Origin of the sequence: Pantoea sp. 18059 (assembly GCF_902706165.1) — a bacterium.
Classification (GTDB): domain Bacteria; phylum Pseudomonadota; class Gammaproteobacteria; order Enterobacterales; family Enterobacteriaceae; genus Pantoea; species Pantoea agglomerans.
This window is the reverse complement of the sequence record NZ_CACSJS010000008.1, coordinates 115,344-230,686: the sequence shown is the minus strand read 5'-3', so window position 1 is coordinate 230,686 and position 115,343 is coordinate 115,344. Positions and strand designations below refer to the sequence as shown.

The 115,343-nt window shown below is 55.9% G+C and carries 98 protein-coding genes, 1 tRNA gene, 1 other RNA gene and 1 pseudogene (1 of these 101 only partly in view); 65 read left to right on the top strand and 36 right to left on the bottom strand.

Annotated features, from left to right (window positions below; genetic code table 11):
• Positions 1-196: 196 nt before the first annotated feature.
• The 17 genes from atpI to GVJ63_RS19230 all read left to right on the top strand — a co-directional run bounded on the left by atpI (position 197) and on the right by GVJ63_RS19230 (position 16,797).
• Positions 197-577 (top strand): F0F1 ATP synthase subunit I, encoded by a 381-nt coding sequence (gene atpI / locus GVJ63_RS19310; protein ID WP_010258861.1) that lies wholly within the window; start codon positions 197-199, stop codon positions 575-577.
• Positions 578-585: 8 nt separating this feature from the next.
• Positions 586-1,404, top strand: coding sequence for a F0F1 ATP synthase subunit A (gene atpB, locus GVJ63_RS19305; protein WP_010258863.1), 819 nt, complete (start codon positions 586-588; stop codon positions 1,402-1,404).
• A 105-nt stretch (positions 1,405-1,509) separates the two neighbouring features.
• A complete protein-coding gene (gene atpE / locus GVJ63_RS19300) occupies positions 1,510-1,749 on the top strand; it encodes a F0F1 ATP synthase subunit C (protein ID WP_003849523.1) in 240 nt (79 codons plus the stop codon).
• 105 nt (positions 1,750-1,854) lie between these two features.
• Positions 1,855-2,325, top strand: coding sequence for a F0F1 ATP synthase subunit B (gene atpF, locus GVJ63_RS19295; RefSeq protein WP_003849528.1), 471 nt, complete (start codon positions 1,855-1,857; stop codon positions 2,323-2,325).
• 14 nt (positions 2,326-2,339) lie between these two features.
• A complete protein-coding gene (gene atpH / locus GVJ63_RS19290) occupies positions 2,340-2,873 on the top strand; it encodes a F0F1 ATP synthase subunit delta (protein ID WP_003849530.1) in 534 nt (177 codons plus the stop codon).
• A gap of 14 nt (positions 2,874-2,887) precedes the next feature.
• Complete coding sequence (gene atpA / locus GVJ63_RS19285) at positions 2,888-4,429, top strand: F0F1 ATP synthase subunit alpha (RefSeq protein WP_010258868.1); 1,542 nt, start codon at positions 2,888-2,890, stop codon at positions 4,427-4,429.
• A gap of 52 nt (positions 4,430-4,481) precedes the next feature.
• Positions 4,482-5,348 (top strand): F0F1 ATP synthase subunit gamma, encoded by an 867-nt coding sequence (gene atpG, locus GVJ63_RS19280; protein WP_010258869.1) that lies wholly within the window; start codon positions 4,482-4,484, stop codon positions 5,346-5,348.
• Between the two features lie 30 nt (positions 5,349-5,378).
• A complete protein-coding gene (gene atpD, locus GVJ63_RS19275; RefSeq protein WP_010258870.1) occupies positions 5,379-6,776 on the top strand; it encodes a F0F1 ATP synthase subunit beta in 1,398 nt (465 codons plus the stop codon).
• 24 nt (positions 6,777-6,800) lie between these two features.
• Positions 6,801-7,220, top strand: a complete 420-nt coding sequence (locus GVJ63_RS19270) for a F0F1 ATP synthase subunit epsilon (RefSeq protein ID WP_010258871.1) — start codon at positions 6,801-6,803, stop codon at positions 7,218-7,220.
• A 160-nt stretch (positions 7,221-7,380) separates the two neighbouring features.
• On the top strand, positions 7,381-8,751 hold the full coding sequence (gene glmU, locus GVJ63_RS19265; RefSeq protein ID WP_010672187.1) for a bifunctional UDP-N-acetylglucosamine diphosphorylase/glucosamine-1-phosphate N-acetyltransferase GlmU: 1,371 nt from the start codon (positions 7,381-7,383) through the stop codon (positions 8,749-8,751).
• Positions 8,752-8,905: 154 nt separating this feature from the next.
• Entirely contained in the window at positions 8,906-10,735 is a 1,830-nt protein-coding gene (gene glmS, locus GVJ63_RS19260) for a glutamine--fructose-6-phosphate transaminase (isomerizing) (protein WP_159227248.1), read from the top strand.
• 165 nt (positions 10,736-10,900) lie between these two features.
• The gene (gene pstS / locus GVJ63_RS19255; RefSeq protein ID WP_010258875.1) at positions 10,901-11,944 is read left to right on the top strand and encodes a phosphate ABC transporter substrate-binding protein PstS; all 1,044 of its coding nucleotides are present in this window, start codon (positions 10,901-10,903) and stop codon (positions 11,942-11,944) included.
• A gap of 87 nt (positions 11,945-12,031) precedes the next feature.
• Positions 12,032-12,994, top strand: a complete 963-nt coding sequence (pstC, locus tag GVJ63_RS19250) for a phosphate ABC transporter permease PstC (protein WP_010258877.1) — start codon at positions 12,032-12,034, stop codon at positions 12,992-12,994.
• A complete protein-coding gene (gene pstA / locus GVJ63_RS19245) occupies positions 12,991-13,881 on the top strand; it encodes a phosphate ABC transporter permease PstA (protein WP_010258878.1) in 891 nt (296 codons plus the stop codon). The genes pstC and pstA overlap by 4 nt, the downstream gene beginning before the upstream one ends.
• 44 nt (positions 13,882-13,925) lie before the next feature.
• Positions 13,926-14,699 (top strand): phosphate ABC transporter ATP-binding protein PstB, encoded by a 774-nt coding sequence (gene pstB / locus GVJ63_RS19240; RefSeq protein ID WP_010258879.1) that lies wholly within the window; start codon positions 13,926-13,928, stop codon positions 14,697-14,699.
• A 17-nt stretch (positions 14,700-14,716) separates the two neighbouring features.
• Positions 14,717-15,451 (top strand): phosphate signaling complex protein PhoU, encoded by a 735-nt coding sequence (gene phoU, locus GVJ63_RS19235; protein ID WP_010258881.1) that lies wholly within the window; start codon positions 14,717-14,719, stop codon positions 15,449-15,451.
• Between the two features lie 107 nt (positions 15,452-15,558).
• Positions 15,559-16,797, top strand: coding sequence for an MFS transporter (locus tag GVJ63_RS19230; protein ID WP_010258883.1), 1,239 nt, complete (start codon positions 15,559-15,561; stop codon positions 16,795-16,797).
• Between the two features lie 166 nt (positions 16,798-16,963).
• Here GVJ63_RS19230 and xylB read toward each other — a convergent pair whose 3' ends face one another.
• Together xylB and xylA are read right to left on the bottom strand one after the other, a co-directional pair.
• Positions 16,964-18,406 (bottom strand): xylulokinase, encoded by a 1,443-nt coding sequence (gene xylB, locus GVJ63_RS19225; RefSeq protein WP_159227247.1) that lies wholly within the window; start codon positions 18,404-18,406, stop codon positions 16,964-16,966.
• A 17-nt stretch (positions 18,407-18,423) separates the two neighbouring features.
• Entirely contained in the window at positions 18,424-19,746 is a 1,323-nt protein-coding gene (gene xylA / locus GVJ63_RS19220) for a xylose isomerase (protein ID WP_010258886.1), read from the bottom strand.
• 344 nt (positions 19,747-20,090) lie between these two features.
• Between xylA and xylF the strand changes: the two genes are divergently transcribed.
• From xylF to xylR, 4 genes are all read left to right on the top strand, one after another.
• Positions 20,091-21,083 (top strand): D-xylose ABC transporter substrate-binding protein, encoded by a 993-nt coding sequence (xylF, locus tag GVJ63_RS19215; RefSeq protein ID WP_010258888.1) that lies wholly within the window; start codon positions 20,091-20,093, stop codon positions 21,081-21,083.
• Between the two features lie 28 nt (positions 21,084-21,111).
• Positions 21,112-22,632, top strand: coding sequence for a xylose ABC transporter ATP-binding protein (locus tag GVJ63_RS19210; RefSeq protein ID WP_010258889.1), 1,521 nt, complete (start codon positions 21,112-21,114; stop codon positions 22,630-22,632).
• Positions 22,625-23,809, top strand: coding sequence for a xylose ABC transporter permease XylH (gene xylH, locus GVJ63_RS19205; RefSeq protein WP_052270968.1), 1,185 nt, complete (start codon positions 22,625-22,627; stop codon positions 23,807-23,809). Before GVJ63_RS19210 ends, xylH begins: the two co-directional genes overlap by 8 nt.
• A gap of 93 nt (positions 23,810-23,902) precedes the next feature.
• Positions 23,903-25,081 carry a D-xylose utilization transcriptional activator XylR gene (gene xylR, locus GVJ63_RS19200; RefSeq protein WP_010258893.1) on the top strand — a complete coding sequence of 393 codons (1,179 nt, stop codon included), beginning with the start codon at positions 23,903-23,905 and terminating at the stop codon, positions 25,079-25,081.
• 472 nt (positions 25,082-25,553) lie between these two features.
• Here the strand turns inward: xylR and GVJ63_RS22265 are convergent, their stop codons facing one another.
• The 7 genes from GVJ63_RS22265 to GVJ63_RS19170 all read right to left on the bottom strand — a co-directional run bounded on the left by GVJ63_RS22265 (position 25,554) and on the right by GVJ63_RS19170 (position 31,660).
• A complete protein-coding gene (locus GVJ63_RS22265; protein WP_200843126.1) occupies positions 25,554-25,721 on the bottom strand; it encodes a hypothetical protein in 168 nt (55 codons plus the stop codon).
• Between the two features lies 1 nt (position 25,722).
• The gene (locus GVJ63_RS19195) at positions 25,723-27,240 is read right to left on the bottom strand and encodes an anti-phage dCTP deaminase (RefSeq protein ID WP_159227246.1); all 1,518 of its coding nucleotides are present in this window, start codon (positions 27,238-27,240) and stop codon (positions 25,723-25,725) included.
• Positions 27,241-27,393: 153 nt separating this feature from the next.
• A complete protein-coding gene (locus tag GVJ63_RS19190; protein ID WP_159227245.1) occupies positions 27,394-28,524 on the bottom strand; it encodes an ROK family transcriptional regulator in 1,131 nt (376 codons plus the stop codon).
• 305 nt (positions 28,525-28,829) lie between these two features.
• Positions 28,830-29,570: a DNA replication protein DnaC gene (gene dnaC / locus GVJ63_RS19185; RefSeq protein WP_010258898.1), complete on the bottom strand. Its 741-nt coding sequence runs from the start codon at positions 29,568-29,570 to the stop codon at positions 28,830-28,832.
• Positions 29,570-30,106, bottom strand: a complete 537-nt coding sequence (dnaT, locus tag GVJ63_RS19180; protein ID WP_159227244.1) for a primosomal protein DnaT — start codon at positions 30,104-30,106, stop codon at positions 29,570-29,572. Before dnaT ends, dnaC begins: the two co-directional genes overlap by 1 nt.
• A gap of 111 nt (positions 30,107-30,217) precedes the next feature.
• On the bottom strand, positions 30,218-30,898 hold the full coding sequence (locus GVJ63_RS19175; protein WP_159227243.1) for a hypothetical protein: 681 nt from the start codon (positions 30,896-30,898) through the stop codon (positions 30,218-30,220).
• A 75-nt stretch (positions 30,899-30,973) separates the two neighbouring features.
• Positions 30,974-31,660 carry an autotransporter gene (locus tag GVJ63_RS19170; RefSeq protein ID WP_052270967.1) on the bottom strand — a complete coding sequence of 229 codons (687 nt, stop codon included), beginning with the start codon at positions 31,658-31,660 and terminating at the stop codon, positions 30,974-30,976.
• 153 nt (positions 31,661-31,813) lie between these two features.
• Between GVJ63_RS19170 and GVJ63_RS19165 the strand changes: the two genes are divergently transcribed.
• The 9 genes from GVJ63_RS19165 (at position 31,814) to GVJ63_RS19125 (ending at position 40,918) form a co-directional block, all read left to right on the top strand.
• Entirely contained in the window at positions 31,814-32,380 is a 567-nt protein-coding gene (locus tag GVJ63_RS19165) for a DNA-3-methyladenine glycosylase I (protein ID WP_031591012.1), read from the top strand.
• Positions 32,381-32,490: 110 nt separating this feature from the next.
• A complete protein-coding gene (locus tag GVJ63_RS19160) occupies positions 32,491-33,153 on the top strand; it encodes an OmpA family lipoprotein (protein ID WP_010258904.1) in 663 nt (220 codons plus the stop codon).
• Positions 33,154-33,288: 135 nt separating this feature from the next.
• Positions 33,289-34,269 (top strand): LacI family DNA-binding transcriptional regulator, encoded by a 981-nt coding sequence (locus GVJ63_RS19155; protein ID WP_159227242.1) that lies wholly within the window; start codon positions 33,289-33,291, stop codon positions 34,267-34,269.
• 65 nt (positions 34,270-34,334) lie between these two features.
• The gene (locus GVJ63_RS19150) at positions 34,335-35,360 is read left to right on the top strand and encodes a LacI family DNA-binding transcriptional regulator (RefSeq protein ID WP_061703507.1); all 1,026 of its coding nucleotides are present in this window, start codon (positions 34,335-34,337) and stop codon (positions 35,358-35,360) included.
• Between the two features lie 139 nt (positions 35,361-35,499).
• Positions 35,500-36,249: a sugar phosphate isomerase/epimerase gene (locus GVJ63_RS19145; RefSeq protein WP_159227241.1), complete on the top strand. Its 750-nt coding sequence runs from the start codon at positions 35,500-35,502 to the stop codon at positions 36,247-36,249.
• Between the two features lie 9 nt (positions 36,250-36,258).
• Positions 36,259-37,224 carry a sugar kinase gene (locus GVJ63_RS19140; protein ID WP_159227240.1) on the top strand — a complete coding sequence of 322 codons (966 nt, stop codon included), beginning with the start codon at positions 36,259-36,261 and terminating at the stop codon, positions 37,222-37,224.
• Positions 37,225-37,256: 32 nt separating this feature from the next.
• A complete protein-coding gene (locus GVJ63_RS19135) occupies positions 37,257-38,537 on the top strand; it encodes an MFS transporter (protein ID WP_010258909.1) in 1,281 nt (426 codons plus the stop codon).
• Between the two features lie 74 nt (positions 38,538-38,611).
• The gene (gene ghrB, locus GVJ63_RS19130) at positions 38,612-39,586 is read left to right on the top strand and encodes a glyoxylate/hydroxypyruvate reductase GhrB (RefSeq protein WP_159227239.1); all 975 of its coding nucleotides are present in this window, start codon (positions 38,612-38,614) and stop codon (positions 39,584-39,586) included.
• Positions 39,587-39,667: 81 nt separating this feature from the next.
• Positions 39,668-40,918, top strand: a complete 1,251-nt coding sequence (locus tag GVJ63_RS19125; RefSeq protein ID WP_010258911.1) for a valine--pyruvate transaminase — start codon at positions 39,668-39,670, stop codon at positions 40,916-40,918.
• Here GVJ63_RS19125 and GVJ63_RS19120 read toward each other — a convergent pair.
• Positions 40,915-42,366 (bottom strand): PLP-dependent aminotransferase family protein, encoded by a 1,452-nt coding sequence (locus tag GVJ63_RS19120; RefSeq protein ID WP_010258912.1) that lies wholly within the window; start codon positions 42,364-42,366, stop codon positions 40,915-40,917. The two genes, GVJ63_RS19125 and GVJ63_RS19120, sit on opposite strands and share 4 nt — an antisense overlap.
• A gap of 167 nt (positions 42,367-42,533) precedes the next feature.
• On the opposite strand from GVJ63_RS19120, the gene GVJ63_RS19115 reads away from it, so the two are divergent.
• From GVJ63_RS19115 to GVJ63_RS19090, 6 genes are read left to right on the top strand one after another with little or no spacing between them, the layout of a single operon-like run.
• Positions 42,534-44,000: a hypothetical protein gene (locus tag GVJ63_RS19115; protein WP_010258913.1), complete on the top strand. Its 1,467-nt coding sequence runs from the start codon at positions 42,534-42,536 to the stop codon at positions 43,998-44,000.
• A 17-nt stretch (positions 44,001-44,017) separates the two neighbouring features.
• Positions 44,018-45,292, top strand: a complete 1,275-nt coding sequence (locus GVJ63_RS19110) for an acetyl-CoA carboxylase biotin carboxylase subunit family protein (protein WP_159227238.1) — start codon at positions 44,018-44,020, stop codon at positions 45,290-45,292.
• Entirely contained in the window at positions 45,280-45,987 is a 708-nt protein-coding gene (locus tag GVJ63_RS19105; RefSeq protein WP_029519718.1) for a class II glutamine amidotransferase, read from the top strand. Before GVJ63_RS19110 ends, GVJ63_RS19105 begins: the two co-directional genes overlap by 13 nt.
• A gap of 5 nt (positions 45,988-45,992) precedes the next feature.
• Positions 45,993-46,793 (top strand): hypothetical protein, encoded by an 801-nt coding sequence (locus GVJ63_RS19100; protein WP_010258915.1) that lies wholly within the window; start codon positions 45,993-45,995, stop codon positions 46,791-46,793.
• A 29-nt stretch (positions 46,794-46,822) separates the two neighbouring features.
• On the top strand, positions 46,823-47,323 hold the full coding sequence (locus GVJ63_RS19095) for a YbaK/EbsC family protein (protein ID WP_010258916.1): 501 nt from the start codon (positions 46,823-46,825) through the stop codon (positions 47,321-47,323).
• A gap of 21 nt (positions 47,324-47,344) precedes the next feature.
• A complete protein-coding gene (locus GVJ63_RS19090) occupies positions 47,345-48,256 on the top strand; it encodes an EamA family transporter (protein WP_159227237.1) in 912 nt (303 codons plus the stop codon).
• Positions 48,257-48,318: 62 nt separating this feature from the next.
• On the opposite strand, the gene ibpA is transcribed toward GVJ63_RS19090, so the two are convergent.
• On the bottom strand, positions 48,319-48,735 hold the full coding sequence (ibpA, locus tag GVJ63_RS19085; RefSeq protein WP_159227236.1) for a small heat shock chaperone IbpA: 417 nt from the start codon (positions 48,733-48,735) through the stop codon (positions 48,319-48,321).
• A 290-nt stretch (positions 48,736-49,025) separates the two neighbouring features.
• Here ibpA and GVJ63_RS19080 point away from each other — a divergent pair, with 290 nt between their 5' ends.
• Entirely contained in the window at positions 49,026-49,394 is a 369-nt protein-coding gene (locus GVJ63_RS19080) for a YceK/YidQ family lipoprotein (protein ID WP_223564587.1), read from the top strand.
• Here the strand turns inward: GVJ63_RS19080 and GVJ63_RS19075 are convergent.
• From GVJ63_RS19075 to dnaA, 7 genes are all read right to left on the bottom strand, one after another.
• Positions 49,369-50,628, bottom strand: coding sequence for a DUF3748 domain-containing protein (locus GVJ63_RS19075; protein WP_033759371.1), 1,260 nt, complete (start codon positions 50,626-50,628; stop codon positions 49,369-49,371). The two genes, GVJ63_RS19080 and GVJ63_RS19075, sit on opposite strands and share 26 nt — an antisense overlap.
• 115 nt (positions 50,629-50,743) lie before the next feature.
• Positions 50,744-51,553, bottom strand: a complete 810-nt coding sequence (gene yidA, locus GVJ63_RS19070; protein ID WP_010258924.1) for a sugar-phosphatase — start codon at positions 51,551-51,553, stop codon at positions 50,744-50,746.
• Between the two features lie 99 nt (positions 51,554-51,652).
• Positions 51,653-52,132 carry a YhcH/YjgK/YiaL family protein gene (locus tag GVJ63_RS19065; RefSeq protein ID WP_010258925.1) on the bottom strand — a complete coding sequence of 160 codons (480 nt, stop codon included), beginning with the start codon at positions 52,130-52,132 and terminating at the stop codon, positions 51,653-51,655.
• Between the two features lie 192 nt (positions 52,133-52,324).
• A complete protein-coding gene (gene gyrB, locus GVJ63_RS19060; protein ID WP_010258926.1) occupies positions 52,325-54,733 on the bottom strand; it encodes a DNA topoisomerase (ATP-hydrolyzing) subunit B in 2,409 nt (802 codons plus the stop codon).
• An 18-nt stretch (positions 54,734-54,751) separates the two neighbouring features.
• Positions 54,752-55,837 carry a DNA replication/repair protein RecF gene (gene recF / locus GVJ63_RS19055; RefSeq protein ID WP_010258927.1) on the bottom strand — a complete coding sequence of 362 codons (1,086 nt, stop codon included), beginning with the start codon at positions 55,835-55,837 and terminating at the stop codon, positions 54,752-54,754.
• Between the two features lie 215 nt (positions 55,838-56,052).
• Entirely contained in the window at positions 56,053-57,153 is a 1,101-nt protein-coding gene (gene dnaN / locus GVJ63_RS19050; RefSeq protein WP_010258930.1) for a DNA polymerase III subunit beta, read from the bottom strand.
• 4 nt (positions 57,154-57,157) lie between these two features.
• The gene (dnaA, locus tag GVJ63_RS19045; protein ID WP_010671615.1) at positions 57,158-58,573 is read right to left on the bottom strand and encodes a chromosomal replication initiator protein DnaA; all 1,416 of its coding nucleotides are present in this window, start codon (positions 58,571-58,573) and stop codon (positions 57,158-57,160) included.
• 597 nt (positions 58,574-59,170) lie between these two features.
• On the opposite strand from dnaA, the gene rpmH reads away from it, so the two are divergent.
• From rpmH to GVJ63_RS19015, 6 genes are all read left to right on the top strand, one after another.
• A complete protein-coding gene (rpmH, locus tag GVJ63_RS19040; protein WP_003849659.1) occupies positions 59,171-59,311 on the top strand; it encodes a 50S ribosomal protein L34 in 141 nt (46 codons plus the stop codon).
• Between the two features lie 14 nt (positions 59,312-59,325).
• Positions 59,326-59,685 carry a ribonuclease P protein component gene (gene rnpA, locus GVJ63_RS19035; protein ID WP_008926396.1) on the top strand — a complete coding sequence of 120 codons (360 nt, stop codon included), beginning with the start codon at positions 59,326-59,328 and terminating at the stop codon, positions 59,683-59,685.
• Positions 59,649-59,906, top strand: coding sequence for a membrane protein insertion efficiency factor YidD (gene yidD / locus GVJ63_RS19030; protein ID WP_008926397.1), 258 nt, complete (start codon positions 59,649-59,651; stop codon positions 59,904-59,906). The genes rnpA and yidD overlap by 37 nt, the downstream gene beginning before the upstream one ends.
• A gap of 2 nt (positions 59,907-59,908) precedes the next feature.
• Positions 59,909-61,555: a membrane protein insertase YidC gene (gene yidC / locus GVJ63_RS19025; RefSeq protein ID WP_159227235.1), complete on the top strand. Its 1,647-nt coding sequence runs from the start codon at positions 59,909-59,911 to the stop codon at positions 61,553-61,555.
• 92 nt (positions 61,556-61,647) lie between these two features.
• Positions 61,648-63,012, top strand: coding sequence for a tRNA uridine-5-carboxymethylaminomethyl(34) synthesis GTPase MnmE (mnmE, locus tag GVJ63_RS19020; RefSeq protein WP_010258935.1), 1,365 nt, complete (start codon positions 61,648-61,650; stop codon positions 63,010-63,012).
• Positions 63,013-63,277: 265 nt separating this feature from the next.
• Positions 63,278-63,868, top strand: coding sequence for a malonic semialdehyde reductase (locus GVJ63_RS19015; protein WP_010258936.1), 591 nt, complete (start codon positions 63,278-63,280; stop codon positions 63,866-63,868).
• Positions 63,869-63,939: 71 nt separating this feature from the next.
• On the opposite strand, the gene GVJ63_RS19010 is transcribed toward GVJ63_RS19015, so the two are convergent.
• Positions 63,940-64,407, bottom strand: coding sequence for a helix-turn-helix domain-containing protein (locus GVJ63_RS19010; RefSeq protein WP_159227234.1), 468 nt, complete (start codon positions 64,405-64,407; stop codon positions 63,940-63,942).
• A 312-nt stretch (positions 64,408-64,719) separates the two neighbouring features.
• Here GVJ63_RS19010 and GVJ63_RS19005 point away from each other — a divergent pair, with 312 nt between their 5' ends.
• Entirely contained in the window at positions 64,720-65,469 is a 750-nt protein-coding gene (locus GVJ63_RS19005; RefSeq protein ID WP_010258937.1) for a 4'-phosphopantetheinyl transferase superfamily protein, read from the top strand.
• Positions 65,470-65,505: 36 nt separating this feature from the next.
• Here the strand turns inward: GVJ63_RS19005 and GVJ63_RS19000 are convergent, their stop codons facing one another.
• Positions 65,506-66,819: an NCS2 family permease gene (locus GVJ63_RS19000; protein WP_159227233.1), complete on the bottom strand. Its 1,314-nt coding sequence runs from the start codon at positions 66,817-66,819 to the stop codon at positions 65,506-65,508.
• Positions 66,820-66,971: 152 nt separating this feature from the next.
• Between GVJ63_RS19000 and yieH the strand changes: the two genes are divergently transcribed.
• Together yieH and GVJ63_RS18990 are read left to right on the top strand one after the other, a co-directional pair.
• On the top strand, positions 66,972-67,631 hold the full coding sequence (yieH, locus tag GVJ63_RS18995) for a 6-phosphogluconate phosphatase (protein ID WP_010258939.1): 660 nt from the start codon (positions 66,972-66,974) through the stop codon (positions 67,629-67,631).
• Positions 67,632-67,642: 11 nt separating this feature from the next.
• Positions 67,643-68,575, top strand: coding sequence for a GlxA family transcriptional regulator (locus tag GVJ63_RS18990; RefSeq protein WP_159227232.1), 933 nt, complete (start codon positions 67,643-67,645; stop codon positions 68,573-68,575).
• On the opposite strand, the gene GVJ63_RS18985 is transcribed toward GVJ63_RS18990, so the two are convergent.
• Entirely contained in the window at positions 68,560-69,555 is a 996-nt protein-coding gene (locus GVJ63_RS18985; RefSeq protein WP_132499539.1) for an acyltransferase, read from the bottom strand. The two genes, GVJ63_RS18990 and GVJ63_RS18985, sit on opposite strands and share 16 nt — an antisense overlap.
• Positions 69,556-69,776: 221 nt before the next feature.
• Here GVJ63_RS18985 and glyQ point away from each other — a divergent pair, with 221 nt between their 5' ends.
• From glyQ to GVJ63_RS18955, 5 genes and pseudogenes are all read left to right on the top strand, one after another.
• Positions 69,777-70,688 carry a glycine--tRNA ligase subunit alpha gene (gene glyQ, locus GVJ63_RS18980; protein ID WP_010258942.1) on the top strand — a complete coding sequence of 304 codons (912 nt, stop codon included), beginning with the start codon at positions 69,777-69,779 and terminating at the stop codon, positions 70,686-70,688.
• 9 nt (positions 70,689-70,697) lie between these two features.
• Positions 70,698-72,767: a glycine--tRNA ligase subunit beta gene (gene glyS / locus GVJ63_RS18975; RefSeq protein WP_010258943.1), complete on the top strand. Its 2,070-nt coding sequence runs from the start codon at positions 70,698-70,700 to the stop codon at positions 72,765-72,767.
• A gap of 376 nt (positions 72,768-73,143) precedes the next feature.
• A complete protein-coding gene (locus GVJ63_RS18970) occupies positions 73,144-74,874 on the top strand; it encodes a ShlB/FhaC/HecB family hemolysin secretion/activation protein (RefSeq protein WP_159227231.1) in 1,731 nt (576 codons plus the stop codon).
• A gap of 58 nt (positions 74,875-74,932) precedes the next feature.
• Positions 74,933-85,057, top strand: a pseudogene (locus GVJ63_RS22260) (hemagglutinin repeat-containing protein).
• Positions 85,057-85,281, top strand: coding sequence for a hypothetical protein (locus GVJ63_RS18955; protein WP_133248907.1), 225 nt, complete (start codon positions 85,057-85,059; stop codon positions 85,279-85,281). Before GVJ63_RS22260 ends, GVJ63_RS18955 begins: the two are co-directional and overlap by 1 nt.
• Before the next feature lie 135 nt (positions 85,282-85,416).
• Here the strand turns inward: GVJ63_RS18955 and GVJ63_RS18950 are convergent, their stop codons facing one another.
• Both GVJ63_RS18950 and GVJ63_RS18945 read right to left on the bottom strand, forming a co-directional pair.
• On the bottom strand, positions 85,417-85,605 hold the full coding sequence (locus tag GVJ63_RS18950) for a hypothetical protein (RefSeq protein ID WP_158132122.1): 189 nt from the start codon (positions 85,603-85,605) through the stop codon (positions 85,417-85,419).
• Positions 85,602-85,826 (bottom strand): SymE family type I addiction module toxin, encoded by a 225-nt coding sequence (locus tag GVJ63_RS18945; RefSeq protein WP_158132120.1) that lies wholly within the window; start codon positions 85,824-85,826, stop codon positions 85,602-85,604. The genes GVJ63_RS18950 and GVJ63_RS18945 overlap by 4 nt, the downstream gene beginning before the upstream one ends.
• Positions 85,827-86,451: 625 nt before the next feature.
• On the opposite strand from GVJ63_RS18945, the gene GVJ63_RS18940 reads away from it, so the two are divergent.
• The 3 genes from GVJ63_RS18940 to GVJ63_RS18930 all read left to right on the top strand — a co-directional run bounded on the left by GVJ63_RS18940 (position 86,452) and on the right by GVJ63_RS18930 (position 88,898).
• A complete protein-coding gene (locus tag GVJ63_RS18940; protein ID WP_159227230.1) occupies positions 86,452-87,714 on the top strand; it encodes a glycosyltransferase family 9 protein in 1,263 nt (420 codons plus the stop codon).
• A 591-nt stretch (positions 87,715-88,305) separates the two neighbouring features.
• Positions 88,306-88,584, top strand: a complete 279-nt coding sequence (locus tag GVJ63_RS18935; RefSeq protein WP_033773230.1) for a type II toxin-antitoxin system ParD family antitoxin — start codon at positions 88,306-88,308, stop codon at positions 88,582-88,584.
• Entirely contained in the window at positions 88,584-88,898 is a 315-nt protein-coding gene (locus GVJ63_RS18930) for a type II toxin-antitoxin system RelE/ParE family toxin (protein WP_159227229.1), read from the top strand. Before GVJ63_RS18935 ends, GVJ63_RS18930 begins: the two co-directional genes overlap by 1 nt.
• Positions 88,899-89,000: 102 nt before the next feature.
• Here the strand turns inward: GVJ63_RS18930 and GVJ63_RS18925 are convergent, their stop codons facing one another.
• The 5 genes from GVJ63_RS18925 to fdnG are packed head-to-tail and all read right to left on the bottom strand — an operon-like array spanning position 89,001 to position 95,160.
• Positions 89,001-89,612 carry a glutathione S-transferase gene (locus tag GVJ63_RS18925; RefSeq protein WP_010257484.1) on the bottom strand — a complete coding sequence of 204 codons (612 nt, stop codon included), beginning with the start codon at positions 89,610-89,612 and terminating at the stop codon, positions 89,001-89,003.
• 21 nt (positions 89,613-89,633) lie between these two features.
• Positions 89,634-90,557 (bottom strand): formate dehydrogenase accessory protein FdhE, encoded by a 924-nt coding sequence (gene fdhE, locus GVJ63_RS18920; RefSeq protein ID WP_010257482.1) that lies wholly within the window; start codon positions 90,555-90,557, stop codon positions 89,634-89,636.
• Complete coding sequence (gene fdoI / locus GVJ63_RS18915; protein ID WP_010257478.1) at positions 90,557-91,198, bottom strand: formate dehydrogenase cytochrome b556 subunit; 642 nt, start codon at positions 91,196-91,198, stop codon at positions 90,557-90,559. Before fdoI ends, fdhE begins: the two co-directional genes overlap by 1 nt.
• Positions 91,198-92,097 (bottom strand): formate dehydrogenase subunit beta, encoded by a 900-nt coding sequence (gene fdxH, locus GVJ63_RS18910; RefSeq protein WP_010257476.1) that lies wholly within the window; start codon positions 92,095-92,097, stop codon positions 91,198-91,200. Before fdxH ends, fdoI begins: the two co-directional genes overlap by 1 nt.
• A 12-nt stretch (positions 92,098-92,109) precedes the next feature.
• Complete coding sequence (gene fdnG, locus GVJ63_RS18905) at positions 92,110-95,160, bottom strand: formate dehydrogenase-N subunit alpha (RefSeq protein WP_159227228.1); 3,051 nt, start codon at positions 95,158-95,160, stop codon at positions 92,110-92,112.
• 404 nt (positions 95,161-95,564) lie between these two features.
• Between fdnG and fdhD the strand changes: the two genes are divergently transcribed.
• Positions 95,565-96,389, top strand: a complete 825-nt coding sequence (fdhD, locus tag GVJ63_RS18900) for a formate dehydrogenase accessory sulfurtransferase FdhD (protein WP_010257467.1) — start codon at positions 95,565-95,567, stop codon at positions 96,387-96,389.
• Here the strand turns inward: fdhD and GVJ63_RS18895 are convergent.
• Positions 96,386-97,162 (bottom strand): DeoR/GlpR family DNA-binding transcription regulator, encoded by a 777-nt coding sequence (locus tag GVJ63_RS18895; RefSeq protein WP_159227227.1) that lies wholly within the window; start codon positions 97,160-97,162, stop codon positions 96,386-96,388. The genes fdhD and GVJ63_RS18895 overlap by 4 nt on opposite strands.
• Before the next feature lie 207 nt (positions 97,163-97,369).
• On the opposite strand from GVJ63_RS18895, the gene GVJ63_RS18890 reads away from it, so the two are divergent.
• The 3 genes from GVJ63_RS18890 (at position 97,370) to GVJ63_RS18880 (ending at position 100,791) form a co-directional block, all read left to right on the top strand.
• Positions 97,370-98,710, top strand: coding sequence for an aspartate aminotransferase family protein (locus tag GVJ63_RS18890; protein ID WP_033780831.1), 1,341 nt, complete (start codon positions 97,370-97,372; stop codon positions 98,708-98,710).
• Between the two features lie 282 nt (positions 98,711-98,992).
• Positions 98,993-99,610: a superoxide dismutase [Mn] gene (gene sodA / locus GVJ63_RS18885; protein ID WP_008926407.1), complete on the top strand. Its 618-nt coding sequence runs from the start codon at positions 98,993-98,995 to the stop codon at positions 99,608-99,610.
• 212 nt (positions 99,611-99,822) lie between these two features.
• Complete coding sequence (locus GVJ63_RS18880) at positions 99,823-100,791, top strand: VirK/YbjX family protein (protein ID WP_022624830.1); 969 nt, start codon at positions 99,823-99,825, stop codon at positions 100,789-100,791.
• A gap of 8 nt (positions 100,792-100,799) precedes the next feature.
• On the opposite strand, the gene GVJ63_RS18875 is transcribed toward GVJ63_RS18880, so the two are convergent.
• The 6 genes from GVJ63_RS18875 to GVJ63_RS18850 form a co-directional block, all read right to left on the bottom strand.
• Positions 100,800-101,162 (bottom strand): YibL family ribosome-associated protein, encoded by a 363-nt coding sequence (locus tag GVJ63_RS18875; protein WP_003848030.1) that lies wholly within the window; start codon positions 101,160-101,162, stop codon positions 100,800-100,802.
• Positions 101,163-101,265: 103 nt separating this feature from the next.
• On the bottom strand, positions 101,266-101,811 hold the full coding sequence (gene mtlR / locus GVJ63_RS18870) for a mannitol operon repressor MtlR (protein WP_171820345.1): 546 nt from the start codon (positions 101,809-101,811) through the stop codon (positions 101,266-101,268).
• Positions 101,812-101,875: 64 nt separating this feature from the next.
• Positions 101,876-103,024, bottom strand: coding sequence for a mannitol-1-phosphate 5-dehydrogenase (gene mtlD, locus GVJ63_RS18865; RefSeq protein WP_010257450.1), 1,149 nt, complete (start codon positions 103,022-103,024; stop codon positions 101,876-101,878).
• Between the two features lie 96 nt (positions 103,025-103,120).
• Complete coding sequence (locus GVJ63_RS18860; RefSeq protein WP_159227226.1) at positions 103,121-105,055, bottom strand: PTS mannitol transporter subunit IICBA; 1,935 nt, start codon at positions 105,053-105,055, stop codon at positions 103,121-103,123.
• 432 nt (positions 105,056-105,487) lie between these two features.
• Complete coding sequence (locus tag GVJ63_RS18855; RefSeq protein ID WP_010671639.1) at positions 105,488-106,204, bottom strand: DUF3053 domain-containing protein; 717 nt, start codon at positions 106,202-106,204, stop codon at positions 105,488-105,490.
• A 236-nt stretch (positions 106,205-106,440) separates the two neighbouring features.
• Positions 106,441-108,039, bottom strand: coding sequence for a gamma-glutamyltransferase family protein (locus GVJ63_RS18850; protein WP_159227225.1), 1,599 nt, complete (start codon positions 108,037-108,039; stop codon positions 106,441-106,443).
• 734 nt (positions 108,040-108,773) lie between these two features.
• Between GVJ63_RS18850 and GVJ63_RS18845 the strand changes: the two genes are divergently transcribed.
• Complete coding sequence (locus tag GVJ63_RS18845) at positions 108,774-109,070, top strand: HTH-type transcriptional regulator (RefSeq protein WP_010257438.1); 297 nt, start codon at positions 108,774-108,776, stop codon at positions 109,068-109,070.
• Positions 109,071-109,111: 41 nt separating this feature from the next.
• On the opposite strand, the gene GVJ63_RS18840 is transcribed toward GVJ63_RS18845, so the two are convergent.
• Positions 109,112-109,705, bottom strand: a complete 594-nt coding sequence (locus GVJ63_RS18840; RefSeq protein ID WP_010257434.1) for an HD domain-containing protein — start codon at positions 109,703-109,705, stop codon at positions 109,112-109,114.
• A 62-nt stretch (positions 109,706-109,767) separates the two neighbouring features.
• Between GVJ63_RS18840 and GVJ63_RS18835 the strand changes: the two genes are divergently transcribed.
• The 6 genes from GVJ63_RS18835 to dppA form a co-directional block, all read left to right on the top strand.
• Entirely contained in the window at positions 109,768-110,232 is a 465-nt protein-coding gene (locus tag GVJ63_RS18835; protein ID WP_010671641.1) for a MarR family winged helix-turn-helix transcriptional regulator, read from the top strand.
• A gap of 95 nt (positions 110,233-110,327) precedes the next feature.
• Complete coding sequence (locus GVJ63_RS18830; protein ID WP_010257431.1) at positions 110,328-110,756, top strand: organic hydroperoxide resistance protein; 429 nt, start codon at positions 110,328-110,330, stop codon at positions 110,754-110,756.
• Positions 110,757-111,077: 321 nt separating this feature from the next.
• Positions 111,078-112,769 carry a kdo(2)-lipid A phosphoethanolamine 7''-transferase gene (eptB, locus tag GVJ63_RS18825; protein WP_052270946.1) on the top strand — a complete coding sequence of 564 codons (1,692 nt, stop codon included), beginning with the start codon at positions 111,078-111,080 and terminating at the stop codon, positions 112,767-112,769.
• Between the two features lie 125 nt (positions 112,770-112,894).
• A tRNA-Pro gene (locus GVJ63_RS18820) sits at positions 112,895-112,971 on the top strand.
• Between the two features lie 33 nt (positions 112,972-113,004).
• A non-coding RNA gene (locus tag GVJ63_RS18815) (RtT sRNA) lies at positions 113,005-113,134 on the top strand.
• Between the two features lie 1,126 nt (positions 113,135-114,260).
• Positions 114,261-115,343 carry the 5' portion of a dipeptide ABC transporter periplasmic-binding protein DppA gene (gene dppA / locus GVJ63_RS18810; protein ID WP_031590340.1) on the top strand. The gene runs 528 nt beyond the window's last position, so the window shows 1,083 of its 1,611 coding nt (coding positions 1-1,083); its start codon is at positions 114,261-114,263; its stop codon lies beyond the right edge, outside the window.

The window sequence follows — 115,343 nt, the reverse complement described above, 5'->3', positions numbered from 1 at the left end:
CTGCAGGGTAATCTTTGGAAAAATAGCCCTCCGGAAAGAAATTTAAATAATTGTTCACCTTTTCGCTACTTACCGATTGAAATCGCAGGTGCGGCCCGTATAATTTGCACGGCTTTTGCTGCTTGACTCAACTGCGCAAAGGCAGTCTTATACGACACGCGACATACCCCTAACGGGGCAGGAGAGTATCAGCGTCATGTCAGTGTCTCTTTACAGTGTAAAATACGCCCGAACGGTGCTGATGATTCAGCTGGTGACGATAGTCATCATCGGTGCACTCTTTGCTCTTAAAGATGTCATCTGGGGTCTCTCTGCTCTTGCTGGCGGTGCGGCAGCCTGGCTGCCAAACGTATTGTTTTTGTTTTTAGCCTGGCGCCTGCAGGGGCAAACCCCAGCTTCGGGGCGAGTCGCGTGGAGCTTCGCTTTGGGTGAAATAGCCAAAGTGTTTGCGACCATCATTTTGCTCATTGTGGCGTTGGGTCTATTCGGAGCGGTTTTCTGGCCGGTCGGAATAACCTGGTTATCGGTGCTGGTGGTACAAATGCTGGCACCGGCGGTAATTAACAACAAAGGGTAAGAGGCATCATGGCTGCAGGAGAAATCTCTACTCCGCAAGAGTACATTGGTCACCACCTGACTCATCTTCAGTTGGACCTGCGTACCTTCGAGATAGTGAATCCGCACGACGCTCCCGCGACGTTCTGGGTATTAAATATCGATTCCATGTTTTTCTCTATGGTGCTGGGAATCATCTTCCTGGTGTTGTTCCGTAGCGTGGCAAAATCTGCCACCAGCGGTGTGCCAGGGAAAATGCAGGCGGCTATCGAACTGGTTGTCGGTTTCGTCGATAGTAACGTGCGCGACATGTATCACGGTAAGAGCAAACTTATCGCCCCGCTGGCTCTGACAATCTTTGTCTGGGTCTTCCTGATGAACTTCATGGATCTGCTGCCAATCGACTTGCTGCCATATATTGGCGAGCACGTATTGGGGTTACCGGCGCTGCGCGTCGTACCATCTGCAGACGTGAACATCACGCTATCTATGGCGTTGGGCGTATTTATTTTGATTCTGTTCTACAGCATCAAAATGAAAGGCATTGGCGGCTTCACTAAAGAGCTGACGCTGCAGCCTTTTAACCACCCGATCTTCATCCCGATCAACCTGATTCTGGAAGGTGTGAGCCTGCTGTCTAAGCCTGTATCACTGGGTTTACGACTGTTCGGTAACATGTATGCGGGTGAACTGATCTTTATCCTTATTGCCGGTCTGTTGCCGTGGTGGTCGCAGTGGGTGCTGAATGTGCCGTGGGCCATTTTCCACATCCTGATCATTTCGCTACAGGCTTTCATTTTCATGGTCCTCACGATTGTCTATCTGTCGATGGCATCTGAAGAACATTGATTTTTTTCTCAACACTACTTTCCCTCTTGATTTCGGGTTGCAGCGCACACCGCTGAAGCCCGGAAGATGAAGGGAGCATTTAACTGAAACAAACTGGAGACTGTCATGGAAAACCTGAATATGGATCTGCTGTACATGGCTGCCGCTGTGATGATGGGCCTGGCGGCAATCGGTGCTGCGATCGGTATCGGCATCCTCGGAGGAAAATTCCTGGAAGGCGCTGCTCGTCAGCCTGACCTGATTCCTCTGCTGCGTACGCAGTTCTTTGTTGTAATGGGTCTGGTGGATGCAATCCCGATGATCGCTGTTGGTCTGGGTCTGTACGTGATGTTTGCTGTCGCCTAAAGCCCTGTGTTCACTCAGCGCACAATGTGCAAGGGTGAACGGATTCTGCCGCTTATCGTTGATAACGGCAGAAAAGTTAAATACTCAATCTAGAGGCATTGTGCTGTGAACATTAATGCAACAATCCTCGGCCAGGCTATCGCGTTCATCCTGTTTGTCGCGTTCTGCATGAAGTACGTATGGCCGCCGCTCATGGCTGCTATCGAAAAGCGCCAGAAAGAAATTGCTGAAGGCCTTGCTTCTGCTGAACGTGCAAAGAAAGATTTGGATCTCGCGCAGGCTAATGCGACCGACCAGCTGAAAAAAGCCAAAGAAGACGCTCAGGTCATTATCGAGCAAGCGAACAAGCGTCGCGCGCAGATTCTGGACGAAGCCAAAACCGAAGCTGAAAACGAACGTAATCGCATCGTGACACAAGCGCAGGCTGAAATTGACGCTGAACGCAAACGTGCGCGTGAAGAACTGCGTAAGCAGGTCGCGTTGCTGGCTATGGCTGGCGCCGAGAAGATCATCGAACGCTCCGTGGATGAAGCTGCTAACAGCGACATCGTTGATAAACTGGTCGCTGAACTGTAAGGAGGGAGGGGCTGATGTCTGATCTGATTACTGTAGCTCGCCCCTACGCCAAAGCAGCTTTTGACTTTGCTGTTGAGCATCAAAGTATTGAACGCTGGCAACAGATGCTGGCGTTTGCCGCAGAAGTGGCTCGCAATGAACAGATGGCTGATCTTCTCTCAGGTGCATTAGCACCCGAAGCGCTGGCAGCGTCGTTTAACGCAGTCTGTGGTGATCAACTGGATGAACCCGCGCAGAACCTGATTAAGGTGATGGCGGAAAACGGACGTTTGACAGCGCTTCCGGCTGTACTGGCCCAATACATCGAACTGCGTGACGCTCATGAAGCCACCGCTGAAGTTGATGTTATCTCCGCCAGTACGCTGAGTGACGACCAGCTGAATAAAATCAGCGCCGCGATGGAAAAACGTCTGTCACGCAAAGTTAAGCTGAATTGCAAAATTGATAAGTCTGTGATGGCAGGCGTGATCATCCGTTCGGGTGATCTGGTTATTGATGGCAGCGTACGCGGCCGTCTTGACCGTCTGGCTGACGTCTTGCAGTCTTAAGGGGACTGGAGCATATGCAACTGAATTCCACCGAAATCAGCGAACTGATCAAGCAGCGCATTGCTCAGTTCAATGTCGTGAGTGAAGCTCACAACGAAGGTACGATTGTTTCTGTAAGTGACGGTATCATCCGCGTACACGGCCTGGCCGATGTCATGCAGGGTGAGATGATTGCCCTGCCGGGCAACCGTTACGCTATCGCCCTGAACCTCGAGCGTGACTCGGTTGGTGCAGTGGTGATGGGCCCTTACGCTGACCTCGCCGAAGGCATGAAGGTTAAGTGTACTGGCCGTATTCTTGAAGTACCGGTAGGCCGTGGCCTGCTGGGCCGCGTAGTGAACACCCTGGGTGCTCCTATCGACGGTAAAGGCGCAATCGACAACGACGGTTTCTCACCGGTTGAAGTCATTGCACCTGGCGTTATCGACCGTCAGTCAGTCGACCAGCCGGTTCAGACCGGTTATAAGTCGGTCGATGCGATGATTCCAATCGGCCGTGGCCAGCGTGAGCTGATCATCGGTGACCGTCAGACCGGTAAAACCGCAATGGCGATCGATGCGATCATCAACCAGCGCGACTCAGGCATCAAGTGTGTCTACGTTGCGATTGGTCAGAAAGCCTCAACCATCTCTAACGTGGTTCGTAAGCTGGAAGAGCATGGCGCACTGCAGAACACCATCGTTGTTGTAGCGTCTGCTTCTGAATCTGCTGCACTGCAGTATCTCTCTCCGTACGCAGGCTGTGCGATGGGCGAATACTTCCGTGACCGCGGTGAAGATGCGCTGATCGTATACGATGACCTTTCTAAGCAGGCTGTCGCGTACCGTCAGATTTCTCTGCTGCTGCGCCGTCCACCAGGTCGTGAAGCATTCCCTGGCGACGTGTTCTATCTCCACTCCCGTCTGCTGGAACGTGCATCACGCGTAAGCGCTGATTATGTAGAGCGTTTCACCAATGGCGCAGTGACAGGTAAAACCGGTTCACTGACCGCGCTGCCGATCATCGAAACCCAGGCGGGCGATGTTTCTGCGTTCGTTCCGACCAACGTAATCTCGATTACTGATGGTCAGATCTTCCTGGAATCGAACCTGTTCAACTCCGGTATTCGTCCGGCCGTTAACCCAGGTATTTCGGTATCCCGCGTAGGTGGTGCTGCACAGACCAAGATCATCAAGAAACTGTCCGGTGGTATCCGTACCGCGCTGGCACAGTATCGTGAACTGGCGGCATTCTCGCAGTTCGCCTCTGATCTGGATGATGCAACCCGCAAACAGCTGAGCCACGGTCAGAAAGTGACCGAGCTGCTGAAGCAGAAACAGTATGCGCCGATGTCTGTCGCACAGCAGGGTCTGGTTCTGTTCGCTGCAGAGCGTGGCTATCTGAACGACGTTGAACTGGCAAAAATTGGCAGCTTCGAAGCTGCACTGCTGGCCTTCGCCGATCGCGACCACGCTGAGCTGATGGCTGAAATCAACCAGTCGGGTAACTTTAATAACGATATCGAAGCCAAGCTGAAAGGCCTGGTCGAGACGTTTAAAGCAACCCAGTCCTGGTAATGTCTGGCGGCTTGTCTGAAAAGGCAGGCCGCAAGGCTTTGAGGAGAAGCTAATGGCCGGCGCAAAAGAGATACGAAGCAAGATTGGAAGCGTGAAAAACACGCAGAAGATCACCAAAGCGATGGAAATGGTCGCCGCCTCCAAGATGCGTAAAACGCAGGAACGCATGGCGGCCAGCCGTCCGTATGCAGAAACCATGCGCAAAGTGATTGGTCACCTTGCGTTGGGTAATCTGGAATACAAGCACCCTTACCTGGAAGAGCGCGACGTGAAGCGCGTCGGCTACCTGGTCGTTTCAACTGACCGCGGGCTTTGTGGTGGTTTGAACATTAACCTGTTCAAAAAGTTACTGGCGGATATGAAGTCCTGGTCCGATAAAGGCGTGCAGAGCGATCTGTCGATTATCGGTTCAAAAGGGGCGTCATTCTTTAATGCTGTAGGTGGCAACATTGTGGCGCAAGTCAGTGGCATGGGCGATAAACCTACCCTGTCTGACCTGATTGGCCCGGTAAAAGTGATGTTGCAGGCTTATGATGAAGGCCGCATCGACAAGCTGATGATCGTCAATAACAAATTCAATAACACCATGTCTCAGACTCCGACCATCACCCAACTGCTGCCGTTACCGCCAGCGGAAGGTGAAGAAGAGATGAAGGCGAAGACCTGGGATTACCTGTATGAACCCGATCCGAAAGCGCTGCTGGATACCCTGCTGCGTCGTTATGTCGAATCGCAGGTTTATCAGGGTGTGGTGGAAAATCTGGCCAGTGAGCAGGCCGCACGTATGGTAGCGATGAAAGCCGCAACCGATAACGGCGGAAATCTGATCAAAGAGCTGCAGTTGGTGTACAACAAAGCTCGTCAGGCCAGCATCACCCAGGAACTTACCGAGATTGTCGGTGGAGCCTCCGCGGTTTAACCAGGTTTGGAATTAGGTAGAGGATTCAAGATGGCAACTGGAAAGATTGTCCAGATTATCGGCGCCGTTGTTGACGTCGAATTCCCTCAGGACGCGGTACCGCAAGTGTACAGCGCCCTCGAGGTTATGAATGGTGATGCGCGTCTGGTGCTGGAAGTTCAGCAGCAGCTCGGCGGCGGCGTAGTACGTACCATCGCAATGGGTACGTCTGACGGCCTGAAGCGTGGTCTGAGCGTCAACGACCTGCAGAAACCGATTCAGGTACCCGTCGGTAAAGCGACCCTGGGCCGTATCATGAACGTTCTCGGCGAGCCAATCGATATGAAAGGCGAGCTGAAAGAAGAAGATGGCAGCGCAGTAGAGATCGCCTCTATTCACCGCGCAGCCCCTTCTTATGAAGATCAGTCTAACTCGCAGGAACTGCTGGAAACCGGCATCAAGGTTATCGACCTGATGTGTCCGTTTGCTAAAGGCGGTAAAGTCGGTCTGTTCGGTGGTGCGGGTGTAGGTAAAACCGTCAACATGATGGAACTGATCCGTAACATCGCGGCTGAACACTCAGGTTACTCAGTGTTTGCCGGTGTGGGTGAGCGTACTCGTGAGGGTAACGACTTCTACCACGAAATGACTGACTCTAACGTTATCGATAAAGTTGCACTGGTCTATGGCCAGATGAACGAGCCGCCGGGTAACCGTCTGCGCGTAGCACTGACCGGTCTGACCATGGCGGAAAAATTCCGTGATGAAGGTCGCGACGTTCTGCTGTTCATCGATAACATCTACCGTTATACCCTGGCCGGTACAGAAGTTTCTGCACTGCTGGGTCGTATGCCATCTGCGGTAGGTTACCAGCCAACGCTGGCAGAAGAGATGGGTGTGTTGCAGGAGCGTATTACCTCCACCAAGACCGGTTCAATCACCTCCGTACAGGCCGTTTACGTCCCTGCGGATGACCTGACTGACCCATCACCAGCAACTACCTTTGCGCACTTAGACTCAACGGTAACGCTGAGCCGTCAGATCGCCTCTCTGGGTATCTACCCGGCCGTTGACCCGCTGGATTCTACCAGCCGTCAGCTGGATCCGCTGGTTGTCGGTCAGGAGCACTATGATGTTGCACGTGGCGTTCAGTCACTGCTGCAGCGTTATCAGGAACTGAAAGACATCATCGCCATCCTCGGTATGGATGAGCTGTCTGAAGAAGACAAACTGCTGGTGGCACGTGCGCGTAAGATTCAGCGCTTCCTGTCTCAGCCGTTCTTCGTTGCAGAAGTATTCACCGGTTCACCGGGCAAATACGTGACGCTGAAAGACACTATCCGTGGCTTTAAAGGCATCATGGAAGGTGAGTTTGACCACCTGCCAGAGCAGGCCTTCTACATGGTTGGCGCCATCGAAGAAGCCGTGGAAAAAGCGAAGAAACTGTAATAACGGTTTCCCGGGAGGAAGATTATGGCTATGACTTATCACCTGGATGTGGTCAGCGCAGAGGAGCAGTTGTTCTCTGGTCTGGTACAGAAAATTCAGGTGTCAGGTAGCGAAGGTGAACTGGGGATTTTCCCTGGCCATGCGCCGCTGCTGACTGCCATTAAGCCTGGAATGATCCGTATCGTGAAACAGCACGGCGAAGAGGAGTTTATCTACCTCTCTGGCGGCGTGCTGGAAGTGCAACCGGGCAGCAGCACCGTTCTGGCAGATACCGCTATCCGCGGTACCGATCTGGACGAAGCGCGCGCTCTGGAAGCAAAACGCAAAGCAGAAGACCATATGAACAGCAGCCACGGCGACGTGGACTATGCTCAGGCCTCTGCCGAGCTGGCGAAAGCCATTGCTAAACTGCGCGTGATCGAACTGACCAAAAAAGCGATGTAATCCAGCTTTATGCGTCATGAAATGCCAGCCCTCGGGCTGGCATTTTTTTTGTCTGCTGCGCCTGATCTGCCTGTCCGCCTAATTTCGGCCTGAGAAAAATGTAGTAATCTCAATCTCAAACCGTTTTACTTTCACCCGTAAAAATTCACTCAGGATAGTTATGTCTAACAGTGCGATGAGTGTGGTGATCCTTGCTGCTGGCAAGGGCACCCGTATGTATTCCGATCTGCCTAAAGTTCTGCATACGCTGGCAGGCAAACCCATGGTTCAGCATGTGATTGACGCGGCTAAAGGGCTGGGCGCACAGCAGGTCCATCTGGTTTATGGTCACGGCGGCGATCGCCTGAAGGCGACCCTCACTGACAGCTCGCTCAACTGGGTACTGCAGGCCGAGCAGCTCGGCACTGGCCATGCGATGCAGCAGGCAGCGCCTGCATTCGCGGATGATGAAGATATCATGATGCTTTACGGTGACGTGCCGCTGATCTCTCAGGCGACACTACAGCGGCTGCGCGAAGCAAAACCGCAGGGCGGCATTGGCTTACTCACCGTGGTACTGGATGACCCAACCGGCTATGGCCGCATTGTGCGTGAGAACGACACCATCACCGGCATTATCGAACAGAAAGATGCCAGCCCGGCGCAGCTCACCATTAAAGAGATCAACACCGGCATTCTGATCGCCAACGGCGGCGATTTAAAACGCTGGCTGGCGCAGCTCACCAACAATAATGCGCAGGGTGAATATTACATCACCGATATTATCGCGCTGGCGCATCAGGAAGGTCGGGTGATCAACGCGGTTCATCCGGCACGCATCAGTGAAACCGATGGCGTCAATAACCGGCTGCAGCTGGCGACATTAGAGCGCACTTACCAGGCTGAACAGGCGGAAAAGCTGCTGCTGGCTGGCGTGATGCTGCGCGATCCGGCCCGTTTTGACCTGCGCGGGACGCTGACGCACGGACGGGATGTTGAAATTGACACCAACGTCATTATTGAAGGCCAGGTCACGCTGGGCGCACGCGTCAGAATCGGCGCGGGCTGCATTATCAAAAACAGTGTGATTGGCGATGACTGTGAAATCAGCCCCTATTCGGTGATCGAGGATGCGAATCTCGCCACTGCCTGCACCGTCGGACCTTTTGCCCGTCTGCGTCCTGGCAGCGAACTGGCCGATGCCGCCCACGTGGGCAACTTCGTCGAAATGAAGAAAGCGCGTCTGGGCAGAGGATCGAAAGCGGGGCACCTCTCCTATCTCGGTGATGCGGAGATTGGCGACAACGTAAATATCGGTGCAGGCACCATTACCTGCAACTACGACGGTGCGAACAAATTCAAAACCGTGATTGGCGATGACGTATTTGTGGGCTCAGATACCCAGCTGGTGGCGCCTGTCAGCATCGCGGCAGGGACCACCATTGCGGCGGGCACGACCATCATGAAAGATGTGACCCAGGCCGGTCTGGTCTATAACCGTAAAGAGCAGAATCACAAAGCGGACTGGCAGCGCCCACAGAAGAAAAAATAAATTTTTAACGGCCCGCTTTAATGCGGGCCGATGCAGTGCAGTGCCAAAACTATAATCCCCACTCTCTACAAGGCTCGGGGAACCGGCAAAGCCGGATATCAGGTCGCATGACAACAGAAGTGGCGAAAAGCCATGTAGTCAGGAAAACATCATTATGTGTGGAATTGTTGGTGCAGTAGCGCAACGTGATATCGCAGAGATTCTGCTGGAAGGTCTGCGTCGTCTTGAATATCGCGGATATGATTCGGCCGGTCTGGCCGTGGTCGATCGTCAGGGGCACGTCACGCGCCTGCGGCGTTTAGGGAAAGTGCAGAAACTGGCGGAAGCCGCTGAGCAGCAACCGCTGATTGGTGGCACCGGCATCGCGCACACGCGCTGGGCAACCCATGGCGAGCCGTCGGAAGCGAACGCGCATCCGCACGTCTCAGAGCACATCATCATCGTGCACAACGGCATAATTGAAAATCATGAGCCATTGCGTGCTGAACTGATCGCGCGCGGTTACGTCTTTGCCTCTGAAACGGACACCGAAGTGGTGGCGCATCTGGTTCACTGGGAGCAGAAGCAGGGCGGTTCGCTGCGTGAAGTCGTACTGCGTGTGATTCCGCAGCTGCGCGGTGCCTACGGCATGGTGATCATGGACAGCCGCGATCCGTCACTGCTGGTGGCGGCCCGTTCCGGCAGCCCGCTGGTGATTGGTCGTGGCATGGGCGAAAACTTTATCGCCTCGGATCAGCTGGCCCTGCTGCCAGTGACCCGTCGGTTCATCTATCTGGAAGAGGGTGATATCGCCGAAATCAGCCGTCGCGATGTCACGGTGATCGACCGTGAAGGCAACACCGTGACCCGTGCCGAGATAGAGTCGAACCTGCAATATGATGCCGGTGACAAAGGCATTTACCGTCACTACATGCAGAAAGAGATCTACGAACAGCCCATGGCGCTGAAAAGCACCCTGAGCGGTCGGTTCAGCCATGGGCAGGTTGATCTCAGCGAACTGGGCGCGGGCGCAGAAGCGCTGCTGAGCCAGGTTGAGCATATCCAGATTATCGCCTGTGGCACCTCGTACAACTCCGGCATGGTGTCACGCTACTGGTTTGAGTCGCTGGCAAACCTGCCCTGTGATGTCGAGATTGCCTCGGAGTTCCGCTACCGCAAATCAGCCGTTCGCAAAAACAGCCTGCTGATCACCCTGTCGCAGTCGGGTGAAACGGCAGATACTCTGGCGGCGCTGCGTCTCTCTAAAGAGCTGGGCTACCTGGGATCGCTGGCGGTCTGCAACGTAGCCGGTTCGTCACTGGTGCGGGAATCTGACCTGGCACTGATGACCAAAGCGGGCACCGAAATTGGCGTCGCCTCTACCAAAGCGTTCACCACCCAGTTAGCGGTGCTGCTGATGCTGGTAGCGAAACTGGGCCGTCTGAAAGGGATGTCAGCCGAGACTGAGCATGAGATCGTTCATGCACTGCAGGCGTTGCCGAACCGGATTGAGCAGATGCTGGCGCAGGATAAGCTGATTGAGAATCTGGCGGAAGGCTTCTCTGACAAGCATCACGCGCTGTTCCTGGGGCGTGGCGATCAATATCCGATTGCCATGGAAGGGGCGCTGAAGCTCAAGGAGATCTCCTACATTCATGCGGAAGCCTACGCCGCAGGCGAGCTGAAACATGGCCCGCTGGCGCTGATTGATGCGGATATGCCGGTAATCGTGGTGGCACCTAACAACGAACTGCTGGAGAAGCTCAAATCCAACATCGAAGAGGTACACGCACGCGGCGGCCTGCTCTATGTCTTTGCCGATCAGGATGCGGGCTTCAGCGACAGTGACGGCATGAAGATCATCCCGTTGCCGCATGTCGAAGAGGTCATTGCGCCCATCTTCTACACGGTGCCGCTACAGTTACTCTCCTATCACGTCGCCCTGATCAAAGGGACCGACGTCGATCAGCCACGTAACCTGGCAAAATCGGTTACTGTGGAATAACCGGGTGGGCCCCGTCGCGGGCCCACTTTGCTCTGGCCCTCTGTCATATAACTGTCATATTTCGTACATTTCACTGTCATCAAACTGTCCTATTTTCCCTCCTGCAGCAATCACAGATTCTTACTAAAACGGCCCCAAGCCTGACTTTTCTCCCCTGGAGGGAATATGACACTGATGCGTAGCACCGTAGCCCGAATCCTCGCCACCACCTTCGCCGTAAGCGCGGTATCTGCTTTTGCGGCAACCGATCTCACTGGCGCAGGCGGGACGTTCCCGGCGCCGGTTTATGCCAAGTGGGCAGCAGAATATCAAAAAGCCACCGGTAGCAAAGTTAACTACCAGGGTATTGGTTCATCTGGCGGCGTGAAACAGATCATCGCTAAAACCGTCGATTTCGGTGCGTCCGATGCGCCAATGAAAGATGAAGATCTGCAGAAAAATGGCCTGTTCCAGTTCCCTACCGTGATCGGTGGCGTAGTGCTGGCGGTTAACCTGCCGGGTATCAAGTCAGGTCAGCTGACGCTGGATGGCAAAACCGTCGGTGATATCTACCTCGGCACTATCAAAAAGTGGAACGACCCGGCGATTGCTAAACTTAACCCAGGCGTGAAACTGCCAGAGACCAACATCAACGTGGTACGTCGCGCTGACGGTTCAGGCACCTCGTTCGTCTTCACCAGCTATCTGGCGAAAGTGAACCCGGACTGGAACAGCAAAATTGGTAAAGGTAACACCGTTAACTGGCCGGTCGGTCTGGGTGGTAAAGGCAACGACGGCGTCGCCGCGTTTGTTCAGCGTCTGCCGGGTTCAATCGGCTACGTGGAGTACGCCTACGCCAAACAGAACAACCTGACCTACACCAAATTGATCGATGCCGATGGCAAAGCGGTCGCCCCAAGCGAAACCAGCTTCAGTAATGCCGCGAAAGGCGCTGACTGGAGCAAATCGTTCGCGCAGGATCTGACCTTCCAGAAGGGCGCTGATGCCTGGCCAATCTCGTCAACCACCTTTATTCTGATCTACAAAGATCAGGCTAATGCGGCCAAAGGCGCTGAAGTACTGAAATTCTTCGACTGGGCTTACAAAAGCGGCAGCAAAACCGCCACAGCGCTGGACTATGCTGCGCTGCCAGAGAGCGTGACTGAACAGATTCGCGCCGCCTGGAAAGCCAACATCAAAGACAGTTCTGGTAAAGCGCTTTATCAGTAATTGACCGACCCTGACCGGACAGCAGTCCGGTCAGACTCAACGGGCGGCGTCATGCCGTCCTGATAACTTCTGAAGACTGAGACTTCTATGGCTGCAACGAAGCCGGCATTCAAAGCCCCAGGCAAACAAGGTGACAGAATTTTTGGCGCGCTGGTCAGGCTGGCTGCGCTGATTGTCCTGTTACTGATGGGCGGCATTATTGTCTCCCTGATCATCTCCTCGTGGCCCAGCATCCAGAAGTTTGGTTTCGCCTTTTTGTGGACCAAAACCTGGGATGCGCCCAACGAACAATTTGGTGCACTGGTACCGATCTACGGCACCCTTGTGACCTCCATTATTGCCCTGATTATCGCAGTACCGGTGAGTTTTGGTATCGCGCTGTTCCTGACCGAACTCGCGCCAGGCTGGCTGCGTCGCCCGCTGGGCACCGCCATTGAGCTGCTGGCGGCCATTCCCAGTATTGTTTATGGCATGTGGGGTCTGTTTGTTTTCGCGCCGCTGTTTGCCGAATACTTCCAGACACCGGTCAATGACGTGATATCGGGCATTCCGATTGTCGGCGAGCTTTTCTCCGGCCCCGCTTTCGGTATCGGCATCCTCGCGGCGGGTGTGATTCTGGCGATCATGATCATCCCTTATATCGCCTCGGTGATGCGCGACGTTTTTGAGCAGACCCCGGTGATGATGAAAGAGTCAGCCTACGGCATCGGCTGCACCACCTGGGAAGTGATCTGGCGCATCGTACTGCCCTTTACCAAAAATGGCGTGATTGGCGGTGTGATGCTCGGACTGGGTCGTGCGCTGGGTGAAACCATGGCGGTGACTTTTATTATCGGCAACACCTACCAGCTCGACAGCCCGTCGCTGTTTATGCCGGGTAACAGCATCACCTCGGCGCTGGCCAACGAGTTCGCTGAAGCGGAATCGGGCGTGCACGTCGCCGCGCTGATGGAGCTGGGACTGATCCTGTTTGTGATTACCTTTATCGTGCTGGCGATTTCAAAGCTGATGATTATGCGGCTGGCGAAAAGTGAAGGAGCGCGCTCATGACTACAATTGAAATTCAGGCGCGCGCCGAACTGGACGCATCACGCCGTAAAATGCAGTCCTGGCGCAGCACTAAAAATAAAATTGCGCTGACGCTGTCGCTGCTGACTATGGCTTTTGGCCTGTTCTGGCTGGTGTGGATCCTGTTCACCACCGTATCGCGCGGCGTGGATGGGCTCTCCTGGTCCCTGTTCACCGAATCAACGCCACCACCCAATACCGCGGGCGGCGGGCTGGCTAACGCCCTGGCGGGCAGCGGATTACTGATTTTCTGGTCTACCTTCTTCGGCACACCGCTGGGCATCATGGCGGGTATCTATCTGGCGGAATATGGGCGCAAGTCGCCACTGGCAGAAGTGATCCGCTTTATTAACGACATTCTGCTTTCGGCACCCTCGATTGTGGTCGGCCTGTTCGTCTACACCCTTGTGGTGTCGCAGATGCAGCACTTCTCCGGCTGGGCCGGGGTGATTGCGCTGGCGCTGCTGCAGGTGCCGATTGTGATTCGTACCACCGAAAACATGATGCGACTGGTGCCAGACAGCATGCGTGAAGCGGCTTACGCGCTGGGTACGCCCAAGTGGAAGATGATCGCGTCTATCACCCTGAAAGCGTCGGTCTCCGGCATCATCACGGGTGTGCTGCTGGCGATTGCGCGCATTGCAGGTGAAACGGCACCGCTGCTGTTCACGGCGCTCTCGAACCAGTTCTGGAGCACCGACATGATGCAGCCGCTGGCGAACCTGCCGGTCACCATCTTTAAGTTCGCCATGAGCCCGTTCGCAGAATGGCAGAGCCTGGCCTGGGCAGGTGTGCTGATTATCACCCTCTGCGTGCTGGTGCTGAACATCGTGGCGCGGGTGATTTTCGCCAAAGGTAAACACGGTTAATTTCCGGCGCGGCCCTGTGCGGCGCCGTATAAGAGAGATGAATTATGAGTATCGCGACAGCATCAGCCGATAAAATTCAGGTCCGTAATCTGAACTTCTATTACGGCAAATATCATGCGCTGAAGAACATCAATCTGGATATCGCTAAGAATCAGGTGACTGCGTTTATCGGGCCATCGGGCTGTGGTAAGTCGACCCTGCTGCGGACCTTCAACAAAATGTACTCGCTCTATCCGGATCAGCGGGCTGAAGGGGACATTCTGCTGGATGGCGAAAACATTCTGGCGACTCAGCAGGATATCGCGCTGCTGCGCGCCCGGGTCGGCATGGTGTTTCAGAAGCCTACGCCGTTCCCGATGTCGATCTATGACAACATCGCCTTTGGCGTTCGCCTGTTTGAAAAGCTGTCGCGTGCCGATATGGATGCGCGCGTGCAGTGGGCGCTGACCAAAGCCGCGCTGTGGAATGAAACCAAAGACAAGCTGCATCAGAGCGGTTACAGTCTCTCCGGCGGCCAGCAGCAGCGTCTGTGCATTGCCCGCGGTATCGCGATTCGCCCGGAAGTCTTACTGCTGGATGAGCCCTGCTCTGCGCTTGATCCTATCTCTACTGGCCGTATTGAGGAGCTGATCACCGAGCTGAAACAGGATTACACCGTGGTGATCGTGACGCACAACATGCAACAGGCTGCACGCTGCTCTGACCATACGGCTTTCATGTATCTGGGCGAACTGATTGAGTTCAGCGATACCGACACGCTGTTCACTAAACCCGCCCAGAAGCAAACCGAAGATTATATAACTGGCCGCTACGGCTGATCTGACAGGAGATCGACATGGATAATCTTAATCTGAATAAGCACATATCCGGTCAGTTCAATGCCGAGCTGGAGCATATCCGTACCCAGGTGATGATCATGGGCGGTATGGTCGAGCAGCAGCTGACCGATGCAATTACCGCTATGCATAATCTGGATGGCGAACTGGCGCAGCGGGTGATCGACGGTGACCAGAAGGTCAATATGATGGAAGTGGAGATTGATGAAGCCTGCGTGCGCATCATCGCCAAACGTCAGCCAACTGCGATCGATTTGCGACTGGTGATGGCGATCATCAAAGCCATTTCTGAGCTGGAACGGATTGGCGACGTGGCGGAGAAGATCAGCCGCACGGCGCTGGAGAAGTTTGGTCAGCAACATCTGCCGCTGCTGGTCAGCCTTGAGTCGCTGGGTCGTCACACCGTGCAGATGCTGCATGATGTGCTGGACGCTTTTGCACGCATGGATCTCAACGAAGCGATCACTATCTACCGTGAAGATAAAAAGGTGGATAAAGAGTACGAAGGCATTGTGCGCCAGCTGATGACCTACATGATGGAAGATCCGCGCACCATTCCCAGCGTGCTGACGGCGCTGTTCTGTGCCCGCGCCATTGAGCGTATCGGCGATCGTTGCCAGAACATCTGCGAAATCATCTTCTATTTCGTCAAAGGTCAGGATTTCCGTCACGTTGGCGGTGACCGGCTCGATGAATTACTGTCGGGCGACGACGGCAGCAACAGACCTTCCTGATAAATCTTCTTCCTGCGCCTGATCGGCGCAGGGATAAGCCTTTTCAATTGGTCACATCCTGAACTCTCTCTATAATTGCGGCACTTTTCTTTATGAGGTGCGCAACGATGTCCCCTTCTCCCCAATCTAAGCCCGGCGTAACGCCAGGCAAAGCGATGCTGGCTGCGGTCAGCGGTTATGCCATGGATGGATTTGACCTGCTGATACTCGGCTTTATGCTGCCGGCTATCAGTGTTTCGCTGGCGCTCAATCCATCACAGGCGGGATCGCTGGTGACCTGGACGCTGATTGGCGCGGTTATCGGTGGCATCGTATTTGGTCATCTCAGCGACCGCTATGGCCGCATCCGCATGCTCACCGTCACGATTCTGGTCTTCTCGGTCTTTACCGGCCTGTGCGCGGTGGCGCAGGGCTACTGGGATCTGCTCGCCTGGCGAACGCTGGCGGGTGTCGGTCTGGGTGGCGAATTTGGTATCGGCATGGCGCTGATTGCCGAAGCCTGGCCGGCGGAGAAGCGTAATCGCGCATCAGCGTGGGTTGGCATCGGCTGGCAACTCGGGGTGCTGATGGCGGCCTTTATCACACCGCCGCTGCTGACTATCATCGGCTGGCGCGGCATGTTTCTGGTCGGCTTGTTGCCTGCGCTGGTCTCGTTTGCCATTCGTCGCGGCATGGGTGAACCGGAGGCGTATCAACGGCAGGTTAAACATGTGCCGTCACTCTCTTTTCCGGCGCGCCTGAAACTGCTGGTGCGCGATCGCGCCACCGCCAAAGCCAGCCTGGGCATTTTTATCCTCTGTTCAGTACAGAACTTTGGTTACTACGGGCTGATGATCTGGATGCCGAGTTACCTCTCCTCCAGCTTTGGCTTCAGCCTGACGAAGTCGGGTCTCTGGACCGCGGTGACCGTGGTCGGGATGACCTTTGGCATCTGGCTGTTTGGCGTACTGGCCGACCGCTTCGCTCGCTGGAAAATCTTCCTGCTCTATCAGTTTGGCGCTGTAGTGATGGTGGTGGTGTATGCTCAGCTGCGCGACCCGAACATCATGCTATTTACCGGCGCGATCATGGGGATGTTTGTTAACGGCATGATTGGCGGTTATGGCGCGCTGATTTCCGATACCTTTCCGCCGCAGGTGCGTGCCACCGCGCAAAACGTCCTGTTCAACCTTGGTCGTGGTGTGGGCGGCTTCGGCCCGGTGGTGATTGGTCTGCTGGCGAGCCAGTTCTCGTTTACGGCGGCGATTACCCTGCTGGCGCTGATTTATCTGCTGGATATTGCGGCGACGCTGTTCCTGCTGCCGAAGAAACAGGGTCAGGAAGATACGCTGGGCGCGATTGGCTGATGCTGCCGTGATGGTATGGCTGGAGTAAGTATCATTCCGGCCATTCCGGGTCAGTAATATGGCTCACGATCACCTGTTCTGCCTTCATTACCCCCTGGCATTACATGGCAGGGGGATCCGTTAACAGGCGATTTAAATCCATAGCAGGCAGAGCGTTCTCGCAGGTTTACTTCATCAGCGGCAGGAGCTGTTGATACAGCGTCGCAAAGGTCTCACGACGTGGCTGGTAGTGCGCTACCCGGGCCGGATCCGGCTGGTGTCGCTGCACCAGAACCGGGGTCGGCACAGTGACCTCTGCATCCAGCGCCTGCTGTGCCAGCCTGGCGGCCCCCAGCGCCGGGCCAACCTCCCCGCCATGGCAGTAATCCAGCGTCTGGCCGCTGATGTCTGCCAGCATCTGACGCCACAGTGCACTGCGTGCGCCGCCGCCGATCAACATAATGCTCTTTGGCTGAACGCCACAGTCGTGCAGCGCGTCCATGCCCTCCGCCAGCGCAAACCCGACGCCTTCCAGCACCGATCTCGCCAGCTCGGGACGGCCATGCTGGTGGGTAAAGCCAAAGAAAGCACCCCGGGCATTCGGGTTATTGTGCGGCGTGCGCTCACCGGAAAGATAGGGCAGAAACCACAGCCCGGGCAGGTCATCGCGCGCGCGTTCAGCTTCAGCCAGCAGCTCAGGAACATCTCTGCAACCGGTCAGCGTCGCTGCCCAGTCCAGACAGGAGGCTGCGCTGAGCATCACCGACATCAGATGCCAGCGCTGGGGTAACGCATGACAGAAGCTGTGTACCGCACGCTGCGGATTGCTGAGATAGCCGTCGCTCACCACGAAGTAGACGCCCGACGTACCCAGCGACAGCATGCCCTGGCCCGGTTCGGTCATGCCGACACCAATCGCACCCGCAGCATTGTCGCCACCGCCCGCCGCCAGCGGCACGGCGTTCATCCTCCAGCGTGTGGCCAGTTCGGCATGTAAGGTGCCGGTCAGGGCATTGCCCTCATAGAGTTGCGGCATCTGATCGCGGCTGAGGTCGCAGGCGCGCAGCATCGCATCGCTCCAGTCACGCCGCGCCACATCCAGCCACATCGTGCCTGCTGCATCTGACATATCAGTGGCGAAGTCGCCACTCAATCGCCAGCGCAGGTAATCTTTGGGCAACAGCACGTGAGCGATCTGACTGAATATTGCCGGTTCATGTTGCTGAACCCACAGCAGCTTGGGAGCCGTGAAGCCGGGCATCATCAGGTTGCCGGTGATCGCCCGCGAATCCGGCACCTTCTGTTCCAGCTCACGGCACTGCGCCTCGCTGCGCCCATCATTCCAGAGCATGGCCGGTCGTAATACCTGGTTTGCACTGTTGAGCAGCGTTGCACCATGCATCTGTCCGCTCAGCCCGATGGCCTGCACCGCGCGCAGATCCTGCTGCGCGCTCAGCGCCTGCATGGCCAAATCCAGCGCCTGCCACCAGCTTTCGGGATCCTGCTCGCTCCACAATGGCTGCGGACGCGAAACCTGCAGCGGCGCTGTTTCCGTCGCCACCACGTTGCCTTGTGCATCTATCAGCACCACTTTGACGCCAGAGGTGCCTAAATCGATCCCGATAAACATGCTCTGCTCCTGAAGGGTTAGAAATCAAACAGGTAGTGATTCACCAGATTTTCCAGCTGCTCCTGACGTCCGCTCTGATGCTGCGGATTGAGCTGCTGCTGCTGAGCATGCGCCGCCAGTGCCTCCAGTGAAAACTCACCTTTCAAAATTTGCTGGCCGAACTCACCATTCCAGCCGCTGTAGCGCTGTGCCACACGCTTATCGAGTTCACCGTCGCTGATCATGCGAGCGGCGACCTTCAGCGCCAGCGCCATGGTATCCATCGCGCCAATATGACCGTAGAAGAGATCGTATTTATCAGTGCTCTGACGACGCACTTTGGCATCAAAGTTTAAGCCGCCAGTGGTAAAGCCGCCCGCTTTGAGAATTTCGTACATCACCAGCGCATTCTCTTCCACGCTGACCGGGAACTGATCGGTATCCCAGCCGCACTGCGGATCGCCGCGGTTGGCATCCACTGAACCAAAAATGCCCAGCGCAATGGCCGTCGCAATTTCATGATGGAAAGAGTGACCCGCCAGCGTGGCGTGGTTCGCCTCAACGTTAACCTTGATCTCTTTCTCCAGTCCGAACTGTTTCAGGAAGCCATAAACCGTCGCGACATCATAGTCATACTGATGTTTGGTCGGCTCCTGCGGTTTCGGTTCGATCAGCAGCGTTCCCTGAAAGCCAATTTTGTGTTTGTGCTCGACCACCATCTGCATAAAGCGGCCAATCTGCTCGCGCTCCTGGCGCAGATCGGTATTCAGCAGAGTTTCGTACCCTTCGCGTCCGCCCCACAACACATAGTTTTCACCGCCCAGGGTTTTGGTCGCCTGCATGGCGCTGCAGACCTGCGTCGCTGCCCAGGCAAAGACTTCAGGATCGGGATTGGTGGCAGCCCCGGCTCCGTAGCGCGGATGGGTAAAGCAGTTGGCCGTGCCCCACAGCAGTTTCACGCCGGTCTCCTGCTGTTTCTCCAGCAGTTTATCGGTCATGGCGGCAAAATTCTCTTTGTAGCTGTGCAGCGAATCGCCTTCTGGTGACACATCAACGTCATGGAAGCAGTACCACGGCACATTCAGCTTGTGGAAAAACTCAAAGGCCACATCCGCTTTCAGTTTTGCCAGCTGCAGCGCATCTCCGCTTTTCTGCCACGGACGATCAAAAGCGCCGACACCAAACATATCCGCGCCATTCCAGCAGAAGGTGTGCCAGTAACAGGCGGCAAAGCGCAGATGCTCCGCCATGGTCTTGCCGAGGATCACCTCATCGGGATTGTAGTGGCGGAAAGCGAGAGGATGAGTCGACTGGGTGCCTTCATAACGAACCCGATCGATCTGATCGAAATAAGCGTGCATGGTTTGCTCCTTAGCATCAGTACCCGGATGGCCTGCGTTGAAGCAATATTTGATATTGGCTGCTGTCTCATCTCAATTACGATATTTCACTACGGGTGTCAGATAATTATTATTTGTGCGCTGGCTCGCAAAATAATGTTATTTACGGGGTGGTTTATCATTATCGCTCTCTTGTCCGAAAAAGATGAAACCTCGATCGCGCTCATAAAAAATGAAATAAACCAAAAAACGTAATAGCCGGATAAAAATCAGTAATTGCTGTAACAGGAAAATAAGGGCAACAATTCATCCGCCTGGTTTATAGGCCTGAAACGACAATAGCCTCAACCTACAGGATGATCACAATGAAGATGAAACATGCACTGCTCGCCGCCTGTGCGGCGCTGGCGCTGTTCAGCCAGACCAGCGTGGCAAAAGAAGTGAAGATCGGCATGGCGATTGACGATTTGCGACTCGAACGCTGGCAGAAAGACCGCGACATTTTCGTAAAACAGGCTGAGACGCTGGGCGCGAAGGTGTTTGTTCAGTCAGCCAACGGCAACGAAGAGACACAGATGTCGCAGATTGAAAATATGATCAATCGCGGTGTCGATGTGCTGGTGATTATTCCCTACAACGGTCAGGTATTGAGTAATGTTGTCGCTGAAGCGAAACGGGAAGGCATTAAAGTGCTGGCGTATGACCGAATGATAAATAATGCCGATATCGACTTTTATATCTCTTTCGATAATGAAAAAGTGGGCGAGCTGCAAGCCGAGAGCATTGTGAAACAGGTGCCTAAGGGCAACTATTTTTTAATGGGCGGATCGCCTGTGGATAATAACGCACGCCTGTTTCGTGCCGGACAGATGAAGGTGTTAAAACCCTATATTGATAACGGCAGCATTAAAATTGTTGGCGACCAGTGGGTCGATGCCTGGCTGCCGGAAAATGCCCTGAAAATTATGGAAAATGCCCTGACCGCCAACGGCAACCATATCGATGCGGTGGTGGCCTCTAACGATGCCACCGCAGGCGGCGCGATTCAGGCGCTGAGCGCGCAGGGGCTGGCAGGAAAAGTGGCGATCTCCGGTCAGGATGCCGATCTGGCAGCCATTAAGCGTATCAAAGCGGGCACCCAGACCATGACGGTTTACAAACCGATCACTGAGCTCGCCACCGAAGCGGCGAAAATTGCCGTCGAGCTGGGCGAGGGCAAAACACCTGCCAGCAACAGCACGCTGAATAATGGTCTGAAAGAGGTTCCGTCACGGCTGCTGAAGCCGATTCCGGTCAACAAAGACAATATTGAAAGCACCGTGGTGAAAGACGGTTTCCACAAACAGAGCGAACTCTGACTGCGCATAGCGTGAGGGAGAACAGTCGATGCTGCTGGAAATGAAAAATATCACCAAGCGTTTCGGTGCCGTGAAGGCGCTGAATGATGTCAGCCTGCAACTTGAGGCGGGCGAAGTGATGTCGCTGTGTGGTGAGAATGGATCAGGCAAATCGACGCTGATGAAAATCCTGTGCGGACTCTATCCGCACGGCGATTTTGAAGGGCAGATTCACTTCTCTGGCGACGACATTCAGGCGCAGACCATTCGCGATACCGAGCGTAAAGGCATTGTGATTATTCATCAGGAGCTGGCGCTGGTGCGGCAACTGACGGTGATGGAGAACATTTTCCTCGGTGCCGAACTGAGCCGTTTCGGCATGGTGGATGATGAAACCATGACCCTGCGCTGCCAGCAACTTCTGGCGCGGGTCGGGCTGAACGTTTCTCCCGCCACCCGGGTCGGTGAGTTAGGCCTTGGGCAGCAGCAACTGGTGGAGATTGCCCGCGCCCTTAACAAACAGGTCCGGCTGCTGATTCTGGATGAGCCGACCTCTTCCCTGACGGAGCAGGAAACGGACGTGCTGCTCGGCATCATCCGCAATCTGCGTGAACACGGCATTGCCTGCATCTACATCTCGCACAAGCTGAATGAGGTTAAGGCGATCTCCGACACCATCTGCGTGATTCGTGACGGCCAGCATATTGCTACCCGTCCGGCAGCGGGCCTGAGCGAAGATGACATCATCACCATGATGGTAGGACGCGAGCTGACCGCGCTCTATCCCCACGCGCCGCATCAGATTGGCGACGTGATACTGAAAGTTGAAAACCTCACCGCCTGGCATCCGGTTAACCGCCACATCCGCCGCGTTAACAATGTTTCGTTCTCGCTCAGACGCGGTGAAATCCTCGGCATTGCCGGACTGGTAGGCGCAGGCAGGACGGAAACGGTGCAGTGTCTTTTTGGCGTCTGGCCAGGACGCTGGCAGGGCGATATCTGGATTAATGGCAAACAGGTCAACATCACCGATTGCCGCGCCGCCATTGCGCACGGCATCGCGATGGTGCCGGAAGATCGTAAAAAAGATGGCATCGTGCCGCTGATGGCGGTGGGCAAAAATATTACCCTGGCGGCGCTGGACCAGTTCAGCCACCGGCTCTCAACGCTGGATGAAGCGCAGGAGCAGCAGGCGATCAACGACGCGATCGGTCGGCTGCGGGTGAAAACCTCCTCATCAGAACTGCCGATTGGCCGTTTAAGCGGCGGCAACCAGCAGAAAGCGATTCTGGCGAAATGTCTGCTGCTCAATCCAAAAATCCTGATCCTTGATGAACCGACGCGCGGCATTGATGTGGGCGCACGTCAGGAGATCTACCTGCTGATCAATGCACTGGTTCAGCAGGGTATCGCGGTGATTGTGATTTCCTCTGAGCTGCCGGAAGTGCTGGGCCTGAGCGATCGGGTGCTGGTGATGCATGAAGGGCAGATCAAAGCCGATTTGATTAACGATAACCTGACTCAGGAGCAGGTGATGGAAGCTGCCCTGCGGAGTGAACATTATGCTTAAAAGTGAAAGTACCCAAAGCCGCCTCTCCGGCACGCCGGGCAAACCGTCACCGGGCAGGTTCACACTGCCTAATCTACAGGTTCTGGTGATGCTGGGCGCAATTGTGCTGATTGCATTGTTCTTTACCTGGACCACAGACGGCGCGTGGCTCAGTGCGCGTAACGTCTCCAACCTGCTGCGTCAGACCGCCATTACCGGCATTCTGGCCGTGGGTATGGTGTTCGTAATTATCTCGGCGGAGATCGACCTGTCAGTCGGTTCTATGATGGGCCTGCTGGGTGGCGCGGCGGCGATATTCGACGTCTGGCTCGGCTGGCCGCTGCCGCTGACCATCGTGGTGACGCTGGTGATGGGATTGCTGCTTGGCACGTGGAATGGCTGGTGGGTGGCCTACCGTAAAGTGCCTTCGTTTATCGTGACGCTGGCGGGAATGCTGGCTTTCCGCGGTGTTCTGGTCGGGATTACCGATGGCACTACGGTTGCGCCGATCACGCCGGGCATGTCGCAGATTGGTCAGAGTTATCTGCCGGGCGGCGTCGGTTTCGGCTTTGGCTTTGCCGGTCTGGCGTTGTTTATGTTGTGGCAGTGGCGGCTGCGGCTGCGTCGTCAGCAGCTCGGACTGGCGCAGGGCGCAGCCAGCGGCACCGTCGGGCGTCAGGCGATCACCGCCATCTTAGTGCTGGGTGCCATCTGGTTGCTCAACGACTATCGCGGCGTGCCGACCCCGGTGTTACTGCTGGCCGTGCTGTTGCTGGCGGGCATGTTTATGGCAACCCGCACCGCGTTTGGCCGTCGTATCTACGCCATCGGCGGCAACATTGATGCTGCGCGCCTGTCTGGCATTAACGTGGCGCGTACCAAGCTGGCGGTGTTTGCCATCAACGGTGTGATGGTGGCGATTGCCGGGCTGATCCTCAGTTCACGGCTGGGCGCAGGTTCGCCGTCGGCGGGTAATATTGCGGAACTCGACGCTATCGCCGCCTGTGTCATCGGCGGCACCAGCCTGGCGGGTGGCGTAGGTTCGGTTGCGGGCGCGGTAATGGGGGCGTTTATTATGGCCTCGCTGGATAACGGCATGAGCATGATGGATGTGCCGACTTTCTGGCAGTACATCGTCAAAGGCGCGATTCTGCTGCTGGCGGTGTGGATGGATACGGCAACGCGGCGTCGGGTGTAATCGCGCGGGCGATCACATTGTGGCGCAAACAATTTTTTTGCCCCTTTCAGCCGTGTTATGCAATGCGCTGAGGATTTAAGGGAACGCGCCATCATGCATGAGAAACGTTATCGCATTACCCTGCTGTTTAACGCCAACAAAGTGTATGACCGTCAGGTTGTGGAGGGCGTCGGTGAGTATCTGCAGGCGTCGCAGACTGACTGGGATATCTTCATCGAAGAAGATTTCCGCTGCCGCATCGACAACATCCGGGAGTGGCTGGGCGATGGGGTGATCGCCGATTACGACGATCGCTCTATCGAAACCCTGCTGTCGAATGTTTCCGTGCCGATTGTCGGCGTTGGCGGCTCTTATCATCGGCAGGAGGATTATCCGCCGGTGCACTACATCGCGACTGACAACGCCGCGCTGGTGGAGAAAGCCTTTCTGCATCTGAAAGAGAAGGGCATTAATCGCTTTGCCTTTTATGGTTTACCGGCCTCCAGCGGCAAGCGCTGGGCACAGGAGCGTGAACAGGCGTTTCGCCAGCTGGTGGGACGTGAGCGCTATCAGGGCGTGGTCTACCAGGGCATGGAAACCGCGCCGGAAAACTGGCAGCACGCCCAGAACCGTCTCGCCGACTGGCTGCAGACGCTGCCGCCGCAAACCGGCATTATCGCCGTCACGGATTCACGGGCGCGACACCTGCTGCAGGCGTGCGAACACCTGAAAATACCGGTGCCGGAGAAGCTTACGGTGATCGGGATTGATAATGAGGAGCTGACCCGCTATCTGTCACGCGTGGCGCTCTCGTCCGTGGCGCAGGGCTCGCGACAGATGGGCTATCAGGCGGCCAAACTGCTGCATCGGCTGCTGGATAAGCAGCCCTTACCGCTTCAGCGTATCCTGGTGCCACCGGTGAAAGTCATCGCCCGGCGCTCTACCGACTTCCGCTCGCTGCGCGATCCGGCGGTGATTCAGGCGATGCACTACATCCGCTTCAACGCCTGTAAGGGGATCAAAGTGGAGCAGGTGCTGGATGCAGTCGGGCTGTCGCGCTCTAATCTGGAAAAACGCTTTCGGGATGAGACCGGCGACACCCTCCATGCGATGATCCATCGTGAAAAACTGGAAAAAGCGCGCGAGCTGCTGGCCTCTTCATCGCTCAACATCAACGAGATCTCGCAGATGTGCGGCTATCCGTCGCTGCAATACTTCTATTCGGTCTTCCGCAAAAGCTACGACACCACGCCAAAAGAGTATCGCCAGCATTTTGGGGAGAATGTGTTGTAAGGGGTAGAATAAGAAATTCTTAATGCTGCTACTTTTCAGTAGCGGCGAATTATCAGTGGCTAAATCAAGGTGCTGATAAATTTTCATTCTGTCGTTTTGTTAATTTTTGAGAATGATTATTCGATTATGGCCCGTTATCACATAAGTAAAGCACTTATAAGTAGGGTGAATAAATATCTTTTTGCATGAGGTGGCTTTTTATAAGATACATTATCGCTGTGTGAGCTTTTTATTCAGGCAAGCTAAAGAATTAGTCGCTCATGTGCGTTTTTTTTAGAGAGGAATCGCTATAAAGTAATGGGTTTTTATAAAACAATAAGCTAACCCATTAGGTCTATTTGGTTTTTATTTATGAAGGTGGAGTTTAGAGTTAATTTGCATCATCAAGATTTTATTCTTGTTACATGATATCTAGGAGGAGGTTAAAAAATTACTTTTATTTTAATAAAAGCCCCCAGAGGGGGCTTTTGGATTATTTTTTCTTTGAGATATTTTTGTCAAAGCTATCATAGCTCAAAACTTTTATAGTCTTAGTCTTATAATCACTGCCACCAAGAGAGTTTTTTTTCCATTCCGGCCATCCTTCTACAATTTTTTTTGTCTCAATTATATGTTTGATAAGGTTATTTTCACAAGCCATCTTAAACTCCTATAATTTTTGCTAGTAAATTAACAGAAACTTTCTCTTTATCCAAGTAGGTCATGGGTAGATTTTTGTTTCTTAATGAAGCATTTTCTTCATTCCACTTTAAAGCATTGCCTGATTTGTCTTTTCTTTTTATTTTATTTCCATTGCCGTTAACTAAAGAAAATAAATTGAAATATACTCTAGGGCCTATTCCGATGAAAGGCTCAAAAACAACCTTATTTAGATCGCTTATATCGCTAGTTATCGTTTCCGAGTGAAAATCATATGCCTTACTTTTAGGGTAAGGCTCAATATAAATAACTCTTTTAATACCTGAAGCAATAATATGTTTTGCGCAATTATGGCATGGGAAAGTTGTGCAATAAATATTTGAATCTTGTGTGCTGACCTGTGTTCTGGCACAAGAAAGAATTGCTTCCATTTCAGCATGTACAACTCGGCCATACTCTGTAATATCCTGGATTAGACTATCATTTAAAGCATTTTCAACGTTGCTTTGCATTCTCTTTGGAAGGCGAGATAAAATGTCATCTATTATTTCCTTTTTTTGTCTAGAGTTAGAATCATATCCTCTTATATAATCTCTTCCTTCAGGGTGATCTTCAAAGCTACTATTTTTTTCGTTAAACTCTGGCCAATATAATCCGCCTCCAAACTTAGGGACATCATTTGCACCAGTGGATATAATGGAGTTGTTCTTTGCCAATACCGCACCCACCTGTCTTGACAAATCTGCAGATCTTAATGCAGAAGAAAAAGCCATATACATAGCGAACTCATCAAATGTGGGAGTTATGAAAGGGTTACCAAAAATAAGTTCTAAAGCTCTTTTGATATCATTGTTAAGTTTATCATCCTTTCCATCCTGACTTAAGAAAAAGTCTGCTAAATGAAATGTGTCTCTAGTGTGCTGACCATGGCCTGCGACCTCATCCTCATCTCTGGCAATCAACTTTTTAGCATCTTCGGGATCTATACCTTTGTTTTTTGTGAGGTTATCAAGCCTTCTCTTTTCTTCTGAAAAAACACCAAAAAGTAAAAAATTCGAACCATATACTTCTCTTAATTTATGGACTTCTTCAGGGTGTTTTATTGAGTTTATTATATAGGCAACACCCTTGTTGTTGTTTTGAATTTGGATGTCGTTATTGCGTATTTCATCAATCCTTCCAATTGCCCCAAGTGATAATATATAATTGCACTCACTTTGTTGTCTTAACTCATTACCTTTACTCATTAATCCTTCAATTCGCTGATAATCATTGGAATAATTAGTTTGACCAGTAAGGGCGGCTATTATATCTGAAGATACTTTAATCTCATGACTTCTAAACTTAAATAAGGATAGTCGCTCTTTTATTTTAGTGGTGATAACATCAAGATTAGTTCCAACCGAACAAACTAGCCCGATAACAAGTTCATCTAAAGGTTTGGATGACATTTTCTCACTTCCACCTTTAAGTAAAGTCGGAGCATCTTTTGGGAGCTCAGTGATCTTATTGATTTCCATTTCAGCCTCACTAAACGATATTGGTATTTAAAGTATTAGCATATTTTCTAATTTGATCACTATAATTTTTCTATCAAAAGGTCTTTTTTGAAAAATATAAATTCATATTAGATGTTTACGTTACGCAATCTAATAACTATTGAGTGCATGTAATTATACCCGCTGCTCACTCTGCTCCAGCACCGCCAGCGCCAGCCCGTTGGCCGGATCGATCCGTTGCTCAGGAAAGTGCAGCAGGGTATGTGCGGCGGTAAAGGCCAGCGCGTTGCCGTGTGCGGTAGTACGTACCGCCTTGCAGAAGACTTCACTGGCGTTCCACGGACAATCAATGATGATGGTGGCGGGATTGAGCAGCAGCATAATCTGACTCAGCGCCGCACCCAGATAGCCACCCGCCTGCGCCATCACCTCATCCACCACCCGTGGCGCGCTGTCGCGGTTCTGCCAGCTCAGGCCAGGCTGACGCTGCGCCAGCTGCTGTTTAACCGCAGGCTGGCTGACCAGCGCTTCCAGGCAACCGCGGCGGCCACAGCTGCAACGCGGGCCGTCGGGCTGGACAACCAGATGTCCCGCCTCGCCCGCCGTCCAGCTGTGCCCGGTAAAGACTTCACCATGCTGTACCAGTGCGCCGCCAATTCCCTCGGAAATACGCAGATAAAAGTGACCGCTCTCCACTGATAATCCACGCAGCTGTACCGCCAGCAGCGCAGCGGCTTTGACATTATTCATAATGCGGATGGGGAGACTGACGTGCTTACTCAGCGCGCCCAGCAGGTCAACATCCTGCCATTCGAGGGGCAATGAAATATGCATCCAGCCGCGCCGGGGATCGACGATACCGGGAAAACCCAGGCCAATGCCGAGCAAATCAGGATAGCTTTTCATCAGTTCCCGGCACAGCATCGCCAGCTCAGCCAGCAGTCGGGTCGGGTTACTGGTATCGGTGCGCAGCGTCTTTTCAGCCAGCACCTGTGAAAAATAGTCGCAGACCCGCCAGTGGATAACGTTGCGTTCCACCATGATGCCTGCGCTCTTGAGCTTTTCCGGTCGCAGGGTAATCCCGATTTTAGGCCGTCCGGCGGACGCGACGCTGACCGGCCCCAGCTCCTCTATCAGACCCTGCTCCAGCAGGTCATCAATGATTAAGGAGACGGTATTTTTGCTGAGTGTCAGCGCCTCCGCCAGATCCTGACGCGACGTCACGCGCAGCTTACGCAGCTGAGTCATCACCCGTTTCTGGTTATTCAGTCGCAGTAGTGCAGGGCCTTTGCCGTTCGTTTTCATTACGGGTTCACTCAACAGAGGAGTAAGAATTGAGTGTATCAGCCCATACGTATTCCACATCCCACACTTTTGCGGGCGGTTTCACACAACCCGATCGCCTGTGGCTAAGATCGTGACCGCGATCAGATCGTGGGATTAATGCCGGGTTTTCTGCTGCACCAGTGGCCGGACGTCGGAATGATCCTGACTCAGCGCGTCCGGCTGCGCCGGGCATGGGCGGAAGGTCAAAGGCGGTGTAGCTTGTCGTTATGAAGAGGGGCTTCAGGCCTGATGAGCGCAGTGACCCGGCGCTGCCGGGTCACTGTTTAATATTCGTCGCCGCGTACCCGACTGCGATAGCTTTCCCAGTCGAAGCGCACCCACAGGCTGTTGCCGAGGCGCATACGGTCCATGACACGCTCGCCCAGCAGCGTATTCATGCCCGCATGGTCGAGGTTGGATAACATGCCGGTCGGGCGTTTCGAGGAGGATCGGCGATCGACAATCTGGTTAATAATCACTTTTTCGTAGCGCGATTCGCTCTGCATACCGATCTCATCAATCACCAGCAGATCAACACTGCTGAGATCCTGAATCAGCCGCTCTTCGGTAATGCCGCTGCTGCCGCTGAAGGTGCCCTTCATGCTCGACATCAAATCAGCAACCGTCACGATCAGCACGCTTTTACCGCGCAGGATCAGGTCGTTGCCAATCGCGGCGGCCAGATGGTTTTTACCGGTGCCGGGACGGCCTGAAAAAACAAAACTGGCGATGCTGCCATCAAATTCAGCGGCATACTGACGCGCCAGTTCCAGCGCCTTGCGCTGTCCCTCATTCTCTACCCGGTAATTATCAAATGAGCAGTTCATATGCAGCTCGCGAATGCCGGAACGGCCCATTACGCGCTGCATTTTCATTGCGCGATTCTCACGCACAATCGCCTCTGATCGCAGGCGACCCTGCTCCTGATTCCACGCCAGCAGCTCTTCGCCATTGGCAAATTTAGGACGTGTGCCTGCGGGCATCATTTTTTTCAGACGGTTAAAGAGATCGTTTGGCGTTTTCATCATTCACCTCGGAAACCATCGGGAATGGTACGGTCAGGATCGGGCAACTGCGTGATATCACGCTTCGGTTGCCCGCCGTTTGCGGCACGGTTCATCTGAATGCTGCGTGCCAGTTTCTGTTGCCACTGTACATGATGGAACATCCGGCCTTCCGCCTGCCAGTAAGCCACAAAGGCCGCCAGCTCGCTGGGGGTCACCGGTTCGCCCAGCGACACACCCCAGATCGCGGCCTGGCGCGTAAAGTCGGCATCCGGCTGCCAGCCCTGATACATGGCGAACTTACCTGCCGGCGTATGGATCGCGGCGGGGGAATCGTCATACAGGCTGTCATCCAGCGCCACATCATTCGGCTGCCGGGCGGCGGCTTCCAGCGACAGCAGCTCAGCCAGACGCTTAGGTGTGATGGCGTACATCACCGGCGCATAATTATCTAACACCGCCAGCGTGCCCTTTTCCGCCTGCTGCAGGGCAGTCAGCGGATCCTGTCGGAAGGCATCCAGGCCAATGAGCGTTGAAGTTAAGATTTTAGCTGACATGAAAAGACCTGAGGTTAACGAACACCTTGCGCCGGGAACCCGTCGCCGACGCAGAAGTGTTTATTGTACCTTTTTTAATGATGCGGATCGCTTAAAAAGCAAGAGTGCGGATCAGTGCGAGGTGACCGGAGAGGTGCTGTGTCGGGCCGGTGCAGATTCGGTGGCGCGCACGCTGACGGCGACAGCGGCCGGACGGGTCTGCCATAGATAGCGAACCGAGGCCAGCCAGCACAGGCCGTAACCCAGCAGTTCGGTACCCTCTTCGGCCATGTTTTTCACCACGCGGTTGTAATCCCCCAGCATCAGGTGCTGCCACAACGCATGAATACCAAACAGTCGTGAGAAGACCAGCACCACTAAAAAGCCGGAGGCCATCACCGGCCAGCTGCGGTGTTGCAGCAGCCTGGCCAGCGCATGCAGGGTTTTTTTCGGCGTTCGCAGCGCGACGGCCAGACAACCGGCCGTCATCGCCAGGGCGAACCAGATCCAGCTGCCATGCTGGATGGCATCAAACACAAAGTCGAGCTCACGGATCAGCATACAGCTATAGAAGCCCGCCACTAAGGTCAGCGCACCGCGCTGAGCCGGACGGCGCTGGGCCGCAATAAAGAACAGGGCGGCAATCACCGCCAGCATGATTTCCTGGGTGGTTTCAGTAAAAGAAGTTTCGTGCAGCGCATCATTCATCCAGGCCACATCAATATAGATGGGCAATATCATCAGAGCGAGAAAGAGTGCTGCCAGTATGAAGACCGTCATTTCACGGCCAATAATTGTCAAATCGTTGCGCATAGTGTTACCAGTATAATGATTAGCGGACTCATTATATTTTAAACGCCCGATTCCCTTTCTCTTTTCATGCCCCGGTCAGAAGCTGGCGCTGAAGCCAAAGGTATAAAGTTGCTGCTCCTGGTTATTCAGCGCTTCGCTTTGTGAAAACGCGGCGAAAGCCGCCAGATTATCGTTCAGAGGCACTTGTGCACCGATGCTCAGATCGATGCCTTCGGACTGATCGGTGCCGTTCGTCGCCTCACGCCGGGAATTCTGCGGCGTGTCTGCCAGCAGATAGTGATAACTCAGCTGCGCCCAGGGCGATATCCATCCCTGCTGTGAATCGATGCGCCAGCCGACGCTGGCGCTCTGCTCACGACTCTGTTGATCGCTGTAGTCACATTGCAGACAGTTCATCTGCTGCGGATCAACGGCATACTGCGCCACCGGCCCGGTGGTAAATGACGGGGCAATGGGCAGGTCAACCCCAGCCCGATAGCGTTTTCCCAGCGGGGTGGTGCCTACGCTGCCGGTTTCACTGTGGACGGCGATGGGTGACGCGGTGGGAGAGTTGATGGCGGCTTCAAACAGGGCGCGGCTCTCATCGCTGAAGGCGAGTGGCGTCAGGGCGATCTTCTCCGCCAGAATCGTATCGTAGTCGGGCAGAAAGTCGGGATGTTGAGGCGCAGAGATGCCGCCGCGCGCAAAAGTCGGTTGCGTTAAGATTAACAGCCATACAGCACAGCAGATCCGCAGACCTTTCCAACCGCTTCTCGGCAACATCGCTTCTCCAGGCAAGGCTGAAGTTATTATCCGGCGTTTAAATTAAATTTCGGCCCGTCTCTGTTATTTAACCGGTGATCGTTTAACTATCAACCGATTAATTCTAAGATCAAGCGGACCGCTAAAATATTCTCGTTATAAAGGAACAATGCGATGCAACGATGTGGTTGGGTAACGCAGGATCCCCTCTATCTGGCTTATCACGACAGGGAGTGGGGTGTGGCACAGAGAGACAAGCGTGCGCTGTTTGAGATGCTCTGTCTGGAAGGACAGCAGGCGGGGTTATCCTGGATTACCGTGCTGAAAAAGCGCGAAAACTATCGGGCGGCGTTTCACCAGTTTGATCCGCAGGCGATTGCACAGATGGATGCGGCAGAGATCGACACGCTGATGCTCAACAGCGGCATTATCCGCCACGCCGGAAAAATCGCGGCGATTATCGCCAACGCCCGTGCTTATCTTCAGATGGAAGCGCAAGGCGAGGATTTCAGCCACTTCGTCTGGCAATTTGTCGATAACGTGCAAATCGTCCACCATTATCCTGACTATAGTCAGGCTCCCACCACCTCAGAGCAGGCCATTGCGCTCTCGAAGGCGCTAAAGCAGCGTGGTTTCAAATTCATCGGCCCCACAATCTGCTACTCCTTTATGCAGGCCTGCGGGCTGATAAACGATCATCAGAGCAACTGTTTTTGCCATCCTGACAACCAAAAGGCGTAATTCCCGCTAAATCAGGATTTTTCCTCACTACATTCCCGGCCACCAGGCGGCATAATCGTGCCACTTATGGGAAAGGTTTTCCCCTGTGTGTCGAATGTAAGGGAACAAAAATGCAGAAGAAATTAATCGCCATCACCTTGTTATTAAGCGGCAGTCTGGCCCTGCCAGGTTGTACCACCAATCCTTACACCGGCGAATCTCAGGCGGGTAAGTCAGGTGTGGGCGCAGGCCTGGGTGCGTTAGTGGGTGCCGGTGTCGGTGTACTCTCCTCGTCGAAGAAAGATCGCCGTAAAGGTGCGCTGATTGGTGCTGCTGGCGGAGCCGCACTGGGCGGTGGCGTGGGTTACTACATGGATGTGCAGGAAGCGAAACTGCGCGACAAGATGCGCGGAACGGGCGTCAGCGTGACCCGTAATGGCGATAACATCGTCCTGAATATGCCAAACAATGTCACCTTCGACTCCAGCAGCAGCAATCTGAAACCTGCCGGCGCGAACACCCTGACAGGTGTTTCAATGGTGCTGAAAGAGTATCCGAAAACCGCGGTAAACGTAGTGGGTTATACCGACAGCACCGGCACCCGCGCGCTGAACATGCGTCTGTCACAGCAGCGTGCTGAAAGCGTCGCCAGCGCGTTGATCGTGCAGGGTGTTGCCAGCGATCGCCTGCGCACCCAAGGTGCAGGCCCGGATAACCCGGTTGCCAGCAACAGCACCGAAGCAGGCAAAGCACAAAACCGTCGTGTTGAGATCACTCTCAGCCCGCTGGGATAAACGCGGTCGCCCCCGCCCGGGGGCGCCTTTTTTCTGTAAAGCATCGCGTTAAAAGTATCAGTAATGTTTCTGCGAATAGAGCCAGCAGAGGCTTTATGGTAGTCTGATCAAAAATTGATCAATGGACGCCTTCCCATGTCTCTTAAAGCCATCGCTGCGGTTTTAGGTCTTTCCGTAACGACCGTCAGCCGCGCCCTCAACGGTTATCAGGATGTCGCTCGGGAGACGCGTAAACGCATCGAAGAGGAAGCGCAGCGGCGTGGCTACCGGCCTAATGCGGCGGCCCGGCGTCTGAAAACCGGCCGTGCTAACGCGGTGGGGTTCGTCTACCCGATCGGTGCCTCTCCCCTGAATGGCAGCGACTTCAGCGACATGCTGCTGGCGCTGGAGCATCACCTTGCCCGTTATGACATTAACCTGCTGTTGCTGGCGGATAAGCAGCAGAGTCAGTCGACGCTGACACGCCTGCTGCGCAGTGGCGCCGTTGATGCCCTGATCGTCGGCCACACCACGCCAGAAGACAGTCGGCTTCATGCTCTGCTCCAGACCAATTTTCGTTTTCTGGCGCTGGGCCGCAGCGATCTGCCATCGACCTATGCGTGGTTTGATGTTGATCACCTTGCCGGTTCACAGCTGGCGGTGGGCTGGTCGCTGGCGCAGGGACGGCAGCGGATAGCCTGGCTTGGCAGCAATGAAAACAGTACGCGGGTGCGTGACCGGCGTCAGGGTTATCTGACGGCGCTGGGGGAAGTTACGCCTTACGCGATGGCGGCGGTGGCACCGTCGCGTCGCGCCGGCTATCAGCAAACCCGGGAGTGGCTGGCAGAGGGGCCAGTACCGGAAGTGATCATCACCGACTGCGCTGCGCTGGCTGAAGGCGCGGCTCTGGCGCTGCAACTGGCCGGGAGTGCAGCGGGCGAGGGTGCCATTCTGCTGGCGGGCTGGGAAGGATTGCCGCGAGATGCGATTCTCGATCATCCCATTGTCGCCATTCGTCAGGCGACGCCGCATCAGGCCGGTGAACAGGTGGCTGAAATGGTCATCCGGCTGATTGATGGTGCACCGCCGGAAACGTTACAGACCCTGTGGCAACCCTGGCTGCAATTACCGGCGTAGCGCTTTTTGCGCCGGGCTTTGCTTGTGCTAGTCTCTGCCGGGTTTCTTATTACGCAGGATATCTCATGAAAATCAGGCCGCCTCGCGCCACCATCAGCGATGTTGCTCACGCGGCACGAACCGGTAAAACCAGCGTTTCACGCTATCTCAATGGTGAACTGCATCTGCTCTCTGCCGGTCTGAAAGCGCGGATCGAACAGGCTATTGCTGATCTCAGCTATCGCCCGAGTCAGATGGCGCGCGGCCTGAAGCGCGGACGTACCCGCCTGATCGGGCTGATTATCGCCGATATCACCAATCCCTATTCTGTTGATGTCATGAGCGGTATTGAAGCCGCCTGCCGCGAGCAGGGCTTCACGCTGCTGATGTGTAACACCAATAACGAAGTGGATCTGGAGCAGCACTATCTGCAATTGCTGAGCAGCTATCAGGTTGAGGGCATTGTGGTTAACGCCGTCGGGATGCGCGAAGAGGTGCTGAACCATCTGCAACAATCCCTGCTGCCGATGGTGCTGATTGACCGTAAAATCCCCGATTTTCCCTGCGATGTGGTGGGCCTGAATAACGCCGAGGCAGCTGAAACGGCAACGCGGCATCTGGTCGACAATGGCTATGATGCGCTGCTGTTTCTTAGCGAGCCGCTGGGCAGCGTCAACACGCGCCGTGAGCGCCTGCAGGCCTTCCGCCAGCTACTGGCAGAGCATCCGCAGGTTGAGCATGAGAATACGGAAGTGGCGCTGCATCAGCCCGCCGCGCTGGATCAGGCGCTGCTGGCCTTTCATCAGCGTCACACCGGCAAACGTTGCGCAGTGATGGTCGCCAACGGGGCGCTGACCCTGCAGGTAGCGCGATCGCTACAAAGACTCAATCTGCACTGGGGCCGCGATATCGGCCTGCTCGGTTTTGACGAACTGGAGTGGGCGGCGCTGGCCGGTGTCGGTATCACCACGCTGAAACAGCCCACCTGGCAGATTGGCTACAGTGCGCTGGAACGACTGATTGCGCGCATCGAAGGCAGCGGATTGCCGGTTGCCGAGCAGGTCTTCTCTGGCGAACTTATCGTTCGCGGCTCCAGCCAGCCTCTTAACTGAATTTCAGATTTAACCTTCCGTTTACGTGCTCGCTTCGTGAGCACGATCATAATTTCACAGTTTGCTGCTTTGCTTTGGAACCGGTTCCATTTAGGGTTTTTGTATTCGTTATGGGCAGAACCCTGCCATGGAGTAGAACATGAAACCTGACATCATCGTGGTGACCGCCGCATATGGCCACGCACAGATCGCCGCTCTCGGCGGTCAGCGTGCGCTGCTGCCGATTATCCTGCAGGCGGGCGCAGACGGGGTCGAAATCCGCCGCGAACTGCTTGATGACGCGGCACTGGCCGATCTGCCGGCACTGGCCCGGGCGGTGGCGCAGCATCAGCTGCACAGCAGCTATTCGGTGCCCGATACGCTGTTTTGTGACGGCGGCGAAATCAATCCCCGTATAACCCACTACGTTGAAGAAGCACGCCAGTTAAACGCTCAGCGGCTGAAAGTGGCGCTGGGAGAGTTCACCGGTGCGCTGCCTCGCGAAGCGTTGCAGGCGCTGCTGGCGGATCTGCCGTTTCAGCTGACGGTAGAAAACGACCAGACTGAGCATGGCCGACTGGCTCCGTCAGTCGCCTTTTTCACGGCGGTCAGGGAAGCGGATCTGCCGATCAGCATGACCTTTGATATGGGTAACTGGTGCTGGACCGGTGAGGATGCCGATCAGGCGGCGCAACAGCTGGCTGCGCAGGTGGGCTATGTGCATGTCAAAGCCGCCGTGGCGCACCAGGATAGCTACCGCGCGATTGCGCTGGATGAGGCTGATGACCACTGGCGCACACTGCTGCAACAGTTGCCCGCACAGGCACCGCGCGGTATTGAATTTCCGCTGGAAGGCGACGATCTGACTGCGGTGACACGCCACTACGTGTCGCTGCTGCGTAACGTGTAAGGAGTGAAGATGACCACGCATCACACTATGCATCACAACGGTCCGCTTGATGTTGTCACTATCGGTGAAGCGATGGCGATGTTCATCGCCCGTGAAACCGGCGACCTGGCCGCAGCAGAGACCTTTGTTAAACGCGCGGCGGGCGCTGAACTCAATGTGGCGACCGGCCTGGCTCGTCTTGGCCTGAAAGTGGGCTGGGTCAGTCGTATTGGCGATGACGCTTTTGGCCGGTTTATCTGCCAGCAGCTGGAAAAAGAGGGTATCGACCACACCCGGGTGACGGTCGATAAGCGCTATCCCACCGGTTTTCAGCTCAAGTCCAAAGTCGACGACGGCTCTGATCCGCTGGTGGAATATTTTCGTAAAGGCTCGGCGGCCAGCCATCTGTCGGTCGACGATTTTGACGCGGACTATTTTGGTTCGGCGCGACATCTGCACCTGAGCGGTGTGGCGGCGGCGCTGTCAGAGAGTTCGCTGGAGTTGCTGAAGCACACCGCCAAAGAGATGCGTGCGCGCGGTAAAACTATCTCGTTTGACCCTAACCTGCGGCCGGTACTGTGGCGCAGCGAAGAGGAGATGCGTAAGCAGCTCAATCTGCTGGCGGAGTATGCCGACTGGGTACTGCCGGGCGAAAAAGAGGGGCTGATTCTGACCGGCTATCGTCAGCCAGAAGCGATCGCGGATTTCTATCTCGATAAGGGCGTGAAAGCGGTCGTGATTAAAACCGGTTGTGACGGTGCCTGGTATAAAACGGCGCAGGGCGAGCAGGGCCAGGTTGAGGCGATCAAAGTCGACAACGTGGTGGATACCGTAGGCGCCGGAGACGGCTTTGCCGTTGGCGTCATCAGCGCCCTGCTGGAAGGTCAGTCGTTGCCGCAGGCGATTCGTCGCGGCAACAAAATTGGTTCGATGGCGATTCAGGTCATTGGTGACAGCGAAGGTCTGCCGACGCGTCAGCAACTGGGCGACGTGTAGTTCGCGCCCCTCTACAGTCACAGGAGTTCCCGATGAAAAAGCAGACAATCGCGCCAAAACGCTGGTGGTTCATCATGCCCATCGTGTTTATCACCTACAGCCTGGCGTATCTCGATCGTGCAAATTTTAGCTTCGCTTCTGCTGCCGGGATTAATGACGATCTCGGCATCACCAAAGGTATGTCCTCGCTGCTGGGTGCGCTGTTCTTCCTGGGTTACTTCTTTTTCCAGATCCCGGGTGCAATTTACGCCGAACGCCGCAGCGTCAAGAAACTGATCTTCTGGTGCCTGATCCTGTGGGGCGGCTGTGCCTCACTGACCGGCGTGGTCAGCAACATTCCGATGCTGGCGGCCATTCGCTTTATTCTGGGCGTGGTGGAAGCCGCGGTGATGCCCGCGATGCTGATCTACATCAGCAACTGGTTTACCAAGTCGGAACGTTCACGCGCCAATACCTTCCTGATCCTGGGTAATCCGGTCACGGTGTTGTGGATGTCGGTCGTGTCAGGCTATCTGATCGAATCGTTTGGCTGGCGTGAGATGTTTATCTTCGAAGGGATTCCGGCGGTGGTCTGGGCGATCGCCTGGTGGTTCCTGGTGCAGGATAAGCCGGCGCAGGCGCGCTGGATGAGCGATGCCGAGAAAGCGGCATTGCAGGCTGAACTGCAGAAAGAGCAGGAAAATATTAAAGCAGTGCGCAACTACAGCGAAGCGTTCCGCAACCGCAACGTGATCATTCTCTGCCTGCAATATTTTGCCTGGAGCATCGGCGTCTATGGCTTTGTGCTGTGGCTGCCGTCGATTCTGCGTAACGGCACGCAGATGGGTATGGTAGAGGCGGGCTGGCTCTCTGCGGTGCCTTATCTGGCGGCGACCATTGCGATGGTGGTGGTCTCCTGGGCGTCGGATAAAACCCAGAACCGTAAGCTGTTCGTCTGGCCGCTGCTGCTGGTGGGCGCGCTGGCGTTCCTGGGCTCTTATCTGGTGGGATCGAACAATTTCTGGATGTCCTACACCCTGTTAGTGATTGCCGGTGCCGCGATGTATGCGCCTTACGGGCCGTTCTTCGCCATTATTCCTGAGATGCTGCCACGCAATGTCGCCGGTGGCGCAATGGCGCTGATCAACAGTATGGGTGCGCTGGGGTCGTTTATCGGTTCATGGATTGTCGGCTATCTTAATGGAGCCACCGGCAGCCCGTCCGCGTCCTACATCTTTATGGGATCGGCCCTGCTGGTTTCGGTGTGGCTGACGCTGATTGTGAAACCGGCGCAGAACAAAGCGCCGCCGCTGCAGGGTGCAAAACCCGCCTGAAAGCGTAAACGTTAGCCTCTATTTCTCCGGGCGGCCTGCAAGCCGCCCGCTACTTATTGACCGGGAGCCACCGAATGAAACCCGCTGTAATTCTCTATAAAAAACTGCCCGACGATCTCTATGCTCGCCTGGCTGAACAGTGTGACGTGACGGAAATCAGCGATCTCTCGCCGGAAAGCCAGCAGGAACATGCTACGGCGTTTCAGCAGGCAGAAGGTCTGCTGGGATCGGGCGGTAAAGTGAATGGTGAGCTGCTGGCGAAGATGCCCAATCTGCGCGTCTGCTCCAGCGTCTCTGTAGGCTATGACAATTTTGATGTGGATGCGCTGAATCAGCGTCACGTGGTGCTGATGCACACGCCGACCGTGCTGACCGAAACCGTGGCGGACACCATGATGGCGCTGGTACTGAGCACCGCGCGTCGGGTACCGGAACTGGATGCCTGGGTCAAAGCGGGCAACTGGCAGAAGAGCATCGGTCCGGCACAGTTCGGCATCGACGTGCATCATAAAACGCTGGGTATTCTCGGCATGGGACGTATCGGGATGGCGCTGGCGCAGCGCGCCCACTTTGGCTTCGGTATGAAAATCCTCTATAACGCCCGCCGCGAGCATGAAGAGGCGCAGTCGCGCTTTGGCGCACAGCGCTGTGAACGGGAGGCGCTGCTGAAGCAGAGTGATTTCGTCTGCATCAGTTTGCCGCTGACTGAAGAGACGCACCATCTGATCGGTGCCGCCGAGCTTGAACTGATGAAGCCGGATGCGGTGCTGATCAACGCCGGTCGCGGGCCGGTGGTGGATGAGAATGCGCTGATCGCCGCTTTGCAGGCGGGCAAACTGCATGCCGCCGGGCTGGATGTGTTTGAGCAGGAGCCGGTCTCTGCCGACTCTCCGCTGCTGTCGCTGCCCAATGTGGTGACGCTGCCGCATATCGGTTCTGCCACCCATGAAACCCGCTACGGCATGATGCAGGATGCGGTAGAAAATCTCCTCGCTGCACTCGGCGGAAGCGTCGAGAAAAACTGCGTGAACCCGCAGGCGCTGAAGTAATCCCCTCGCCTTTCCATTGCGCCCGCCCATGGCGGGCGTTATGGTGGACCCCCGATTCGCTATCACAAATATTTAACCGCTATGTCTTTTTCTCAGTTCGGCGACAAATTTACCCAACATTCCGGCATCTCACGTCTGATGGAAGATATGGGCGCGGGCCTGCGAACGCCCGGCACCATCATGCTGGGCGGCGGTAATCCGGCGCAGATCCCGGCCATGAACGACTACTTTCAGCAACTGCTGCAGCAGATGCATGAGGAAGGCAAACTCAGCGAGGCACTGTGCAATTACGACGGCCCGCGCGGTAAAGCGACGCTGCTGGCGTCGCTGGCCGGGCTGCTGAGTGATCAGCTTGGCTGGCCCATCACCGCACAGAACATTGCGCTGACTAACGGCAGCCAGAGCGCCTTCTTCTATCTGTTTAACCTGTATGCGGGGCGCCGGGCCGATGGCAGCAAAAAGCGGGTGCTGTTCCCGCTGGCGCCTGAGTATCTGGGCTATGCGGATGCCGGCCTGGAAGAGGGGCTGTTTGTGTCGGCGAAGCCGAACATTGAGCTGCTGCCTGAAGGTCAGTTTAAATATCATGTCGATTTTGAGCATCTGCCGATGAATGAAGAGGTCGGGCTGATCTGCGTATCGCGCCCGACCAACCCCACCGGCAACGTGATCACCGATGATGAGCTGATGCAGCTCGATGCGCTGGCACAGCAGCATGACGTGCCGCTGCTGATCGACAATGCCTATGGCGTGCCGTTCCCCGGCATCATCTTCAGCGAGGTGCGCCCGCTGTGGAACCCCAACATCATTCTCTGCATGAGTCTGTCGAAGCTCGGCCTGCCGGGTGCGCGTTGCGGCATCATTATCGCTGACGAGAAGACCATCACCGCGCTGAGCAATATGAACGGCATCATCAGTCTGGCACCCGGCAGTATCGGTCCGGCCATTGCCAATGAGATGATCCGTCGCGGCGATCTGTTGCGGCTCTCCGAAGAGGTGATTAAGCCGTTCTATCAGCAGAAGGTGCAGCAGACCATTGCGATCCTGCGGCGCTATCTGCCGGAAGACCGCTGCCTGATCCACAAGCCGGAAGGGGCGATTTTCCTCTGGCTCTGGTTCCGCGATCTGCCGATCACCACCGAATTGCTTTATCAGCGGCTGAAAGCGCGCGGCGTGCTGATGGTGCCGGGCCACTTCTTCTTCCCGGGACTGGAACAGGCGTGGCCGCACACCCATCAATGTATGCGGATGAATTACGTGCCGGATGCAGAGAATATTGAGCGGGCGGTGCAGATTCTGGCGGAAGAGGTTGAGAACGCCTGGCGCGACAGCTAATCCTGCGTATCGGTTAACGACAGCTGGCACCACTGTGCCAGCTGCTGAATCGCCTGTTCCACCTCTGCATTCCAGCCAAAACCGGCATTCAGCCGGAAACAGTGATCGTAGCGCTGGTCGGTGGCAAAAATGTGGCCCGGCGCAATGCCGATGCCCGCGTTGCGCGCTTTCAGAAACAGCTCGCGCACGTTCAGCGCCTGTCGGGGCATCTCAACCCACAGCACATAGCCTCCTTCCGGATCGGACACCCGGGTCCCCGCCGGAAATTCCCGCAGCACTGACTGACGCATTTCACGGATTTGTCGTGCCAGCTCACGCCGCAGCTTACGCAGGTGAGCATCATAGCCGCCGCTGCGCAGCAGCTCCGCCACCGCCGCCTGCGACAGCACCGAGGTGCCCATGGTTGAGGTATATTTCAGTGAGGCGATTTTGCGCATGTAGTTGACGCTGTGAACCCAGCCGATACGAATGCCTGGCGCCACGGTTTTAGAGAAGCCGCTGCAGAGAATGGCGTTGGGGCTGAAGGCGCGCATCGGGAAAGGGCGGCGTTCACCAAAGGCAGTATCGCCAAAAATATCATCCTCAATAATCACCACGTCGTTTTCATCCGCCTGCCGCGCAATATAGGCCTTATGCTCGTTGGGAATGCTTTTTCCCAGCGGATTGTTGACGTTGCACAGGGTGAGGAAGACCCGCACCGCCTTGCGCTGAAACAGCCCGGTGAGCTTCGCGACATCGACATACCCTTCCGGCCCGGCTTCCACTTCAATCACCCGTAAATTGAGGTTATGCAGCATCTGCAGCAGCACGAAATAGCAGGGTGATTCCACGGCGACCACATCGCCCGGCTGGGTCGTGGCGCGCAGCGACAGCGAGATCGCCTCAATGCAGCCGTTGGTGATCAGAATATCGTCAGCGCTGATATTGCAGCCGTAACCCACTGCCCGGCGGGCAATCTCTGTTTTCAGCGGCGCATAGCCGGTGCCCTTCACCGTATTCCCGAGCAGGGCCGGTTTGCTGTAGCCCATCTGACGCATCAGCAGGCCGATGCGCTTGACCGGATAGAGCGCACTGTCACCGTTGGCCAGATCGAGACGCACCCGGCAGTCTGAGCCAAGCATCGCCAGATGGAGTTCTGTCTGCTCATCAAGCGGCGCGATGGCGCGCGGCTGTTCACTGACGGCGGGCAGCTGACGGGAAGAGGGCCGCTGCGGGGCAACAAAAAAGCCCGATTTGGGGCGGGCAACGGCGTAACGCTCATCTTCCAGCGTGCGCAGTGTCTTCAGGGCGGTGGTAAGGCTGACATTGTACTGCGTCGCCAGCGTGCGCACCGACGGCAGACGGCTGTCAGGTGCCAGCGAACCGGCATGAATGGCCTGCTTGATCTGTTCTGCGATCTGGCGGTAACGACTGCTCTGACTCTCCTGTTCACCGATAATATCGGCCATCTGTTCCACCCCATATCGCGCTGATCTGTGCATATTCAACAGAGTACATTCAAAGTACTTTAGGCTGCATCTCTTAATTATTCATAACGCTAAACGGCCCGGCGACCCCGTCAGCCCCGGGCTTCAGACCATAAAGTGATTCTGTTCACCTGAGGAAAACGTGAGAAATGAATAATCTGCCCGCCATGATGAAGGAGATGGAAGCGTATCTGTCACCCGCCATCATTGAGTCTGCTCAGCGCTGCTCTCTTCGCCTGCTGGCAGCGTTGCCGGATCAGCAGCAGCTGGAGAATAACCGTGTGCTGCTCGCCTATGGCGGGGGAAAAGACAGCAGCTACATGGTGGCTTACGTGCGTTACATTCAGGGACTGATCTGGCAGCAGCAGGGCAGCACCTTTCATCTGCGGATCAGCACCAATCGCCATGCGGCGATGAATCAGAGCGTAATGGAGAATATCCACCGCGTTTATCAGTCGCTGGCGATGCATGATGATGAGCGGGTGGAGTGTCTGGTGGTGGATGGCCTGCTGATCCGGCCGTTTGACCGCGACCTGCCGATGCCGGACAGCGTGCGGCAGCAGAACCGCAATGACGTGCTGATGAATGGCCACCGGTTTCGCGCCGACGCGCGCTCGACCTTCTGCAACGCCTGTAATCTCAGCATGGTGAACTCCTTTGGCCTGGCGGCAGACTACAACGGTGGCGTGGATCTGATTGTTACCGGCGACTCGCCACAGGAGCAGGCCGCCTATGTCGCCTGGGCGCGGCACCTCTCACGGCTGTTTGATGCGCCGGTGGTGGACAAAAGCAGGGGCTTCAGTGGGTTTCTGCAGACGCTGGATGGCGTGGCAGAGCGCTACTTCAGCGATGTTTATGGCGCCGAGCAGCTGACGCCTGCGCACCGCATCACCCACCAGCTGGCGCGCAATCCACTGTTCTTCAACATCTATCAGGACACCGCCTATGAAGCGGGCGCGCACTGGGCACTGCTCAGCGAATTTATGCGCTTCCGTTTTGATGCGCTGATGTTCAGTTTTTCCGAATCCGACTGCGGTAATCCGACGCTGATGGCGCACCTGCGCGGATTGCGGGCAGAAACGCTGCTGCAGCGCCACTATGCCGAAGGGATCCGCGAATATGTGCGCTTTGCGCTGGGACTGATGGTGAAGAAAGATTTTCCGCCCGCGCTAATCGATGAGATGGCGGCGCGCTATCAGGATGACGCCGCGATCCAGCGGCAGCGGCAGCGCGCGGCGGACTTCGCCATACAGGCGTTTGACCTCAGCGAAGATCAGCTGATCTGCATGATCTACTCCCCGTTCCTGGCGCAGGGAGAGCAGCTCGGACACTGGCTGATGCAGCAGCAGATTACGCTGGATGAGGCGGCCATCCGCGATCTGCTTGAGCAACGCAGTGAAGATCGCGCGCTGGCACAGCAGTTAACCCGGCTCTCCGGCATGACGCTGACGCAGATGCGGCACTGCTGGCAGAGCAAGCCGGTCAGTTCGCTGCTGGAGGGCAAAAGCGCCGATCCGCTATCGCGCGTGCTGCGTTTTGATCCCCACAAAGCGGTGATTCAGGTCAATAACGGTGTGCTCAATGACATCGTGACAGAAATCATTTCCGGGCGATAACCCGGTAAGGCGAGGCGATGAAAAAGATTTTTCTGCAAATTGGCGCCACCCGCGACGGGCAAAATCCTTACTGCGCGGTGGCGAAGCGCGACGGCTATTTTACCGTGCTGGCTGAAATGGGTGATTTCGTCGATTACCAGTCGTTAAGCCTGGCTCTGCCATTTGATCTGATCATTCGCCTCGATCGACCCGAGAATCCCTGGGAGGTGATGCAGGCCTATCTGCACGCCGGTTTACTGGCGCATCCGCTGGTGGTGCTGGCGGGCTTTGAAGCCTACAACGCCAGCGCCGGACGACTGCGCGAGATGCTGGCTGGGCCGGATGCGCCCGCCGCCTTTATTCCGCTGGATAAATATGCGCAGCGCATGGCGCTAAAAAAAGCCTGGCCGCGCTTCCCGCAGCCGGAGTTCCGCTTTTTCGCCTCGCCGCTCAGCATTCTGGATGCCGGACAGGCGCTGATCTATCCCTGCGTCGTGAAGCCGGTGGATGGCGGCGGCGGCCTGGGTATCTGGCTGATTGAGCATGCCGATCAGCTGCATAGCGTAGTGAAACAGCTGGTGCAGACCATGAACTACGGCGGACGCGGCTTCAGCGGCTTTATTGTGGAAAGCGCGCTGATCGGCGATGAGTTTTCATTACAGGGCGTAGTGCATCAGGGACATCCCCAGGCGCTGACCTGCTGCCAGAAGGTGATTGAGCAGCACCGGGATGCTGAGGGCTGCGTCAGCTTTTATGAGTCGGGGCATGTGGCGATGGCGGCAGCGGCCCTGCCGGTCTCGTTCAGCAGCCTGATGACCTTCTGTTGCGAAACCTTTGGCTATCGTCAGGGTGCATTTCATATCGATTTTATTGTGGTCAACGGCGTGCCGCATTTCCTGGAGATGGGGTTCCGGCTCTCCGGCATGGGCGTGGCGACGCTGGTGCAGGAGGCGACCGGCATCAACTGGGCGGAAGTCACCTTCCGGTTAGAAGCGGGCGGCGCGTTACCTGTCTTTGCCTTCACCACACCCGGTGCGATCGGCCAGCTGCGGTTGCGGCAACCGGCGCAGCTGCAGGCTGCCGAACGCTGGATCGATCAGCATCAGCAGGGCGCGTTGTTACCGCCACTCAGATTGCCTGCGTTACAGGTTTCGTCACGCTCATCGCTCTATGCCGACCTGACGCGTCACGCGGGCATTCTGGCCACTTTCAGCCTGACGGCCACAGCGCGTGAGCCGATTATGACCACTTTTCAGCAGGTGATTGCCGCGCAGCCGGTGGCGGCCAGGAGAGATAAAGTATGTGCAGGATGATTCTGGCGCATGGTCGGTTCGACAGCGCAGAAATTCTGGAGGCGGCGCGCGCCATGAGCTGCGGTGAAAGCGCCGAACACGATGGCCCGATTAAAGAACACCCCAACGGCTGGGGCTGTCTGTGGCTCGAAGAGGGTGAGATTCGTACCCTGCACGGCACCGGCGCGTTCGCAGAAGCGCTGCCCGGTATCGATGTGGATCGGCTGCGCAGCCGGTTTTTGGCGGTGCATGTGCGGCACGCCACGCTGAGTAAAAATCAGGGACTGGCGTTTTCTCATCCGCTGTGGCGCAACAGCGCCGGACATCAGTGGTACATGATGCATAACGGCTTTCTGCCGACGATTTACCGTCAGCTCGGTCTGGCCGAATCGCGCTTCGATTCAGAAGAGTATCTGCGTTATCTGGTGGATCAGACCACGCCTGCCGATTTCACCCGCGACTATCTGCGCGCAAAGATGGCGCAGGTAGAGCCGGGCGGCAGCGCAGGGAATGCCATTTTCGTCACCCGTGACAAAGCCTGGGCGTGGCAGTGGTATCCGCACGACACGCCCTGGCCCGACTATTTTACGATGCATTTTCAGCAACAGGATGGTTGCACGCTGATCGCCTCTGAACCCGTGGCAATACCAGGCAGCGCTGGCAACTGGCGGCGAATGAACAATCATGAACTCTATGAAATACCGTTTAGGGAGTGATAAACATGGCAATTTTCAATCAGTTCCGCGTGATTAACCCCAACATGTTTGTGGAATCGACCTGGCTGGATGACATCGTCACCGCACGGGTGCCGCTGCTGGTGCTGCGTAATTTCCTGACGCCAGAGGTGCGGGAAGCGGTGGTGACTGACCTGCAGAGCTGCCGGGAAAAGATCCGTGTCTCCCACTATCCCAATGGCGCGCTGACCACGCTCGGCCCCTATCTGGCGCGTCATACTGCGGCTCCCGATAACTATTTTACCGAGCTGCGCGATATCCAGCCGGCGTTGCCGCCCTCACTGAATACGCTGCGCGAACAGATTTACCGCTGGGTTCAGCATGCGCTGCGGCTGGAAAGTTTACGCATCGCCCACGAACCGGGTAGTGGAGACTATGCCGGTTCTATCGTGCGCTTTCATGCCAATGGCGTCGCGAACCCGCTGCATAACGACAATATCGTGCGCGACGCCGCAGAGACTTCGCTGGTGGTGACGCAAATCCTGCATCAGCTCAGCTGCGTGGTCTGCCTGCAGGAGTGCAACGCGGGTGGGGCACTGCGCATCTACAACAAAAAGTGGTCGCCAGAGGATGAGCAGTTCAAAACCGCCGGGGAGCTGGGTTATCGCAGTGGGGTGATTGAAAACAGCGAGATCTGCGAATTTTCACCACGCAGTGGCGATATCTATCTGTTTAATCCTGCGTTTTATCATGAGATCGATCGGGTCGAAGGCGATACCCGTATCACCATGGGTTTCTTTTTCGGGCTGACCGATAAAAAAATGAAACACGCTATCGCCTGGAGCTAAGCCGGGCTGTGCCAGAACAGGAGAAGGGAATGACGACGTTTGAAAAAATTACTGCGCTGCTGGATCAGCAGCAGGCCAGCTACCGCGTGGTGGAACATGAGGCGATAGGGCAGACCGAACAGATCAGCCAGATACGCGGTAACCTGCTGGGCCAGGCGGCCAAAGCGATGGTGCTGGAGGTCAGCATGCCGGACGGTGCGCCATCGCGTCAGCTGCTGGCGATAGTGCCGGGCGACTGCCGGATCAATTTCAAAAGTGCGGCGCGCGCCATCGGCGGCAAAAAATCCTCTTTCGCCGCTCCGGAGCTGGCGCAGGCGTTGACGGGCTGTGTGATGGGCGCGGTACCGCCGTTTAGTTTTGATGACCGGCTGGCGCTGCGGGTGGATACCCGGCTGCAACAGGTCGGAACGTTATGGTTTAACGCGGGCGAGCTGGATAAGTCGATCGCGCTGGCTGTAGATGATTATTTTCGCATCGTGGGTGAAGGCTGCTGCGCCGATATCGCGACCCCGATTGCGGTCACCGCCTGACGGCAGGACAAGGAGTTTCTGATGTCGGTAAAAGATATGCTGTTAGCGCTGTGCGTGGTGGTGGCGTGGGGCGTCAATTTTGTGGTGATCAAGCTGGGGCTGCAGGGTATGCCGCCTTTTTTGCTCGCCGGGCTGCGTTTTACCCTGGTCGCCTTTCCCGCCATTTTCTTTGTGCGTCGCCCGCCGATTCCGCTGCGCTGGCTGGTGGTTTATGGCATGACCATCAGTTTTGGTCAGTTCGCCTTTCTGTTCCTGGCGATCAAGCTCGGCATGCCTGCCGGTCTGGCCTCGCTGGTGCTGCAGGCGCAGGCATTCTTTACCCTGTTGCTGGGCGCGCTGTTGCTGGCGGAGAGGCTGCGCTGGAATCATATTGTCGGGATTATCATCGCTACGCTGGGGATGTTTTTGCTGGCGACGGCAGGCATGGAAGGGCAGACCAGCGCCGGTATCACGCTGACCACCATGATGCTGACGCTGTCGGCGGCGCTCTCCTGGGGACTGGGTAATATCACCAATAAGATTATTATGCGGAACCGCAGCGTGCCGATCATGTCACTGGTGGTCTGGAGTGCGCTGGTGCCGATCGTTCCTTTCTTTGCCTGTTCGCTGCTGTTTGATGGTCAGGCCGCCATCGTTTATAGCCTGCTGCATATCGGCCTGCAGACCGTGCTGGCGCTGTTCTATCTGGCATTTGTCGCCACCATTGTGGGTTACGCCATCTGGGGGAATCTGCTGAGTCGCTACGAAACCTGGCGCGTCGCGCCGCTGTCGCTGCTGGTGCCGGTGGTGGGGATTATTACCGCCGCGCTGGTGCTGGATGAGCATCTCTCCGGGCAGCAGATGCTGGGTGCGGTGGTGATTATACTGGGGCTGCTGATCAATGTGTTTGGTGGCGTGCTGGGTCAGCGTTTAGCGATGCGAACGCAGCCGTAAGGACAAGTCTGCCTTCAGATATAAGGGCAAAAAAAACGCCGCTAACGCGGCGTTTGTCATGGTTACTTCAGAATCTCAATACGGCGTGGTTTCGCCTCTTCCGGCACCAGTCGTTCAAGATCGATGCTCAGCAGACCATTTTCGAGACGGGCATCGCGCACCACAATGTGGTCGGCGAGCTGGAATTTACGCTCGAAGTTACGCTCGGCGATACCCTGATACAGGTATTTACGCTCGGTCTGCTCTTCAGGATGGGCACCCCGCACGATCAGCACGTTATCGTGCGCCGTGATATCCAGTTCACTCTGAGCAAAACCGGCCACCGCAATAGTAATGCAATAGTGATTTTCATCGACCAGTTCAACGTTATAGGGAGGATAGCCGCCATTGCTCTGATTCTGATTAGATTCGAGCAGGTTAAACAGGCGATCAAAACCGATAGCAGAGCGATAAAGTGGGGTGAGATCAAAATTACGCATATTAAGACTCCTGAATTTCAGCAAGTTTTGGCAACCTTCCACTACTGGACAGGCTGGATATGGCACCCCACTGTCCCTTGCGGCAACGGTGAGTGCGTCCGTAAACTAAAAATGGGTGCCACAAGACCATTTTCAAGAGGGTGAAATGCAATTTTTTTCGCCAAATTGTGGAAATGGCATACACTCAGGACTACTTTTGCCAGACCCAGACGGACTTCGCCCCAGAGTGTTGACGTTGTCTGGCAAGCAAACTCAGCCAGGCTTATGCCATGACTGAAGGGATGATGATGATGAAATTGATGAAGACCTTACCTCTGGCTGGAGTGGTGTGCTGCGCAATGGCAACAACCGGCTGTTCCAGCGTGATGTCTCACACGGGTGCGAGTCAGGGCTACTATCCAGGCACCCGTGCCAGCGCTGACATGCTGTCCGATGGTGATACCAGCTGGGCATTGAAGCCGCTGGCGTTAATCGATCTTCCTTTCTCTGCCGTGCTGGATACGCTGCTGCTGCCGTGGGACTACTACCGCAGCGACAAAGATAAATCTCTCGACTCTCCACGTGAACGCATCCTGCAGAGCGAAAGGCTGGCGCATACGCAGGAAAGCCTGGCGCAGGCGCAGCCTATGCCCCCTATGCGGTCACTGCCGCAACCGTAAAGAGTTGCCGCCAGCCATTCACCTCACGCATATAAGCAATCTGTGTACCATCCGGTGACCAGACCACCGCGTCACCTGATGGCGCCTCTTCTGTTCTGCGGGTCAGACGCTGACATGCGCCGCTCTCAACGTCACATCGCATCACGCTGTTATCGCAGATAAAAGCGATCGCCTGGCCGTCAGGATGCCAGCTAAAGGCGGACTGAATGCTGTGGCTGAGTCGGGTGATCTGACGCGGTTCGCCGCCGTTGGGGGAGACCGTCCAGAGCTGGATCACCTCTGCGGCATCCGCCATCAGAAACGCTATCTGGCTGCCATCCGGTGCGGCGCGCAGCCAGTGGCGAGGTTGCAGAGCCACACCACGGCTGTGCGTCAGGCGACGCTGCTGCACGCCAGCCGGTGGCGCAGGTAACTGCTGGCTGCTGCCCTCCAGCGGCGTCTCTCCGGCGCGGGCGTAATCCTCCAGTGCATCAGGCAGATCAACAATAAAAACTTCAGGCCTTTTTTCGCCCTGCGCCGTCAGCGTGTCGCCAATAAAGGCGATCGCCCAGCGCTGCCAGCTGCCGTCCGGCTTCTGGTAGCCACGCTCACCGACCCAGCACTCCTCACAGGCACGATTAATCTGGTCACTGCCTGGCAGCGGTTCCGCATGCGTCTGGCTCACCAGCAGGCAAAAAAAGGTGCCGTCATATTCGCGCGGATGCTGCTTTTCGGGCGTTACAGCGCAAAGGGGCACTGCGATGCCGACGTTGCGCAGATCGAGCCGGCTATCCAGTTCGTGCATCACGTGGTCATTGTAGGTAAAGCTCAGGCGAGAACCATCGGGACTGAAGACATGTACATGCGAGCCGCCACGCAGCGCGCCAGGAGTAAACGGTGGCGTGATATCGCAGGCATCCAGATTCACCGCCGCACCGTTCTGAACGATCACCCCGCGCCGGTGGTGGAAGTCATACTGCCAGCTGGCATCGGGATGTTCCGGGCCATGAATGCAGACGTAGCGCGGTGGCAGATCGGGACTGACCGTGACGACGCCGACATGGGCACCATGCCGGGCCTGATAGAGCACCTCCACCTCACCGGTCATCACATTGACCCGCTCAATGGTCTGACTGGTAAACGATGCGCCCGATGGACGAACGTCAAACGCCAGCCACTGGCTATCGGCAGTCCAGACATTAATATTGGTGAGCTGATGCTGACGGGCAGCAAAAGTGATCTGTTTTTCTGACATGATGAAACCCACGGAGAAAGAGTTGCCCGACAAATTACGCGATTCTGTTTTGCGGTGCAGCAATTTTGCCGGGTTAGGGGATCCGGGCCGAAGCGGCCCGGCAGAGAACAGGCCGTTACAGCACTAACTCTTCGATGGCATGCGCGACGCCATCTTCCATATTGGTTTTGGTGATGAACTGAGCAATTTTCTTAACAGAGTCAATGGCATTCCCCATTGCGACACCCGTTCCTGCGTATTCGATCATCGCCAGGTCATTCTCCTGATCGCCAATCGCCATCACTTCTTCCTGCTTCAGGCCGAGCTTCTCAGCCAGCATTTTGACGCCCTGGCCTTTATTCACCCGACGATCGAGGATTTCGAGGTAATAAGGCGCGCTCTTCAGGATGGTGTAGGTCTGCTGAGCATGCCCGGGCAGGCGGGCAATCGCCGCGTCGAGAAGAGCGGGCCGGTCGATCATCATCAGTTTCGGGAAGCGCATGGCACGATCCATCTCCTCCACCGCGCGGTAGCGCACCGGAATGCCGGTCAGGCTCGCTTCATGGATGGTGTATTCGCTGATGTCTTTGTTAGGGGTATAGAGATGGGTTTTGTCGAATGCCTGGAAATGTACGCCAAGCTCACGTGCCAGGTTCTCAATGTAGAGGTAGTCGTCAAAGGTCAGCGTCACTTCCGCCACGCACTCACCATCTTCGGCCTGATGAACCAGCGCACCGTTGTTGCTGATCGCGTACTGGCCGGGCGTCTGCATATCCAGTTCCATGAGATAGCGCTGGATACCCACAAACGGCCGGCCGGTGGTCAGAACAATCGACACCCCTTGCTGACGGGCGCGATCCAGGGCGGATTTCACCGCCGGTGTGATCTCATGTTGCGGGTTGAGCAGGGTGCCATCCATGTCGATAGCGATCAATTTAATAGCCATAGAGTCCTCGTAGCGTCTGGGTTTTGTTCAATGCTAGCGCGATTCAGCGCACATTGACCAGTTTCATGGCAGGCGAGAACGGCCAGCTGACCGCCAGCTTCAGGCGGTAAAGAGATCGCGGTGGATTTTAATCACGGCTTTTCGGATTGTTGCGGGTTCGCCAGGGGCGCAGCAGGGACGATGAATATCGTGCGGGAAAAAGAGCGCGAACATGCCGGGCATCAGCGTAATCACAGACTCATTCAATATCTTCTGATAAAAAACGACGTCTCGCTGCTGGGCAAAATCTTCGGTGATGTGCTGGTCGGGATGGGCGCGGGCCACGCCAATATTTTCGGTGCCTGCCAGCAGATACTGAATATCGATGTAGTTGAAGTGGGACTCCGCTTTACGTGCGCTGGCCGGTTCGGTCATCATCTCCTGCACCAGACAGAACATTTTGTTGTCGGGCAGGATCTCATATTTGCCGGTTTCCAGCTGGCTGAAATCTGTGCTGGCAATCCAGCTTATCGCCTGATCGACTACCGGATGAAAGGCGTGACGTTCTCTGTCCCAGTCGTGACGATCGCAAACAATCATGGTGTAACTCCCTGTGTGGAATAGTGCGCGGTAAATGCGCAAAGAGGGGCAAGAGTAAGGGAGCAGACCGGGTTAAAACGTGATCGGGATCGCAGCCTGCGGGCAGGAAGGCACCTCCTGGCGGGTTTTCCGCCCGGACGGCACAAAAAAAAGGCCATCACCTGGGTGATGGCCTTTCATCGCTGATGCCGGTTAAATATCGATATTGGCGGCTTTCAGCGCATTTTCTTCGATGAAGGCGCGGCGCGGTTCAACCGCATCGCCCATCAGGGTAGTGAACAGCTGATCAGCGCCAATCGCATCTTTAATGGTAACGCGCAGCATACGACGGCTGTCTGGATCCATGGTGGTTTCCCACAGCTGCTCCGGGTTCATCTCGCCCAGACCTTTGTAGCGCTGGACCGAGAGGCCACGACGCGACTCTTTAATCAGCCACTCAATCGCCTGTTCGAAGCTTGCCACTGGCTGACGACGCTCGCCACGCTCGATATAAGCATCTTCTTCCAGCAGACCACGCAGCTTGCTGCCCAGGGCGCAGATTTTGCGGTACTCAGGACCCTGAATGAAATCAGCATCCAGCGGATAGTCAGTATCTACACCGTGGGTACGGACGCGCAGTACCGGCTCGAACAGGTTTGATTCGCGGTTTTCACGCACCTGTGCCAGATAGGTGCTGCCATGCGCTTCGCGTTCAGTCAGATAGCTCACCAGACCATTCAGCCAGGTTGTAACCTCTGCTTCGCTGGTCAGGTCGCTCAGCGTGTCGTGATAAATCATCGCACGCAGCATGGCCATCGGATAACGGCGCTCCATACGCTTGATCATCTTCTGGGTGCTGTTGAAGTCAGTGACCAGCGTCTCCAGCGGCTCACCGCCCAGCGCCGGCGCGCTGGCATTGGTGTGCAGCGTCGCGCCATCAAGCGCGATAGCGATCTGGTATTGATCCATCGCTTCATCATCTTTGATGTACTGCTCCTGCTTGCCTTTCTTCACTTTATAGAGTGGCGGCTGGGCGATATAAACGTGGCCGCGCTCAATGATTTCAGGCATCTGACGATAGAAGAATGTCAGCAGCAGGGTACGGATGTGCGAACCATCGACGTCGGCATCGGTCATGATGATGATGCTGTGATAGCGCAGCTTGTCCGGGTTGTACTCGTCGCGACCAATACCGCAGCCCAGCGCGGTGATCAGCGTGGCCACTTCCTGGGAGGCGAGCATCTTGTCGAAACGCGCTTTCTCAACGTTAAGAATCTTACCTTTCAGCGGCAGAATCGCCTGGTTTTTACGGTTACGGCCCTGTTTGGCCGAGCCGCCTGCGGAGTCACCCTCCACCAGGTAGATTTCAGACAGCGCCGGGTCGCGCTCCTGGCAATCCGCCAGTTTGCCTGGCAGACCCGCCAGGTCCAGCGCGCCTTTACGGCGAGTCATTTCACGGGCGCGGCGTGCCGCTTCACGGGCACGGGCGGCGTCGATGATTTTGCCGACTACAATTTTGGCGTCTGATGGGTTTTCCAGCAGGTATTCAGCCAGCAGTTCATTCATCTGCTGCTCAACCGCTGTTTTCACCTCGGAGGAGACCAGTTTATCTTTGGTCTGCGAGGAGAATTTAGGATCCGGCACTTTCACCGAAACCACAGCGATCAGACCTTCACGGGCATCATCACCGGTGGCGCTGACTTTGGCCTTCTTGCTGTAACCCTCTTTTTCCATATAGGCATTCAGGGTACGGGTCATCGCTGAACGGAAACCGGCGAGGTGTGTACCGCCGTCGCGCTGTGGGATGTTGTTGGTAAAGCAGTAGATATTTTCCTGGAAGCCGTCGTTCCACTGCAGCGCCACTTCCACACCAATGCCATCTTTCTCGGTAGAGAAATAGAACACGGTAGGGTGAATCGGGGTTTTGTTTTTGTTGAGGTACTCAACAAACGCCCGGATGCCGCCTTCATAGTGGAAGTGATCGCTTTTGCCATCACGCTTATCATCCAGACGAATCGACACGCCGGAGTTCAGGAATGAGAGTTCACGCAGGCGTTTCGCCAGGATGTCATACTCAAAATCGCGCACGTTGGTAAAGGTTTCGTGGCTCGGCCAGAAACGCACACGGGTCCCGGTAATGTCGGTCTCACCCGTCACCGCCAGCGGTGCCTGCGGTACGCCATGGACGTAAATCTGCTGATGCACTTTGCCTTCGCGACGAATGGTCAGCTCCAGCTTCTGCGACAGGGCGTTAACCACGGAGACGCCCACGCCGTGCAGGCCGCCGGAGACTTTATAGGAGTTATCATCGAACTTACCGCCAGCATGCAGCACGGTCATGATCACTTCAGCGGCAGAGATGCCCTCTTCTTCGTGAATACCGGTAGGAATGCCGCGTCCATCATCCTGCACCGATACGGAGTTATCGGCATGGATGGTGACCACAATGTCACTACAGTGACCAGCGAGCGCTTCGTCGATTGCGTTATCCACGACCTCGAATACCATGTGATGCAGACCGGTACCGTCATCGGTATCGCCGATATACATGCCCGGGCGTTTGCGTACCGCATCAAGTCCTTTCAGGACTTTAATACTTGAGGAGTCATAAGAATTCGACATCAACGTTTCTCGCTCATTTTAATCTTCAGGTTGAACCGCTATTTTACCCTGTTCCACGCGGAACATCTTGCCCTTTTCGTCGGTCATGTCGATTACATGTCCGGCAGAAATTGCGCTGACAAATACCTGAGCCTGAGTGGCTTTTAACCGTTCCGCCAACAGGCGTCGGCGGCTCTCATCCAGCTCAGAAGCAAAGTCATCAATGAGGTAAATACAGCGGCGTCCGCTCTGGCTTGTCAGGAACTCGCCCTGTGCCAGACGCAATGCACACATCAGCAGTTTTAACTGCCCGCGTGAGAGTAAATCTTCTACCGGCGTCCCTTCAGCCCGAATACGAAAATCCGCTTTATGGGGGCCGCTGGCGGTATAGGTCAGTGCGCGATCGCGCTCAAAGTTACGTTCCAGCAGTTCGGCGTAGTCGCTCTCTTTGTCCCAGCCACGCTGGAATGAGAAGCGCAGCTCAAATTCCGGCAGAAACTGGCCACAGGTGGCGGTGATCTCCGCTGAAATCGCCGCACTGTATTCCGCCCGCCACTGGCTGATCTGTTCAGCCAGCGGAACCAGCTCCTGATCCCAGGGACGAATCTGGCTGTAGCGTGAGACCTGGCGCAGCGCCGCGTTCCGCTGTTTAAGCAGGCGGCGCATGTTGTTCCAGGCGTTAAAAAAGCCGGGGGTGTTATGAAAGCAGCCCCAGTCGACATAGGCTCTGCGATATTTGGGGCCGCCATTCAGCAAACTAAAGCCTTCAGGGGTGATTAACTGCATCGGCAACAGCTGCGCCAGCTCCGCGACCTTGTGACCATCGCTGCCATCAATGCGCACTTTGCTGTCACCGGCACGGTTTTTGGTCAGCCCGACTGAAATTTCCCGCTCTTTGTTTTCCAGACGTCCATGCAGCACAAACGCCGCCTCGTCGTGACGAATCACGCGTCCCGCCTGCAGGCTGCGAAACGAACGGCCATGCCCCAGAGTATGAATCGCTTCTAAAACGCTGGTTTTACCACTGCCGTTGGCGCCGACCAGGAAATTAAAGCCGGGTGCCAGCTGCAGGTCAGCCTGCTCAATATTACGAAAATCTTTGATAAGAAGGCGGGTTAAAGCCATGAATCAGTCCAGCGTGAAGGGCAATAAAATTTTGGGCCTGGCGATCCAGGGCGTCAACGGCAAAGCAGGTTTGCCCGATACCTCAGTCACCAGGCCGTCGGCGTCGCAGCTACGTTGCGCCCCGCCAGCGCACAGCCACCGGAGCGTACTGAAGTACGTGAGGATGGCGAGCACTGCCGGGGCACAACGTAGCAAGTAAGCCAGGCCGATATATTCTACAAGCGCATGGGCATGACGACATAGGCCGCTGCCGGGCTCGCCACATCCTCAATCTGCACGCTCGACACCGAATCGGTCAGCAGCAGACGGACGTTTTCGCACTTCAGCGCGTTCAGCACATCCAGCACGTAACTGACGTTGAAGCCAATCTCCAGTTCCGTGCCGTTGTAGCTGACATCCAGCATCTCTTCCGCTTCTTCCTGTTCAGGGTTATTGGCGGTGATCTTCAACTGATTTTCGGTGATATAGAGGCGAACACCGCGGAACTTCTCGTTAGAGAGGATAGCGGCGCGGGCAAAGGCCTGTTTGAGCAGATCGCAGCCCGCTTCCAGCGCTTTGTCCGGATTCTTCGGCAATACGCGACGATAATCGGGGAAACGGCCATCAACCAGCTTAGAGGTAAAGATGTAGTCGCCGACATGCGCACGGATATTGCTGCCGCCAATCTGAACCTGCAGCGGAGTATCGCCGCCATCCAGCAGACGCAGCAGTTCAATCACGCCTTTACGCGGCACAATCACCGAATGACTCGGCAGCGCCTGACCAATCGGCATGGAGCAGACAGCCAGACGGTGACCGTCAGTGGCCACGGTGCGCAGCTCTTCCCCTTCGGTTTCGAACATCATGCCGTTGAGGTAGTAACGCACATCCTGATGCGCCATCGAAAACTGGGTCGCTTCAATCAGCCGTTTCAGCGTTGCCTGCGGCAGGGTAAATTCAACTTCACTCTGCCAGTCGTCAAGATTGGGGAAGTCACTGGCGGGCAGGGTCGACAGCGAAAAACGGCTGCGGCCAGAGCGCACCAGCATGCGATCGCCTTCCAGTGCCAGAGTAATTTCTGCGCCATCCGGCAATCCGCGACAGATATCGAGGAATTTACGCGCCGGAACGGTGGTGGATCCAGGCTCATGTGCCTGAGTCAGCGCCACGCGTGCGACCATCTCCATTTCCAGATCGGTACCGGTCAGCAACAGCGAACCTTCAGTTACCTGCAGCAGCAGGTTTCCGAGGATCGGCAGCGTCGGACGACCACCCAGGGGGCCACTTACTTGTTGCAGCGGCTTCAGCAACTGCTCACGTTCAACAATAAATTTCATAGCGTCAGGAAGATAATGTTCTGATGAGATTAGAGAAATCTTCTTTGATATCGTGGCTCTCTTCACGCAGCTGCTCAATCTTGCGGCAGGCATGAAGCACCGTTGTATGGTCGCGCCCCCCAAAAGCATCGCCAATTTCTGGCAGGCTATGGTTGGTTAACTCTTTCGCCATCGCCATCGCCATCTGGCGTGGACGTGCCACCGAGCGCGAACGGCGCTTGGAAAGCAGATCCGCCACCTTAATTTTGTAGTACTCAGCCACGGTCTTCTGAATATTATCGATGGTGACCAGCTTTTCCTGCAGCGCCAGCAGATCGCGCAGCGCTTCGCGCACGAAGTCGATGGTAATCGCCCGGCCAGTAAAGTTGGCATTGGCGATCACGCGATTCAGCGCGCCTTCCAGCTCACGCACGTTAGAGCGTAACCGCTTGGCAATAAAGAAGGCGACTTCACCAGGCAGACGGATGTCGTTCTCATCCGCTTTTTTCATCAGGATCGCCACACGCGTTTCCAGCTCAGGCGGCTCGATCGCCACCGTTAAACCCCAGCCGAAACGTGATTTAAGACGATCTTCCACCCCGTTGATCTCTTTTGGATAGCGATCCGAGGTGAGGATGATCTGCTGATTGCCCTCTAATAAGGCATTAAAGGTGTGGAAGAACTCTTCCTGCGATCGCTCTTTATTAGCAAAGAACTGAATGTCATCGATCAGCAGCGCATCTACCGAACGGTAGTAGCGTTTGAACTCTTCAATCGCATTGTTCTGTAGTGCTTTAACCATGTCCTGCACGAAGCGCTCGGAGTGCATATAAACCACTTTTGCATTGGGTTTTCGGGCAATGATGCCGTTGCCCACCGCATGCAACAGGTGCGTTTTACCGAGACCGGTGCCGCCATACAGAAACAGCGGGTTGTAAGCGCCGCCTGGATTATCCGCCACCTGACGTGCCGCCGCGCGCGCCAGCTGGTTAGATTTACCCTCGACGAAGTTATCGAAGTTATGACGGTTGTTCACATTTGAGCGATAGGTGACGTCGGCCGGAGCCGGGACATTATCCCAGCTGGGACGCATGATCTGCGTCGGGGCCGGACGAATATGGCTCTGTACGGGCATCACGGGCGCGCTGACGCTGGCCATTACAGGCTGGCTGACCGCTGCCGCCTGCTGCTGAACCGGGCGCGTTCCCACTTCAAAACGCAGCGTGGGCACGTTTGGACCGCAGAATTCATTCAGCAGTGCATTGATACTATTAAGGTATTTGTCCCGAACCCAGTCGAGTACGAAGCGATTTGGAGCATACAAGGCAAGCGTATTGTCGTTTAACTCAGCCTGCAGTGGACGGATCCACATGCTGAATTCGGTGGCAGGAAGCTCATCCTGCAAACGGGCAAGACACTGTTGCCAAAGCGTAAGTGACACGGCGGACTCCACTCGTACAAATTCGAAAAGAATAGTAGGCGTTACTCTAAGAAACGTTCATTTTTGACACAGACGCTAAGAAAGCGCCTGCGACCGCTATCAGCGGTTTTCCGTCCTGCAATCACCGGAGGATCGTCAGCGGAAGGGCGGATCATAGCGCAAAGCGAGGCAGAGATCTTCCCTTTCTACACAGTTTTGATCCTTTTTATCCACAGGCCAGAGGCGCGCAAAGAAGTTTACGCCAGTTGCGGGAAAAACCAGCAGGGATCTGGCGCAATCCATTAAAATTTCGGGCGACATCTCATTTTATCCCCAGGATCCGGCAAGCCGATCGCAATAAGATCCCGTGCGATCCTTGCGCTTTAGTGCGGAGCCCGTATAATTCTCCACCCGACATTGAGCCATCAGGCGCAAAGTCGGGACTCTGCGGGCTGTATGCGGGTTTTCAGGCACTATGACACGCGAAGTAAATTGACTCGGGACTGTACAATTATTACAATCCCGCCTCTTTATTAAAGACACATTGAGGCGTAGGTCGATTTTCTGGCCCGAAACGCGTCACCCAGTGAAAATTTTCAAGTTTAGGTAGAAACCGCCATGAAACGCACTTTTCAACCGTCCGTACTGAAGCGCAACCGTTCACACGGTTTCCGTGCTCGTATGGCAACAAAAAATGGTCGTCAGGTTCTGGCACGTCGTCGTGCTAAAGGCCGTTCTCGTCTGACCGTTTCTAAGTAATAAAGCAAGCCCTGATGGGTAAGCTCGCATTTCCCAGGGAGTTACGTTTGTTAACTCCCACTCATTTCACTTTCGTCTTCCAGCAGCCACAACGGGCTGGCACGCCGCAAATTACTATTCTCGGCCGCCTTAACGCGCTGGGGCATCCCCGCATCGGTCTCACCGTCGCTAAAAAACATGTGAAACGCGCTCATGAACGCAACCGGATCAAGCGATTGACCCGCGAAAGCTTTCGTCTGCGTCAACATGAACTGCCGTCGATGGACTTCGTGGTGGTCGCGAAGAAGGGGGTTGCCGATCTGGATAACCGTATGCTGGCGGAAGCGTTGGAGAAATTATGGCGTCGTCACTGTCGCCTGGCGCGCGGCTCCTGATCGTCCTGATACGCGTCTATCAACGCGGCATCAGTCCATTACTGGGACCACACTGTCGGTTTCACCCGACCTGCTCTCATTACGGAATTGAGGCATTACGCAGGTTCGGCCTGATAAAAGGCAGTTGGTTGACATTAAAACGCGTATTAAAATGCCACCCCTTGAACCCGGGTGGTGACGATCCTGTGCCGCCAAAAACCTTTGATACCAGAGAACATTAACGATGGATTCGCAACGCAATCTCTTTCTCATCGCTTTTCTGTTCGTGACCTTTATGATCTGGCAAGCCTGGCAGACGGACCACGCTCCGCAGCCACAGCAGACGCAGACCACACAAGGCACAAACAGCGTAGCGGGTGATACCGCCAGTCAGGGTGTACCGGCCAGCGGTCAGGGCCAGACGATCACCGTTAAGACTGATGTCCTGTCATTGAATATCAACACCCGAGGCGGTGATGTTGAACAAGCACAGCTGCTGACTTTCCCGGACAAACTGGGTTCTAACCAGCCGTTCCAGCTGCTTGAAACAACGCCAGCGTTCCTTTATCAGGCTCAGAGTGGTTTGACCGGTCGTAATGGCCCGGATAACCCGAACAACGGCGCGCGTCCGCTGTTCAACGCTGCGCAGGATCACTTCGAGATGGCTGATGGCCAGTCCGAACTGCGTGTGCCGATGACCTACACCGCTGAAAATGGCGTGGTTTACACCAAAACCTTCATCTTCAAGCGTGGCGAATATGCCGTTAATGTCGATTATCATGTCAACAACACCACCCAGCAGCCGCTGGAAGTGTCGCTGTTTGGCCAGCTGAAGCAGACCATCGATCTGCCTAAGCATCGTGATACCGGCAGCAACAACTTTGCTCTGCACACCTTCCGTGGCGCGGCCTACTCCACCAGCGAGTCGAAATATGAGAAGTATAAATTCGACACCATCGCGGATAACGAGAACCTGAACACCACCACCAGCAATGGCTGGGTTGCGATGCTGCAGCAGTACTTTGCAACGGCATGGGTTCCGCGTACCGAAGGCACCAACACCCTTTACACCAGCAACCTGGGTAATGGCGTGGCGGCGATTGGCTATAAATCTGCACCGGTCACCATTGCCGCGGGCGCACAGCAGAATCTGGGTGCAACGCTGTGGGTCGGCCCGGAAATTCAGGACAAGATGGCAGCGATTGCGCCGCACCTTGATCTGACCGTGGATTACGGCTGGTTGTGGTTTATCTCTCAGCCGCTGTTCAAACTGCTGAAATTTATTCACAGCTTCATCGGTAACTGGGGCTTCTCCATTATCGTGATCACCTTCATCGTGCGCGGCATCATGTACCCGCTGACCAAAGCGCAGTACACCTCGATGGCGAAGATGCGCATGCTGCAGCCGAAAATTCAGGCGATGCGTGAGCGTCTGGGTGATGACAAGCAGAAGCAGAGCCAGGAAATGATGGCGCTGTATAAAGCAGAGAAAGTGAATCCGCTGGGTGGCTGTCTGCCGCTGGTGATTCAGATGCCAATCTTCCTGGCGCTCTACTACATGCTGTCAGGCTCGGTTGAACTGCGTCATGCGCCATTTATTCTGTGGATCCATGACCTGTCAGCGCAGGACCCGTACTACATCCTGCCGATTCTGATGGGCATCACCATGTTCTTCATTCAGAAGATGTCACCGACCACCGTGACCGATCCAATGCAGCAGAAGATCATGACGTACATGCCGGTGATTTTCACGGTGTTCTTCCTGTGGTTCCCGTCAGGTCTGGTGCTGTACTACATCGTCAGCAACCTGGTCACCATTCTCCAGCAGCAGCTGATTTATCGCGGCCTGGAAAAACGTGGTCTGCATAGCCGCGACAAGAAGAAAGCGTAAGCGATCCAGAGCGGGAGTAATCCCGCCCTAAAATAGTCTATTCTCAGGCGGTCAAAGCGACCGCCTGTGTTTTTTGTAGCGAGAGAAAATTTATGAGCCACAGCGATACCATTGTTGCCCAGGCGACGCCACCCGGACGCGGCGGCGTAGGCATTCTGCGCGTCTCTGGCGCCCAGGCGGCAGAGGTCGCCCGCCAGCTGCTGGGCAAACTGCCTAAGCCGCGTTACGCCGATTATCTGCCGTTCACCGATAGCGATGGCCGCGTGCTGGATCAGGGCATTGCGCTGTGGTTTCCTGGTCCTAACTCCTTTACTGGTGAAGATGTGCTGGAGCTGCAGGGCCACGGCGGCCCGGTGATCCTGGACCTGCTGCTGAAGCGCATCGTGGCGCTGCCTGGCGTGCGTATCGCTCAGCCGGGTGAGTTTTCAGAGCGTGCGTTTCTGAATGACAAGCTCGATCTGGCGCAGGCCGAAGCGATTGCTGACCTGATTGATGCCAGTTCGGAGCAGGCGGCGCGTTCGGCAGTGAACTCCCTGCAGGGCGTCTTCTCCACCCGTATCAATCATCTTGTGGAAGCACTCACTCACCTGCGGATCTATGTCGAAGCCGCTATCGACTTCCCGGATGAGGAGATCGATTTCCTCTCTGACGGCAGAATCGAAGCGCAGCTGAATACGGTGATCGGCGATCTGGATGCCGTCCGTGCCGAAGCGCGTCAGGGCAGCCTGCTGCGTGAAGGGATGAAAGTGGTGATTGCGGGCCGGCCTAATGCGGGCAAATCGAGCCTGCTGAATGCGCTGGCGGGCCGTGACGCCGCCATCGTCACGGATATTGCAGGCACCACCCGTGACGTACTGCGTGAGCATATTCATATTGATGGCATGCCGCTGCATATCATCGACACCGCTGGTCTGCGTGAAGCCAGCGACGAAGTGGAGCGCATCGGGATTGAGCGCGCCTGGCAGGAGATCGAACAGGCTGACCGCGTGCTGTTTATGGTGGACGGCACGACGACCGACGCCACCGAAGCGGCGGCTATCTGGCCCGATTTCGTCTCCCGTCTGCCGCCCGAACTGCCGATTACCGTGGTCCGCAACAAGGCGGATGTTACCGGGGAGTCTCTCGGTCTGACAGAAGTAAATGGTCACTCACTGATTCGTCTGTCGGCACGCACCAGCGCGGGCGTGGACGAGCTGCGCGATCACCTGAAGCAGAGCATGGGCTTCGCCGGCAATATGGAAGGCGGCTTCCTGGCGCGTCGCCGTCATCTGCAGGCGCTGGAGCTGGCGGCAACGCACTTACAGCAGGGTAAAGCGCAGCTGCTCGGTGCCTGGGCCGGTGAGCTACTGGCGGAAGAGTTGCGTCTTGCCCAGCAGGCGTTAAGCGAGATCACCGGCGAGTTCACTTCTGACGATCTGCTGGGTCGCATCTTCTCCAGCTTCTGTATCGGTAAATAACCGTGCTGGCCTGATAGCGTCCTGCTGTCAGGCCAGATTTCCTGCCACGCTGCTCCCCTGTTATTCCCGCTTCTGCGTTGATTCTTGCTGATATGTTATTTTGCGGCGGCACGGCATTGCCGTATAACGGTTGAAGCGCCGATCTGACGAGCGGCGACGGATTGCGGTGAGTGATCCCCGCCTCATCCCGCCGCGCCGGACCGGACGCAAACCCACTACGTGAACACCGTTGGGCGAACTTTTTCGCCTGAAACAGGAGAGTTGCATGAGTACACCGCTCGACACTGCCGCACTGGACACGCTGTTTAATGACGCCCGCACCCATAGTTACTGGCAGGCTAAGCCCGTCGATAACGCTCTGCTGGAGCAGCTCTATGCTTTAACGGCACTGGGCCCGACCTCGGCGAACTGCTCGCCTGCGCGATTTGTTTTCGTGACCTCGGCGGAAGGCAAAGAGAAGCTGAAACCGGCACTCTCTTCCGGCAATCTGGAAAAAACCATGAGCGCGCCGGTCACGGTGATTGTGGCCTGGGACCGCGAGTTCTATGAGCAGCTGCCCGCCCTGTTCCCGCATGCTGATGCGCGCAGCTGGTTTACCGGCAGCCCGGAAGCGGCAAAAGAGACCGCTTTCCGTAACAGCAGCCTGCAGGCGGGCTACCTGATTCTGGCGGCGCGTTCGCTGGGTCTGGATGCCGGTCCGATGTCCGGGTTTGATCCGGCCAAAGTCAATGACGCCTTTTTCCCCGACGGTCAGTATCAGGTTAACCTGCTGATTAACCTCGGCTATGGTGACGCGTCAAAACTGCATCCGCGCCTGCCGCGACTGAGCTTTGAGCAGGCGAGTCGTTTCGCCTGATGCTGCCCGCGTCGCGAGTCAAATCGCGACGCGGATGACCTTATAAAACAGATAGCCACCACACGAACCGCTCAGCGGCGCAGCATTTTTTGCAGGCGCTTTTGCTGCCAGCGCTGCGTCAGGCCATGAAAAACAAAGGTCCTCAGCGCCCGGACAACCAGCACCGCTCCCAAGATCGTTGCGACCCAGAGCGACCAGTGATCATCCGGTGCCGTCACATGATTAAGCACAAAAAGCAGTCCGCAAACAACCACTGCGGTAATCAGTGAACGGTAAAAACGTGCCTCACCGTCGATCCTGCTGCGCGCATCAACAATCCGCTGATCCAGCGCCTGATCCTCCCCGTTCTGAGGACCGGTCAGATCAGCAACGTTCACTTCAAAGACGGCAGCCAGCGCACTCAGAGTTTCCAGCCCCGGCCGCTCGCCATTTTCAATCCGCTGCACGGTGCGGGTGCTCAGTCCCGCCATTTCTGCCAGTTGTTCCTGTGACCACGCACGGGCCAGTCGATGTTCTTTGAATCTGTTGATGCTGCTCATTCGCATTCTCCGTAGTAACAGACAGGAAGGAAAAGTGTGCGGCGAAACGTCCGGCAGTAACACGATCCTGACCCGACAGCAGCCTGACATCCGCATGACAACGCTGTCACAGCAACTCCGGCTGCCAGCAGGATGGCTAATCAGGCACGCACATCAAACCCGGTTCTGCTGAGGTTGTCCCCTGATGAAACACCATTCGCCTGCTCATCCTAATCCGAATTTACCCCAATCTGTGCGTTGCCAGGTGCATTAAGGTAAGAAAATTCCTACAATGCTTCTGATGATTATCTGACCATTTTCACGGAGCGACAGATGGCTGGTCATTTTGTACGCTGGACGGGCGATCCCGGCTTCCCGGCTAATGATTTACGCATTCCCCAGGCTATCACCGACACGGCACAGCAGTTTGCTGACAAACGCCGTGGGCGATTTCTTGCCGCCCGTACCCTGCTGGCACAACTGATGCTACGGGTTTATGGCATTGGTGAGCTGCCGCGCCTGCTTATCCAGAGCAACGGACGCCCCGTTTTTGCTGACAGCGATCTGCCCGATTTCAGCATCGCCTATGCGGGTAATACGGTGGGTGTGCTGCTGGCCGAAGAGGGTGGACGTGCCGGTCTGGATATGGAGATTGTGCATGCCAGAAGCCGTCAGACTCAGGAGCAACTGATTCAGGGATTAACCTCGGGCGAGATCGCCTGGATCAATGCCCAGCAGGATGCCATGGAGGCGGTGACGCAGATCTGGACATTACGCCAGAGCATTCTCAAGCTGACGGGAGAGGGCGATCGGGGACTGGATTCGCTGCGCCTGTTGCCCGGTGCGGGTCGGCTGCGATCTTCACTCTATCCCGACATTCAGGTGGTGTGTGATGCGGAGCCCATGCTGGTCTGGTCGTGTGCGCTGTCGTCTGCGACTCAGCGTCTGCATCTGTGGGAGATGGATAACGCCTTTCAGTGGCACGCATTACGCGAAATAGAGATGGGTAAGCCCAACATCGGGCCTCATGCTTTGCGGCTGACCAGCCTGCCCAGCGAGCGCAGCCTGCATCCTGAAATGTAAAAAGCCGCAACCCGGAGGTTGCGGCCCTGAATGCGCTTAGTGCGCGTCTACAAAGACAATCTTCAGCACAAACAGCAGAGCAACAATCACTACGCAGGGGCTGATTTCACGCCAGCGGCCAGTACCCAGCTTCATGACGCAGTAAGCGATGAATCCCAGCGCAATGCCTTCGGTGATGGAAAAGCTGAAGGGCATCATGGCGGCGGTCACAAACGCCGGAACGGCTTCGGTCAGATCATCCCAGCGTACGCGCGACAGGCTGGCGGTCATTAACACCCCAACGTAAATCAGCGCGCCCGCAGCGGCGTAGGATGGCACCATCGCGGCCAGCGGTGACAGGAAGGTCACCAGCAGGAACAGCAGGCCGGTGACCACTGCCATCAGGCCGGTACGACCACCAATCGCCACGCCCGAGGTGCTTTCGATATAGGCGGTCACGGATGAGGTGCCTGCCAGCGCGCCACTCACTGAACTGATGCTGTCGACATAGAGCGCCTGCTGCATGCGCGGGAAAGTGCCGGTTTCGTCGGTCAGTCCCGCTTTGTCGGTGACGCCGATCAGCGTGCCGGAGGAGTCGAACAGATTGACCAGCATAAAGGAGAAGATTACGCCTGCCATGCCGATGTTGAAGGCGCCTTTGATATCCACCTGGCCGACCACAGAAGAAATGGAAGGCGGCGCAGAAAACAGGCCGACAAACTTCACGTCGCCCAGCATCCAGCCGATAGCGGTGGTAACCATCATTGAGATCAGCACTGCCGCGTGGATATTGCGTGATGCCAGAATAGCGATGATAAAGAAGCCCAGCGCGCCCAGCAGTACGCTGTGCGAGGTCAGGTTCCCCACGGCCACCAGGGTATCGGGATTCGGCACGATAATACCGGCATTCTTCAGCCCCATCATGGCGATAAACAGGCCGATACCGGCGGTAATGCCGACGCGCAGGCTCAGCGGGATATTGGCAATCATCCAGTAGCGAACCCGCAGCAGCGTCAGGATCAGCAGGCCGACCGCACCCCAGAAGATCGCGCCCATACCCACCTGCCACGAATAGCCCATCGCGCCAACCACCACAAAGGCGAAAAAGGCGTTCAGCCCCATTGCGGGCGCCAGCGCCACCGGCAGATTGGCAAACAGTCCCATCAGAATGCTGCCAAAGGCGGCAATCAGACAGGTGGTCACAAACACCGCCTGGGTATCCATGCCGGCGACGCCGAGGATCTGCGGATTGACGAAGACGATGTAGACCATCGTCAGAAAGGTGGTGATACCCGCGATCACTTCGGTGCGCACCGTGGTGCCATGTTCCTGCAGCCTGAAGATGCGCTGCAAAACGCCTTGCTTGCTCATGCCATCCATCCAGAAGAAAAAATCATCGGCGCGTATCCTGGCGATTTTACCGGGGCAATACAATGATTTTTCGCAACCGATTGCCAGTCTCGCAATCTGCGCTGAGTGCGGTAGAGTGTGGAGCACACCCCTGAATCGAAGGATAGAGTCTGATGTCGGTAGAATGCGTCTTTTTTGATTGCGATGGCACGCTGGTGGACAGTGAGTTGCTCTGTACCCAGGCCTACGTCAACACCTTTGCCCGTTACGGCCTGGAACTGTCGCTGCAGCAGATGTTTGAAAAGTATAAGGGCGTCAAACTCTACGACATTATTCGTGACGTCGGCGACGCGCATCAGGTGACGCTGCCGATGGAAGAGGTGGAGACTGCTTATCGCGCAGAGGTCGCGCGGCTGTTTGATCAGCAACTGCAGCCCATCCCGGGCGCGAAAGCGCTGGTTGAGCAGATCAAGGTGCCGATGTGCGTGGTTTCAAACGGGACGGTAAAAAAGATGCAGCACTCGCTGGGCTTAACCGGCATGCTGCCGCTGTTTGCGGAGCACCTCTACAGCGGCTATGACATTCTGCACTGGAAGCCCGATCCGGAACTGATGTACCACGCTGCGGAACAGATGCAGGTGCCGATTGAGCGCTGCATTCTGGTGGATGACTCCGAAGCGGGCGCCCGCGCCGGTATCGCCGCTGGCATTCCGGTCTACTACTACTGCGCTGACCCGCACAACCCTGAACTGGATCATCCGCTGGTGACGCGCTTCGACGATATGGCGCAACTGCCTGCGCTGTGGCGCGCCCGTGGCTGGGATCTGGTGTAGCGCGGGCCAGCATGACACACACCGTCTGTTTTTTAACCCTGCCCGGCGTGATGGCGCTGGATCTCACCGGCCCGGCCGAGACGCTGAAGCTGGCGGGCGAGCACTTTACGCTGCGCTACATCGGCCCGCAGCCGGAGGTGGTCTGCTCCACCGGCATGACCATTGGCGGCATCGAACCGTTACCTGATCAGTTGCCCGCCGGGAGTCTGCTGGTGGTGCCTGGCGTCTATGACTCGCAGGTCTGTTACGCCACGCCGCAGGCCGGAGAGGCTCGCGACTGGCTGATGCGCCAGCACGCCGCGCTGCGCGCGCAGACCTTTATGCTGGTCTGCGTCTGCTCGGGTGCGCTGCTGGCGGCGCAGGCAGGCATGCTGGATGACGTGCTCTGCACCACCCATCACGATGTAATTGCCCGCCTGAAAGCCGCGGCCCCGCGCGCACGGGTGCAGGAGAACCGGGTGTTTGTCGGGCATGAGAATATCTGGACCAGCGCAGGCATCACGGCGGGAATCGATCTGGCGCTGCATCTGATTAATCAGCTCTGCGATACGCAAACCGCGCTGGCGGTAGCGCGGGAGATGGTGGTCTGGTTCCGCCGTGCCGGTGACGATCCGCAACTTTCGCCGTGGCTGCGTTACCGCAACCACATGCATCCGGCCATTCATCGGGCGCAGGATCTGATGATTGCCCATCCTGAGCACGGCTGGACCCTGACCGAGCTGGCCGGACGCACGCATGTCAGCAGCCGCCATCTGGCGCGGCTGTTTCGCCAGCATCTGGGGATTAGCGTGCGTGAATACCATGAGCAGTTGCGGGTTGGCGTGGCACGCCAGCGTCAGCAGCAGGGTGAATCTGCCGAAAAAGCGGCGCTGGCGGCGGGGTTTTCATCGGCGCGCCAGCTACGGCGCGCCCGCCAGCGTGAAGCCAATCAGCTGACAAAGTGACGGGTATCGACGCGTTTCAATGCCATACCCAGCAGCAGGCTGCCGCCCAGCGTCAGCCCGAACACCCAGGGCAGGTCGAGCCACGGACGCGACATATCATCGTAATGATGTGTACGCAGGTAGTGAATGAACAGCGCATGAAAGCCGTAGATCGGCAGTGAATAGCGCGCAATCACCGTTAAACCCGGCAGCGTACGCTGGTTCAGGCTGTTTTTAAACACGATGAGCAGGCTGATCGCGGCGATAAACACCAGCGGTCCGCAGTAGAGATACCAGGTGTCATTAAACGCCCCGTTAACGATCAGCGCCTGTTTCGTCCCTAACGTAATGCCAATCACACAGGCGATAAACAGCCCGACAGCCAGCGGCGTCAGGCCGCGCCGGGTCGTTTCCATCGTGCCGATAGCCCGTCCCAGCAGCGCATAGAGCAGGTAGTAGATACTGTCACCGCTGACATAGAGATTAACCGGCAGAAAGTGAAACGGCCCCAGCGACTGGCTGACCGTATTGGGGTTGGCGAGCACCGCCAGCACCAGCACCAGTAGCGCCACGTAGCGCGCCTGCACGGTTTTTACCTGGATCAGGGGCGACAGCAGATAGATGCCGATCAGCGCAAAGAAGAACCACAGGTGATAAAACACCGGCTTCTGCAGCATCTTCAGGATTGATCGCCCTTCGCTGATAGGGGTCAGCCAGGTGATATAGGCCAGCGATACCGCGCTGTAGAACAGCAGACAGAGCACCAGCCGGAGCATATGGCGCGGCTGGGCGCTGCGTTCGCCGAAAAACAGATAGCCGGAGATCATAAAGAACAGCGGAACACAGACGCGTGATGCTGAGTTCAGCAGATTAGCCGCATCCCAGGTGATGCCAGTCACCGCCATCGGCCCGGTGATATACCAGGTGGTGGTATGAATCACGATCACCATCAGACAGGCAACCGCGCGTAAATTATCGATCCAGTAAATCTTCTGCGGCATGGCATCCTCTTGCGCATCGCGTCCGTGCGCAAAAGGGTAGCCAAATGCGACCAGAGCAACAACTGCTGCCAGCAGGATTCGGAGCCATCTGTATGCCAGCGCCCTGAATCACCGCGAAAACGCGCCGGTAGCGCCTGGGATTTACGGCTGCACATCGCGCGGTCAAAGGGTATACTGTCGGCCTCTTTTTTTAATCTAACCGAAGCGCGTGCACACTCAACATGCAAAAGTTTGATACCAAAACCTTTCAGGGGCTGATCCTGACCTTGCAGGATTACTGGGCGCGTCAGGGCTGCACCATTGTCCAACCGCTGGACATGGAAGTGGGCGCTGGCACTTCACACCCGATGACCTGCCTGCGCGCACTCGGCCCGGAGCCGATCGCCGCCGCTTACGTGCAGCCATCACGCCGTCCTACCGATGGCCGCTACGGTGAAAACCCGAACCGTCTGCAACACTACTACCAGTTCCAGGTGATCATCAAACCCTCACCGGACAACATTCAGGAGCTCTATCTTGGCTCGCTGAAAGAGCTGGGTATGGACCCGACGGTGCATGACATTCGCTTCGTGGAAGATAACTGGGAAAACCCGACGCTGGGTGCCTGGGGACTCGGCTGGGAAGTGTGGCTCAACGGCATGGAAGTGACGCAGTTCACCTACTTCCAGCAGGTTGGCGGCATGGAGTGTAAGCCGGTGACCGGCGAGATCACCTACGGTCTGGAGCGTCTGGCGATGTACATCCAGGGCGTCGACAGCGTTTACGATCTGGTGTGGAGCGACGGTCCGCTGGGCAAAACCACCTACGGCGACGTGTTCCATCAGAACGAAGTGGAGCAATCCACCTATAACTTCGAATACGCCGACGTTGATTTCCTCTTTACCTGCTTCGAGCAGTATGAGAAAGAGGCGCAGCATCTGCTGGCGCTGGAAAAACCGCTGCCACTGCCCGCCTACGAACGCATTCTTAAAGCGGCACACAGCTTCAACCTGCTGGATGCCCGCAAAGCGATCTCGGTAACAGAGCGTCAGCGCTATATTCTGCGCATTCGTACCCTGACCAAAGCCGTGGCTGAAGCTTACTACGCCTCTCGCGAGGCAATGGGCTTCCCGATGTGCAATAACAAAAAGTAAGAGGCAGCCATGACTGAACAAACCTTCCTGGTGGAGATCGGCACCGAAGAGCTGCCACCAAAAGCCCTGCGCAGCCTGGCAGAAGCCTTTGCCGCGCAGGTCACTGCTGAACTGGATGCCGCTAACCTGAGCCACGGCGAGGTCAGCTGGTTTGCTGCGCCGCGTCGTCTGGCGCTGAAAGTCGCAAACCTGAGCGCCTCACAACCCGATCGGGAAGTAGAGAAGCGCGGACCGGCGATCTCTGCTGCGTTTGACGCTGACGGCAACGCGACCAAAGCCGCTGAAGGCTGGGCGCGTGGCAACGGCATTACCGTCGATCAGGCTGAACGTCTCGCCACCGATAAAGGCGAATGGCTGGTTTATCGCGCTCAGGTCAAAGGCGAAGCGGCCCAGGCGCTGCTGCCCGCAATGATCGCTACCGCGCTCAGCAAGCTGCCGGTGCCAAAACTGATGCGCTGGGGCAACAGCGATGTGCAGTTCGTTCGTCCGGTTCACACCGTGACGATGCTGCTGGGCGATGAGCTGATCCCAGGCACCATTCTGGGCATTAAGTCAGATCGGGTTATTCGTGGTCACCGCTTTATGGGTGAAAGCGAAATCACGCTCGACAACGCCGATCAGTACCCTGATGTGCTGGAAAAACGCGGCCAGGTCATTGCCGACTATCAGGTCCGCAAAGCGATGATTAAAGCCGATGCTGAAGCAGCAGCACGCCGTTTAGGCGGCAACGCTGATATCAGCGACAGCCTGCTGGAAGAGGTAACATCGCTGGTGGAGTGGCCGGTGGTCCTGACCGCGACCTTTGAAGAGAAATTCCTCAAGGTGCCTGCGGAAGCGCTGGTCTACACCATGAAAGGCGATCAGAAGTATTTCCCGGTGTATGACAATGACGGCAACCTGATGCCGAACTTCATTTTCGTCACCAACATCGAATCCAGCGATCCGCGCCAGATTATCTCCGGCAACGAAAAAGTGGTACGTCCACGCCTGGCCGATGCGGAGTTCTTCTTTAATACCGACCGCAAAAAGCGTCTGGAAGATCACCTGCCGCGTCTGGAGACGGTGCTGTTCCAGAAAGAGCTGGGCACGCTGCGCGATAAAACCGATCGCATTCAGGCCCTGGCGGGCTGGATTGCCGGTGAAATTGGCGCAGATGTGAATCACGCCACCCGCGCGGGCCTGCTGTCGAAGTGTGACCTGATGACCAACATGGTCTTCGAGTTCACCGACACCCAGGGCGTGATGGGCATGCACTACGCGCGTCACGACGGCGAAGCCGAAGATGTGGCGGTGGCGCTGAATGAGCAGTATCAGCCGCGCTTTGCCGGTGACGATCTGCCGTCCAGCCCTGTCGCCTGTGCACTGGCGATTGCCGATAAAATGGATACGCTGGCCGGTATTTTCGGCATTGGTCAGCATCCAAAAGGCGACAAAGACCCGTTCGCACTGCGTCGTGCGGCGCTGGGCGTGCTGCGTATCATCGTTGAGAAGAACCTGCCGCTCGACCTGCAGACTCTGACCGAAGAAGCGGTGCGCCTGTATGGCAGCAAGCTGAGCAACGCCCGCGTGGTGGATGATGTGATCGACTTTATGCTGGGTCGCTTCCGCGCCTGGTATCAGGAAGAGGGTCACAGTATCGACACGCTGCAGGCGGTTCTGGCGCGTCGTCCGACCCGTCCGGCTGACTTTGATGCACGCATGAAAGCGGTGTCGCACTTCCGTACGCTGGAAGCAGCCGCAGCACTGGCGGCGGCGAACAAGCGCGTCTCTAACATTCTGGCAAAATCGACTGAAACGCTGAATGAGAGCGTGCAGGCGTCGCTGCTGAAAGAGAACGAAGAGATCCAGCTGGCGACCTTTGTCACTGCGCTGAGCAGCAAGCTGCAGCCTTACTTCGCTGAAGGTCGTTATCAGGATGCGCTGGTCGAACTGGCACAGCTGCGTACTGCGGTAGACAACTTCTTCGATAAAGTGATGGTTAACGCCGACGATCAGGCGGTGCGGGTTAATCGCCTGACGCTGCTGTCAAAACTGCGTGAGCTGTTCCTGCAGGTCGCGGATATCTCGCTGCTGCAGTAATGCTATTTGTTGTGCGAAAAAGGGACGAGCAATCGTCCCTTTTTTTATGGGATTTTTTGGCCTGATGTCTTCGACTCATACCTGAGTGTGACCGCTATAGCGGCCATTTTTTAGGGTGCAAATGAATACGCTAAAGTGCTTAAACTGCCATTGCCGGTCATCAGGAATCGGCTGTTGTGATGCGCCAGATTATAAATGTTTCATATATATCAAATGGTTACTTGTTAATTTTTCTCCTGTCATACTCTAAAGTTTTTCATCAATCCGGTGGTTAAGAAACCGCCCTAAAAATAGCCAGCCCTCTTGTTTTTCCCCTTTCCTGATGGATAATTCGCCAGAATTTACACCCGGTTACATTTAGTGAAATGGAATTTTCATGAAAAGGATTTGTTTATCGCTCTGTCATCCGCCAGTGCGTCTGCTCGCCATGGTGGCAGGCGCGCTGCTCTGCTCTGCTTTCCCGGTGATGGCAGCCTCGCCAGCCGATACTCCCCGCGAAGCAGGTCAGGCGATTGATGCCCGCGAGCAACTGCGTCAGCAGACGCGCGAGCGCGTGCTGCAACAGCAGAATGCGCCGCAGGCGAATGAACATCTTCCCCGTCCTGATAGTCGTCTGCCCGGTTATCCTGCCAGTGAGCAGCCCTGCTTTACCATCAATCAGATCGTCCTGAATGGCGATGAAGCCAGCCGTTTTCAGTGGGCGCTCGACGCCGCCGCGGATGCCACCGGCCGCTGCCTGGGCGGACAGGGCATCGTGCTGGTCATTAATAAAGTGCAGAATGCAATTCTCGCCAAAGGCTATGTCACCACCCGCGTAATGGCACAGGAGCAGGATCTGACAAAAGGCGTATTAACGCTGACGTTACAGCCGGGCCGTATCAGCAGGATCCGTTTTGATGAACCGGTTTCCTGGCGTGGACGGCTGTGGAATGCGGTTCCGGCGTCATCGGGCGAGATATTAAATCTGCGGGATATTGAGCAGGGGCTGGAAAACTTCAAGCGGGTGCCCAGCGCCAGTGCCGACATTAAAATCGTGCCGGGCGAGCAGGAAGCCACCAGCGATCTGCTGGTCAACTGGCGGGAAGGCCGGCCAGTGCGGCTCAGTCTGGGACTGGATGACAGCGGCTCCAGAAGTACCGGGCGCTATCTCGGTTCCGCCACCCTCGCAGTGGATGCGCCTTTTGCGCAGAACGATCTGTTTTACGCCAATATTGGCAAAAACCTGTTTGAGCATGGGCCGTTCGGTAACCGCTCGCACACTCTGAATTACTTTTTCCCGATAGGCTACTGGGCCGTTTCCGCCAACTACAACGACTACACCTATCACCAGAACATCCCCAATGCCAATGAGGTGCTGCGCTACAGCGGCAAGAGCGATAATTTCCAGCTCACGGTCTCCCGGTTGCTCTACCGCGATCAGTCGAACAAAACCACGCTTAATCTGCGTGGCTACCGCAAACACTCCACCAACGCCGTCAACGATATCGACATTGTGCAGCAAAAGCGGCGCACCGCGGGCTGGGAACTGGGCCTGAATCAGCATAGCTATCTGGGCAGCAGCACGCTGGACGCCAGTATCGCCTGGCGGCGCGGTACTGGTGCGTTTAATGCGCTTCCTGCACCAGAAGAGTCGCGTCATCAGGGCAGCGCGCGTACCGGCATATTGCTGGGCGACCTCGGCATCAACCATCCTTTCGCCGTGGGCGAGCAGCCCTGGCGGGTCTACAGCAGTGTGCGGGGCCAATGGAGTCCGAATGCCCTGACGTCACAGGAGCGCATGGCGATTGCCGGCCGTTATACGGTACGCGGCTTCGACGGTGAACAGATGTTGTCGGGGGAAAAAGGACTGCTGTGGCGCAACGAAATTGGCTGGAATCTTTTCTCGCGCGGACATGAGCTCTATCTGGCTGCCGATTATGGCCGGGTAAGCGGACCTGCGACTCGCGACCTGGTCGGACATCAACTGGCAGGCAGTGCAATAGGCGTACGCGGCGCGCTCTGGGGGCGCTTCAGCTACGACCTGTTTGCGGGCATTCCGCTCTATAAACCCGCGGGATTTCATACATCAGGCGCGACGGCGGGTTTCAGCGTTAACCTGGAAATCTGACCACCAAAGCGGGCGATCCCGCTATCTGAACTGAGTGACTTTCACATGGATGTGACCCATGAATAAACATTGCTATCGCATTATCTTCAGCCGCACCCATGGGGAACTCCGGGTGGTGTCAGAACTTGCCCGCAGTTGCAGCACGGAGCCCGGTCAGAGCCGTGGCAACGGCACGCTGCGTCTCTGGGTCACTTTACGCCGCGCGGCGTGGCTGCTGGGAATGGCCCTGTTTGCCGGGCCTGCAATGGCGAACGGCATTGTGGCGGATAGCAATGCTACGCCAGGACAGCGGCCGGACGTCATCGCCACCCAGAATGGGCTTCCGCAGGTTAATATCACCGCCCCCAATCAGGCGGGTATCTCGCATAACCAGTATCAGCAATTCGATGTCGCGCAGAACGGCGCCATCCTGAATAACTCCGCAGTGATGACCTCAACACAACTGGCCGGAATGATTCAGGGCAACCCGAATCTCAACCCAGACACCCCAGCGGCGCGGGTGATCATCAACGAAGTAAACAGCAATAATCCCAGCCAGCTGCGCGGTTATATGGAAGTGGCGGGCGGACGGGCGCAGGTGATCGTTGCCAACCCGGCCGGGATTGTCTGTAACGGATGCGGCACCATCAACGCCGGACGGATGACGCTGACCACCGGCAAACCACAGCTCAACGCTGACGGCAGTCTGGCGGGTTATCAGGTCGAACGCGGCGTGGTGCGCATTGAAGGCGGCGGACTCAACGGCGATCCCCGTCATGATACTGAGTATGTTGACGTACTGGCCCGCGCGGTGGAGATCAATGCGGGCGTCTGGGCCAAAAAAGAGCTGGCGGTGGTGGCCGGTCGCAATCGCGTAAGCGCAGACGCACAGACGGTCACACCGCTGGCTGATGACGGCAGCGCCAGACCTGAACTGGCGATCGACATGGGGCAGATGGGCGGCATGTACAGCGGCCAGATCCGCATGATAGGCACTGAAGCGGGCGTCGGCGTGCGAAATCAGAACGCTCAGGTGCAGGCGGGCAAAACGCTGGTGGTGAGCAGCGAAGGTAAGCTTGTCTGGCAGTCGGCGGCGCAGGATGGCGTGACGCAGGCCGGAGGCGACATCAGTCTTGCGGCCAGAGAGGATATCGATTATCAGGGCAAGCTCCACAGTGGCGGTCAGCTGACGGTCCGGAGCCGCGAAGGCGGAATCACTCAGTCCGGCACCCTGGCGGCGGCAGGTGATGTGCGGCTGACGGCGGCCCGCAGCATCCAGAGCAGCGGACACCTGCTGGCAGGCAGCGATGCCAGTAGCCAGGTTGTGCAGGAAGCGAATCTGCAGCTGGAGAGCCAGGATACCATTCGCGCCAGTGGCAGCCTGCTGAGCAAAAAAGAGGTCAGCGCACGCGGACGCCGGGTCGATCTCAGTGGCGCTCAGGTCGCCGCCAGCCGCGCAACGCTGACGGCTCAGGAGGGTGGAGTTGCCGTGCGGCAGGCGGTGATCAATGGCACGGAGCTGGTGATTAACACGGCAGGTGATATCGAGGCGCAGCAGGCGCAGATTAGCGCCGGGCGCTGGCAGATCGATGGACGCAGCCTGTTCAGCCAGCAGGCCGGATGGTCGCAGACCGGAAGTGGCGAAAGCCGCTTCACCCTGAGTGGTGGGCTGGATAACAGCGACGGAGCGATTGAGAGCCGGCAACTCAGCTTCCGGGCCGCCTCGCTCAATAACCAGCGTGGACGCATGGTCGCACTCGACAACGCCGCCCAAAAATGGCGGATTGACGGTCTGCTCGACAATACCGCGGGTGAGCTGGGTAACAACGGCGATCTGACGCTTGAGACAGGCAGCCTGACTAACCAGGGTGGCACCGTTAAAACCCAGGCCGCGCTGGTTATTAATGCCCGCGACGCAGTTAACAACAGTCAGGGTAAGCTGCTGGCCGGTGATGCGCTGACGCTCAGCGCGGGCGGTGATCTCGATAATCACGCTGGCACCCTGAACGGCGGTCAGCTGTCGCTGACCGCACAGCATCTGAATAATGTGCAGGGCGAGATCGTCAGCCAGCGCGATCTCGATCTGACGACACTACAGGGCCTGGATAACAGCGATGGCTGGATCGAAGCGGGTCATCATCTCTCACTCAACAGCGGCGGACTCTGGCAGAACCGCGACGGAACGGCACAGGGCGGTGAGCGAGTCACGGCGACGACAGATCAGCTCAATAACGCCAGCGGCCGGTTGCAGTCTGGCGGTGATCTGGAGCTGACCAGCCGTGGCGATATCCTCAACCAGAGCGGCAAACTCACGGCGAAAAATGCCCTCGCGGTCCATGGCACCGCAGCGACGCTATTTGATAACGATGGCGGATCGCTGCAAAGCGGCGGCGATCTGCTGCTGCAGGGCGGCGCACTGAACAATCGCCAGTCAGGGCAGATTCTCAGCCAGCAGGCACTGACGCTGAACCTGGCGGGCGACTGGGACAATCAGGGTGGCACCCTGACCGGTAATGGCCGCACGCAGGCCAGCGCCGCAAATCTGTTGAATGCTCAGGGCGCGATCAATGCGCTGGATACGCTGGATATGCAGGTTGCTGGTCGTCTGGATAACAGCAATGGCCGCATCTTCAGCCGGTTAAGCCAGACGCTTCAGGCGCAGGAGATGAGCAATACGCAGGGCTGGATGGGCAGCCAGGGAAGCTGGACTGCCACGACTGCCGGTTTCGATAACACGGCGGGCAGCGTACAAAGTCAGCAGCAGGCTGAACTCTCGGCGAACTGGCTTAGTAACGCCAGCGGCGTGTTGCAATCGGCTGCTGGCATGGCGTTACGCATTGCGCAGGATATCAACAACCTGGCCGGTAAAGTCTCTGCTCAGCAGCAGCTTACCGTTCAGGGTCAGACCGAAGGCAGCCGCACCGGTAACATTAACAATGCGGATGGCCAGTGGCTGGCTGGTGAGGGGCTGACTATTACCGCTGCGCGACTCGATAACACCCAGGGCGGTCTGCTCTACAGTCAGCGGCAGTTGAAGCTGAATCTGGCCGGGGATGTGCATAACCAGGCCGGTAAGATCCAGAGCGGCGAAGCGTTCCAGCTGGATGCGCAGACGCTGAACAACACAGGCGGCAATATCGACAGCCAGCAACAGCTGACACTTCAGCTGTCAGGGCAGTTTGATAACAAGGGCGGCGCGGTACGCAGTAATGGCGGACAGCAGATCAATGCCGCAACGATCAATAACCGTCAGGGCGTGTTCAGCAGCCGTGAAGCGATTAATCTGACCACCGGGCAGCTGGAGAATGCCAGCGGCACACTAATCAGCCAGGGCGCGGGAAGTTATCACGTCGGCACGCTCAATAATCAGCAGGGCAAAGTCCACAGCGGCGCGGCGCTGACCCTTGAAGCCGCACAACTGAACAATCAGGGCGGCCAGCTGGTGGCCACGCAAGATTTAGTGCTGAACGCCACGGCGATCGATAACAGTACCCAGGGTGTGATCAGCAGTCAGGCGGGGCTCTCACTGCAGGCCGATCGCCTTATCAACCGCGACGGCGGTCTGTTACTCGGCACCACCTACAGCGACATTACTGCCCGTGATATCGATAACAGCGCCGGACGGCTGCAGAGCGCCGGAACGCTCATGCTGCGCGGTGTTGCACAGCTGGACAACCGTCAGGGACGGGTGCTGGCGAATGGCGATCTCACCCTCAATGGTGATCTCTCACCGACTGATTCAACGCTGGTGCTGCTCAATCAGAGCGGACGGCTGGAGAGTGCTGGCGCATTAAACATCCATGCACACTCTTTCGATAATCAGGGCGGCACGCTGCTGGGCCTGCAAGCTCTGAGGCTGAGCGCGCAACAGGACTACACCCGCCAGGCGGACGAAACCATCAGCAGTAACGGCACGGTGACTGTCTCTCTGAGCGGGGCGTTTACTAACCTGGTGGACTGGCTGCTGCCGGGTAATCTGGTGCTGAATGCGGCAGGCATAACCAACCCGGCGATGCTGGTGGGCAAAACAGTTCAGCTTACTACCGTTGCGCTGCTGAACAGCGGGCGTCTTGAAGCCGACGACCTGACGCTGAATGTCGACTCGCTGGATAACCGTGCCGCGTTGATAGGTGATGAAGTCACCGTGCGTTCCCGGGTGATCGACAACCATGGACAGCCTGCGGTCATCGCGGCAACTCAAAACCTGACCCTGCAGGCCCGTGAGCGGCTGAGCAACACAGATGGCGCGCTGCTCTATAGCGGCAATCGCCTGTCATTGCATAGCGATGACCTGATCGATAACCGGGCGAGCTTTATTGAAGCGGACGGTGATATGACGCTGGAAGCGCGGCGGCTAGACAACCTGCGCGAAGGGCTGGTGATAGAGCGTGAGGCTGAGACCAGCAACTACAAGTGGCATCGTTATAACTACTACTGGCGCTCGTTTGGTACGACGATAATGCCTGATAAAAGCAGTATGGCACCGACCACTCAGCAACTGACTTTCCAGGATGAGGCCGCGGCGCAGAGCAATCCTTACGGCACCCTTCTGGCGATTGACGCGGCGGGCAAACGCGCTCAGGTACGGGTCATGAACAATCAGGGCGTGCTGACCGATCTGTGGGTTAACTATCTGGCACTGAACCACGGCGCCGATGGCACGTATGCCATGACGTTCTATGAAACGCGCGGATTTAAGCAGAAAAATGTGCTGACTCCTTACCAGAACACCGTATGGCGTGAACATGACCGTGGTCGTATCGAACAATGGGACCCTGAACAACATATCGATATCGATAGCGCCCTCTTTATCAGCGACTACAGCGCTTTGCGTGAGCGTAGCGTAACCGGCACCCTGACGCGTGACAGACTGGTCAGTGAAGGTATTGGTGCACGTATTCTGGCGGGTGGCGACATGCTCCTGCGCATCACCGGAGCGTTACTTAATGATGCCAGCGTGATTACGGCTAACGGCAATCTGACACTGTATGGCGGCGGGAGCATCGACAACCGGGGCTATTCGATCAATGAGCGGCGGCAGGAAGTTATTGTCGATCATTACGACAGAAGCACGCGCCACTGGTATCCGACCTTCAATTCCGATGAGACCACCGCCCTGGCAACCGTTGACGGCATCATTACCGGCAACGGCAACGTCAGCATTAACGGGGCCAGCATCAGCAATACCACCGTTAATCAGGCACAGATAAGCCAGCTTGAAGCGGCGCTGCAGGCAGTGGACGCTGAGCGCGCTGAGTATGAACGTAACCCACTGGCCTTTACCGTGGACGGGGTCGCCCGCCATGACGGCGACACAGAACTTACGACGGGTGATAACACATCGGGTCGCCCACTGTTACCGGCTGAACTGGCTCTGACGGCGCTACAACAGCTGGAGAAAGTCGCCACAACCATCCCCAATAATGGTCTGTTCAGCCAGCACACTGCTGCGGGCAGTCCGTTCCTGATTGTGACTGACGAGCGCTTTACCAGTCAGAGCAAATTTATCAGCAGCGACTATCTGCTTGAACGGCTGGGTTACGACCCGTCACAGGTGCATAAACGCCTGGGCGACGGTTTTTATGAGCAGCGTCTGGTACGCGAGCAGGTCCTGAAACTGACCGGCAGGCCTTCCGTTAACGGCTGGGATGCGATGGCGCAGTATCAGGAGCTAATGAACAACGGCTCTAAAGTGGCGCAGGATTTCCATCTGGTGCCGGGCGTGGCCTTGACGCCGCAGCAGATTGCGGCGCTGCAACAGGATATCGTCTGGCTGGTCAGCGAAACGGTTGATACGGCAGACGGCCCTCAGACAGTGTGGGTGCCGAAGGTTTATCTGGCTCAGACCACGCTGCGCCTGACTGGCGCGGGCGCGGTGATTGGCGGCGGTAATCTGCAGCTCTCGGCAGACAGCGTGACCAATGCCGGTAACCTCTTTGCGGACCAGGCGCTCTCCATCGACAGCGGGCAGTTTCAGCACCTGGGCGGCGACATCACGGCGGGCAGCATTGATGTGAAGGCGGAGACGCTGACGATCAGTACCGATCTGCAGAATGCCCTGCGTCAGGCGACGATGAGTGCTGGGGATATCAGCCTCAGCGGCACCGATATCCGGCTGCAGGGCGCGAAACTCAATGCCACCAATAACCTCAGTCTGAGCGCGCGCAACAACCTTGAGGTCGGTGCCGCGAAAAGCAGTCACAGCGGCAGCCTGAACGTGATCTCAGGGGCGATGGGTAACCGCACCAGCAGCGGCATGGAAGAAGCGGGCAGGCGCATGGCGCAGGTCAGCGGCGAGTGGCAGCAGGCGCAGGGCAGCGAGCTTAACGCCGGTGGCAATCTTCTGCTCTCGGCCGGGCGTGACCTGACGCTGACCGGTAGCCAGGCCAGCGCCTCCGGCTCTGCCCGGGTTGAGGCTGGCGGCGACATTCACATCGGCGCTGAAACCACCACCAATACCACCCATCTTGAGGCCGACAGCCGGACCTCGTCGGTCAGCAATAGTCGCCAGGAAGATCGTCTGTTGCTCAGCACCCTGAGCGGCGCTCAGGGTGTGACGCTGGTGGCGGGTAATAACCTGCTGGCCGAAGGCGCGCAGGTTGACAGTACAGAGGGCCGCATTGGCGTCAGCGCGCAGAACGTTACCATTAAAGACGCACGCGCCAGCCTGGTAGCTCAGGACAGCGAAAACAAGCGCGAGGGTAATACCCGCACCCATCGTGAAGAAGAAAGCGTGCGTGAGAGCAGCACCGGCAGCACCTTCAGCGGGCAGCTGGGCGTGACGGTGATCGGGCGCGAGAGCGACGTCACCGTTACCGGCAGTACGCTGCACAGCGAACAGGGCGCGGTCGGGTTGCAGGCAAAACAGGACGTGGTACTGAACACCGCCACCGAACGTGAGTCGCTCTACAGTGAAGAACGCTCAGAGAATAAAGGTCTGCTGAACAAAAGCAGCGGTCACAGCGTGACGCGGGACGTCACCACCCGTGAGAACGCTAGCCTGCTGAGCGGCGAAAGCGTCACGGTCATCGCCGGACGCGACCTGACGGTGACCGGATCGGCGGTGGCTGCCGACCAGGACGTCAATCTGCGGGCCGGGCGCGACGTGGAGATCGGCGCGGCAACCGAGACCGACAGCCACTACCAGCTGAAAGAAAAGAAAAAAAGCGGGCTGATGAGCAGCGGCGGCATCGGCTTCACCGTCGGCAAGCAGTCCACGCGGCACGAAATTGATGAGAAAGGCACCACCCAGAGCCAGAGCGTCAGCACCATCGGCAGCAGCCAGGGCAGCGTGGATATCACGGCGGGCAACCGGCTGCACGTCGGCGGCGCAGACCTGGTGGCAGGTCAGGACATGAACCTGACGGGCGACAGCGTAACTATCGACCCGGGCTTTGATTCATGCAGTCGTAAGGAAACCTTCGAGCAGAAACAGAGCGGTCTGAGCATCGCCCTGTCAGGCACGGCAGGCTGCGCGCTCAACACGGCAGTGAGCAGCGCGCAGCAGGCGAGGAAGTCGGGTGGCGGGCGTGTCAGCGCGCTGCAGAACACCCAGGCGGCGCTGAACGGGGTGCAGGCGGCGCAGGCAGCTCAGATGGACGGGCTTAACACCGCCGCCGCAGACGCACACAATGCCGCCGGCGACCTGAAGCCGGGGCAGGACGGCTATCAGGCGGGCTCGACCAACACCATCGGCGTCAGCGCCTCGTACGGCAGTCAGTCGTCGAAAAGCGAAACGCGTACCGAGAGCAGTCAGTCGAAGGGCAGTACGCTGACGGTGGGCCGGAATCTGACCGTCACGGCAACCGGCAAAAACGGTACGGCGCAGAGCGGCGACATCAGCATCGCCGGCAGCCAGCTGAAGGCGGGCGGCGACCTGGGCCTGGATGCGTTGCGGGACATCCTGCTGCAGTCGGCGCAGAACACGCAGAGCACCGATGGGAAAAACAGCAGCAAGGGCGGCAGCGTCGGCGTAGGCATCGGTGTGGGTTCAGGCGGCTACGGCATCAGCGTGTCGGCGAGCGTCAACGCGGCGAAGGGCAGCGAAAAAGGCAACGGGCTGACGCACAGCGAGACCACGCTGGACGCGGGCAACCGGCTCAGCCTGACCAGCGGGCGCGACATCACGCTCACGGGCGCGCAGGCCAGCGGTGAGAGCGTGAAGGTGGACGCGGGCCGCAACCTGACGCTGACCTCAGAGCAGGACAGCGACCGCTACGACAGCAAGCAGCAGAGCGCCAGCGCGGGCGGCAGCTTCACCTTCGGCTCAATGACCGGGTCGGCGAACGTGAACGTGAGCCGGGATAAGATGCACAGCACCTGGCAGAGCGTGGCGGAGCAGACCGGGATTTTTGCGGGCAAGGGCGGCTTTGACGTCACGGTGGGTGAGCACACGCAGCTGAACGGGGTGGTTATTGCGAGTACGGCAGATGCCAGCCTGAATAAGCTCGACACCGGCACGCTGGGCTTCGGCAATATTGAGAACCACGCGGAATATGAGGTGGAGCATCAGAGTGCGGGCATGAGCACCGGCGGCGGCATCGGCGGTCAGTTCGCCGGGAACATGGCGAACGGCATGCTGGCGGGGCTGAACGACAGCGGCAGCGCGGACTCCACCACGAAGGCGGCGGTGAGCGAAGGCACGATAGTCATCCGCGACCCGTCGAAGCAGAAGCAGGACGTGGCAGAGCTGAGTCGCGACGTGGCGAACGCGAACCCGGGGCTGGACGTCATCTTTGATAAGGAGAAGGAGCAGAACCGGCTGAAGGAGGCGCAGCTTATCGGGGAAATCGGGGCTCAGGCGGGGGATATCGCACGGACGCAGGGCCAGATAGCGGGCCTGAAGGCGTAGCAGGATCCGGCGGCTCTTCAGGCGGCGCGTGAGCAGCTGTCGGCAAGCGGTAAGCCTTATACGGAAGCCGATATATCGCAGCGGGCGTATGACAACGCGATGAAGCCGTTCGGCACGGGTTCGTCGCTGCAGCAGGGCATCAGCGCAGTGACGGCGGCAGTGCAGGGCCTGTCGGGCGGGAACGTGGCGCAGGCGATAAGCGGCGCGTCGGCACCGTACCTGGCGGAAAAGATACACGAGCTGACCACGGACGCGAACGGTAAGGTTAATGTCCAGGCGAACCTGATGGCGCACGCGGTGCTGGGTGCGGTAACCTCGTACGCGGCGGGCAATGCGGCGCTGGCGGGTGCCTCGGGCGCGGTGATGGGCGAGTACATCGCGCAGCAGCTGTATCCGGGGGTTAAGCGCAGTGACCTGTCTGAGGAGCAGCGGCAGACGATAAGCGCGCTGGGTACGCTGGCGGCGGGTAAAAATGCGGTTGAGAATAATCATTTGCACACCGCAGAAGCCAGGGCGCTTGATAAAGAACTCTCGGACTGTAAAGCGTCGGGCGGTGACTGTCAGGCCGTAATTAAGAAATATATCGATATCAGCAATAAAAACAGTAAAGAACTGGCGGAAGCCTGCACCGGAGGCGGTGTTGCCTGTGTAAGCTGGGAAGAACTGGTTCAGGCGGAAACTAACATTGCTCTGGATGCTGATAAACATCAGGTAAGGCTGGGTGATAAACTGAAAGATCCGGATGCAGCTGCGATAGTTAAATATCTTAACGGGTCTGATCTTAAATTCCTTAAGGATAATATCACGAAAAGTGATCGGTTTATGGATGTGGTAATGAACCCAACTTCCTGGCCGGTAGTGATAATGGGTGGGAAAGCAATTATGACTAATGCCATGAATAATACCAAAGAGCAGCTTATTGCGGTGGGTGTCGGTGCTGGATTGGGTGCAGGTATACAGTATGGAACGACAGGCGAAGTGAAATTATCAGATGTGATCGGGTCCGGGGTGATCGGCGCCATTACGGCAGGTAAAGGTTACAATCCGACAGTGACATGGAATGCGACAGGCGGTTATTACCAGGCTGAAATCAGCGGTGATGATCCGTTTATGGCTGCGCTGTTGAGTAAAGCAGGTGCTTCAACTGGTTATGCTATGGGTAATATTCTAAAAGTACCATTTGATAAAAAACTTAATCCTGTATCAAAACAGTATGAATGGGTGCCAACGGGCGTCTGGACGATAACCAAATCAGTGCCACAAAATCCATTACCATCAATAATCGGTAATGTTGGGGATACTGCTCTATCCGGAATGGTTCAAGATAAACTGAAAGATAGTGGAGGTAAGTAATGAAAAATAGCACAGGTTCATTACTTAATATTTTATATTTATGCTTTTCAATGAGTGTGATTATTTTTATTTTAACAATGTTTGGTCGTTTACTGGGAGCATGGTTGGCTTGGGATATGGACAATAAATTTCCATTTTCAGTGGTTGATTTATTTATTTGCCTCAAATTAACCTGGATGGGCCTTCCGGCAGGTTTTGTTTTTTGGTATTTTTATTATCGGTAACTTTTTGTTAATCCCAGCCAGGCAGCTGGGATTTTAATTTTATCAGTCAGTTACACTTCAGTCGCAAACCGGATGATCTACTGTTACCGGCCCGGTGATCACTTCGATCTTCTATTTGGTCATAAATCCCCCCGCTTACCGCATATGCAATCGCATCACACCGGGCTCAGCGGTAATCTTCAGCTGTCTCGATTCAGTGATACCGAAGCCGGTCAGCCAGCCGCCGCCGATAATCAGCTTGTCACCGGTAAATCCGAGCGCGTCAAGCTGAGTGCCCGCGATGTTCAGCTCCGGGACTGGCCCTTGCATAAGGGTGATATTCATAAATCATCCTTCCTGACGGTCGCGATGCGGATAATCAGCTGGCCCTGTTCGGCGATGATGCTGACGGGCTGGCCTTTAATAAATCCCCACTGTTCCAGCCATCGTCCTTTGATGGTCAGTTGGGGTAATGGATTCGGTCTGCCACCGTTGGGGCGGTAACCAACGATGCTTTTCCGTGCTTGGGGTACAGCGGGTTCTGACGTAGAATCTGTTCCAGCCATAATTAACTCCTGCTCAGTTAGTTGTGGTCAGCGGCTGTTGCGGGTTGGCGCTCGCTTCAGCCGCGCTAAAAAATCTCTGGTTACGTTCTTCCTTTCCTGTTTTCTCCTGTTCAAATATACACCGTCTGCTGTGTAAACTCGCTGAAAGCTAAGTAATAAACTGCGAGTCGTCTTTGAAAAACGGATTGTTTTTTCGGTCTGTCACCATTACCCCTGAAAGCGTTTACCCTGGCGCTATGTCCGTAATAAGTCTTCGGGAAGTAATATTAAAAATAGCTAATTCTATTCAATGATTGTCTTTGAGTAGATTATTTATCAGAACTCACTATTATTGACCTGGCAGTGAATAACTTATATTTAGCAACCTGAGTTGTCATATCACGGCGCATGATGCAGTAAGGTTAATGGGAACGATAATGGCTGGGTGTTTTTAGCAAAAATCCAATAAGTGATGTTAATTGAATGATGATCCTGCAGAACGATTAAATATTATTGTATAGCGTAAGCGTTTCAGGATGTTGTAGAATCACACACTTATTAAAAGGTTAATATAAATAAAAGACGATTGATTCAAGTGATTTTTTGTATCAAAAGAATGATCTGCTCAGGAAGCAGGAAGGGTGAAATGAATAAGGATGTGAGGATCACCGTATCAAAGGGACCATTCAAAAAAATACGCGAATGGAATCGAAGAAAAAACTACTATCTCAAAGAGGTGAAACTCGAGGCAAGAAAGTCTATTGCAAAGCTTCTGTGGGATAAACGGAAAAAAGTCTCCTTTGAACCTGAATCCGTGAAAACTATACTGCTTGTTCGCAATGAAGGTAAGCTGGGTGATATCATCGTTTCGATGCCACTCATCAGGTCGCTTCATCAGGATGGCTATGCAGTAGATTTGCTGGTAACTGAAGCCTGTTACGACGTAATAAAATACAGCCCTTTTATCAGGCATATTTATAAGTCACGAAATTGCAGTTATAACCGTTACCTGAAGTCTTTTTATCATACCGTTTCAAAAGCAACGATGAAGAAGCTAAATAGAAATAAGTATGATCTGATTATCGATCCTTGCTTATCCGAAACGCCGGTGCATCGGATGAAGTTATTTCGGGATATCAATGCCAGATTCGTTATTGGACTAAATAAGCAATCTGACATCAGCCATTACACAGTTTCGGTTCCCTATAAAAATGAAAAGCAGCATGTTACAGAGTTACTTTCTTTGATAAGTAAAAGCATTGGCGTTAAAGCGACAGGCAATTTCACTTACAGTCTTCATTTTCCTGATGTTGTGCTTGATGAGGTGAGGCACTTTCTTAGTCCCTGGGAAAGTAAGAAAAAAATTGTTATTAATGCTTTTGCTGGCACGCCGGAAAGGAACTTCTCACAACAGCAATTGCTGGAAATCATTAATATGATTACTAATAACAGCAGAGAGGTGAAAATCATCACTCTGGATCATCGTAATGAAATAGCGGTGCCGCTTCCTGAAAATGTTGTGAAAAATCCCTTTTATACTTTGCATCATGTGATGGCATTAATTAAAGAATCGGATATGGTGATAACGCCAGATACATCAATTGTACATATCTCTGCTGCGTGGAAAAAACCTCTTATTGCCGTTTACAAAAATACGCCTAATAATAATATGTGGGCGCCAGGCTATGAAAACGCAAGCCACATCATTGTTCATGATGATAAAACATCCGATGCTGAGAATATCCCTGAGCGTATTTTTAAAGAGGTAATCCGCAGGAATTTATTGGGCAAGCGTGAGGTGAAAATCCAGAAATCTGTATCGGTGATCGAGTTGAAAGAACCTGTTCGTACGCACGGTTATCATGCTCCCGACTGCTGTATCGCCTCCTCTGATCAGCTCTGCTGCTGACCAGCAGATAAAGCGTTCTGCCGTGCCAGACACCATTGTCCTTCTTAAGTGGGCTGGCTTAGAAAGCTCTCACGCCGCAGCGGCACCATATCTTGCAGAGCAGATACATACGCTGACTATCACGAAAGGGGCTGACGGCAAAGATGTGGTGAATACTGAAGCGAACCTGATTGTGCATGCGATGGGGTATGCAGCTGGGTAAAAATTTGCCTGAAAACAATAATCTTTAATCCCCAAAAAGCCAGGTAATAAACTGCGAGGCGTCTCTGAAAAACGGATTGTTTTTTCGGCGGGTTTTGTGTGATTTTTCTATTCCTGAATCCCTCTTCAGTTCCTTTAAACAGCCAGCTATTCAATCTTTAAGTCCAGGTTATGCACATTATAATCTGTATGGTTTTTACCCTGTCCGATAATGACAGTGCCTGAACCGCTGATAAGATGTGCTATCGCGCTGTTGAAAACCGGATACCCTCGACGACATCTGTAAGTCCCCAATTCTCAGGAGAGAGCGACTCAACAGAGTATGAAACTGACAGCTGCCAGAAAGGTGAGTATGATTAAATCCTATCAGGCAGAAGAAAGAGGTTACCCATGAGAACAACACAGCAGATGAGTATCACGCTGCCCAATGAAATGGCAGCACAGGTTAAGGCACGTGTTGCCAGCGGCGAATATGCATCGGAAAGCGAAGTGATCCGTGAAGGATTACGTGCGCTGATGGCACGGGATCATGCCGTGGAGCAATGGCTGCATGAAAAGGTAGTGCCCGCATGGGAAGCGCTTCAAAGTGGCGAAACACAAAGCCTGAGCGCTAACGACCTCAGGAACAGACTAAAAGCGGAACACAGGAAGGCAACCGGGGAGGAGTAATGGTTTACAGGGTGGTGTTCGCACCAGAGGCGCAGGAACAACTGGCAGAACTTTACCGTTATATCGCGCAAGCAGCGACACCCTATACCGCTTTAAACTTTACGGAAAACGTCATCGATTATTGTGAGTCTCTTGCACAGTTCCCACATAGAGGGAACTGTCGTGATGATCTTCTGCCAGGACTGAGAATCACCAATTACCGCAGACGGACAATAATTGCTTTCATGCTGTCTGAGAAAACAGTGAGTGTTTTAGGCATATGGTATGGCGGGCAGGATTATGAAAATGACCTGTCTGGAGACGAAATTGACTGAGTTGTCAGACCAGCAGGCCGATTATATTTTTCCTGTGCAGCGTAACAAAATGTCGCTTCCATGCCTGCCCGGGGCGCTTTGATAGTTATTTCGCCTGACCCATCACGCCGCAGGCGGCGTCGTCCTTGCAAAGCTCTCGCGCTGAAACAGCGTTTCTGCCAGTTTCACCAGCGCGGGTCGTTCGACACACCAGTTCGGCACTACGCGACGGAAATTGAGGTAGCCGATCATGCAACCGGTGGCGATATCCGCCAGATTGAGCTGTCCGTTGTTAAGCCATTTCCCCTCTGCCGCCTTCGCTTCCAGCATGTCGAGGCTGCGCTGAATCTTTTCACGATTGCGCAGCAGCACCTCTTCCGACTGCAAATCCCCCGGTCGCATCTGCTCGCGCACGATCACCAGCGCGGCATCGCTGACGCCATCCGCCAGCTTCTCCAGCTGACGGATGTTAAGCGATTCAAGCGGATCGGCAGGCAGCAGAGCAGGCTCCACGCCACGCAGTTCCAGAAACTCCGCAATGATGCTGGAATCGAACCAGATTTGCTTATCGTCAGCGACCAGCGCCGGAACTTTGCCCAGCGGATTGTAGTGCGGCACGTGGCTGTCATCGCTGTAAGGCGATGCGTTAACGAATTCAAAAGTAATGCCTTTTTCCAGCATGATAATCGAAATCTTACGCACAAACGGGCTGGTATAGCTGCCAATCAGTTTCATCGGGTTCTCCAGAGTCAGTGACTATTCGCCAGGAAACATAAAGGGATTGAGACTGCTGCGTGCGAAGCCTTCCTGCTCCATTCTGGCATCCAGTATCAGCGATGCCAGGTCATCTGCCACCGGTTCAATGGCCGGATCTTTCTCCTGATAGAGCATCTTCAGGTAAGTGCCGCAGTCGCCACAGCTCTCTGCTTTCACCGCCGCCCGTTCGCTGTCGATCGACCAGTAGTGCAGATCACGGGACTGTTCGCACTGGGTACATTTGCTGCGCACCACATGCCATTCACTTTCGCACAGATTACAGTGCAGATAGCGCGCGCCTTCATGACTGCCCATATGCACCACGCTGGCGACCGGCATACTGGCGCAGACCGGACAGAACTGACGCTGATCGCCCATCTCAGCGCGTGCTTTGCCTGGGATCAGGGCCGCCATCTGCGCCCAGTAGAGCGAGAGCGCCGCCCAGATAAAGGGTGCTTTGTCGCTGCTGACCAGCGCATACTCGCCGGTAAACAGCGCGCTGGCCAGCGTCTCCAGCTCGGTGGCGGACGCCTTCTCCAGATTCTCCAGCACCGCCAGTGCCTGACCGCTCATCTCTGGCTTCAGCTCGGCAATCAGTGAATGCAGTAGTCGCTGCCAGTGGGGATCGCGCGGCAGGGTATGAATATTCAGCGGCGGCTTACCCTCGCTGGCGCTCTGCGTCAGGCGGGCATGCAGGTCGATGTGCAGCGGATGGTCATACAGCACAATCTCCTGCGCTTCAGCGATCACCGCCGCAAAGCGCAGGTAGTCGCCGAGTGGGTTTTTCGCCGCCAGGTCACGCAGTCGCGCAGCACGACGGCTGTATAAATTTTTCAGCCGTGGAAAAAGTAACGGCGGAATCATCTCCGCCGTTGTCTTTTCGCCTTTCTCCAGCTGATCTTGCGGGATTATGCGAATACTCATCAGGGGCGTTTTTCCTGTTTTATTGGCGGATTACGCTGCTCGCGATACCAGCGAGGATGGTGCTGCCTGGCCCATTCGGCGCTGACCCAGCCTTCTACCATCGCGGTCAGTGTGCCTTTGACCCACAACGCAGCATAAATGTGCACCATAATGACGATGATCAGCGCCACCGCTGACACCGAATGTACCACCAACGCCAGACGAATCAGCGGAATGGCGAAGGCATCGGCAAAGTAAGGTCGCCAGATCACGATGCCACTGGCAAGCAGCAACACTAAGCTGATAATAGCAGCCCAGAACACACACTTCTGACCAAAGTTATATTTACCGGTATCACCCACCTCTTCATTCAGCGCAATCCGGTGAATGTTTCTGGCCCAGTAAAGGTCATCGCGATTAATCAGGTTGTGTTTCCAGTAACGCAAAAACATCAGCATAAAAGCAACGAACATCACCACGCCGACAAAAGGATGCAGAATACGCGCCAGCTGTGGTGTGCCAAATATCTGCATCAGCCAGTTGAACGACGGAAAGAAAAACCCTAATCCGCTTAACGCGGCCATGACAAAGCAAATCGCGACAATCCAGTGATTGATGCGTTCGGGTGCGCGGTAACGCACCAGATGATCGGGCTTTTTCATTATTTGCGCTCCTCAGGATGATCGTCGTTGTCGTCGTGCTCTTCAGTGACGCGATTCGGGCCAACGCCAACATAGTGAAAAATAGAGGCGGCGAACGTAGCGGCAAAACCCACCGCCGCCAGCGGTTTCCAGATCCCCTTCCAGAAGGTCACCGTCGGGCTGATGCCCGGGTTAGCAGGCAGCCCGTGGTAGAGCTGAGGCTTGTCGGCATGATGCAGCACATACATTACATGGGTGCCGCCCACGCCTTCCGGGTTGTAGAGGCCAGCCTGCGCAAAGCCGCGCGACTTCAGCTCCGCTACACGTTCCTCCGCCAGCGTCAGCATGTCGCTTTTGCTGCCGAAATGAATGGCACCGGTCGGACAGGTCTTCACACAGGCAGGCTCCTGGCCGACGCTGACGCGATCCACGCACAGGGTGCATTTGTAGGCGCGGTTATCCTCTTTGTTGAGCCGCGGCACGTTGAACGGGCAACCCGCAATGCAGTAGCCGCAGCCGATACACTGCTCAGACTGGAAATCGACGATGCCGTTGGCGTACTGAATAATGGCACCTGCCGACGGACAGGCTTTCAGGCAGCCGGGATCGGCGCAGTGCATGCAGCCATCTTTGCGAATCAGCCAGGCCAGCTTGCCATTCTCTTCAACTTCCGAGAAGCGCATCACCGTCCAGGATTTGGCGGTCAAATCGGTAGGGTTGTCATAGACCCCGATGTTATGACCGACTTCATCGCGGATGTCGTTCCATTCGGAGCAGGCGACCTGACAGCCTTTGCAGCCAATACAGGTGGTGACGTCAATGAGCTTCGCGACTTCACGCTGGTGATCGCGCGCCTGTGGCGGTGGGGTGAAGCCGTTGGTCGCTGAGCGACGGATAATATCTTGTGATTGATAAGCCATTGTCATCTACCGTTACGCTTTTTCCACTTTTACTAAAAATCCCTTGTATTCCGGGGTCTGCGAGTTGGCATCGCCAACCGACGGCGTCAGCGTATTGGCGAGGAAGCCTTTGCGCGTGGTGCCTTCAAAGCCCCAGTGACAGGGAATACCCACGGTATCAACCGGCTTGCCGTCAATCATCAGACGCTGCAGACGACGTGTTACCACCGCTTTGGCTTTGATATAGCCACGGCGCGACGAGACTTTGACGCTGTCTCCGGCCTTGATGCCTTTCTCCTCTGCCAGTTCGGTGCCGATTTCAACAAACTGCTCCGGCTGCGCAATCGCGTTCAGCAGGGCATGTTTGGTCCAGTGCCGGAACAGTTCGGTGATGGAATAGGTGGTGGCGACGCAGGGATAGTCAGCGGCCTCGCCCAGTTGCGCGGCGTCGCTGCTGAACAGTCGAACGACCGGACTATGACGCTGCTGCGGATTCATAGGATTGTTGGCGAGCGGGCTTTCCATCGGTTCGTAATGTTCCGGGAAGGGGCCGTCGGCCATCTTATCGAGCGCAAACAGGTGGCCAAGACCATCGGGCTGCATGATAAACGGACCGGCCTGCTGCTGCGGCGACAGCGTTACCGGATAATCCGGCACGTCAATGCCGTGCCAGCGAGTGCCATCCCACTCAATCAGGCGGCGATTCGGATCCCAGGCTTTACCCTGCGCATCCGCGGAGGCGCGGTTGTAGAGAATGCGGCGGTTAGCCGGCCACGCCCAGGCCCAGCCGGAGACCGCGCCCAGCCCCGATGGGTCGGCGTTGTCGCGTCGTGCCATCTGGTTGCCTTCCGGCGTCCAGCTGCCGCTGTAGATCCAGCAGGCGCTGGCGGTGGTGCCGTCGTTACGCAGCTCTGAGAAGCCGTTGAGCTGCTGGCCTTTTTTCAGCAACAGCTTGCCGCTGGCGTCGTAAATGTCGGCCAGCGCCTGACCGTTGTTCTCCTGCGCCACCTCTTCCGGCTCAGGATTCGACGGATCGCGGTAGTCCCAGCGCATTGCCATCAGCGGTTCAGGGTTTGCTCCGCCTTCCAGGCGATAGAGCGCGCGCAGACGCATGAACAGATTGCCGAGGATTTTACCGTCGTGCAGCGCTTCAGCGGGCGGCTCTGCGGCCGCCCAGTGCCACTGCAGCCAGCGCGACGAGTTCGCCACCGATCCCGACTCTTCAGCGAAGCAGGAAGAGGGCAGACGGAATACTTCGGTCTGGATTTTCGACGGATCCACATCATTGAACTCGTCGTGATGCTGCCAGAAGCTGGCGGTTTCGGTGCGAAGCAGATCGATCACCACCATATATTTGAGGCGGGACAGTGCCCGGACCGCTTTATTTTTGTCCGGGAAGGCGGCCAGCAGGTTGAAGCCCTGAATCAGGCAACCATTGAGCGCGCCCTGTTCCATCATCTCCGCCTGCGCCATGCAGTCGTAGCTCTTATCCCACTTCGGCAGCCAGTCGTAGCCCCACTGGTTTTCCGCTGTGGCCTTATCGCCGTAGAAACTCTTCATCAGGCTGACAAAAAATTTGTCGGTGTTCTGCCAGTAGTTGACCTGATCCGGCAGTGCCGCAACCGGCGTGGCCTGCTGCAGGTAGGTTGCCAGCGTGGTCATTTTCTCTGAGGGCAGTGGCAGATAGCCCGGCAGACTCTGCGCCAGCAGGCCGAGATCGGTATAGCCCTGCACGTTGGAGTGGCCGCGCAGTGCGTTAATACCGCCGCCTGGCATACCGATATTACCCAGCAGCAGCTGAATCATCGCCGCCGTGCGGATAATCTGCGAACCATTGGTGTGGTGGGTCCAGCCCAGCGCATAGAGAATAGTCGCGGTGCGATTCGGCACACAGGTGGAGGCCAGCTGCCTGCACACCGCAATAAAGGATTCCTGCGAGGTCCCGCACAGGCGCGTCACCATTTCCGGGGTGTAACGGCTGGCATGGGTTTTCAGCAGGTTCAGCACGCAGCGCGGGTGAGTGAAGCTCTCATCGCGTCTTGCATGGCCGTTTTCATCCAGCTCATAGTGCCAGTTCTGACGATCATACTGACGGGTTTCAGCATTGTAACCGCTGAACAACCCGTCGCTGAAGCTGAAGCCTTCGCTGACAATCAGTGCGGCATTGGTGAAGGCGCGAACATACTCCTGCTGAATCTGATTGTGTTGCAGCAGATAGTTGATCACTCCCATTAGGAAAACCACATCGCTGCCGGCACGCAGTGGCGCGTAGAGATCGGCGACCGCCGCAGAGCGGTTAAAGCGTGGATCGACCACGATGACCTGCGCATTGTTATGGGTTTTGGCTTCAATCACCCATTTAAAGCCAACCGGATGCGCCTCGGCGGGGTTGCCGCCCATGATCATCACCACATTGGCATTTTTGATGTCGTTCCAGTTATTGGTCATCGCACCGCGACCAAAGCTGGGGGCCAGCGCGGCCACGGTCGGGCCGTGACACAGGCGCGCCTGGTTTTCCAGCGCCAGAATACCCAGCGAGCGGGCAAATTTCTGATCGAGCAGGCCGGTTTCATTACTGGCGGCGGAAGAGCAGAGCATGGCGGTGGTCGGCCAGCGGTTTACCGTGACGCCAGCGGCGTTGGTGGCCTGGAAATTGGCATCGCGATCCTGCTTCATCAGGCGGGCTATGCGGTCAAATGCCTCATCCCAGCTGATGCGCTGCCATTTATCCGAGCCTGGCGCGCGGTATTCCGGGTATTTCAGTCGCTGTTCACTGTGAATAAAGTCGAGCACGCCCGCGCCTTTGGGGCAGAGCGATCCACGACTGACAGGATGGTCAGGATCGCCTTCAATATGGTAAATCGAGGCGCGGGCATTTTTAGCGCCATCACCCAGGCTGTAAATCAGCATGCCGCAGCCGACTGAGCAGTAGGTGCAGTTATTACGTGTCTCTCTGGCGCGAATGAGTTTGAACTCTCTGACGCTGGCTAAGGCTGTGGTGGGGGCAAAACCGAGTAACGCCGCGCTGGTGCCCGCCAACCCGCCAGCACAGATTTTGAAAAAACTCCGTCTGTTAATTTGCATTTTATCGTTCTTCTTTATTGGCTCCATTGCGAAGCCTTGCAAAATAGCAGCCCTATCTGCCTGTAAGTTGACCAGGGTCAACAGGTTAGTCATTAGTAATTCTTTTTCTAAATTTTGTTAAAAATCCTCGGCAACCAATTCCCGGCGCAAGCAGATTTCCCGTAGCGGCAGATAATTACTGTTGTTTTATGCTTACCGATGTTAAAGCCTGAAAGATACCCATTCTCATTCTGCCCGCCAGCAGGCGTGGCTGCGCCTTTCCCGGTGAGAAAACCGCATGAATTGCCCCGCTGTTTATTTGCGCCGCACCGGGCCAGAAGGCAAAATTAGTCTGCGTCTGATCACCGCTGTGCAGCCGTACTGACTGTCGCATTTCATTATTTATTAACAACAGGTCGTACTTTTTGAAAGCTATCCAGCCTGACTCAGGCGAAGATTTAACAATTCAGGCCGGCGTCAGCAGAACGCAGGTATGGCAGCGTGCCGATTTGACCGCAGCAGAGTCTGACTGGCTGGCGGACGAGGTGCCGGTGGCGCTGGTTTACAACGGCATCTCTCACGTGGTGATGATGACCACGCCCAAAGATCTGGAGGCGTTTGCGCTGGGTTTTTCGCTGTCAGAGGGCATTATCGACGCGCCAGGCGACATTTTCGGCATGGACATCGTGCCGGGCTGTCACGGCATTGAGGTTCAGATTGAGCTTTCCAGCCGTCGTTTTATGGCGCTGAAAGAGCAGCGTCGTGCGCTGGCAGGCCGTACCGGCTGCGGCGTGTGTGGCGTTGAACAGCTGGACCAGATTGGCAAGCCGCTCTCTCCGCTGCCGTTTACCCAGACCTTTGCGCTGGATCAGCTGGATCGGGCGCTGGGCCAGCTGAAAGCGTATCAGCCGGTCGGACAGAAAACCGGCTGCACCCATGCTGCCGCGTGGATCCAGCCTGATGGTCAGCTGGCCGGTGGCTGTGAAGATGTGGGTCGCCATGTGGCACTGGATAAGCTGCTGGGCTATCGCAGCCAGGCTGAGTGGGGGCCAGGCGCGGTGCTGGTCTCCAGCCGCGCCAGCTATGAAATGGTGCAGAAGTCCGCCATGTGCGGGGTTGAGATCCTGTTCGCAGTCTCGGCAGCGACCCGCCTGGCGGTTGAGGTGGCTGAGCGCTGCAATCTGACGCTGGTCGGATTCAGTAAACCTGGACGCGCTACGGTTTACAGCCATCCTCAGCGACTGCGTTAAACTACCATCACCTCTGGCAACGTCTGCTGCAACGCCTCAAGGGCGGCACTGTTGTCGCCGCCACTATCCGTAATCAGCAGGTTGATCGCCGGTGACGGCGCGTAAACCGTGCGGCTGACTACCCCCAGTTTGGTGTGATCGGCCAGCAGATAGCAGGAAGTGGATTGCTGCACCATCGCTCTGGCGATGGCCGCTTCGTGCGGATGAAAACTGCTGGCACCACAACCCGCCTCAATGCCAACCGGCGACAGCAGCGCCACATCGGCGCGGTAGCGAATAATCTCACCTACAGTGATTTCGCCGCGCGTCTGTTGTGCGCCCGCCGACATCGTCCCGCCCAGCAAAATAATCTGATTATTCAGCGGCTTATCTTCTTCTCCGGCGCTCAGCGCCAGCGCGGCCTGCAGGCTGTTGGTCACAATCGTCAGGCCGGAAAGGGCGTGCAACTCCTCTGCCAGCAGCGTGGTGGTGCTACCCGCATCCAGAAACAGCGTTTGTCCGGGCTGCAGCAACTGCGCAGCGGCGCGGGCGATGGCGCGCTTCTCCCGGGTCTGGGTACTGCGGCGTTCCGTCAGCGGCGGTTCAGCCCGCGTTTCAATCGCCACCAGCCCGCCGTGAACGCGGCGCGCCAGACCCAGCGCTTCCAGCTCAATGATATCGCGGCGCGCGGTTTCGCGTGAGACCCCCAGCTCCCTGATAATGCGCTCGGTACTCACCTGGTTAAGCCGGGTCAGTAAGGCACGGATGCGATGAAGGCGCGTTTCCTGCAGCATAGAGGTTTCCTTTTAAAGCGCGAAGATCACGGATGATACGCCAGTGAAGCGAAAGATTCCGTCTGAATCAGGGAGCAAGCTTAGCGTGGCCATCTGCCCGCGTCATGTGTATTTTATTGCATTTGTGTATTTGGTTGCATTTTAGATTCAGGCAGGCATGATAAAGGCGTCAGCTCTTCCTCCTTCATCCTTGTAACGGGAGTCATTATGGCCACGCGTTCCACCATTATGGATACCAACAGTTTCCGCGCCGAACATGCCGATGCACTCGACAGCGAGACGCGCAAACTGACCGATAAACGCAGCAAAGTGCTTGGCGAATCTTATCGCCTGTTCTATCGCAAACCGGTGCATCTGGTGCGGGGTGAAGGGCAATATCTGTGGGATGCGGCGGGCGATAAATATCTCGACGTCTACAACAATGTGGCGAGCATCGGGCACTGTCATCCGGCCGTGACTGAGGCGGTGACGCAGCAGATGAAAATGCTGAATACCCACACCCGTTACCTGCATGAAAATATTCTGGACTACAGCGAAGCGCTGCTGGCGACCACGCCCCCGGCGATCGATCGCGCGATGTATATGTGCACCGGATCGGAAGCTAACGACCTGGCGATTCGCGTGGCGCGCGCCTTTAGCGGCGGCAGCGGGATTATTGTCAGTAAAGAGGCCTATCACGGCACCAGTGAGCTGACATCCGGCGCTTCTCCGGCGCTGGGCAGTGGACAGCCGCTGGCGCCCACCACGCGGCTGGTGATGCCACCGGATGCGTATCGTGTGGACGCGCCTGACCTGGGCGACTGGTTCGCTGGCCAGATTCAGCAGCAGATTGATGATATGGCGGCGCACGGCATTAAATTTGCTGGCTTCCTGGCGGACTCAATCTTCTCCTCGGACGGCGTGTTGCCCGATCCGCGCGGCTTCCTGAAAAAAGCGGTCGAGGTGGTGCATGCCAACGGCGGCATCTTTATTGCCGATGAAGTGCAGCCTGGTTTTGGCCGTACCGGCGACGCGTTCTGGGGCTTTGGCCGCCACGATGTGGTGCCTGACATCATTACCACCGGCAAGCCAATGGGCAACGGCATTCCGGTTTCCGGCCTGCTGGCAAAAAGTGAAGTGCTGGCCGCCTTCAGCGACTCAATTCCCTACTTCAATACCTTTGGTGGTAACCCGGTCGCGATGGCGGCGGCGCAGGCGGTACTGAAAGTGATCACCGAAGAGGGGTTACAGGAACACAGCCGCGTGGTCGGCGCGAAGCTGCTGGCGGAGCTGCGAACCCTGATGGATCGCTATGAGTGCGTGGGGGATGTGCGCGGTGCCGGACTGTTTATCGGTTTTGAGCTGGTCACCGATCGTCACAGCAAAACGCCGGACAAAACGCTGGCGCTGGATTTAATCGAGAAGCTGCGTGAACATCGCGTGCTGACCTCGGTCGCCGGCCCGTATGGGAATGTGCTGAAACTGCGTCCGCCACTGGCGTTCCAGGAAGGGGATATCGACTGGCTGGTCGGCGCGCTCGACAGCGGGCTGCGCGAACTCGGCAGGTAACGCGCAGGGCAGGGCAGATGCGGCGTTCGGGCGGGATGAGTGCCTGCTGGTGGTGCTGGCAGAGTGCTTCGCTCTCCCTGTCTGATAAAGCTGAAAAGGCGGAGTCAGCAGCAGCATGCTGTAAAAACAACGGGTTGCTTTTGCCAGATTTCTCAAATCCTTATGGTTAATAGGGCATTGATTACCCTTTTACGCTACATGAATTTAACTATAATGATTCGACTGCTTACGCGGCACGTCCCGAATTCGTCGTGCTGCTCAAACTAAATGGAGAGGAAGAACATGAGTTATTCACTGCCATCCCTGCCTTACGCATACGACGCACTGGAACCGCATTTCGACAAGCAGACGATGGAAATCCATCACACCAAACATCACCAGACCTACGTGAACAACGCTAACGCGGCGCTGGAAGGCACTGAATTTGCCAATCTGCCGGTAGAAGAGCTGATCACCAAACTGGATCAGCTGCCAGCAGACAAAAAAGGCCCACTGCGTAATAACGCAGGCGGCCACGCTAACCACAGCCTGTTCTGGAAAGGCCTGAAAACCGGCACCACGCTGCAGGGCGACCTGAAAGCGGCTATCGAGAAAGATTTCGGTAGCGTGGAAAAATTCCAGGAAGAGTTCGAGAAAGCGGCTGCGACCCGTTTCGGCTCAGGCTGGGCGTGGCTGGTTAAAAAAGGCGACAAACTGGCTGTGGTGTCTACCGCAAACCAGGACAACCCGCTGATGGGTGAAGCGGTTGCTGGCGTTTCTGGCTTCCCAATCATCGGTCTGGACGTGTGGGAACACGCCTACTACCTGAAGTATCAGAACAAACGTCCTGACTACATCAAAGCATTCTGGAACGTGGTCAATTGGGACGAAGCAGCAGCCCGCTTCGCAGCTGCCCAGTAAGTTAACCCAGTGTTAACGTGATAACGATAAACCGGTGGAATTTATTTCGCCGGTTTTTTTATCTTTAAATTCTGTCGTCCCAGATTAAACCAAAAATAAACGGATCTCGCTTTTTTAACCGCCGCCCTTTTAACCTTCTGCCACATTAACACGCCGTTGATACTCGTTGTCTTATGCTCAGTGACATTCTTGCTCACTGTGTGTCGATGACTATGTCAATTATAACTACTCACGAAACCACGACCGATTCTTCTGCATCGCTTTTTTTTCAGTTAATTAGCGGAAAATACGTTCCGAATAAACTCTGGATAAGTAAACGTTTCCGGCTGAAATTTGTGTTAAGAACCTTAATATCGCCGCTGACTACGCTGCGTTATCTGGATGAGCTGTCGCATTTACCGCAACTCCCTCTGTTGATGAGTACTCAGGGATTGCTGCCAGCCAAGCTGCACCGGCCCTATCTGCGCTCAGGGTTGAGCATTGCTGCGCGCGCGCAGGCGATACTTGATCATTACAGCCTGATGAATAATCTGGAAAACCCTGCGCTGCGTCAGTTGTTGCAAAGCGCTACGGATAATCCGCTGGCTACGCTGACCGGTAAAAATGGCGAATCCTTTTTACTTTCCTGCAGTTCCGGTTATTTCGATCGGGAAGGGGAAGTGACGCTGGTATTACGTTATAACGACGAAATTATTGCTTCACTTTCATTTTCAATTCTCAATGAAAATAACCAGCGCACATTATTAATTGGCGGATTACAGGGTCCGCGGAAACATATCAATAATGAGGTTATCCGCGAGGCGACCAAAGCAGCGCAGGGTCTCTTTCCGAAACGCCTGTTAATGGAAGCGGTATTTATTGTGGCAAAGCAGTGCGGCGTGGAGAATATTCTGGCGGTAGGCGATGAGACTCATGTCTTCCGCAGCCTGCGCTATCGCCACAGCAAAGGGGATAAGTTCTTTGCCAGCTACAGTGAATTCTGGTTGTCGCTGAGTGGCGAGGCGCGCAGGGATGGGATGTTTATCCTGCCGCTGAGCCTGCCGCGCAAAACGCTAGAGGAGATTGCCAGTAAGAAGCGGGCTGAATATCGTCGCCGCTATGAGCTGCTGGATGCGCTGGCGGAGCAGGTCTATGCCGCCGCCGGCGAACGCAAAGCCGATGTCGATCAGGCTGCTGCCTGATCGACCCGTCAGAATGCGGTTTTGGCGAAGCCGGTCATTGCTGTCAGCCCCATCTCACGTCCCAGCGCGGTCATTGGATGCACCACGACCAGGCCGCGCACGCTTTTCTTCAGCGCGCCCAGATTTGCCTGCTCTTTCTTGGTAATTTCGCGGCTGAAGCCCATTTTTTGCAGCTTCTGCGCCTCGGCACTGAGTTTTTCTACCCGCTGACCGCGCAGACGCTCAATCTCAATGACCAGCGCTTCTTTCTCTTTCAGCAACGCGCCCAGTTTCTCGACATCACCCGATTCCAGTAACTGCGGCTCTTTGCGGTTCAATGCGTCCAGCTTATCGCTGAGAAGTTTGATTTCGTTCTTTTCTTGCTCTTTCATGACAACAACTCGTTGAGGAAAACAGGCCAAGGATACACCAAATCTGGCGCATATTCCCGCTCAGGTTAAGACGAAAAAGGCGCCGTGATGGCGCCTGACAGGATTAGCTGCCGGACTTTTTAAACGCCTGCTTCATACTGATGCGGGCGATCAGCTCGGTTAGCGACAGGACCATGGTGGATCGCACCATCTGCAGATAGCGCTGCTGCTGCATGCTGCGCAGCTCTGCATCTTCGGTGTGAAACACCGGCGCGGGCGGCCAGGCGGTGACGCAGTGCAGTTCACCAAACGGGCCAAGGATCTCATCGTCGGTAAAACGATAATCACCGCTGTCGTGATTCAGCTCTTCGCGCAGCGCCAGCAGCAGTTCACCATCTTCATATTCGTGCCGGCTGATAACGCCAAGACCGTAAATCAGCTTCAGGCGAACCGAGAGTTCACCCAAAGGACCATCGCCCAGCAGCAGCGGTTCTACGGCATATTTCACCGCGTAGTCATCTTTACGGAAGACCTGCAGCACCAGCAGATTGACGGCTTCAGCCAATAGCTCAACGGCGGCGATCAGAAAGCTTCTCACCGAACGACCGGCGTTCAGGCGCTCAAGCACCCGGTTTTCAAAAGCCTGCTTCTCTTCCATTATTGCCTGCATGGGTTCAATACCGCCGTTGGGCGCAGGCGAACTGCGCCCGGCTTGCGTCACTAACACGCGCGCATTATGCCATAGCGTGCCAGGCGCTCACCACAGAAGCCACCACTTCGCTGTCAGCATCCAGACCTGAAACCTCAGCCAGTGTCGCCTGTGGGCCTTTTTCTGCCAGCAGCGTGGCCAGCTCCTGCGCCTGTGGGTCCTGGTCGCTGCGATAGTGCATCGCGGCGGCAATGCCCTGCACCAGGCTGGCGTGCGGTAAACCATACTCCAGCGTGCCCAGCGTCGGCTTGATCAGGCGATCGCCCGCGCTGAGTTTACGCAGCGGCTGACGACCCACACGCTCAACATCATCTTTCAGATAGGGGTTTTCAAAACGGCCCAGTATTTTCTGGATGTAGGCCGCATGTTTATCCGCCTCAAAACCGTAGCGCTTAATCAGCACCGCGCCGCTCTCTTCCATCGCCCCTTTCACCACGGCCCGGATTTTTTCATCGAGGATGGCGTCACGAATGGTCTGGTGACCGGCCAGCTGGCCAAGATAGGCGGTAATCGCGTGACCGGTGTTCAGTGTGAAGAGTTTACGCTCAACAAATGCCATCAGGTTATCGGTCAGTTCCATACCCGGAATCGCAGGCAGGTCGCCTTTAAACTGAGTTTTATCGACGATCCATTCGCTGAAGGTTTCAACGGTCACTTCCAGCGGATCGGTGCTGCCCGCTTCTGACGGTGGCACGATGCGATCGACAGCAGAATCCACAAAGCCGACATGCTGCTCCAGCCAGGCGTGATACTGCTCCGGCAGCGCCTTCAGCACATGCTGTTTCAGCTGGCTGGTGCCGCGCACCATATTCTCACAGGCGATAATATTTAGCGGGCGGGTATTGCCGTTGTCACTGCGTTTTGCCAGCCCTTTAGCCACACTGCCGGCAATACGCTCCAGAATCTGCGGGCCCACGGCGGTGGTAACGAGATCGACTTCAGAAACCAGGGTGATGATCTCATCGCTGGTGCTGTTTACCGCGCTGACGCCTTTAACGGTTTCTGTTTTGGCCTGCTCGCCAACTACATGAACGGGATACTCATGACGCGCGTTCAGTGCATCCAGCACCGTCTGATTCACATCAGCAAAAACCAGTTCGATACCTGCATCAGCCAGTAACTTGCCGATAAAGCCGCGACCAATGTTTCCTGCTCCGAAATGTAACGCTTTCATAATTTTTGACCCATATCAAATGACGATGGGGCGGGCAAACCCGCCCCAGGAAATCGGGACGGGCATGACCGCCCCAGGGAAATTAATTGCTATAAATTACGCGATTGAAGGCTTACCTGACAGCAGATCCAGCACTTCCTGCACGCTGGTGGTGTTCGCCAGCTTCTCAATCACGCTGTCATCATCCAGCGCATTGGTCAGGCTGGTGATCACCTGGATGTGCTCGTTGTTACGGGCAGCAATACCAATCACCAGGCGCGCCACATCGTCGGGCTCTTCACCGAACAGGACGCCTGCCGGATACTGACAGAACACCACGCCGGTTTTCAGCACGCGATCTTTCGCTTCGACCGTACCGTGCGGCACGGCAATCGACTCACCGAGATAGGTCGGCGTCAGTTTTTCACGCGCCAGCATCGCCTCAACGTATTCAGGCTCAACGTAACCGCCTTTCACCAGCTGTTCACCCGCAAAGCGAATCGCCTGCTCTTTGTTACTGGCGGTCAGGCCGAGGAAGACGTTATCCGCACCCAGTTTAAACAGGTGTGCGTTGCCTTCATCGTAGCTGTCAGAGAGCGCGGTGTTTACCGTTTGACGATGCACGTCGCTGCGGTTAGCCGCCACCAGACGCTCGGTCAGGGTGCTGTAGAGCGCGCTGTCGAGGAAGTTGTTCAGCGAGATATGCTGCGCATGCGGAGCCTGGCGGATGGCGCGTTCAGTCAGGTCACGGTGGGTAATCACCAGATCGACATCACCCGGCAGGGCGTTGATCGCGGTATTGGTCACCGATACATTGCTCAGCCCGGCGTCCTGCACTTTCTTACGCAGTACGCCTGCACCCATCGCGCTGGAACCCATACCGGCATCACAGGCGACGATGATTTTACGCACGTGATGCAGTTCAACGCTCATGGCATCGCTGGCGACTGGCGCACCCGCGCCGCTCTGGCCTTTAGACTGCGCTTTCATCTCATGCATGCGCTGGGTCGCGGCTTCGATATCGTCATCTTCTTTGACTTTGCTGGTTTTCAGCAGGATAGCGGACACCACGAAGGAGACGGCGAAGGCGGCAGCGATAGCGGCGATGTTCGCGAAGTAGGCACCTTTTGGCGTCATTGCCAGCACCGCCAGGATTGAACCCGGTGAGGCAGGAGAGACCAGGCCACCGTTCAGCACCGTCAGCGTGAAGACGCCGGTCATACCGCCAAGGATAACCGCCAGCAGCAGGCGAGGAGCCATCAGCACATACGGGAAGTAGATCTCATGGATGCCGCCAAGGAAGTGGATGATTGCCGCACCGCCCGCAGACTGTTTAGCACTGCCACGACCAAAGAACATATAGGCCATCAGCACGCCCATACCCGGACCCGGGTTGGCTTCGATCAGGAAGAAAATGGATTTGCCGGCTTCACTAGCCTGCTGGATACCGAGCGGCGAGAAGATACCGTGGTTAATGGCGTTGTTCAGGAACAGGATTTTCGCGGGTTCGACGAAGATCGAGGTCAGTGGCAGCAGGTTGTTCTGCACCATCAGATTCACGCCCGCGGCGAGAATGTGTGACAGACCTTCTACCAGCGGACCGATCGCCAGGAACGCCAGCAGTGCCAGTATCATCCCGATAATACCGGCCGAGAAGTTGTTGACCAGCATCTCGAAGCCGCTTTTGATTTTGCCGTCAATCGCCCGGTCAAACGACTTGATTGCCCAGCCGCCCAGCGGACCGGCAATCATCGCACCGAGGAACATCGGCATATCCGCACCGACAATCACACCCATGGTGGTAATGGCACCGACCACGCCGCCGCGATCGCCGCCCACCAGACGCCCACCGGTGAAACCGATCAGCAGTGGCAGCAGGTAGGTGATCATCGGGCCAACCAGTTTGGCCAGCGTTTCGTTAGGGATCCAGCCAGTTGGAATAAACAGTGCGGTGATGATACCCCAGGCGATAAACGCCCCGATGTTTGGCATCACCATATTACTCAGAAAGCGACCAAAGCTTTGTACTTTGACCTTCACTGATGAGGACATAAACCCACCCCTTATTGAGACGCGCTGCAATAGGAGAGCGCGCTTGTTTTTGTTTAGCCACCCCGACCCAAAGCCGGTGGTATTACTGTATGCACGCGGACTCTATCACGCGAATTTGACGCTGCGTAGCGTGCGGGGTAAGTGTGATCTACATCACTGATTAAGGGTGGTGGCAGGGGTGATTAGCGTGATTTTGATCACACTTTAAGGCGTAGCTCAGGCTCAGTTGGCTGATTTTTAGACGGGGTGGCCGGTTATCTGTGAGGTGAATCACACTTGTTTGACGTTGATTTGTTATATATCTGTGACTTAGACCACAAACTATTTTTGGTCGAAAATGCGCCAGATCACACTTCATTCAGCGGGTGATTGGGTGGGAGGAGAAAAGAGAGTGGGACGGGCAGACGATTAGCGCCTGCCCGTAAAGCGGGTTTACTGCAGACCACCCTGGACGGCAGCCTGTGCCTGAGGAAGCGCCTGCGAATTGGCGGATAAAGTGCTCATCAGCGCGTTATATTGCGAAGCCTGATCCTGAGTCGGGAACTGCACGCCGCCATCATTGAAGCTGACACGGGTTCCCTGCGTTTGCAGGAAATCGCCGGTCTGCACTGCACCCTGGCTCAGCGCCTGGAGTTTTGGCAGCAGAGGAATCAGCTGATTAGCGGGCACCGTCACCACTTTGTTATAGGCGGTGTCGTAGACTTTTTTCAGGTCATCCGGCTGCTTCAGGGTCGCCTTGCTGCTATCCGCCTGCATTTTGGCGCTTTCAATCTGCTGGGTGACGATCACCAGTGCGCTGGTCGCCTGACGCAGGGAATCACGACGGCTGAGATAATCCTGCGGAACGCGAATAGCAGAAAGCTCATCCACAACCGGACGCATACCCTGTTCAACCGCTTTGTTCGCCTGCTGCGAGAAGCCATACATAATGGCGTAATCGCTGGCGAAGTTGCCAAAGCTCTGCTTTTGGTTTTCGCTGAGGCTGGGCAGATGCTCGCCGCTGCGCATCACAGTGTTCTGGAGAAAATCGATAAATGCTTTGCGCTGCTCGCCTTCTTTATCACCGCATGCGGTGAGTTGCAGCACGATCAGCGCGCCAGCGAGCATAATGCCGCCACGTGCCATAAGGCGTGTAAGTCCTGAAGCCATAGGGTCAACTCCTGTCGGTGATACTGTCAGATGTCCAGTAGGAATGGCCTAAAGAATAGAACAAACCCGAGCCACGGCACAACGTGAAACCACCTGTGAAACAGATGCTTTCTGAAACGCCGGTTACAGAATGGGACCGCCTGCGCCTCAGGGCGTGCTGCATTCCCTGCCATCGCAGGCTTCAGCGCGCAGAGATGAAGGAGGGGCTGAGCAGTCTGACGCTCACTGTCGCGACCTTAAAACACCACCGCCTGACCATCTTTGCGACTCTCACTGGCCGCAATGTAGAAGCCCTGCGGATCGCGCACTATCGCCTGCGCGCCACCAAAATTGTAATTACTCAGGGGATCTTCCAGTACCACGTTGTGGCCCATACGGCGCAGTGTGCTCAGGGTATTGCGATCAAGTGTGGATTCAAACACCACCTCGCGTCCCTGCACCACGCGCCAGCGCGGCGCATCAATCGCGGCCTGCGGATTCTGCTGGTGCAGCATAATGCGCAGCGCCAGCTGGAGGTGTCCCTGCGCCTGCATCGGGCCGCCCATCACGCCAAACGCCATCAGCGGCTGGCCCTGCTGATCCCGCGCAAAGGCCGGAATGATGGTATGAAACGGCCGCTTACCGCCCGCCACGACGTTGGGATGGTCTGGATCGAGTGAAAAGCCCGCGCCCCGGTTCTGCAGGCTGATGCCGGTATCGGGTACCACCACGCCGGAGCCAAATCCCATGTAGTTAGACTGAATGAATGAGACCATCATGCCGCTGGCATCACCGGCGGCGACATACACTGTGCCGCTCTGCTGCGGTGATCCAAAGCGGAAATCTCCCGCCTTGTCAGGATCAATTAACGCTGCCCGCTGGCGAATATAGTCGTTGCTGAGCAGGTGTTCCGCCGGAAATTCGAGGTGATCTTCATCGGTGACATAACGGTCCAGATCAACCAGCGCCAGTTTCATCGCCTCAATGGAGAGATGCAGCCACTGCGGCGAATCCGGTGCATAGCGGTTGATTTCCCACTCTTCCAGAATGCCAAGTGCAATTAAGGTCGCAATGCCCTGACCATTCGGCGGCAGCTCCTGCACCGATCCTCCGGCAAACGGACGCGACAGCAGGGTAACCCAGTCGGCACGATGGTTTTTCAAATCCTCCAGCGTCAGGGCTGCGCCATGCTCACGGGCGAAGGCTGTCATCTTTTGCGCCAGTGCGCCGCGGTAAAAGCTTCCGCCCTGAGTCTCAGCGATTTCCTGCAAGGTGCGGGCCTGAGCCGGATTGCGGAACAGCTCGCCAGCACGCGGCGGACGACCCTGCGGCGCAAAGCAGTCGCTAAAGCCAGGTTGATCCCGCAGCTTGTCATAGCCGCGCTGCCACAGCTGACCAATCAGCGGTGAAACCGGAAAGCCATGGCGCGCATAGTCAATTGCCGGTTGTGCCAGGGTGGTCAGCGGTAAGGTGCCAAAGCGCTGTGCCAGTGTGACCCATGCCGAGACGGCCCCCGGCACAGTGACGGATTCCCAGCCGGTTTCAGGCATCGCACTAAAATCGGCAAAGCGTTCGGGATGCCACGCGGCTGGCGATCGGCCTGAGGCGTTTAACCCATGCAGCTCGCTGCCATCCCAGACAATGGCAAACGCATCGCTGCCGATGCCGTTTCCGGTTGGCTCCAGCACGGTTAAGGCGATGGCGGTGGCGATAGCCGCATCCACGGCGTTTCCACCCTGTTGCAGCATCCGTAAACCCGCCTGCGCCGCCAGCGGTTGAGAGGTTGCGACGGCATTACGACCCATCATCGGTACACGATGAGAAGGGTATCCGACGTTAAAATCTGTTTCTCGCATCGCTTTTCCTTACAGAGGTCAGGTATGGGTTTTGCCCGTCGTCAGTGCGTTATCACGGGGCTGCACTTTTACCGCGCATCAGGTCGATAGTTGCCGGGTAACTGCACCGGCATGAGGCGCCAGCCGTTTCGTTAAGACGACTGTTGATTAATCTGGCGACAGAGCGCCGTTAAGAATAAAAGATTTACCCGCTCTGCACTGTGAGCCGCCGCGCGCCAGGCCTCAGGCCCCAACCAGGACTATTCTTAATTTAATAAGATCAGTGAATATATGTGTTCAGGAAGTAAACCATTGGCGTATATTTTGCACTCACTACCTGAAGAGGTGTATTGCCTCACAGAAATGAGAATATGCCAGCAAAAAGCTTGATGGCATCCACATAAATAGCAAACACCATTTGATTTTTCTGCCCACACCGAAGGCACAAAACTCAACTGCCTCAGCAGGTTAGAGGTGCTGGAACTTTTCCGGCAAACCATAGTTAAAAAAATAATTATAAATTGCGCGGCAAATAGTCAGGTCTCTATCCATACTTAGTCTCCCGGCATTTGTTGCATTGACCTGACATCTTTAAAGCAGTGCACCGCAGGCTGTGTCCCGTAATGGTTTCTCTCATAACAAAAATAAACCCTTGCGGGATCCAGCCTGAAACAGGCCCGGTTTCAGAGTCCTGACTTCAGGCTCGTACCTCTCTACTTTCACGTGCTTCATAGCGAGTTTTTAAGGAGTTCTCTATGGAATTAAAAGACCCGATGTTTGAATTGCTCAGCAGCCTTGAGCAGATTGTTTTGACACGTGATGATCGCGCCGCCGAGTTACTTATTCAGCGTCAGCAACCCGCCCAGCCAGAGCCGCAGCGTCTGCGTGAAATGACCGGCATGCAGGTTGATGAGTTTGCAAAAGTAATGGGCGTGAGCGTTTCTTCCGTGAAAAGCTGGGAAGCCCGGCGTACCCGTCCTTCCGCGACGGCGCAGAAATTGATGAAGTTATTACATGCCAATCCCTATCTGGGACGGCAGTTGCTTGAATAAACTGATATCACGAAAAGAACCCGCCGCTGGCGGGTTTTTTATTAGCGTAATTCGCTGTATTTAGCCGCCTGTCTGGCAAACCAGCTCTCCGGCACGCTATAGGGCGGCTCCCGCAACTGTGCGAGTCCGCTTTCAATAATCATTGAAGCCTGCTGCCATAACTGCGCATCTCCCTGCTTCAGCAACTCAATCTGTATCTGCTTTTCAACCAGGTAGACCCGCGCAAAGTCGGGATCAAAACGCACAATCGCGCGGGTGTTATCGATGATGTCAGCCAGTTTGATGGTTTGTGCCTCAGGACTGGCGCTGGCTGTATGGCGGAAGTGCGCCAGTTTACGGGCCGTCCGATTTTTTGCCCCAGCGGGTGCGCTGTTGGTCAGCATCTCTACCAGGCTTGCCACGCGCGTACCAAAGTGGGTTTCGATATCGCTCTGTGTGGTTGCGGTATCTTCCACGGTATCGTGCAGCCAGGCCGCCGCTAACAACGCGTCGTCATGGCTGACGCTGCGCACCAGTTCCACCACCGCTGCCGGATGAACAATATAAGGCTCATCGGTATATTTGCGGCGCTGTCCGGCACTGGCATGTGCCTCGGTGGCGAAGCGACGCGCCTGTTCTTCCAGTGAATCCTGCATGCCTTTCCCCCTGACAAAAAGTTTGCTTGCAATTATCTAGCGCGCTATCTATATTATTAACCATGAACTGTGATCAAGATGACAAAAAAGTGAAAACGATGCCACTGTTGGTCGATCAGCACCTCTGCTTTGCGCTTTATTCTGCCAACCTGGCGATGAATAAAGTCTATCGTCAGTTGCTGAGCCAGCTCGACATCACCTATCCTCAATATCTGGTCATGCTGGTGTTGTGGCAGAAAGATGATGTCACGGTGTCAGAGATTGGCGAGCAGCTTTTTTTAGACTCGGCAACATTAACGCCACTTCTGAAGCGACTGGAAAGTGCAGGCCTGATTAACCGGCAGCGAACCCGTCAGGATGAACGCCAGGTTGCGGTGACGCTGACCGAAGCCGGGCAGGCGTTACGGGCCAGGGCTGAAGCCATTCCTGAAGCGGTCAAGTGTGCCACAGCCTGTGATGATGACGCTTTGCTGGCGCTGAAATTACAGCTGGATGGGTTGCGAGATAACCTGAATAAGTCACGATAAATATTGCTGACGGGTGCGCGGCACCCGTTAAACCTCACCGCCTGATTACGGCTGTATAAGTAGTGGGCGATTAAATAGCGTAACGGAGAAATGTCATGTCTTTAGAACAAGTGGTTTACCGCGCCAAAGCCAAAGCAACCGGTGGTCGTGATGGTCGTGCAACCTCTTCTGACGGTGTACTGGACGTGAAACTGGGCGTGCCAAAAGAGATGGGCGGTGCAGGCGGCGAAGTGACTAACCCTGAGCAGCTGTTTGCTGCGGGCTATTCTGCCTGCTTCCTGGGCGCGATGAAGTTTGTGGCGGGCCGTGACAAGATCACCATGCCAAAAGACGCCTGGATCGAAGGTGAAGTGGGTATCGGCCCTATCCCTGATGGTTTTGGTATTGAAGCGACCCTGAACATTCATCTACCAGAGATGGATGAAGCAGAAGCGCAGAAGCTGGTTGATGCGGCACACATCGTTTGTCCTTACTCAAACGCCACCCGCAACAACATCGATGTCACGCTGAACATTATTCGCTAAGCGTGCTGCGGGCCTGAAACTATCAGGCCCGCACTTTTCTTACTCTGTCATTTTCTCTCTCCTGCTGCTGTCTGCGACAGCCCACCTGGCCGTTCCTGTCCGCTGTGTACAAAAAATGTGCTAATCAGGTCGACAACGATTATTTTCTGGTCTATCAAACGCGACCATGTTTTACTGAGCCACCTCGCGTTATAGCCTGTAAATCCGTTCAGAATTTTCCTTCATCTTGTCCGGTCCGCTTATTCAGCGAACTCTGCCGCGTTTCGGCAGTCACATAAAAGATTTGGTCAAGCGCTTCACACCGGAGAAACACCTTTTTTCATGAATTACATTAAAACCCTGACTCAGCAGAAGTTATCGCTCTTGCTGGCGCTCTATCTCGGTATCTTATTGAATTTGCCGATTTTCTATCGTCGTTTTGACGGTTTTCTCAGGCACTCTACGGTTACGAACTGGCTGACTGCCGTCACCGAGGTAGTGGCCATTGTGGTGCTGACTTTCTTCCTGATGCGTCTGCTGTCGCTGGGAGGAAAGTGGTTTTATCGCGTGCTGGCCACGCTGATTGTTCTGATTTCGGTTGCCGCCGCCTATTACATGGCGTTTTTTAACGTGGTGATTGGCTACGGCATTGTGGCTTCGGTGATGACGACTGACACCGATCTCTCCAGAGAGGTGATTGGTTACCATTTCATCCTGTGGATGGTGCTGGTCAGCGCGCTGCCACTGCTGATGATCTGGCGCAATAAGCTGAGCATGACGCTGAACGAACAGCTGCGTACGCCAGGACAGCGCCTGAAACCCACCCTGATCATGCTGCTCTGCGTGGCGCTGGTCTGGCTGCCGATTCGTTTTTTCGACAAGCTGCAGAAGCATAACGAAGAGATCACTAACATCGATCTGCCGAGTTACGGCGGTGTGGTGGCGCACTCTTATCTTCCTTCGAACTGGCTGGCGGCTGTGGGCCTGTTTGCCTGGACCCGCGTGGATGAGTCGCTGAACAGTCAGGAACTGCTGGATCCGGCGAAGAAGTTTACCTACGTCGCGCCTGCCGGGCTTGATGATACCTATGTGGTGTTTGTGATTGGCGAAACCACGCGCTGGGATCACATGGGGATGCTGGGCTATGAGCGTGACACTACGCCGAAGCTGTCGAAAGAGAAGAACCTGGTGGCATTCCGGGGCGAGTCCTGTGATACCGCGACCAAGCTGTCACTGCGCTGCATGTTCGTGCGCGAAGGCGGCACTATGGATAATCCGGGCCGCACGCTGAAAGAGCAGAATGTGTTTGCGGTGATGAAAGAGCTGGGCTTCACCTCTGAGCTGTTTGCGATGCAGAGCGAAGTCTGGTTCTACGACAACATCAATGCCAACAATTTTGCCTTCCGTGAGCAGATTGGTTCAGAGAAGCGTAATCAGGGCAAAGCGGTGGATGACATGCTGCTGGTGCCGGAGATGAAAGCGTCACTGGATCGTTTCCCGAAAGGTAAGCATCTGATTGTGTTGCACACCAAAGGTTCGCACTACCTCTATTCACAGCGTTATCCGCGCAGCTTCGCGAAATATCAGCCGGAGTGTATGGGCGTGGATGAGACCTGCAGCAAAGCGCAGTTGATCAACGCTTATGACAACTCGGTGCTGTATGTCGATAGCATGCTGGATAGCGTGCTGGATCAGCTGCGTGATAAGAAGGCGATTGTCTTCTATGCCGCCGACCATGGTGAGTCGATTAGCGAGAATATGCATCTGCACGGCACGCCGCGTGAGATGGCTCCGCCTGAGCAGTTCCGGGTGCCGATGATGGTCTGGGCGTCAGATAAGTATCTGGAAGACAGTCAGAACCGCAGCAACTTTGAGCGTCTGCAGGCGCAGCAGCGTGTGGGCCGGACCCATCGCCACGTTGAGCTGTTCGATACCATCCTGGGTTGTCTGGGTTACACCTCGCCAGATGGCGGTATTAACCCGGCCAACAACTGGTGTCAGGCACCGGGTAATGGTCAGGCTAAACCGCTGTAATAGTGGTCGAAAAGGGTAAAGCAGGCGGCTGATTCCCGGTAACCGCGTGCTTTCCAGGCGATTGGCGGCAAAAGCATAAAAAGCGGTTGACGCTGATCGGGGGTAGCAGTAACATGCGCCCCCATCGGCGAGTAGCGCAGCTTGGTAGCGCAACTGGTTTGGGACCAGTGGGTCGGAGGTTCGAATCCTCTCTCGCCGACCATATTTAAGAAACCTGTCTGAAAAGACAGGTTTTTTTTCGTCTGAAGAAAAGAGGATGAGAACCTCCGAAGGAGGTTTGAGCCGAGCGTAGCGAGACAACGTTGCTTCAGCAACGGCCCGAAGGGCGCTGCTCGCAGAGCAGAGTCATCCTCTCTCGCCGACCATATTTAAGAAACCTGTCTGAAAAGACAGGTTTTTTTTCGTCTGTATAAAAGTGGATGAAAGGTACGGATTTACCGTTGAGCGGGCTTCAGGGAGCATACGCCAGGCAGACGCTGGGAGCCTCAGACGGCTAACAGATCCAAACCCGAGTGACGCTGACAGCAATGAACAATCTCAAGGCGAAGGGAACACGGGCAGAGGAGGAAAGCGTCCCACGCCATGGACGGCGTGGGCCGAGCGTCCATGGATGGTTTAAGCGCCTTTCCGATCTGACCGTGTTCCCGAAGCAGTCTCGATCTGACCGCTAAGCATTCACATTCTTACCACTGAGCGTCCAGGGATGGTTTAAGCGCCTTTCCGATCTGACCGTGTTCCAGAAGCAGTCTCGATCTGACCGCTAAGCATTCACATTCTTACCACTGAGCGTCCAGGGATGGTTTAAGCGCCTTTCCGATCTGACCGTGTTCCCAAAGCAATCTCGATCTTAACGCCACTCCCGCTTGCCATCTTCGCTATCTTCCAGAAAGTTCCAGTAAACCCCATCCACCGCGCATTCTGTTTACCAGCCGTTGTTATCATCACTTACCCGCTGGCAGGCCTTGCCATATAAGAGATGCGATCATAATTCGCGACACATTCTTCTTATGACCGAAAGCGGCAACATGCTGATTTCTTATGCTTCTTTACCAGCATATTCCGCTGGATGAACGTCATAACGCACGGTGAATCGTTCAGTTATTCAACATTTGCCGGTAAAAGTTTTAAGTTTTTTAGCGGTGAGAATCACTAGCGATAGAACAGCCATCCAGCACAATGCACGGAAATCAGACCAGCAGCGCTGTGCATTGTATGGCTTTTAGGCCGAAAGGGTTTTTATTACCGTTGCATGCTATCCCTCACACTCTGTGTAAATAAGTAACCGTTGTATTGACGTTCTTTGCAACTGTTGACAAATTGATGCGTCAATAAACGCGCAGTTACGGAATTTTCTGAATGCACCATCTGCATAAGAAAAAACAAAAAAAACGTAGCGTGCTTTAACCACCTGTTCGGTGGTACGCCTGAACCGCATAAAAAAATCAGAGGTCGGGCAATACACACAACATCACATCACAATGGAGCAAAAGCATGATCAACTCCCTGGCTAAATCCGGGATGCTGAAGGTCGGTCTGAGCCTGATTGCTATGACTGTCGCCGCCGGTGTTCAGGCAAAAACCCTGGTTTACTGTTCTGAAGGTTCTCCGGAAGGCTTTAACCCGCAGTTGTTCACCTCGGGCACCACCTACGATGCCAGCTCACGTCAGATCTACAACCGACTGGTTGAGTTCACTATCGGCACCACCGAACTGCACGCTGCGCTGGCAGAGAAGTGGGATGTCAGTGAAGACGGTAAAACTTACACCTTCCACCTGCGCAAAGGCGTGAAGTGGCAGACCACCAAAGATTTCAAACCGACGCGCGACTTCAATGCGGATGATGTGGTGTTCACCTTTGAGCGCCAGCTGGATAAAAACAACGCCTATCACGGCGTCTCCGGCGGCAGCTACGAATATTTCGAAGGCATGGACATGCCGAAGCTGATCAGCAAAATTGAAAAAGTGGACGAGAACACCGTGCGCTTTGTGCTGACGCGTCCTGAATCGCCGTTCCTTGCAGACCTCGGCATGGACTTCGCCTCGATTCTGTCGAAAGAGTACGCTGACAACATGCTGAAAGCGGGCACCCCGCAAAACGTCGACCTGAATCCGGTCGGTACCGGTCCGTTCCAGCTGCTGCAGTACCAGAAAGATTCGCGCATCCTTTACAAAGCTAACCCGGATTACTGGGGCACCAAGCCGAAAATCGATCGCTTAGTTTTCTCCATTACGCCGGATGCTTCAGTGCGTTACGCCAAGCTGCAGAAGGGCGAATGTCAGGTCATGCCCTATCCAAACCCGGCTGACATCGCGCGTATGAAGCAGGACAAAAACATCAACCTGTATGAGCAGGCTGGCCTGAACGTCGGCTATCTGTCGTACAACGTTGAGAAAAAACCGCTGGATAACCTGAAAGTGCGTCAGGCACTGACCATGGCAGTCAACAAAAAGGCGATTATCGAAGCCGTTTATCAGGGTGCAGGTCAGCCTGCTAAAAACCTGATCCCACCAACGATGTGGGGCTATAACGACGACGTAAAAGACTACGCCTACGATCCTGAGAAAGCCAAAGCG

Bases quoted from the DNA above. Each gene is read 5' to 3' on its own strand.
- atpA (WP_010258868.1), top strand. From the start codon at position 2,888: ATGCAACTGAATTCCACCGAAATCAGCGAACTGATCAAGCAGCGCATT.
- pstB (WP_010258879.1), top strand. From the start codon at position 13,926: ATGAGTATCGCGACAGCATCAGCCGATAAAATTCAGGTCCGTAATCTG.
- xylH (WP_052270968.1), top strand. From the start codon at position 22,625: ATGCTTAAAAGTGAAAGTACCCAAAGCCGCCTCTCCGGCACGCCGGGC.
- GVJ63_RS19165 (WP_031591012.1), top strand. From the start codon at position 31,814: ATGCAACGATGTGGTTGGGTAACGCAGGATCCCCTCTATCTGGCTTAT.
- GVJ63_RS18925 (WP_010257484.1), bottom strand. From the start codon at position 89,612: ATGAAACTGATTGGCAGCTATACCAGCCCGTTTGTGCGTAAGATTTCG.
- GVJ63_RS18935 (WP_033773230.1), top strand. From the start codon at position 88,306: ATGAGAACAACACAGCAGATGAGTATCACGCTGCCCAATGAAATGGCA.
- GVJ63_RS18840 (WP_010257434.1), bottom strand. From the start codon at position 109,705: ATGCAGGATTCACTGGAAGAACAGGCGCGTCGCTTCGCCACCGAGGCA.
- GVJ63_RS19120 (WP_010258912.1), bottom strand. From the start codon at position 42,366: ATGGCCGATATTATCGGTGAACAGGAGAGTCAGAGCAGTCGTTACCGC.
- GVJ63_RS18835 (WP_010671641.1), top strand. From the start codon at position 109,768: ATGAACTGTGATCAAGATGACAAAAAAGTGAAAACGATGCCACTGTTG.
- GVJ63_RS19190 (WP_159227245.1), bottom strand. From the start codon at position 28,524: ATGAAAACGAACGGCAAAGGCCCTGCACTACTGCGACTGAATAACCAG.
- GVJ63_RS19270 (WP_010258871.1), top strand. From the start codon at position 6,801: ATGGCTATGACTTATCACCTGGATGTGGTCAGCGCAGAGGAGCAGTTG.
- sodA (WP_008926407.1), top strand. From the start codon at position 98,993: ATGAGTTATTCACTGCCATCCCTGCCTTACGCATACGACGCACTGGAA.
- atpD (WP_010258870.1), top strand. From the start codon at position 5,379: ATGGCAACTGGAAAGATTGTCCAGATTATCGGCGCCGTTGTTGACGTC.
- rpmH (WP_003849659.1), top strand. From the start codon at position 59,171: ATGAAACGCACTTTTCAACCGTCCGTACTGAAGCGCAACCGTTCACAC.
- GVJ63_RS19005 (WP_010258937.1), top strand. From the start codon at position 64,720: ATGGCTGGTCATTTTGTACGCTGGACGGGCGATCCCGGCTTCCCGGCT.
- GVJ63_RS18945 (WP_158132120.1), bottom strand. From the start codon at position 85,826: ATGGCTGGAACAGATTCTACGTCAGAACCCGCTGTACCCCAAGCACGG.
- GVJ63_RS19175 (WP_159227243.1), bottom strand. From the start codon at position 30,898: ATGCGCAACGATTTGACAATTATTGGCCGTGAAATGACGGTCTTCATA.
- GVJ63_RS19145 (WP_159227241.1), top strand. From the start codon at position 35,500: ATGAAACCTGACATCATCGTGGTGACCGCCGCATATGGCCACGCACAG.
- GVJ63_RS18875 (WP_003848030.1), bottom strand. From the start codon at position 101,162: ATGAAAGAGCAAGAAAAGAACGAAATCAAACTTCTCAGCGATAAGCTG.
- xylF (WP_010258888.1), top strand. From the start codon at position 20,091: ATGAAGATGAAACATGCACTGCTCGCCGCCTGTGCGGCGCTGGCGCTG.
- mtlD (WP_010257450.1), bottom strand. From the start codon at position 103,024: ATGAAAGCGTTACATTTCGGAGCAGGAAACATTGGTCGCGGCTTTATC.
- GVJ63_RS19195 (WP_159227246.1), bottom strand. From the start codon at position 27,240: ATGGAAATCAATAAGATCACTGAGCTCCCAAAAGATGCTCCGACTTTA.
- dnaT (WP_159227244.1), bottom strand. From the start codon at position 30,106: ATGTCAGCTAAAATCTTAACTTCAACGCTCATTGGCCTGGATGCCTTC.
- mtlR (WP_171820345.1), bottom strand. From the start codon at position 101,811: ATGCAGGCAATAATGGAAGAGAAGCAGGCTTTTGAAAACCGGGTGCTT.
- atpE (WP_003849523.1), top strand. From the start codon at position 1,510: ATGGAAAACCTGAATATGGATCTGCTGTACATGGCTGCCGCTGTGATG.
- GVJ63_RS19075 (WP_033759371.1), bottom strand. From the start codon at position 50,628: ATGTCAGAAAAACAGATCACTTTTGCTGCCCGTCAGCATCAGCTCACC.
- fdhE (WP_010257482.1), bottom strand. From the start codon at position 90,557: ATGAGTATTCGCATAATCCCGCAAGATCAGCTGGAGAAAGGCGAAAAG.
- yidD (WP_008926397.1), top strand. From the start codon at position 59,649: ATGGCGTCGTCACTGTCGCCTGGCGCGCGGCTCCTGATCGTCCTGATA.
- GVJ63_RS18895 (WP_159227227.1), bottom strand. From the start codon at position 97,162: ATGCTGCAGGAAACGCGCCTTCATCGCATCCGTGCCTTACTGACCCGG.
- GVJ63_RS19110 (WP_159227238.1), top strand. From the start codon at position 44,018: ATGAAAAAGATTTTTCTGCAAATTGGCGCCACCCGCGACGGGCAAAAT.
- ibpA (WP_159227236.1), bottom strand. From the start codon at position 48,735: ATGCGTAATTTTGATCTCACCCCACTTTATCGCTCTGCTATCGGTTTT.
- GVJ63_RS18845 (WP_010257438.1), top strand. From the start codon at position 108,774: ATGGAATTAAAAGACCCGATGTTTGAATTGCTCAGCAGCCTTGAGCAG.
- GVJ63_RS19095 (WP_010258916.1), top strand. From the start codon at position 46,823: ATGACGACGTTTGAAAAAATTACTGCGCTGCTGGATCAGCAGCAGGCC.
- xylR (WP_010258893.1), top strand. From the start codon at position 23,903: ATGCATGAGAAACGTTATCGCATTACCCTGCTGTTTAACGCCAACAAA.
- pstS (WP_010258875.1), top strand. From the start codon at position 10,901: ATGACACTGATGCGTAGCACCGTAGCCCGAATCCTCGCCACCACCTTC.
- GVJ63_RS18940 (WP_159227230.1), top strand. From the start codon at position 86,452: ATGAATAAGGATGTGAGGATCACCGTATCAAAGGGACCATTCAAAAAA.
- recF (WP_010258927.1), bottom strand. From the start codon at position 55,837: ATGGCTTTAACCCGCCTTCTTATCAAAGATTTTCGTAATATTGAGCAG.
- GVJ63_RS18930 (WP_159227229.1), top strand. From the start codon at position 88,584: ATGGTTTACAGGGTGGTGTTCGCACCAGAGGCGCAGGAACAACTGGCA.
- GVJ63_RS19010 (WP_159227234.1), bottom strand. From the start codon at position 64,407: ATGAGCAGCATCAACAGATTCAAAGAACATCGACTGGCCCGTGCGTGG.
- GVJ63_RS18830 (WP_010257431.1), top strand. From the start codon at position 110,328: ATGTCTTTAGAACAAGTGGTTTACCGCGCCAAAGCCAAAGCAACCGGT.
- GVJ63_RS18850 (WP_159227225.1), bottom strand. From the start codon at position 108,039: ATGCGAGAAACAGATTTTAACGTCGGATACCCTTCTCATCGTGTACCG.
- GVJ63_RS19155 (WP_159227242.1), top strand. From the start codon at position 33,289: ATGTCTCTTAAAGCCATCGCTGCGGTTTTAGGTCTTTCCGTAACGACC.
- GVJ63_RS18855 (WP_010671639.1), bottom strand. From the start codon at position 106,204: ATGGCTTCAGGACTTACACGCCTTATGGCACGTGGCGGCATTATGCTC.
- GVJ63_RS18970 (WP_159227231.1), top strand. From the start codon at position 73,144: ATGAAAAGGATTTGTTTATCGCTCTGTCATCCGCCAGTGCGTCTGCTC.
- glmU (WP_010672187.1), top strand. From the start codon at position 7,381: ATGTCTAACAGTGCGATGAGTGTGGTGATCCTTGCTGCTGGCAAGGGC.
- GVJ63_RS19140 (WP_159227240.1), top strand. From the start codon at position 36,259: ATGACCACGCATCACACTATGCATCACAACGGTCCGCTTGATGTTGTC.
- pstC (WP_010258877.1), top strand. From the start codon at position 12,032: ATGGCTGCAACGAAGCCGGCATTCAAAGCCCCAGGCAAACAAGGTGAC.
- atpI (WP_010258861.1), top strand. From the start codon at position 197: ATGTCAGTGTCTCTTTACAGTGTAAAATACGCCCGAACGGTGCTGATG.
- phoU (WP_010258881.1), top strand. From the start codon at position 14,717: ATGGATAATCTTAATCTGAATAAGCACATATCCGGTCAGTTCAATGCC.
- GVJ63_RS19115 (WP_010258913.1), top strand. From the start codon at position 42,534: ATGAATAATCTGCCCGCCATGATGAAGGAGATGGAAGCGTATCTGTCA.
- GVJ63_RS19090 (WP_159227237.1), top strand. From the start codon at position 47,345: ATGTCGGTAAAAGATATGCTGTTAGCGCTGTGCGTGGTGGTGGCGTGG.
- dnaC (WP_010258898.1), bottom strand. From the start codon at position 29,570: ATGAAAACGCCAAACGATCTCTTTAACCGTCTGAAAAAAATGATGCCC.
- atpB (WP_010258863.1), top strand. From the start codon at position 586: ATGGCTGCAGGAGAAATCTCTACTCCGCAAGAGTACATTGGTCACCAC.
- GVJ63_RS22265 (WP_200843126.1), bottom strand. From the start codon at position 25,721: ATGGCTTGTGAAAATAACCTTATCAAACATATAATTGAGACAAAAAAA.
- ghrB (WP_159227239.1), top strand. From the start codon at position 38,612: ATGAAACCCGCTGTAATTCTCTATAAAAAACTGCCCGACGATCTCTAT.
- fdxH (WP_010257476.1), bottom strand. From the start codon at position 92,097: ATGGCTTATCAATCACAAGATATTATCCGTCGCTCAGCGACCAACGGC.
- mnmE (WP_010258935.1), top strand. From the start codon at position 61,648: ATGAGCCACAGCGATACCATTGTTGCCCAGGCGACGCCACCCGGACGC.
- GVJ63_RS19015 (WP_010258936.1), top strand. From the start codon at position 63,278: ATGAGTACACCGCTCGACACTGCCGCACTGGACACGCTGTTTAATGAC.
- glmS (WP_159227248.1), top strand. From the start codon at position 8,906: ATGTGTGGAATTGTTGGTGCAGTAGCGCAACGTGATATCGCAGAGATT.
- glyQ (WP_010258942.1), top strand. From the start codon at position 69,777: ATGCAAAAGTTTGATACCAAAACCTTTCAGGGGCTGATCCTGACCTTG.
- GVJ63_RS19000 (WP_159227233.1), bottom strand. From the start codon at position 66,819: ATGAGCAAGCAAGGCGTTTTGCAGCGCATCTTCAGGCTGCAGGAACAT.
- atpH (WP_003849530.1), top strand. From the start codon at position 2,340: ATGTCTGATCTGATTACTGTAGCTCGCCCCTACGCCAAAGCAGCTTTT.
- gyrB (WP_010258926.1), bottom strand. From the start codon at position 54,733: ATGTCGAATTCTTATGACTCCTCAAGTATTAAAGTCCTGAAAGGACTT.
- yieH (WP_010258939.1), top strand. From the start codon at position 66,972: ATGTCGGTAGAATGCGTCTTTTTTGATTGCGATGGCACGCTGGTGGAC.
- GVJ63_RS19170 (WP_052270967.1), bottom strand. From the start codon at position 31,660: ATGTTGCCGAGAAGCGGTTGGAAAGGTCTGCGGATCTGCTGTGCTGTA.
- fdoI (WP_010257478.1), bottom strand. From the start codon at position 91,198: ATGAAAAAGCCCGATCATCTGGTGCGTTACCGCGCACCCGAACGCATC.
- GVJ63_RS18990 (WP_159227232.1), top strand. From the start codon at position 67,643: ATGACACACACCGTCTGTTTTTTAACCCTGCCCGGCGTGATGGCGCTG.
- GVJ63_RS19135 (WP_010258909.1), top strand. From the start codon at position 37,257: ATGAAAAAGCAGACAATCGCGCCAAAACGCTGGTGGTTCATCATGCCC.
- glyS (WP_010258943.1), top strand. From the start codon at position 70,698: ATGACTGAACAAACCTTCCTGGTGGAGATCGGCACCGAAGAGCTGCCA.
- GVJ63_RS19160 (WP_010258904.1), top strand. From the start codon at position 32,491: ATGCAGAAGAAATTAATCGCCATCACCTTGTTATTAAGCGGCAGTCTG.
- dnaN (WP_010258930.1), bottom strand. From the start codon at position 57,153: ATGAAATTTATTGTTGAACGTGAGCAGTTGCTGAAGCCGCTGCAACAA.
- pstA (WP_010258878.1), top strand. From the start codon at position 12,991: ATGACTACAATTGAAATTCAGGCGCGCGCCGAACTGGACGCATCACGC.
- GVJ63_RS19105 (WP_029519718.1), top strand. From the start codon at position 45,280: ATGTGCAGGATGATTCTGGCGCATGGTCGGTTCGACAGCGCAGAAATT.
- GVJ63_RS18955 (WP_133248907.1), top strand. From the start codon at position 85,057: ATGAAAAATAGCACAGGTTCATTACTTAATATTTTATATTTATGCTTT.
- GVJ63_RS18890 (WP_033780831.1), top strand. From the start codon at position 97,370: ATGGCCACGCGTTCCACCATTATGGATACCAACAGTTTCCGCGCCGAA.
- GVJ63_RS18880 (WP_022624830.1), top strand. From the start codon at position 99,823: ATGTCAATTATAACTACTCACGAAACCACGACCGATTCTTCTGCATCG.
- fdnG (WP_159227228.1), bottom strand. From the start codon at position 95,160: ATGCAAATTAACAGACGGAGTTTTTTCAAAATCTGTGCTGGCGGGTTG.
- xylB (WP_159227247.1), bottom strand. From the start codon at position 18,406: ATGTTTATCGGGATCGATTTAGGCACCTCTGGCGTCAAAGTGGTGCTG.
- yidC (WP_159227235.1), top strand. From the start codon at position 59,909: ATGGATTCGCAACGCAATCTCTTTCTCATCGCTTTTCTGTTCGTGACC.
- GVJ63_RS18950 (WP_158132122.1), bottom strand. From the start codon at position 85,605: ATGAATATCACCCTTATGCAAGGGCCAGTCCCGGAGCTGAACATCGCG.
- GVJ63_RS19230 (WP_010258883.1), top strand. From the start codon at position 15,559: ATGTCCCCTTCTCCCCAATCTAAGCCCGGCGTAACGCCAGGCAAAGCG.
- xylA (WP_010258886.1), bottom strand. From the start codon at position 19,746: ATGCACGCTTATTTCGATCAGATCGATCGGGTTCGTTATGAAGGCACC.
- GVJ63_RS19210 (WP_010258889.1), top strand. From the start codon at position 21,112: ATGCTGCTGGAAATGAAAAATATCACCAAGCGTTTCGGTGCCGTGAAG.
- eptB (WP_052270946.1), top strand. From the start codon at position 111,078: ATGAATTACATTAAAACCCTGACTCAGCAGAAGTTATCGCTCTTGCTG.
- atpG (WP_010258869.1), top strand. From the start codon at position 4,482: ATGGCCGGCGCAAAAGAGATACGAAGCAAGATTGGAAGCGTGAAAAAC.
- GVJ63_RS18985 (WP_132499539.1), bottom strand. From the start codon at position 69,555: ATGCCGCAGAAGATTTACTGGATCGATAATTTACGCGCGGTTGCCTGT.
- GVJ63_RS19065 (WP_010258925.1), bottom strand. From the start codon at position 52,132: ATGATTGTTTGCGATCGTCACGACTGGGACAGAGAACGTCACGCCTTT.
- GVJ63_RS18860 (WP_159227226.1), bottom strand. From the start codon at position 105,055: ATGTCCTCATCAGTGAAGGTCAAAGTACAAAGCTTTGGTCGCTTTCTG.
- rnpA (WP_008926396.1), top strand. From the start codon at position 59,326: ATGGGTAAGCTCGCATTTCCCAGGGAGTTACGTTTGTTAACTCCCACT.
- GVJ63_RS19125 (WP_010258911.1), top strand. From the start codon at position 39,668: ATGTCTTTTTCTCAGTTCGGCGACAAATTTACCCAACATTCCGGCATC.
- GVJ63_RS19100 (WP_010258915.1), top strand. From the start codon at position 45,993: ATGGCAATTTTCAATCAGTTCCGCGTGATTAACCCCAACATGTTTGTG.
- GVJ63_RS19150 (WP_061703507.1), top strand. From the start codon at position 34,335: ATGAAAATCAGGCCGCCTCGCGCCACCATCAGCGATGTTGCTCACGCG.
- yidA (WP_010258924.1), bottom strand. From the start codon at position 51,553: ATGGCTATTAAATTGATCGCTATCGACATGGATGGCACCCTGCTCAAC.
- GVJ63_RS19080 (WP_223564587.1), top strand. From the start codon at position 49,026: ATGAAATTGATGAAGACCTTACCTCTGGCTGGAGTGGTGTGCTGCGCA.